The sequence below is a fragment of the Actinomycetospora straminea genome (genome assembly GCF_028737255.1).
Taxonomy (GTDB): Bacteria; Actinomycetota; Actinomycetes; order Mycobacteriales; family Pseudonocardiaceae; genus Actinomycetospora; species Actinomycetospora straminea.
This window is the reverse complement of the sequence record NZ_JAQZAN010000018.1, coordinates 1-115343: the sequence shown is the minus strand read 5'-3', so window position 1 is coordinate 115343 and position 115343 is coordinate 1. Positions and strand designations below refer to the sequence as shown.

Here is a 115343-nt window from a genome sequence, read left to right as displayed (position 1 = left end):
GCCCGGGCGCGGCGGCGGCCAGCTCCGGCGAGGCGGCGACGAGCTCCCGGGTGGCGGGCACGTCGGTCGCGACGACGAGGTGGCGCGCCTGCCGGGCGGGCTCGCCCTCGACGTCGACCGCCCATCCGCGCGCCCCGTCCGGGCGCAGCGACACCGCTCGCGCGCCCGTCGTCACCGTCGCCCCGTGCTTCTCGAGCAGACGGGTGAAGGGGTCCCAGAGCGTCGTGCGGTAGTCGTCGACCGGGGCGTCCATGCCCAGGCCCTCGGGGTTGCCGGTGAAGTAGAAGTGGCACATCGCGAGGAACTCGGCCGCCGAGTACCGCTGCTCGACGTTGAAGAACGAGTGCGCGAAGACCTCGAAGAGCATCGCCCGGCCGCGGTCGGAGAAGCCGAGGGAGTCGAGCAGCTCGGCGGCGCTGCGGTGGTCGTGCTCGGCGTAGGTGCGGACCGGGTCGTAGTGCAGCATCGCCAGCGCCTCGTCGGCGTTGACGTGGCGCAGCTCGCCGAGCTTGAAGCTGGGGCTGCGCAGCACCAGCGCGACGAGGTTGAGCAGCGGTGTGCGCGGCAGGGCGGTGAAGTCCTCGGGCTCCCAGCCGACCGAGGGCCGGCTCGCGATCGGGTAGCCGCCGACGTCGCGCAGGAAGCCGAGCTCCGGGTCGAGGCGGCGCAGGAGGTCGCGCAGCGTGTAGTACTGCCGGAAGAAGCCGTGGTAGCCGTGCTCGACGATCACCTCGCTGCCGTCGGACAGCCGCCGGTCCCAGGTGCCGAGACGCCCCCCGAGCTGCGGCGCGGCCTCCAGCAGCTCCACCCGCACGCCGCGCTCGGCGAGCACCAGGGCGGCGCTGACGCCGGCGACGCCGCCGCCGACCACCACCGCCGTCGCGTCCGGGCCCACGCGGTGCGGGAGGTCGGGGCGGGCGGTGACGTGGTGGTGGGGACGGAACGGGCCGGGCACGCGCAGCACGCAGGGAGCCTAGGCCGGACGGGCGGCATGAGCCTGCGGGGACGGGGGCATCTTCCGGCCACGGAGGACGCGTCACACCACCGCGACGCGTCGAGGCGGGAGGGCACCCATGCAGACCGACCGGGAACGCCGCGTGATCGACGAGGTCACCAAGGGACTGATCATCGGCGGGTCGGTGCGCGACGCCACCGAGGGCAGGACGTTCGGCGTCGAGGACCCCTCCACCGGCGAGATCCTCTGCGACGTCGCCGACGCCTCCCCCGAGGACGGGATGGCCGCCCTCGACGCCGCGCACGCCGCGCAGCCGGAGTGGGCGGCGACGGCCCCGCGCGAGCGCGGCGAGATCCTGCGCCGCGCGTTCGAGCTGATCACCGAGCGGGCCGACGACATCGCCATGCTCATGACGCTCGAGATGGGCAAACCGCTCGCCGAGTCGAAGGCCGAGATCACCTACGCCGCCGAGTTCTTCCGCTGGTTCTCCGAGGAGGCCGTGCGGATCAGCGGCGAGTGGAAGGTCAACGCGACCGGCAGCGGCCGCGTCCTCGTGATGCGCCAGCCGATCGGGCCCTGCCTGCTCATCACGCCGTGGAACTTCCCGCTGGCCATGGGCACCCGCAAGATCGGCCCGGCGATCGCCGCGGGCTGCACGATGGTCATCAAGCCCGCGTCGCTCACCCCGCTGACGATCCTCAAGCTCGCCGACCTCCTCGCCGAGGCCGGGCTGCCCGACGGCGTGCTCAACGTCGTCACCACGAAGTCGACCGGCAAGGTGATGGGCCCGCTGATCACCGACGGGCGCGTCCGCAAGCTGTCGTTCACCGGCTCCACCGAGGTCGGGCAGAAGCTGCTCCAGCAGTCGGCCGAGCAGGTGCTCAAGACGTCGATGGAGCTCGGCGGCAACGCCCCGTTCGTCGTCTGCGCCGACGCCGACGTCGACGAGGCCGTCAAGGGGGCGATGCTCGCCAAGATGCGCAACATCGGCGAGGCCTGCACCGCGGCCAACCGGTTCTACGTCCACGCCGACGTCGCCGAGGAGTTCACGAAGAAGCTCACCGAGCGCATGGGCGACATGAAGATCGGCCGCGGCACCGACGAGGGCGTCGAGGTCGGGCCGCTGGTGGAGGCCGACCAGCGCGACAAGGTCGCCGAGCTCGTCGACGACGCCGTGCAGAAGGGCGCGACGGTGCGCACCGGCGGCGAGGTGCCCTCGGGAGCCGGCTACTTCTACCCGCCGACCGTGCTCGCCGACGTCCCCACCTCCGCGCGTCTGGCCAAGGAGGAGATCTTCGGCCCGGTCGCGCCGATCTTCACGTTCACCGAGGACGACGAGGCGATCCGCGCGGCCAACGACACCGAGTTCGGGCTGGTCAGCTACCTGTACACCCGGGACCTCAGCCGGGCGATCCGCCTCTCCGAGCGCCTCGAGGCCGGCATGGTCGGGCTCAACCAGGGCATGGTGTCCAACGCCGGCGCGCCGTTCGGCGGCTGGAAGCAGTCGGGCCTGGGCCGCGAGGGCGGCAGCGTCGGCATCGACGAGTACCTCGAGATCAAGTACGTGGCGATGAACGTGTAGGACTCACCGGTCCCGCGGGTCGCCGTCCGGGGTGTGCTCCGGAGCAACGGCCTCGGCCGCCGCCTCGCCGGCGGCCGGGGCCGAGGTCCCGATGTGGGCCTCGAGCCGGATGCGCTCGGACATGTGGGGGTAGTGCAGCTCGAACGCCGGGCGCTCGGAGCGGATGCGCGGCAGCTCGAGGAAGTTGTGCCGCGGGGGCGGGCACGAGGTGGCCCACTCCAGCGAGTTCCCGTGACCCCACGGGTCGTCGACCTCCACCGGCCGGCCGTACCGGTAGCTGTGGAACGCGTTCCACACGAACGGCAGCGTCGAGACCCCGAGGATGAACGCCCCGATCGTCGAGATCGTGTTCAGCACGGTGAACCCGTCGGTCGCGACGTAGTCGGCGTAGCGGCGCGGCATGCCCTCGTTGCCCAGCCAGTGCTGCACCAGGAACGTCGTGTGGAACCCGATGAAGGTCAGCCAGAAGTGGAACTTGCCGAGCCGCTCGTCCATCATCCGGCCGGTCATCTTCGGGAACCAGAAGTAGATGCCGGCGTAGGTCGCGAACACGATCGTGCCGAACAGCACGTAGTGGAAGTGCGCCACCACGAAGTACGAGTCCGACACGTGGAAGTCCAGCGGCGGGCTGGCCAGCAGCACGCCGGTGAGGCCACCGAACAGGAACGTCACGAGGAACCCGACCGCGAACAGCATCGGCGTCTCGAACGTCAGCTGGCCCCGCCACATCGTGCCGATCCAGTTGAAGAACTTGATGCCGGTCGGCACCGCGATGAGGAACGTGGTGAACGAGAAGAACGGCAGCAGCACCGCGCCCGTGGCGAACATGTGGTGGGCCCACACCGCCACCGACAGCGCACCGATCGCCACGGTGGCGAACACGAGCGTCTTGTAGCCGAAGAGCGGCTTGCGGCTGAACACCGGGAAGACCTCGGTGACGATGCCGAAGAAGGGCAGCGCGACGATGTAGACCTCGGGGTGGCCGAAGAACCAGAACAGGTGCTGCCAGAGGATCGCCCCGCCGTGCTCGGGCGCGAAGAGCTGGGCCCCCAGGTGCCGGTCGGCCTCCAGACCGAGCAGCGCCGCGGTGAGGATCGGGAACACCATCAGCACGAGGATGGCCGTCACCAGGATGTTCCAGGTGAAGATCGGCATCCGGAACATCGTCATGCCCGGACCACGCAGGCAGACGATGGTGGTCACGAAGTTGACGGCACCGAGGATGGTGCCCAGGCCGGCGACGACCAGACCGAGCAGCCACAGGTCACCGCCCAGCCCCGGCGAGTGCACGACGTCGGACAGCGGGATGTAGGCGAACCAGCCGAACGCGGCGGCGCCGTCCGGGGTGAAGAACCCGGACAGGACGATGGTCCCGCCGAACAGGAACAGCCAGTACGAGAAGGCGTTCAGGCGCGGGAACGCGACGTCGGGCGCGCCGATCTGCAGCGGCACGATGTAGTTGGCGAAGCCGAACAGGATCGGCGTCGCGTAGAGCAGCAGCATGATCGTGCCGTGCATCGTGAACAGCTGGTTGTACTGGTCCACCGACAGGATCTGCAGCCCCGGCTGCGCCAGCTCGGCGCGCATCAGCAGCGCCATGAGCCCGCCGATCAGGAAGAACGCGAACGACGTGACGAGGTAGAGGATCGCGATGTCCTTGGGGTCCGTCGTCCGCAGGTAGTGCGCGAACGCGGACCCGCGCTTCGCCTCGCGCGGGGGGTACGGCGTGGTGACGATCGGCCTGGGCGGTCGGTGCGAGGTGGTCGACATGGTCGACAGAGCTCCTCGGTCCCGGCGACGGATACGAGGTGTGGGAGTGACCCACCTCACACGTTAGGAGCCACCCCGCACGGCGGCAAGAGGCCGGGTGGGCTGCGCGCACGTGAGCAGAAAGAAGTGCTGGAGCACTTCTTTCTGCTCACATGGGCGCAGCCCACAGGTCGCCCACCAGGTGCTCGCCGTCGAGGCGGTGGGGCGCGGGGGTGTCGTGCAGGACGAGCAGGCCCTCGGGCAGGGCGGCGAGACCCTCCGGCCGGTCGCAGCCCCGCCCCACCGCGACCTCGGTGACGAGCGTCAGCTCCTCGGCCCGGATCGCCGGCGGCAGCGGGCCCGCGGCGCCGCCGGGCAGGCGCAGCACGCGGGCGGGGCCGTCGAGCACCATCGTGGGCCCGGCCAGGACCAGCAGGTCGTCGCCGTCGCGGGCGAGGTCGCGCACCCCCAGCCCCTCGAGGTCCACGAAGCACTTCGCCATGTCGTCGAGCACGAGCTCGGTCCCGTCCGCGTGCACCGCGACCTCGAGCAGCACCGCCCACCCGCGCAGCACCGGCCCGCGCAGCCCGAGCACCACGCCCCCGCCGGCCGCGGCGTCGCGCACGGCGACGCCCTCGACGTCGAACCCGTTGTCCTTGCCCGGGATGCCGAGGAACGGGCCCAGGTGCTCGTCGTCGCGCAGCGCACCCCAGAGGCCGCGCTTGCCCGACGGCAGGCGCGCCGCGACCCCGAGCCCGCGCACCTCCTCCCCCGCCGGCACGGTCACCGGCCCGTCCGGTCCCTCGCGCAGCGGCAGCCGGGCCAGCACGCGACGGGACTTCTCGGGCGTCACCCGCGCGAGCCGCTCGCCGACGTCCTCGGTCGGGGTCTCGGGCCGGATCCGCCGCCGCTTGGCGCTGTGCGACCCCGCGACCCACAGGCAGCCGTCGACCACGTCGAGGCCCTCGGCGTCGACCTCGTCCTCGGGCGTGCCGCGCAGCCCGACCGCGTCGTGGAGCGGGACCTCCTGCGGGTCCTCCCAGTCGAGCGAGCCCCCGGGCACCCGGCGCAGCCGCAGCAACGAGGAGCCCTCGTCCGGGGCGAGGAACATCGTGTCGCCCGCGACGGCCACGCCCGAGAGGTCGAGGCCGGCGGTGGGGGCGTGCGCGCCGAGGTGCAGGCGGACGGGGAGGGGCGGGCTCACGGTGTCGGCCACCCCGCCATCATCACCGCCGATCACCGCGCGCGGAACGTGAACACGGCGGTCCGGCCGTCGGACGACTCCAGGCGCACCGTCGACCCGTCCTCGACGAAGGTGCCGCCCTGGGGGATGCGGGTCACGCGGCCGTCGTCCTCGACGTCGACCCAGCCCGGGCCGATGGCGTTGACCCCGAAGTCCACGCCGTCGTTGTCCCGGGGCGGCCGGCGCTTGGTGCTGCGGGCCGAGCGCGTCGACTGGTTCGTGTCCGGCTGGCCGACCTCCACCGGCGCGCCGCTGACCGTCGCCCGGCAGTCGGCGCCCCGGCAGCTCACCGAGGTGCTCGAGCCGCCGCTGCACCCGGCGAGCAGGCCGCCGGCGACGAGGGCGACCGCGAGGGTGCCGAGGACCCGGCGCCGGCCCGGCGGCGCGTCGGCCGCGGTCAGGACGGCAGCTGGTCGGCGGCCGGGAGTCCGGGCGGGCTGGGTGGGCAGGGCGGTGGGCAGGGCGGGCACGGCGCACCTCGTCGTGGCTCGGCGGGATGATCTCGCCGCGTCTGACGTCGCGACGCCGCCGGAATGTTCCGCCGAGGTGCGCCGGTCACCCCAGGGCGGAGGCGAGCACCGCGGCCATGTCGTCCGGCTCCCAGGCGTGGTCCGCCCCGGGGACCTCGGCGCGCCGCGCGTCGGGCAGTGCCGCGGCGAGCGCGTCGGCGGCCGCGGCCATGAACGGCCAGGTCGAGGTGCCGGTGAGCAGCGTCGTCGGCACGGTCACCGTCGCGGCGAGCGAGCCGTCGCGCAACCCGTCCAGGGCCCGGGCGAGCGCCTCCGCGTCGGCGGCGGTCGTGGGCGCCAGACGCCGGTAGCGGTCGCCGTCCGGGCCGGCCAGCATCCCGTCGAGCACCTCGGGCGGCAGGAAGCCCATCGCGGCGCGCAGCGCGGCCTCGGGGTCGCCCGCCCGCTCGACGATCCCGGCGTGGAACGCCCACCCGGCCCCGGGGTCGGCGTCGACGTCCAGCGGGATCTCCCAGAGGACCAGCCGGTCGACGCCGGGGATCGCGGCCGCCGCCGCCAGGGCGATCGCCGCCCCCGAGGAGCTGCCGTAGAGCGCCGCGCGCCCGCCGAGCTCGTCGACGAGCACCCGCAGCGCGGCCACCTCGCCGGCGAGGGTGAAGGGCGGCTCGCCGGCGCTGTCGCCCCGGCCGGGCCGGTCGTGGTGCACGACGTCGAAGCCGCGCTCGGCCAGCGCCGTGGTCAGCGCCCGGGTGCCCGCGTCGACGGCCCGCATCTGGCCCAGCCCGTCGACGAGGATCACGGGCCGCCCGCCGTGGCCGGCGCGGTCGTAGGCGATGCCGTCGGGGGTCGTGGTGGTCTGCACGGTGATCTGTTCGGTGGTCACGTCAGGAGAGACGGGCCGCGACCCCCCGAATCATCGCTGCAGGGCCCGCAGCCGGCGCACGACCTCCTCGGCGCCGAGGGCCCGGGTGACCTCGTAGAGGTCGGGGCTGCGCTGCGCGCCGGTGATCGCGACCCGGGCGACGTTGGCCGCGTCGCGCAGCATGCCCGGATAGGCGTCCGGGTCCTTCTTGTACGTCTTCGGGTTGGGCGCGAAGCCGTGCCGGTTCGCCAGGTCGCGGATCTGCTGGAACCACGTCGGCTGGTCGCCCTCGTGGACGTAGGTGTCGGCCAGGTCCGCGGCGACCGTGCGGACCAGCTCCGGGTCCAGCTCGCCGAAGCGGTCGTCGCCGGGGTCGGTGACGTCGGTGAAGAGCTCCGGGAAGAAGAAGCCGTAGGCGTCGCGGAAGTCCGACCAGGTCGCGAGGTCCTTGCGCGGGTTCTCGACGCCGACCCGTTCGACGTCGATCGCGGCGAGCGCGAGCTCGGGGTTCGCGTCGAGGACCTTGACGATCTCGGGGTCGTACTCGGCGGCCCACGCCCGCACGCCGGCGAGGACCTCGGGCCCGGACAGGGTGGCGACGTGGTCGGCGGCGATGTCGCGCAGCTTCACCGTGTCGACCAGCGGGCCCGCGAGCCCGAACTCGTCGAGGCGCAGCGGGGTCGCCAGCGCCTCGGGCAGCGGCACCTCCGCGAGCCGCGGGTTCGCGAGGCCGCGCAGGTAGTACTGCACGGCGGGCACCGGGAAGCCGGCCTCGAGGTAGAAGTCGACCGACGCCTCGGCGTCCTTGCGCTTGGAGAGCTTGCGCTTGGAGCCGCCCTCCTGCTTCATCAGCGGCGCGAGGTGGGCGTAGTCGACCGGGTCGAACCCGAGTGCGGCGAAGAGCTGGCGGTGCACCGGCACCGACGACAGCCACTCCTCGGTGCGCACCACCAGCGTCGTGCGCATGAGGTGGTCGTCGACGGCGTGCGCGAAGTGGTAGGTCGGCAGCCGCACGGGGCTGTCGGACGACTTGAGGATGACCACGTCGTTGTGGTTGTCCTCCATCTCCACCCGGCCGCGCAGGCGGTCGGAGAACGCGAACCGCTCCCCCACCACGCCGTCGGACCGGAACCGCGCCACCCAGGGCGAGCCGGCGTCCAGCGCGGCGCGCACGTCGTCCTCGCTCGCGTCGCGCCACGGCGCCCAGCGGCCGTAGTAGCCGGTCGGGAGCTTCAGCGTCCGCTGCGCGTCGGAGATCTGGGCGAGCTCCTCCTTGCTGGCGAAGTCCGGGTAGGCCTTGCCCTGGCGCATGAGCTCGCGCACGTAGGTCTGGTAGATCGCCGCGCGCTGCGACTGGTGGTAGGGCCCGTAGTCGCCCCGCGGCTCGTCGAGCGCGACGTCGCCCTCGTCGGGCACCAGGTCGAACGCCTCGAACGCGCGCCGGAACTGCTCGTCGGCGCCCGCGACCTCGCGGCTCTGGTCGGTGTCCTCGATCCGCAGGACGTAGACGCCGCCGGTCGAGTGCGCGAGGTCGCGCGACACCATCGCGGTGTACAGGCCGCCGACGTGGACGAACCCCGTGGGGCTCGGGCCGAAGCGGGTCACCAGCGCACCGTCGGACAGGTCACGCGGCGGGTAGCGCTCCTCGAGCTCGGCGGGCTCGGGCAGGTCGTCCGGGAACAGGCCGTCGACGAGGGCGCGGTCGAGCATGGGACCGGATCCTACGAGGTGGTCCCCGGCTCAGAGGCTGTCGGGCGGGAGACCCCCCTCGCTCGCGTGCCGGCCCGTGCCGTTCGACTCCGGCTCCGCCACGGCGGCGTCGGCCCGCTGCTCGGCGGCCGCGACGACCTTGGCGATCTCGGGGTCGGTGCTGGTGTCGAACCAGTCGGCGACGTCGGGGTCGTCCGCGCCGGGCCGCGACGTCGCCGCCCCGTCCTCGGGCGAGGGCTGGTAGCGGAAGACGCCGTCCTCGCCGGGCGCCCCGAGCATGCGGGTGAAGCCCTCGAGCGCCTTGCCGAAGTCGCTCGGCACCATCCAGACCTTGTTCGCCTCGCCCTGCGCCATCTGCGGCAGCGTCTGCAGGTACTGGTAGGCGAGCAGCTCCGGGGTCGGGCGGCCGGCCTTGATCGCGGCGAAGGTCTTCTCGATGGCCTTCGCCTCGCCCTGGGCCTGGTAGTACTGCGCGGCCCGCTCGCCCTGGGCGCGGAGCATGGTGGACTGCCGGTCGGCCTCGGCCCCGAGGATCGCCGCCTGCTTGGCGCCCTCGGCGGACAGGATCGCGGCCTGCTTGTTGCCCTGCGCCTCGGCGATCGCGGCCTCGCGGTGGCCCTCGGCGGTGAGGATCATCGCCCGCTTCTCGCGGTCGGCCTTCATCTGCCGCTCCATCGAGTCCTGGATCGACGGCGGCGGGTCGATGGCCTTGAGCTCGACGCGCACCACCCGCAGACCCCACGGTCCGGTGGCGTCGTCGAGGGCCCGGCGCAGGCGCGAGTTGATCGTCTCGCGGGAGGTCAGCGCCTCCTCCAGGCTCATGCCGCCGACGACGTCGCGCAGCGTCGTCGTGGTCAGCTGCTGGACGCCGTTGATGTAGTCGGAGATCTCGTAGACCGCGTCGCGCGGCTCGGTGACCTGGTAGTACACGACGGTGTCGATCGACACCGTCAGGTTGTCCTGGGTGATCACCGGCTGGGGCGGGAACGAGACGACCTGCTCCCAGAGCGCGACGCGCTCGCGGATGCGGTCGATGAACGGCAGCAGGAACGTCAGGCCCGGCGCCGCCGTGCGCTGGTAGCGCCCGAGCCGCTCGATCACCGCGGCCTCGGCCTGGCGCACGACGGTGATGCTCTTGACCACCGCCGTGATGATGAGGATCAGCGCCGCGGCGATGACCACGTACAGCACGAGCGTGACGGGCTCCATCAGCTCTCTCCCTGCAGGGGCGGGCGGGACGGGTGGGCCGCGGGGTCGGCGCCGGTCGGGCCGCCGGACGAGGTCGAGCCGGACGGGTCGGTACCGGTCACCACGGCGGTCGCCCCGCGGATGTCGACGACGACCACGGCGGCGCCCGGCCGCAGCGCCGCGTCGTCGTGCAGCGCCGTGGCGGTCCAGAGCGCGCCGTTGATCCGCACGGTGCCGGCGTCACCCGGCGTGATGGCCTCGACGACCTCGGCCTGGGTGCCGAGCAGCGCCTGCGGGCCGGCGTTGACCCGACCGTCGGCGGTGTCGGTGCGCACCCGCCGCTGCAGCGCGGGGCGCGCGAGCAGGATCAGCACCAGGGACGACAGCCCGAACACGGCGACGTCGACCCCGAGCGGGGCGCCGAGCGCGGAGGCCCCGGCGGTGACGAGCGCGGCGAGCCCGAGCATGAGCAGCACGAAGGTGCCGGTCACGAGCTCGACCGCGACGAGCACCACCCCCGCGATCGCCCACAGCAGCGGGATCACCCTGCTGAGTGTGCCAGACCCCACTCGTCCGACGGGCGGATTCAGGCACCCACGGTCACGAAGTCGATCAGTTGCTCCATCGCGGTGATGAGGGGGGTCTCGAGGTCCGTCCACGTCGACACCGACGACAGCACCCGGCGCGCCCCGGCCCGCTCGTCACCCCAGCCCAGCGCCTCGCAGACACCGCGCTTCCACTCGATGCCGCGCGGGATCGTCGGCCACGCCTCGATCCCGACCGTGCGCGGCTTCACGGCCTCCCAGATGTCGATGTACGGGTGCCCGAGCACCAGCACGTGGGCGGCGGCGGGCCCGAGGTCGCGGCGCAGGCCCTCGGCGATCCGCGACTCCTTCGAACCGGTCACCAGGTGGTCGACGAGCACCCCGAGCCGCCGGTCCGGGCCGGGCCCGAACTCGCGCGCGGCCTCCACCAGCACGTCGGCCCCGTGCAGGGGCTCGACGACGACGCCCTCGACGCGCAGGTCGTGACCCCAGACCCGCTCGACGATCTCCGCATCGTGCAGGCCCTCCACCCAGATGCGGTGCGGAAGCGCGGTGCGCGCGCGGGCGTTCTCCACCCGCCGGGACCCCGACGCGGAGCGCTGCTGGCTGGTGGCGTCGTCCGGTCCCGCGGCGCGCTGGGGCGGCACGAGCGTCGCCGGCCGTCCCTCGTGCAGGAACGCCGCGGGCTTGTTGGGGAACAGCCGGCGGCGGCCCGCCGAGTCCTCCAGCACGACCTCGCGGACGTCGGCGCGGATCACCGCCCCGCAGAAGGTCTCGGCGGCGTCCTCGACGACCAGCCCCGGCTCGGCGACCACCGAGACCACCTCGCGCGCCGGCCGGTGCGGCGCGAGCCCCGGCAGACCGCCGGTGCGCCCGGCGCCCGATGACGGCGAGCCTCCCCGCCCCGGCAGGCGCACGGCCCCACCGGTCGTGCGGAATCCGGGGTCCCCGGTCGAGCCGTGCATCCCCCGACCCTGCGTCCTCGCCACGAGCGGCGACGCTAACGGTGCGTGGTAGTCGTCCGGGGTCGACACGCTGGTGGGCGCGCGGACTCGTGGCAGCGAGGGTCACGTCCGCTGCGTGGGAGGCAGCGGGGGCGTCCCTCGCTGCCCGGAGCCGCGGTAGCGTTGATCGGGTGCCTTGTGCCAGTGCCTCCCTGGCCGTGTGGAGCGCGGCGTGGCTCGCCGGCTCGGTCGCGGCCGACGACGTCCTCGACGCGCTGACCCCGTGGTCCGACGCCCACGACGTCGTCGCCGCCGACACGGCCGCCGCCGCGGTCACCGACCTGCCGACCCCGGACCGCGCCGGCACCGGCCTCGCGGCCCTGCTCGTCCTCGCCCGGAAGCGCGTCGGCCCGCTCGGTCCCGACGCGCGCCTCGTCATGCCCGCGCCGGGCGACGTGCGCGGGCTGCCGGGGCCCGACCCGCTGCGGATCGCGGCGATGGACGCCGGCGAGTGCGCGGTGCTGGCCGGGGCGGGACTCGCCGCCGTGCCCTCCCCCGTCGCCGACGGCGTGCTGCGCTGGACCGTGCACCTCGTCGACGACGTTCCGCCCGCCGCGCACCCCAGCCTCGCCGACGCCGAGCACGACCTGCGCGGCTCGGTCCGCGACGCCGCCGACACGCTCGCCGCCATGGACGTCGCCCGCCCCCGCGCCGGGGTGCGCGAGGAGATCGCCGACGCGCTGCGCCGCCGACCCCGCCCGACCTGGCCGGCGGGCACCCCGGGCCGTCCGCTGCGGGTGCTCCAGCACGCCGACGAGGTCGAGGCGATCGTCGTCGCGGCCGCGGGCGACGACCCGGGCGGCGCCGTCTCGTCGTCCGCCGCCCTCGCCCGCACCGACGCCCTGCGCCCGCTGGCCACGGCCGTGCGCGCGGCACGCGTCGCGGCCGTCGCCGAGACGGTGCGGGCGCTGACCGCCGCCTGACCGGGGTCGGGCGACGGCGTCACCGATCGCCGCCCCGGAACGAGCGACGCCCCCGCTGCGTCGCACGCAGCGGGGGCGTCCTTCGGTCACTGCTCAGTGCGAGTGACCGTGCCCGTGCCCGTGACCATGTCCGTGACCGTGCCCGGACGACGACCCGCCCCCGGACTCCTTCGCCGGCGCGGACTCACCGGACGACGACCCCGAGGAGTGCCCCAGGTACGGCTCCCCCGCACGCAGGGGCGCCTGCTCGTAGCGCCCCTCGTGCGCCGCCACGGGGCGGGTGTCCCCGCGGAGCTCGGGGTGCTTGGCCTCGAGGCGCTGGCGCTGCTCCCACTTCCGCTGCATCCCGGTGACGTACTCCCGGTTGCCGTGGTAGGTGCCCCGCCAGGTCTGCGGCATCTGCTCCTGGGACAGGCCGGCGTCGGCGGTCCCGGTGAGCGCGGGACGGGACGGCACCTTGCGCGTCTCGCCCCCGCACTCCGGGCACGCCGGCGCGGGCGCGTCCAGCCCGACCAGGCGGTCGAACCGGGCCCCGCAGCCGCAGCGGTAGTCGTAGATCGGCACGCGGCTACCAGTTCTCGATCGACTTGCGGAAGATGTCCGCGATGTCGTCCTCGGTGGGCATCCGCGGGCAGGTCGCGAGCAGCCGCTGCTGCTTCATCGTCCCGTCGACGAGGTCGGGGATGTCGCCCTCGCCGAAGCCCACCGCGCCGATCCCGTTCGGGATGTCGATGTCGCGCATCAGCTCGGTCACCACGTGGGGCAGCTGCTCGGCCGCGTTCGACTGCGTCTCCGCGTTCGGCCCGAGCAACCGCGCGGCCGCCATGTGGCGGTCGGGCGCGGACTCGAAGCTGAACCGGAACGCCTCGGGCGCCGTCAGCGAGACCGACATGCCGTGCGGCACCATCGGCTCGTCCTGCGGGTAGCCCGCCGGGTGGAAGTCCCGCACCTGCCCGGCGATCGGGTAGGCGTTGGCGTGCGGGATGTGCACCCCGGAGTTGCCGAAGCCCATGCCGGCGAACGTCGCCGCCATCATCATGTCCATGCGGGCGTCGACGTCCTCGTCGCCCCGCTCCACCGCGGTGCGGAACGAGCGGGCCAGCAGCGACATCGACTTCTCGCACCACAGGTCGGACACGGGGTTCGACCCGCAGTAGGTCACCCGCTCCTCGGGCTTCTTGCGGTCGAACGACGTGTACCAGCGCGCGGTGTACGACTCGAGCGCGTGGCAGACGATGTCCATGCCCGACGCCGCGGTGACCTGCGGCGGCAGGGTCATGGTGAGCAGCGGGTCGACGACGGCGAGCGTCGGGCGCAGCCGCCAGTGGCTGATGCCCGTCTTCACGCGCAGCGAGAGCACGTCGAGGATGCACATCGCCGTGGACTCCGAGCCCGTGCCCGCCGTGGTGGGCACCGCGATCAGCGGCTTGAGCTGGCCCGGCGGGACCTGCGCCTTGCCGACCGGCTTGTTGATGTAGTCCATCAGGTCGCCGGGGTAGGTCGTCAGCAGGTTGACGGCCTTGGCGGTGTCGATCGCCGACCCGCCCCCGACCGCGACGAACCCGTCCCACGGGCCCTGCTCGGAGGCGTAGCCGACGGCCTTGTTCATCGAGTCGTCGGTGGGCTCGACGTGCACGCCGTCGAAGATCTCGACGGTCATGTCGTAGCGCCGGATCTGGTCGGCGATCCGGTCGGGCAGGCCCGTCTGCTGCATGCCCGGGTCGGTGATGAGGAGGATGCGCTTCGCGCCGTACTGGGCGAGGTCGAAGCCGATCTCGTCGCAGGCGCCGGCGCCGAACTTCAGGGGCGGGGCGCCCCACGTGAAGACGGACTCTTCGGTGGGGACCGGGGGGACGGTCATCGGGAGGACTCTCCGATCAGGTGTAGTGGCCGCCGCCGTTGCCCACCGTCTTGAGCTGGTGGATCTGCTCGGCGTCGTGCCCGAAGACCACGGTCGCGTTCGTCTTCTCGGCGACGCCGCGGATCTTCTCGACCGACGAGTAGAACTGGCCCATGTCGTTGACGATGGCGGCCGGTGTCGTCGGCGGGCCGTAGCTCTCCCCCATGTACACGGCGTCCGACGTGAAGATCATCGTGCCGCTGTCGGGGAGGTCGACCTGCATCGACATGGTGCCGGGCGTGTGCCCCGGGGTCTGGAGCAGCGTGACGCCGGGGAGGAACTCGGTGTCGCCCGACACCGTCTCCCAGTTCAGGTCCTCGTAGTCGGTCTTGAGGTGGGCGCCGTTGAACAGGCCGTCGAAGCCGAAGGCCCAGTCCTTCTCCTTGTCGCTGCAGATCAGCTTCGCCGACGAGTCCTTGAACATGTCGGCGTTGCCGCAGTGGTCGAAGTGCAGGTGGGAGAGGACGACGTAGTCGATCTGGTCGGTCGAGACGCCGATCTGGCTCAGGCGCGAGTCGAGGTACTCCTCCTCGCTGACCTTCTCGTACGGGAAGAAGTCCTGCAGGCCCGTCGGGCCCCAGCGCTCCTCCCAGTCACGCGGGCAGCTGGTGTCCCAGAGGATCGTGCCGTCGGGGGTCTCGACGAGGACGGTGTGGGTGGGGACGTCGGCCCACTCGGTGGGCTGGTCGCGCATCTGTCGGGGGCGGATCGACCGCCCCGGCTTGAGCAGCAGCCACGTCAGGTCCGCGGTCATCTTCCCGCAGTCCAGGATGGTCACCTTGATCTCGCCACTCGCAGCCATTCCAGCGCGCCTCCGCTCTGCCGCCATGCCGATCGGGGAACGCGGCCGGGCCGCTGCACCGACGATGCATGCATCGCCGACCACGTGATGGCGGACACTAGCGATGCTCACGATCACCGGCAACACGGCCGGCGAGCAGCCCCGAGAGGGGGATCACTGCTCCATATCGGTGACTATCGATGTCACGGTGGGTGACAACAGGGCAGGTTGACGCCGTGGTCGCTCCTGTCGCGGTGCACCGCGAGCAGGCGTTCGGCGTCGCCGCCGACACGGTGACCGCAGGTGACGAGACGATCCGCGTCGTCGCCGACCAGGGATCCGCCGGACGCATCGACTGGACCCTCGACGACGGCCGTGGCACCACCCTCCGCCGGCGCCACCGCGTCCTCGGCCGGGTCGCGCGCGTGACCCTCGTGGACGCCCGCCACGGGCACGCCGCCCTGGCGGCGTCGGGCGGCGGAGGCGACTAGCGCGACGGGTGCTTCACGGGCTCGCAGCAGCCCGGGTGGCACAGGGCGCCGTTGCACCCCACGCCCGCCCGCGGGGCGGTGCCGAGCTCGCGGACCGGGGCGCCGTCGACCTGCTCGGCGATCAGCTCGGTGATCATCTCCACGAACCGCGGGTCCGACCCCGCGCTCGCTGCGCGGACGAACCCCATGCCCAGCTTCTCGGCCTGCTCGGCGGCCTCGTTGTCGAGGTCCCAGACGACCTCGAGGTGGTCGGACACGAACCCGACCGGGCTGACGACCACGGCACCGACGCCGCGGTCGTGCAGGTCGTAGAGGTGGTCGACGATGTCGGGCTCGAGCCACGGCATCTGCGGCGGCCCGGACCGCGACTGCCACACGAGGTCGTGCTCGGGCGCGTCGACGGCCGCGGCGACGAGCCGGGCGGCCTCGGCCATCTGCCGCGAGTAGCGGTGCCCGCCCTCCTCCGGCGGCCCGGCGGTGCGGTCGGCCGACTCCGGGATCGAGTGCGCGGTGAAGACCAGCCGGGCGTCGTGGCCCGCGTCGAGGCGCTCGCGGGCGGCCCGGACGCCGTCGGCGACCGACGCGACGAACAGCGGGTGGTCGTAGAAGTGGCGGAGCTTCACGAGGTCCGGCGCCGCACCGGTGCGGTCGATCGCCGCCTCGCGGGCCCGCGCGATGTCCTCGTGGTACTGCCGGCAGGCGGAGTAGCCGCCGTAGGCGCTCGTCGCGAAGACCAGGGCGCGGCGGACGCCGTCCCGGGCCATCGCGGTCACCGTGTCCTCGGCGAAGGGGTGCCAGTTGCGGTTCCCGAAGTAGACGGGCAGGTCGCGGCCGGCCTCGCGCAGCGCGCGCGACAGGTCGGCGACGAGGCGGCGGTTCAGCTCGTTGATCGGGCTGACGCCGCCGAAGTGCTGGTAGTGCTCCTCGACGGCGTCGAGCCGCTCGGGCGGCACCCCGCGCCCGCGCGTCACGTTCTCGAGGAACGGCCGCACCTCGTCGGGCCCCTCGGGGCCGCCGAAGGACAGGAGCAGGACGGCATCCGGGTCGGCCGTGTGCGGGGCACTCACGTGTCCCAGCATCCCCCGCCGCCGACGGGGCCACACGGTGAGACCTCCGCGGACGTCCCCGGCTACGCGCCCATCGCGTGGTAGCCGCCGTCGGCGTGGACGACCTCGCCGGTGGTGGCGGGCAGCCAGTCCGAGAGCAGGGCGCAGATGGTCCTCGCGACCGGCGTCGGGTCGCCGAGGTCCCAGCCCAGCGGCGAGCGCTGCACCCAGGCCTCCTCGAAGGTGTCGAAGCCCGGGATCGACTTCGCGGCCATGGTGCGCACCGGCCCGGCCGCGACGAGGTTCGCGCGGATGCCCTCGGGGCCGAGGTCGCGCGCGAGGTAGCGGGTGGTGGCCTCGAGCGCGGCCTTGGCGACGCCCATCCAGTCGTAGCCGGGCCAGGCGACGGTGTTGTCGAAGTCCATGCCGACCAGCGACGACCCGCGGCCCAACAGCGGCTTGCAGGCCATGGCGAGCGACTTGAAGGAGTACGCCGAGACCTCCACCGCGGTCGCGACGTCCTTCCACTCGGTGTTCAGGAAGTTGCCGCCGAGAGCGTCCATCGGCGCGAACCCGATGGAGTGCAGGACGCCGTCGAGGCCGTCGACGTGCTCCCGGACGTTGTCGGCGAGGGCGTCCAGGTGTTCCTGGTCCTGCACGTCCAGCTCGATCACCGGCGCCTCCTGCGGCAGGCGCTGCGCGACGCGCTTGACCAGCGACAGGCGCCCGAAGCCGGTGAGCACCACGGTGGCGCCGGCCTCCTGGGCCGCCTTCGCCGCGTGGAACGCGATCGAGGCGTCGGTGATGATCCCGGTGACCAGGATGCGCTTGCCGTCGAGCAGTCCAGACACGGACGCGTTCCTCCCTGATGGATGGGTACTGGTGGCCGGTGCTAGTGACCCATGCCGATGCCGCCGTCGACCGGCAGCACGGCGCCGGTGACGTAGGCGGCGTCGTCGGAGGCGAGCCAGGCGACGGCCTTGGCGATGTCCTCCGGCGCGGCGGTGCGACCGAGCGGGATCGACCCCAGGATCTCCTCGCGTCGCTTGTCGGTGAGCTCGGCGGTCATGTCGGTGTCGACGTAGCCGGGGGCGACGACGTTGGCGGTGATCCCGCGCCCGCCCAGCTCGCGGGCGGTGGAGCGCGCCAGCCCGACGAGGCCCGCCTTCGAGGCGGCGTAGTTGGCCTGGCCGGGCGCGCCGGTGAGCCCGACGACGCTGGAGATGTAGATGAGGCGGCCGAAGCGGGCCTTGACCATGCCGCGGATCGCGCGCTGGGTGACCCGCCAGGCGCCGGTGAGGTTGGCGTCGAGCACGTCGGTGAACGCGTCCTCGGGCATGCGCATGAGCAGGCCGTCGCGGGTGATGCCGGCGTTGGACACGACCACCTCGACCGGCCCGTGCTCGGACTCCACCTGCGAGAACGCGGCGTCGACCGCGGCGGAGTCGGTGACGTCGGCCTGCACGCCGTGCAGCCCCTCCGGCGGCTCGCCCGACCGGTGGGTGACCACCACCGTGTGGCCCCGCTCGGCGAGCTCGCGCGCGGTGGCGAGCCCGATCCCGCGGTTGCCTCCCGTGACCAGCACGACGCGGCTCACGCGACTCCTCTCCGTCGGGGCGTGGGGCGGCGGAAGGCTACCCACTCCCCTCCCCCGCGGCCCAGCCGAACCCGCTGGTAGCACGGCCGAACGGGGCTAGGAACGGTGTGGGCCGCGCCATAGGGTCGATCACGAGTCGATCAACACCGCCGTCGACCCCGGGAGGACCCGTGTCCGCGACCGATGCCCCGTCGACCACCGACCCGACCGCCCGGCCGACCCTGCCGGGCCGGCTCGGTGACCCCGCCCTCGACCTGCGCACCGACCCGCGCGCCAAGCCCGACCTCGTGGCCGCGCTGGCCGCGGTCGGCCTCGACGGCCCGGCCGCCGAGCCCCCGATCACACGGGAGGCCGGGCGCGAGGCCGTGGCCGAGGCCGTCGGCGGGCTGCACGCCGGGTTCAGCGCCCTCTACGCGACCATCCCCCTCGACCTGCCCGGCGACCTGCCCGACGACGCCGTCGAGACCACCGACACCTCGGTGGCCTCGCCCGACGGGCACCTCGTGCCCCTGCGCCTCTACCGCCCGGTCGGGGTCGCGGGCCCGCTGCCGTGCGTCGTCTACCTCCACGGCGGCGGCATGACGATCCTCGACGCGGAGACCCGCGTGCACGACCGTTGGTGCCGCGAGCTCGCCCTCACCGGGGTCGTCACGGCGCGCGTCGGGTTCCGCAACGCGTGGACCGAGCTCGGCCCGCACCCGTTCCCCGCGGGTCTCGACGACTGCGCGGTGGCCGTGCGCTGGCTCGACGATCAGCGCGGCGAGCTGGGCCTGACCCGCCTGGTGCTGCAGGGCGAGTCCGGTGGCGCGAACCTCGTGCTGGCCACGACGCTGCGGGCCAAGCGCTCGGGCGACCTCGACGCGATCGACGGCGTGTACGCCTCGGTGCCCTACGTCAGCGGCGGCTACGCGTGGGACCGGGAGCGCAAGCTCCGCGAGCTCCCGTCGATGATCGAGAACGACGGCTACTTCATCAACTGCGCGCTGATGGACCTGCTGGTCGCCCAGTACGACCCGGAGGGCCGCCACGCCGAGGACCCGCTGGCCTGGCCGTACTTCGCCACCACCGACGACCTCGCGGGCCTCCCCCCGCACGTCATCACCGTCAACGAGCTCGACCCGCTGCGCGACGAGGGGCTCGCCTACTACCGCCAGCTGCTCGCCGCCGGCGTGCCGGCCGAGGGGCGGGTGCACCTCGGCATCACCCACGCCGCCGAGATGATCTTCCGCCAGGCGCTGCCCGGCGAGCACCGCGCGGCGATCGCCGACGTCCGCGCCTTCGTCGACCGGCTGACGGTCGACCACGTCTAGGGCAACCGCTGGCCGGTGACGATCGCGGTGCCCGCGCCGAGCAGGACGAGGATCGTGGCCGCGAGGAACCAGCGCCCCGAGAGGTCGACGGTGCGTTCCTCGTAGCCCACCTGCTCGGCGAGGTTCGCGTACGTCTCGCGCAGGTCGAGCTCGGTCGACGCGCGGCGGAAGTCGCCGCCGGAGAGCTGGGCGATCTCGCGCATCTGGTCGTCGGCGACCGCGACGGACACCGGCCGGCCGTCGATCTCGATCTCGCCGTACTCGGTGCCGAACGAGATCGCCGAGATCGGCACACCCGCGGCGCGTGCCTCGGCGGCGGCCGGGTAGGCGCCGCGGTCGTCGGCGGGGTCGGTGGTCGGCGTCGTCTGCTTGCCGTCCGAGAGCAGGATGATCCGGGCCGGCGGCGGGCCCTCGGGGCCCCGGATCTGGCTGCCGAACGCCCGGATCGCGGCGAGGCTCGCGCGGATCGCGTCGCCGGTGCCCGTCGACTCCGCGAGCTGCAGGCTGCCGATCGCGTTCTTCACGGCCTGGCGGTCGGTGGTGGGCGTGACGAGCGTGCTCGGGGTCGCGGCGAACGACGACAGGCCGAGGTTGATCCCGGCCGGGAGCTGGTCGGCGAACGCCGAGGCCGCGGTCTGCGCGACCTGCAGGCGCGAGGGCTCGACGTCGGTGGCGCGCATCGACAGCGACACGTCGATCGTCAGCATCACCGTCGCGCGGTTGCGCGGCACCTGGGCCGTGCCCTGGGGCCCGGCCAGCGCGATCGTCATGAGCACCAGCGCCACCAGCACCAGCGCCATCGGCACGTGGCGCCAGCGGCCCGGCCCCTTCGGCGCGACGCGCTCGAGCAGCGCGAGGTTGGTGAAGCGCATCGTGTAGCGCTGGCGTCGCCGGTTGATCCACCAGTAGCCGACCGCGAGCGCGGCGACCACGATCAGGAGCAGGAACCACCAGGGGTGCGCGAACATCAGCGGGTCGCCCCCGCCGGGGTGGGCACGATGCCCGTCGACGAGCCGCCCGACCAGCCGCGCTTGCGGGCCACCGCGAACCGGACCACGTCGGCGATCCAGTCGCGGTCGGTGCGCAGCACGAGGTGCCCGGCGCCGCAGCCGCGCAGGGCCGCCGCGACGCGCCCGCGGTGGGCGGCGGCCTCGGCGGCGAAGCGCCGGCGCAGGGTCGGGGTGGTGGTGACCTCGCGGCGGCGGCCGGTCTCGGGGTCGGCGAGCACGACGGTGCCGACGTCGGGGAGCTCCTCGTCGCGGGGGTCGACGACCTCGACGGCGAGCAGGTCGTGGCGCGCGCGCAGGGCCCGCAGCGCGCGCTCCCAGTCCACGTCGCCGAGGAAGTCGCTCACGACCACGACCAGCCCGCGCCGTCGCGGCGGGCGGCGCAGCGCTTCGAGCGCGCCGGGCAGGTCGCCGCGCGTGCCCTCGGGCGCGGGCGGGGTGGCGGCGATGCGGCGCAGCAGCTCGCGGGCCGCGGTCTCGCCGCCGCGGGCGGGCAGGCGCAGCGTGCGGTCCCCGGTGGCGACGACGGCGCCGACCCGGTTGCCGCCGCCGCGGGTGAGGTGAACGACCGCGGCGCACGCGGCCACCGCCAGGTCCCGCTTCTCGCAGGCGGCGGTGCCGAAGTCGAGGCTCGGCGAGAGGTCGACGACGAGCTGGGTCTCGAGCTCGCGGTCGGCGATGGTCTCGCGGATGTGGGGCTCGGTGGTGCGCGCGGTGACCGCCCAGTCCATGCGCCGCACGTCGTCGCCGGGCTGGTAGAGCCGCGGCTCCCCCGGCTCGGTGCCCGGGCCCGGGACGAGCCCGAGGTGGTTGCCCTGCAGCAGCCCGTCGAGGCGGCGCCGGACGGTGAGCTCGAGGGTGCGCAGCGAGGCCGCCAGCCGCGCCTGCGTGGCCTCGCCCGCGACCTCGCCGCCCGCGGGGACGGGCGAGGTCGGCGGCGGCGCCCAGGACGGGCGGGGCTCACCCGCGGGCGTCGTGGGGGGCGGCCCGCTCGGCGGCCGCGGGTCGGGCTCGGGGACCCGGGCCGAAGGTGTGTCGTCGGGCGGCGGGTCCCCGGGGGTCGTCACCGACCCGCCGCCGGCACGGGCGCCGGCCCCATCCCCACGGGACGGGCCGACACCTGCGGCAGCGGCACGGTCTGCAGCACGCGGGTGACGACGTGGTCGACGGGCACCCCGTCGGCCAGCGCGTCGTAGGACAGCACCAGGCGGTGGCGCAGCACGTCGGGCGCGATGTCGACGACGTCCTGGGGCAGCACGTAGTCCCGCCCGCGCACCAGCGCGAGCGCGCGGGCCCCCGCGATGATCCCCAGCGACGCGCGCGGCGAGGCGCCGTAGGCGACCCAGCCGCCGACGTCGGCCATGCCGTGCTCCGCGGGCGAGCGGGTCGCGACGACGAGGCGCACGACGTAGTCCACGAGCGCGTGGTGGACGAAGACCTGCGCGGCGACGTCCTGGAGGCGGCGCAGCTCGCCGGGGTCGAGGACGCGGTGCGGCGACGGCGGGCTCACGCCCATCCGGTAGACGATCTCGCGCTCCTCGTCGGCCGTCGGGTACTCGACGAGGATCTTGAACAGGAAGCGGTCGCGCTGCGCCTCGGGCAGCGGGTAGACACCCTCGTTCTCGATGGGGTTCTGCGTGGCGAGCACGAGGAACGGGTCGGGCATCGGGTGGGTCTGGCCGCCGATGGAGACGTGGCGCTCGGCCATCACCTCGAGCATCGCGGACTGCACCTTCGCCGGCGCGCGGTTGATCTCGTCGGCGAGCACGAAGTTCGACACGACCGGGCCGAGCTCGACGTCGAACTCCTCGCGGCCCTGACGGTAGATGCGCGTGCCGAGGATGTCGGCGGGCACGAGGTCGGGCGTGAACTGGATGCGGGCGAACGACCCGCCGACCACCCGCGCGAACGTCTCCACCGCGAGCGTCTTGGCGACGCCGGGCACGCCCTCCAGCAGCAGGTGGCCCTTGGCCAGGAGGCCGACGAGCATGCGCTCGACGAGGCGGTCCTGACCGACGATGACGCGCTTGACCTCGAGCACCGTGCGCTCGAGCTGCTCGGCGTCGTGCGCGGGCGTCGAAGGTCCCGCCGGCCCCGTCTGGCCCTGCTGCTCGCTACCGGGCTCGGTCACCGGTGTTCCTCCCCGACTGCGGTCTCTCCCGCCCACACCGGACGTGGACGTCCTCCGGCGGCACGCTACCCGTCGCCCTCCCAGGCAACCGGGCGGCCGGTGTGGGGGCGGTGAACAGGTCAGACGAGTCGCGTGACGGTCGGGAGGATCTCCGCGTTCATCCGCACCGGGGTGATGCGGACGGTCTTGCCCGACTCGGGCGCCTCGACCATCTGGTCGTCCCCGAGGTAGAGCGCGACGTGGTGCACCGCGCCCGCGCCGTCGTCGTCGGCCCAGAACAGGAGGTCCCCGGGCTTCCGCTCGGCCAGCGGCACCCGGCGCCCGGCCTCGGCCTGGTAGCCGCTGTAGTGCGGGAGGTCCTTCCCGGCGGCGGCGAAGGCGTAGATCATCAGCCCGGAGCAGTCGAAGCCCGTCTTCCGGTAGTCGCCGTGGGCGTCGGCCTCGCCGCCGTCGCGGATACCCTGCGTCGGCCCGTCGACGTTCCCGCCGCCCCAGGCGTAGACGACACCGAGCTGCGACAGCGCGCGCGCCAGCACCTGCTCGACGGTGTCGGACATCCCGTCGGTGGCGATGCCGGCCGCCGCCAGCGGGTCCTCGGTCTCGGTGCGGGCCGGGCCGACGCGCAGGAGCCCGGCGCGTGCGGTGTCGCGGACCCGGACGTCGCGGGCGGCGTCGCGCTCGGTGGCGGCGGCGTCGAAGGCCGCGGCGCGGTCGCGCTGGGCGGCGAGCTCGGGGTCGGCGTCCTCGAGCGCGCGCAGGCGGCCCTCGGCGGCGTCGCGCTCGGCGGTGAGCTGGGCGAGCTGCGCCTGCTGGGCGTCGGCGTCGGCGCGCACCCGGGCGACCTCGGCCTCGGCGGCGGTGCGGGCGTCGGCGGCGCGCACCGCCTCGGCGTCGGCGACGATCCGGGCCGCGCGGGCCCGCGAGTCGGCGTTGGCGGCCTCGATCCGCGCGTGCTCGGCGCGCTCGAGCGCGGCGCGCTGGTCGGCGGTGACGACGTCGCGCAGGTGGGCGCGCTCGGCGACGTCGTCGGGACCCGCCGAGCCCGACAGCACCGAGAGCGGCCCCAGGACGTCGGCCTGCTGGAACCACGCCGCCACCCACGCGTCGACCTCGGTGCGTGCCCGCTCGGCGTCCGCGGCGGCGACGTCGGCCCCCCGGCGGCTCTCCTCGGCCACCCGCCGGGCGTCGTCGGCGCGCGCCCGGGCGGCGGCCTCGTCGGCGAGGGCCCGGTTGGCGAGCTCCTGGCGCTGGCCGACGTCGGCGGTCAGGGCGTCCAGCGCGGCGCGCGCGGTGGCGATCCGGGCGACGAGCGAGCCGGCGTCGTCGGACGGGTCCTCCGACGCGGCGGGACCGGGCGCCGGGGTCGGTGGTGCGGGGCCGGCCACGGCGACCGGGACGAGCAGCAGGGTCGCGGCCAGCGCGACGGTCAGCACGGCCGCGAGCAGGGCCGGGACGGTCACGAGCGCGCGCACGCCGCCTCCTCCCCCGTCGACCGGCCGGCACGAGCGCCCGGAGCCTCCCGGTCACCGGAGCCGTCGTCGGGCTCCGACACGCGGCGGTGTGGCGTGGATCGCCCGCCCGGGGGCCCCGATCGGTCCCGACGGGGTGCGCGACGGAGGGCTCGTCGGGGTACCCGGTCGTAGGCTGGTGAGGGCGGGGGTGCGGGCACCGCGAGGGTGCGCGAGACTCCCGCCCGACCCCCGGGTCGAGCGTCGGCGGACCACCACTCCGCACGGGCCTCGGCCGGCCCCGCCAGGAGGGGACGGTCCGGGACCACCTCGACGACGCCGCCGGGACGAGGAGCGACCCCGGTCGCGCGTGAACGCCACTCGCCGCGGCCGTGAGGAAACAAGGAGGAACGTGCCCGTGAACTCGCCAGACCAGTCCGACGGCGTATCGACGGCCGCGCCGCAGAGCGTCGACTCGTTCGGCGCCCAGGGCAGCCTGGAGGTCGGGGGCCAGTCCTACGAGATCTTCCGGCTCTCCGCGGTCGAGGGCTCGCAGCGCCTGCCCTTCAGCCTCAAGGTGCTGCTCGAGAACCTCCTGCGGACCGAGGACGGTCTCGTCACCACCGAGGCCTCGATCCGGGCGCTCGCCGAGTGGGACCCCACCGCCGAGCCGGACACCGAGATCCAGTACGTCCCCGGCCGCGTCGTCATGCAGGACTTCACCGGCGTCCCCTGCATCGTCGACCTCGCCACGATGCGGGAGGCCGTCACCGAGCTGGGCGGCGACGCGTCGAGCGTGAACCCGCTCGCGCCCGCCGAGCTCGTCATCGACCACTCCGTCGTCGCCGACCTCTTCGGCACCCCGGACGCCTTCGAGCGCAACGTCGAGCTGGAGTACCAGCGCAACGAGGAGCGCTACAAGTTCCTGCGCTGGGGCCAGACGGCGTTCAACGAGTTCAAGGTCGTCCCGCCGGGCACCGGCATCGTCCACCAGGTCAACATCGAGCACCTGGCGCGCGTGGTCATGAGCCGTGGCGGCCAGGCGTACCCCGACACGCTCGTCGGCACCGACTCGCACACCACGATGGTCAACGGCCTGGGCGTGCTGGGCTGGGGCGTCGGTGGCATCGAGGCCGAGGCGGCCATGCTCGGCCAGCCGGTCTCGATGCTCATCCCGAAGGTCGTCGGCTTCCAGCTCTCCGGGGAGCTCCCCGCCGGCGCCACGGCCACCGACCTCGTCCTCACGATCACCGAGATGCTGCGCGAGCACGGCGTCGTCGGGAAGTTCGTCGAGTTCTACGGCGAGGGCGTCGGCGCGGTGCCGCTGGCCAACCGCGCCACGATCGGCAACATGAGCCCGGAGTTCGGCTCCACCTGCGCGATCTTCCCGATCGACGACGAGACGCTGAACTACCTGCGCTTCACCGGCCGCGACGACGAGCAGGTCGCGCTCGTCGAGGCCTACTGCAAGGAGCAGGGCCTCTGGCACGACCCGCAGGCCGAGGCGGACTACTCCGAGACGCTCTCGCTGGACCTCTCGACGGTCGTCCCGTCGATCGCCGGCCCGAAGCGCCCGCAGGACCGCATCCGCCTGGACACTGCCAAGGAGTCGTTCCGGGCGTCGCTGCCGGACTACGTCTCCGACGACGAGCAGCCCCGCAGCCAGTCCGAGGAGTCCGACAGCGAATCGTTCCCGGCCTCCGACCCGCCCGCGGAGCACCCCAACGGCGACGCCGACAAGCCGCTGGTCCACCGCCAGCCGGCCGACCCGGGCGGTCGTCCGTCGCACCCCACGCCGGTGACCCTCTCGGACGGCACCCAGCTCGAGCTCGACCACGGCGCGGTGACGATCGCGGCGATCACGTCGTGCACCAACACGTCGAACCCCTCGGTGATGGTCGGCGCGGCCCTGCTGGCCCGCAACGCCGTCGAGAAGGGCCTCGAGCGCCGGCCGTGGGTGAAGACCTCGCTGGCCCCGGGCTCCAAGGTCGTCATGGACTACTACGAACGCTCGGGCCTGCTGCCCTACCTCGAGAAGCTCGGCTTCAACCTCGTCGGCTACGGCTGCACGACCTGCATCGGCAACTCGGGACCGCTGCCCGAGGAGATCTCGCAGGCCGTCAACGACGAGGACCTCGCGGTCACCGCGGTGCTCTCGGGCAACCGCAACTTCGAGGGCCGGATCAACCCCGACGTCAAGATGAACTACCTGGCGAGCCCGCCGCTGGTCGTCGCGTACGCGCTGGCCGGGACGATGGACCTCGACCTCGCCACCGAGCCGCTGGGCCACGACAGCGACGGCAACCCGGTGACGCTCGAGGACATCTGGCCCTCGCCGCAGGAGATCCAGGACGTCATCGCCTCGGCGCTCTCGCCCGAGCAGTTCACCGAGGGCTACGCCGACGTCTTCGCCGGCGACGAGCGCTGGACCTCGCTGCCCACCCCCGAGGGCGAGACGTTCACCTGGGACGAGTCCTCGACCTACGTGCGCAAGCCCCCGTACTTCGAGGGCATGTCGCGCGAGCGGGGCGAGGTGTCGGACATCGACGGTGCCCGCGTGCTGCTCAAGCTGGGCGACTCGGTGACCACCGACCACATCTCCCCCGCGGGGTCGATCAAGGAGGAGTCGCCGGCCGGTCAGTACCTCAAGGAGCACGGCGTCGAGCGCAAGGACTTCAACTCCTACGGCTCGCGCCGCGGCAACCACGAGGTGATGATCCGCGGCACCTTCGCCAACATCCGGCTGCGCAACCTGCTGACCACCGGCGACGGCGAGGAGCTGCCCCAGGGCGGCTGGACCGCCGACTACACCCGGGGCGGCGAGCAGGCCTACGTCTACGACGCGGCGATGAACTACGCCGAGGCCGGCACCCCGCTCGTCGTGCTGGCGGGCAAGGAGTACGGCTCGGGCTCGTCGCGTGACTGGGCGGCCAAGGGTACGACGCTGCTCGGCGTCCGCGCGGTCATCGCCGAGTCCTACGAGCGCATCCACCGCTCGAACCTCGTCGGCATGGGCGTGCTGCCGCTGCAGTTCCCCGAGGGGCAGAACGCGGACTCGCTGGGCCTGTCGGGCACCGAGACCTTCGCGATCAGCGGGGTCACGGCGCTCAACGACGGCGAGGTGCCCGACACCGTCCACGTGACGGCGACACCGGCCGACGGCGGCGACGCGATCGAGTTCGACGCCCGCCTGCGCATCGACACCCCGGGCGAGGCGGCGTACTACCGCAACGGCGGCATCCTGCCCTACGTGCTGCGCAAGATGCTGGGCTGAGCGAGCCCCGGCCTGAACGAGCGAACGCGCTGTTCGTTGCTCTAGAAGCAGCGAACAGCGCGTTCGCTGCTTTCCAGGGGCTCAATCCTCGGCGGGCGCGGCGGTGCCGTCCATCGCGGCGCGCACCTCCTGCTCCTCGGTGCGCCCGCGGCGCCAGTAGCCGGTGAAGCACACGTCGCCCTTGGGCACCCCGCGCTCGCGCACGACGTGACGGCGCATCAGCGTGACCTGCGCGGCCTCGCCCGCGAGCCAGACGTACGGGCGCTCGCCGGGCAGGTCGAGCTCGCGCAGGCGATCGGCGAGCTGTTCCGGCGTCGTCCACACCACCTCGACGTCGCCGGCGGTGTCCCAGCGCTGCTGCTCGGTGACGTCCCGGACGGCCGCGAGCACGACTGCGCGCCGGCCGGGCGGCAGGTCCTCGACGATCGCCGCCATCGCCGGCACCGCGGTCTCGTCGCCGGCGAGCAGCACGCCGTCGTGCTCGTCGCGCGGGGCGTAGAGGCCGTAAGGGCCGGTGAACGCGATGTGCTCGCCCGGCACGGCGCGCAGCACCCAGTCGCGCGCCGGGCCCTCGTCGTGGAGGACGAAGTCGACGTCGAACTCCACGGGGTCCTCGCGCCGCCGGCGCAGCGTGAAGGTGCGCATCGGCGGGCGGACGTCGTCGGCCATCGCCAGGTAGCGGCGGAACCAGCCCGAGACGTCGTCGTCCTCCAGCGCCGGGACCTGCGGCTCGACCTCGTCGGGGCGCGGGAAGAAGAGCTTGAGGTAGCCGTCGGGCGCGACGACCGGGAGGTCCGCCAGCTCGGGGCCCGCGAGGGTCACCCGGATCACCCGGGGCGTCGGCCGCGCCACCGCGCGCACCACCGCGCGTCGCAACCGGACCGCCGGACGTGTCGACGCCGCCGTCACGCATGCCCCTTCCGTCACCGCCAGGTGAGGTCACCCTAACTTCCGTCGACGTCGTGGGCGAGCATGCGGCGCGCCGTCGCGGTCAACCCTGCCCGGGACGGAAGGAGCAGCGATGGCCGACGTGACGACACTGCAGGACACCGCGCGCGAGATCCTCGCCGACGGCAAGGGGATCCTCGCCGCCGACGAGAGCACCGGGACGATCACGAAGCGCCTCGAGGCCGTCGGGGTCGAGTCGACCGAGGAGAACCGGCGCCGCTTCCGCGACCTGCTGTTCACGACGAAGGACGTCGAGCAGCGCCTCGGCGGGGTGATCCTCTACGACGAGACCGTGCGGCAGGACGCCCTCGACGGCACCGGCATGGTCGACCTGCTGCGCCGGCGCGGGATCGTGCCGGGCATCAAGGTCGACGCGGGGGCGAAGGACCTCGCGGGCTTCCCCGGCGAGAAGGTCACCGAGGGGCTCGACGGGCTGCGCGAACGGTTCGCCGAGTACGCCGACCTCGGGCTCCGGTTCGCCAAGTGGCGCTCGGTGATCAGCGTGTCGGAGACGCTGCCGAGCGCGACGGCGATCGAGCTCAACGCCGCCGGCCAGGCGCGCTACGCCGCGCTGGCGCAGGAGGCGGGCCTGGTGCCGATCGTCGAGCCCGAGTCGATCATGGACGGCGAGCACGGGCTCGACCGCTCGGCCGCGGTCACCGAGGAGGTCCTCGCCGCGACGATCGAGGCGCTGCGCCGCCAGCGGGTGGCGCTCGAGGGCGTGCTCGTGAAGACCAACATGGTGGTCTCGGGCTACGGGGGCGGCGACCAGGCCGGGCCCGACGAGGTCGCCGACCGCACCCTGGAGGTGCTGCACCGGACGATCCCGGCGGCCGTGCCGGGGATCGTGTTCCTCTCGGGCGGGCAGGACGACGCGCAGGCCAACGCCAACCTCGACGCGATCGCCCGCCGGGGCCCGCAGCCCTGGACGGTGAGCTTCTCCTACGCCCGCGCGCTGCAGGGCCGCCCGATGGCGGTCTGGGCCGGCGCGGAGGAGAACGTCGCGGCCGCGCAGGACGCGTTCGCCGAGCGCGTGCGCCTCACCGGCGCGGCGAACCGCGGCGAGTGGACCAGGGACGCGGAGCGCGGGGCGGCCTGAGCCTCTCTGAGCGAAGGCTGGTCAGGACTCGGGTCACCGCGGGGACGTCGCTTCGCGGGGCTCGAGGCCGGCGACGTCCTTGGTGAGCTCGTCGACGGACTCGTACACCGACGTCGCGCCCGCCTCGCGCAGCTCCTCGTTCGAGAACCCGCCGGTGCGCACCGCCACCGACGGCAGGCCGACGCGGGCGGCCGCGCGGCAGTCCCAGACGGAGTCGCCGACGACGACCGCGGCCCGCGCGCCGATCCGCTCCATCGCGACCTGCAGCAGGTCCGGCGCGGGCTTGGTCCGCTCGACGTCCCCCGAGCTCACCCACGCGTCCGCGAGGTCGCCGGCCTGGATCAGCTCCGCGTAGCGCTCGACGTGGTGCGGCTTGCCCGAGCTGGCCATGACCAGCCCGAACCCCGCTTCCCGCACCGCCTCCAGGAGCTCGTGGGCACCCGGCAGCGCGCTGATCTCGTCGAGCATCGCGTCCGCCTGCTCGGTCCACGCCGCGCGGATGTCGTCACCGTGCGCGCGCTCGACGTCGTCGCCGGCGACGGCCCCGACGAGCTGGTCGCCACCCATGCCGATGTGCCGGTGGATCGTCCACACGGGCACCGTCACGTCGAAGCGGCGGAACGCCCGGTACCACGCGAGCGCGTGGTGGTAGTTGGTGTCGACGAGGGTCCCGTCGACGTCGAGGATCACCGTGCCCTGGGTATCGGCCATGGGATCCGGGATGCCCCCGACGGCCCCGCCGGCATGCGCGGGGTGACAAGACAGCGACCTCGGTGGCGGGAACCGCGGTCACCGCGGGTCCCGCCACCGACGTCGTCAGCGCGGGTTCTTGATGAAGTCGACGCAGCGCTCACCGATCATCATCGTGGTGATGCACGGGTTGACCGTGATCAGGTCCGGCATGATCGACCCGTCGGCGACGCGCAGGCCGTCGACGCCACGGACGCGCAGCTGCGGGTCGACCGGGGCCATCGGGTCGGAGTCCGGGCCCATCTTCACCGTGCACGACGGGTGGTAGACGGTGTTGTGGGTCTTCGCGATGTAGTCGAAGATCTCCTCGTCGGTCTGGGCCGCGTCGCCCGGGGCCTGCTCCTTGCCCACCCAGTCCTGCAGGGCCGGCGCCGCGGCGATCTCCCGCGCCACCCGCACGCCGCGGATCATCACCTCGCGGTCGTGCTCGTGGGTGAAGTACCGCGGGTCGACCGCGGGCTTGTCGCGGAAGTCGCGGGTGCGGAGCCGGACCGTGCCCTTCGACTGGGCGCCGGTCACGTTCGGGGTGAGGCAGAACGTGTTGTCGGTGCTCGGGTAGCCGTAGCGCACCAGGTTGAGGTCGAACGGCACCGAGCCGTAGTGGAACATCAGGTCCGGCGTCGTCCGGCCCTCGGCCCCGGCGAAGATGCCGATCTCCCACCACTGCACCGACTCGGTCGGCATCGGCTGGAGCGCCTCCCACTGGACCAGGCCCTCGGGGTGGTCCTGCAGGTTCTCCCCCACGCCCGGGGCGTCGACGCGCACCTCGATGCCCACCGACCGCAGGTGCTCGGCCGGCCCGATGCCCGAGAGCATGAGCAGCTTCGGGCCGTCGATCGCCCCGGCGGACACGATGGTCTCGCGGCGCGCGGTGACCTCGATCGTCCAGCGCGTGTCCGGCGTGCGCAGGGCGACGCCGGTGGCGCGCGGGCGGGGGCCGGAGTCGTCGAACGTCAGGCGCTCGGCGCGGTAGCCGGTCCAGACCTCGAGGTTCTTGCGCTGCGCCATGACCGGGTGCAGGTAGGCCGCCGACGCCGAGCTGCGCGTCCCGTCGGGGTTGGCGTTGACCTGGAACCAGTTGGCGCCGCGCAGCACCGTGCGCCCGGTGTTGAACGGCGTGACCGGCAGCCCGACCTGCTCGCAGGCCTCGAGCAGCGCCCGCCCGCAGGGGTCCTTCGGCGCGATCGACCGGATGGTCACCGGCCCGTCGGTGCCGCGACCCGGCGGCTCGGCCTGGTCGGCGCCGTCGAGCGCGGTCTCGAGCTTGCGGTAGAAGGCGTAGCTCTCGTCGGCGCCCCAACCCGTGCAGCCCTGGGCCTCCCAGTCGTCGAGGTTCTCGCGCGGCGCCCAGAAGGCGATCGCGGAGTTGTGCGACGAGCAGCCGCCGAGCACCTTGGCCCGCGCGTGGCGCATGAAGGAGTTGCCGAACTCCTGCGGCTCGATGGGGTAGTCCCAGTCGTAGCCGGACTCGAGCAGCTCCATCCAGCGCCAGAGGTTGAGGATGGCCGGGTCGCCGACGTCCGACGGGCCCGCCTCGACCAGGAGGACCGAGACGTCCGGGTCCTCCGAGAGCCGTGCGGCCACCGCCGACCCGGCGGTCCCGCCGCCGACGACGACGTAGTCGAACTCGCGTCCCGAGGTCTGCGGGCTGCTCATCAGGCCTCCGTCCGGGGAGTGGTGGGCGTGCTGTCCGTGCTCTCGACGCGGGCGTGCTCGGCCACGACGCCGGTCTTGTGGCGCTGCACGGTCCAGTAGTAGGCGAACCCGGCCCCGAGGATGACCCCGGGCAGCAGCACCCCGCCCCACTGCAGGTACCAGTGGAACGGCTCGCTGGCGTTGTAGACCTCGTTGCGCGGCCAGGCGAGGTTGACGGCCATGACCCCGCCCCACAGCACGGCGAGGACGTTGACCGGCAGACCCCAGCGCCCGAGGGAGAACGCGCCCTCGCGCGGCTCCCACTTCCCGCGGAAGCGCTGGATCAGCATGGGCACGGTGACCAGCAGGTAGGCCGTGTAGATCATGATGATCGCGATCGACGTGACCACCGTGTAGATCTGCGGGCTGAACGTCACGAGCAGCAGGGCGATCGCGAGCGCGCCGATGACCACCGAGGCGACCACCGGCGTGCCGAACCGCGGGCTGATCGTGCACAGCTTCGGGCCGGCGGGCAGGTTGTTGTCCCGGCTCATCGCGAACGCCAGCCGGATCGCCGCGGCGTGCACCGCGAGGGCACAGACGATCACCGCGACGACGACGGCGACGAGGATCACCGAACCGATCGGTCCCCCGAGCACCGCGAGGATGAGGTTCTGCAGGCCGCCGAGGCTCGAGAAGCTCGGGTCGCTGAGGTCCGGAGCCGACATCAGCGCGAAGAGCAGGATCAGCCCGCCGAGCAGGAACGAGAAGAACAGCGCGCGCAGGATCGCCTTGGGCGCGTTGCGGCGCGGGTCGTGCGACTCCTCGGCCAGCGACGACGCCGTGTCGAACCCGTACATGACGTACAGCGAGGCGAACATGGCCACGAGGAACGCGCCGGCGTAGCCCAGCGGCCGCCCGCTCGCGTCGATGCCGCCGGTGTCGAGGACGACCTGCGGACCCCGCACGATGTTCACCGCGAGCAGGATGATCAGCAGCACGGCCGCGATCAGCTCGATGAACACGCCGGCGGAGTTGATGCGCGCCATCAACTGGGTGCCGAAGGCGTTGATCGCGGTGGTGAAGAGGATGAGGACGGTGGCCAGGATGACACCGTTGAGCGCCTGGGCGGTCGTGTCCTCCCCGGTCGGGTCCGGGATGAACTGGAAGCCCGACCACAGCTCGGGCAGCGTGGCCTGCAGTGCCAGCGCGACCGCGGCGATCGACACGATCGACGCGGTCAGCATCGTCCAGCCCGCGAGCCACGCCGTGCCGGGCTTGGCCAGGCGCTTGGACCAGTTGTAGATCGAGCCGGCGACCGGGTAGCGCGCGGCGAGCTCGCAGAAGCACAGCGCGACCATGAGCTGGCCGACGAACACCAGCGGCCAGGACCACCAGTACGCGGGTCCGCCGGACCCGAGCCCGAAGTAGAAGAGCTGGAACGTGCCGGTGAGGATCGAGATGTAGCTGATCCCCGCGGCGAAGGTGTGGAAGCTGCCGAGCGAGCGGACGAGGCTCGGCTTGTAGCCGAACTCGCTGACGTCCTCGTGATCGGTGCTGCCGGTGTTGCCGGCGCGGTTGCTGCTCGGGTCGGTGCTGGTCACGAACCACTCCCTGGTGTGGAACGGCTGCTGGAGGAGGGGAACCACCCGGTCGGTCCCGGGCGGGTGTTGGTCCAGATGTGCTTGGGCTCCTGGTACTCGGCGAGGCCGGCGCGCCCGAGCTCGCGGCCGACGCCGGAGTGGCCGAAGCCGCCCCACTCGGCGGCCGGGACGTACGGGCCGAAGTCGTTGATCCAGACGGTGCCGTGGCGCAGCCGCGCGGCGACCTCCTCGCAGGTCCCGTGGTCGGACGAGAAGACCGCGCCGGCCAGGCCGTACTCGGTGTCGTTGGCGATGCGCACGGCGTCGTCGAGGTCGGTGAACGTCTCGACGGTGAGCACCGGGCCGAACGACTCGTCGTGCACCACGGACATGTCCTGGGTGCAGCGGTCGAGGATCGTCGGAGGGTAGTAGTGGCCGTGCTGCAGCTTCGGGTCCGAGGGCCGCTCGCCGCCGCAGCGCAGCACGGCGCCCTCGGCCACCCCGGCCGCGACGTAGCGCTCGACCTTCTCGCGGTGCGCGGCGGAGATCAGCGGGCCGGTCTCGGTCTCGGGGTCATCGGGCCCGCCGAGGCGGATCCGCCGCGCCCGCTCGACGAGGTCGTCGACGATCCGGTCGTGCGCGGACTCCTCGACGACGAGCCGCGCGCCGGCGGAGCAGACCTGCCCGGAGTGCAGGAAGATCGCGGTGAGGGCGTTGTCGACGGCGGTCTCGTGGTCGGCGTCGGCGAACAGGACGAAGGGGTTCTTGCCGCCGAGCTCGAGCGCGACCTTCTTCACGGTCGGCGCCGCCGACTCCATGATCTTCCGGCCGGTGACGAGCCCGCCGGTGAAGCTGACCATGTCGACGCGCGGGTCGGACGACAGCGGCGCGCCCGCCGTGGCCCCGGCGCCCAGCACCAGGTTGGCGACGCCCTCGGGCACCCCGGCCTCGGCCAGCAGCTCCATGAGGATGATCGCGGTGTGCGGGGTGAGCTCGCTGGGCTTGAGGACGAACGAGCACCCCGCGCCGAGCGCCGGCGCGACCTTCCACGCGGTCTGCAGCAGGGGGTAGTTCCAGGGCGTGATGAGCCCGCACACGCCGACGGGCTCGTGGACCACCTTGCTGCGGGCCGTGGCGATGCCGGTCTCGACGAGCCGCCCGTCGTCGCTGGCGGCGAGGTGGCCGAACCAGCGGAAGCAGTTCGTGATGTCGTCCATGTCGATCTCGGACTCGGCGAGGCGCTTGCCGGTGTCGTCGGTCTCGGCCTGGGCGAGCCGCGCCTTGTCGCGCTGGAGCAGGTCGGCCACCCGCAGCAGCAGGCCGCCCCGCTCCGCCGCCGGGACCGACGCCCACCGCCCGTCGTCGAACGACCGTCGCGCCGCCGCGATCGCGAGCTCGGTGTCCTTCGCCCCGGCCTCGTCGACCTCCGCGACCAGCGACCCGTCCGCGGGAGACCGGATCTCCCGGCGTCCCCCGTCGACCGCTGAGGTCCACGCTCCGTCGATGAACAGCTGACCCACGCCCGGCGCCTCCTCGTCCGTGTCACCCGGTCGGCCGTGCGGACCGGTCGCCCGAGTATCGACCCCGTACACCGCCAGCACCATCCTTGACACCGACCGCACCCGCGCCCGACGTCTGGGCCCGGGCGGGCGGGGCACCCCGGTCGCGTGGCGGGACGGGCGCTGGTCGTGGGTGCGGGGATCGGCGGGCTCGCGACGGCGATCGCGCTGCGCGGGGCGGGCTGGGAGGTCGAGGTCCGCGAGCGCCGGGCGGCGCCGTGGGACGAGGGCGCGGGCATCTCGCTGTGGCCCAACGCGCTGCGGGCGCTCGACGCGCTCGGGGTCGGCGACGCCGTGCGGGCGGTCGGCCACGCGCACGAGGCCGGCGGCATCCGCGACCGCCGTGGCCGCTGGCTCGCCCGCACCGACAACGCCGTGCTCGCCCGCCGCCACGGCGACGGCATCCTCGTGCTCGACCGCGCGGACCTGCTGCGGGTCCTGGTCGACGCCCTGCCCGACGGCGCGGTCCGCACCGGCGAGACGGTCGACCCGACCGCGCTGGGCGTGCCCGGTGAGACCGCCGACCTCCTCGTCGGCGCCGACGGCATCGGCTCGCCGACCCGCGCGCTCGTCGCCCCCGAGGCGCGGCCCCGGTCGACGGGCACGGTGGCCTGGCGCGTCGCGGCGGCCCCGGCCGGCGACCCGCCCCGCGCCGGCGGCGAGACCTGGGGCGACGGGGCCTACGCCGGCATCGCCCCGCACGGCGACGGCCGCGTCCACCTGTGGGCGGTGGTGCCCGCGGGCGAGCCCGCCGCGTCCGACCTCGACGCCCTGCGGCACCGCCTCGCCGGCTGGCACGACCCGCTCCCGGCGCTGCTGGCCCGCGCGGACCCGGCGTCGGCGCTGGTCACGGAGCTGCGCTGGCTCCCGCCCCTGCGCCGCACGGTGGCCGGACGCACCGTGCTCGTCGGCGACGCCGCGCACGCGATGACGCCGAACCTCGGCCAGGGCGCCTGCCTCGCGCTCGAGGACGCCGCGACGCTGGGGCGCTGCCTCGCGAGCGGTGACGTCGACGAGGGCCTGCGTCGCCACGACCGCCTGCGCCGGCCGCGGACCGCACGGCTGACCCGGATGTCCCGGTTCGCCGGCCGCGTCGCCGGCCTCCGGGGCCGCGTGCCGACGGCGGTGCGGGACGGGGTCGGGCGCCTGGTCCCGACCGCCGTCACCGTCCGGGGTCTCGACGGGGTCCTGGACTGGCGGCCGCCGGCGTGAGCGGGCGGCGGGCCACGAGGCCCTCCTCGCGGTCGCCGGCGTCGTGGTGGAGGACGTCGAGGTGGCCGAACGCCGCGAGCAGCTCGCCCGGCGGGGCGCGGAACGCACCCTCGCCGGTCAGCACCGTCACCACCAGCAGCCCGCCCGGGGCGAGCGCGTCGACGAGGGCGGGGTAGAGCGCGGGGTCGCGGAAGCGCTGGCAGACGACCACGTCGTAGGGGCCGTCGACGGGCAGCCCGTCGTCGAGGTCGGCCTCGACCCAGTGCACCTCGCCCGCCAGCGCCCGCCCGGCCGCCAGCGCCACGGGCGACACGTCGACGGCCTCGACGTCCAGGCCGCGACGCGCGAGCCACACGGCGACGGCCCCGCGCCCGCACGCGACGTCGAGGGCCCGGCCCGTCGTGGGCACGAGGTCCTCGCGGCCGGCGAGGGCCGTCGGCGGGCCGGGCTCGACCGCCTCGAGGTCGGCGAAGCGCGCGTCCCAGCGCTTCCGGTCGGCCGTGCTCACCGGGACCTCAGGGCTTGCGACCCACCACGCCCGCGATGCACCGCTGCGCCGGGACGAGCGGGCGCAGCATCGGGCCGTCCGGCCACCACAGCACGCACAGCTCCAGTCCGGGATCGACGAGCTCGAGCCCCGGCATCATCGCCAGGATCTGCTCGCGCGTGCGGAACCGGCCGGTGCCCAGCGGGCTGTGCAGGAAGACGTCCTCCATGCGCCGGGCGACGACGCTGTCCTCGTCCTGCGGGTCGAGGAAGTGGCTCAGCGCGACGTACGAGCCCGACGGCAGGGCGTCGACGTACTGCTTCATGATCTCCGCGCACGACAGCTCGGACTCGTCGTAGTGGTGCAGCGTGCCCAGCTGCAGCAGCGCGATCGGACGCTCGACGTCGAGGTTGCGCGTGACCACCGGGTCCTCGAGCACCTCCTGCGGGTGCGTGAGGTCGCCCGGCGAGAAGAACGTCCGGTCGTTCTCCTCCAGCAGCGCCCGCCCGTGCGCGACGACCGTGGGGTCGTTGTCGACGTAGACCACCCGGGCCTCGGCGTTGAGGCGCTGGGCCGCCTGGTGGGTGTTCTCCGCGGTCGGCAGGCCCGAGCCGAGGTCGAGGAACTGGTCGATGCCCGCCTGGCCGGCGAGGAAGCGCACGACGCGCACGAGGAACGCGCGGTGGTCGACCGTGAACTGCTCGATCTCCGGCGCGACCACCTTGAGCTTCTCGACGACCTCGCGGTCGGCGGGGTAGTTGTCCTTGCCGCCGAGGGCCGTGTCGTACACCCGCGCGATGCTCGCCTTGGTCGTGTCGATGTAGGCGGGTGCGGACCCCGTGCGGGAGGAGGAGTGCGCAGCGGTCATCGGGGTCCCATCTGGGAAGTACGTCACGGACGGTCGCTCACCCTAGGAGGGTAATGCCGCACGGCCGGTCGCGGGTCGATCAGCGGACAACCGCGCGCGGCGACGTGTAACGTCTCGACCTCGGCGCGGCGGGCCGGGGGGCGAGGAGCGGCCGCTGCGGAGGACGAGCGGGGAGCGCGCGGGTGGCCGAGCGGGAGCAGACCGGGGCTGACGGCGGACCCGAGGGCGCCGGCCCCACCGCCCGCCGCATCATCCTCGGGGCCCAGCTGCGACGCCTGCGTGAGCGCGCCGGCGTGGTCCGGTCCGACGCCGCGTGGTCGATCCGCGGGTCGGACTCCAAGATGAGCCGCCTCGAGGCCGGCAAGGTCGGCTTCAAGGAGCGCGACGTCGCCGACCTGCTGACGATGTACGGGGTCACCGACCCCGGCGAGCGCGAGCTGCTCCTCGACATGACCCGCCGCAGCAACGAGCCGGGCTGGTGGCAGCCCTACGGCGACGTCCTGCCCGACTGGTTCGAGGACTACGTCGGCCTGGAGATGAGCGCGTCGCGCATCCAGACCTACGAGCTGCTCTTCGTCCCCGGCCTGCTGCAGACCGAGGACTACGCGCGCGCGGTCATCACCTCGGGCCACCCGGACCGGGCGAGCTCCGACGACGAGCGCCGGCTCACCGTGCGCATGCGCCGCCAGCAGATGCTCGGGCGCCGCGACGCGCCGACGGTGTGGGCGATCATCGACGAGTCGGTGCTGCACCGGCCGATCGGCGGCCACGACACGCTCGTCGCCCAGGTCGAGCGCCTGCTCGAGCTCTCGGCGCTGCCGAACGTCGTCATCCAGGTCCTGCCGTTCACCCTCAGCGGCTACGCCGCCGAGAGCACGTTCTCGATCCTGCGCTTCGCCGAGCCCGAGCTGCCCGACCTCGTCTACCAGGAGCACCTCACCGCCGCGGTGTACCTGGACAAGCGGCCCGAGGTGGAGGCCTACAGCCGGGTCATGGACCGCGTGGCCGTCGACGCGCTGACGCCCGACGAGACGCGCCAGTACCTCACGAAGCTCGTCGCCGAGCGCTGAGACGCCGACGAGCCGGTGCGGGCGACCCGCCTGCGGCGTGCACGTGCCCTGCAGAGGACGCGCTCGGTTGCTAGTGTCGGGTGCACTGTCGGATGCACGTGCACATGACTGAGGCGGTCGCATGGGCCAGGTGCCGAATGCACGGGACGGCCTGCCCGACGTGACGTGGCGCAAGAGCGCCCGTTCGGGCAAGCAGGGCAACTGCGTCGAGCTCGCGCCGGTGCCCGCGCACCGGGTCGCGGTGCGCAACTCCCGGTTCCCCGAGGGCCCGGCCCTCGTCTTCTCCGCCGCGGAGATGAGCGCGTTCCTCGCCGACATCAAGCGCGGCGCCTACGACGACCTCCTGGGTCCCGACGACATCGCCCTCGTGTCGTGAGGCGCCCGTCCGGGGGCCGATCCATGTGGTTGACCTGCGCTGTCGACGGCGCCGACCACGCCGTCTCGGACGCCGCGTTCCTCGCCGCCCAGGGCGGCGACGGGCGCTTCGAGGCGCTCTGTGAAGCCACGGTCTGGGCGTCCTCGCTCTCCTCTCCCCCGGCCTCGCGCTGCCCGTCGTGCGCCTCGGCCACGGGCGAGGCCGTGGCCGGGACGGGCGACCGCCGCGGCGGGCTCTGGTCGCGCCTCGTGCCCCGCGCGTCGGCATGACCCGCGCGTCGACTCGTTCGGCGTAGATGCGCGACACGGACAGAGCAATCGCTGAGAGACCAGGACCGTTCGGCGTAGAGTAGTCAGTCAGTTCCCGGACGGTCCGCTGCGTCACCCGGACAGTCATCTGTACCCGAACGGCCAATTGCTGAGCGTGATCGCTGTACCTAGGCTCGTGATGTTTTCGAGTTGGCAGCGAGAGGATTCCGTGACCACGGCGGCGACGCGTTCGGGCCCTACAGGGCCTGCTCCCGGGGCCCGGTCGACCCCGGCCGCCGCCGTCCCGCAACCCACCCTGCTCGAGTCCCTGCGTGACCTGCCGGGCCTGGCCCAGGCGCTCGCCCTCGACGCCGGGTCCCCGGAGGGGCGCGTCGTCGCCGAGATCGGCACCGACGAGGGCACCGCGCCCGCGGTCCTCGCCTGGGGCCGCCGCGCCGCCGCCGTCGCGACGGACCGGGACCTCGCCCTCGACGACCTCATCGTCACCACCGACGCGGCGTACCACCTGCTGCGCACCGTCGACGGCACCTGGATCTACCTGCGGGTCCGGCGCGACGAGGGCAACCTCGCCGTCGCCCGCCGTCGCCTCGCGGCCGTCACGACGGCCTCTGCCGTGCCTGCGATGCCCGCCGTGCCGGCGGGTCCGGCCGTGCCGGCCCCTCCCGCGCCGGCGAGCTCCACCCCGGCCCGGCCGGTCGGGCTCCCCCCCGGCCGGTCGTCGACGGCGCCCGTGCCGGCGTCGTCCACGGCCCCCTCCCCCGCGGCCCGACGGGACGCCCGGCCGGACCGCCGACCCGCCGACCCGCCGGCAGCGCGGGACGCCCGGACGTCCGCGTGGCCGACCGGCGTCCCGGCCCGGCCGGCGGCCTCGGTCGCTCCGGCGGCTCCCGCGGCTCCCGCGGCCCTCGCGGCGGCCCCCGCCTCGCTGCGCGTGCTGCCCGCGCCGTCGGGCCCGTCGGCCGCCCCGTCGGCGGCCCCGTCGGCACCGTCCTCCGTGCCGGCCTCGCCCCCGCCGGCGCGGTCCCGGACGCCGACCGATCCCCGGTCGACGCCCTCGGCCACGCCGCCCCGATCGGCACCGACCGCGGCACCGACCGCGGCACCGACCGCGGCACCGACCGCGGCACCGTCACCGTCGCCGACGACGCCGTCCGCACCCGCGGCGCCGTCCGCCCCGGCGGCTCCGGCCTCCGCGGCCCCACCACCGACCACCCCGGCCCCGCCGGCCGCGGTGGCCCTGCCGGCACCCCGCCGGCCGCCGGGGGCATCGTTGCCCGCCGCGGTCCGCACGCCGGCTCCCGACGCCACCGACGGCGACCCGGGCTCGTCCCCGCCGCGGGACTCGGCCGGTGTGCTCGGCCAACGCTGGCGCACCGACCCCGAGACCCTGCGGCGGGTCCTCGCCGGCCTGCTCCGCCTGGGCCGCCCCCAGGCGGCGCTCGCCGGCTCCACCCCCGAACCGACCACGACCCGCTCCCCCGGAGCGACCCCGACACGGAGGAATCCATGAGTGACATCGAGTACGCCCTCAACGCGGCCGCCAACATCAAGGGCGCGTTCGCCGTGGCCATCGTCGACTACGACAGCGGCATGACCCTCGGCTCGCGGGGCGGCAGCGCCGAGTTCGACCTCGACGTCGCCGCGCCCGGCAACAGCGAGGTCGTCCGCGCGAAGTTCGACGTCATGCAGAAGCTGGGCCTGCGCGAGACGATCGAGGACATCCTCATCACCCTCGACACGCAGTACCACCTGATCCGGCCGATCTACGGCAACCCGGACGACAAGATGTTCTTCTACCTGGTGCTCAACCGCCAGCAGGCGAACCTCGCCATGGCGCGCCGCGACCTGAAGATCATCGGTCAGCGCTTCTACCTCGACGACCCGTCGCAGGCGCCGGCCGTGCCCCAGCAGGACCAGGGCTACTACCAGCAGGTCGGCCGGCGCTGACGCCGGTCGGTCGAGGGGAGCGGCGAGGGTGGGCCGACACCGCCACCTGACGTGCGTGCGGTCGGACGGGCTGTCGGCGGTGCTCCGCCCGCTGCTCGACGACCGCCGCATCGTCGCCGCCACCCTCGTCGACGCCGACAGCGGACTCGTCCTCGACGGCTGGGTGGAGGACGCCGGCGAGCACCCCGCGCTCGCCGACCTCGAGCTGCTGGGCGCGGCCCACGCCGACATGGTGCGGGCCGCCCTGGCGGTCACCCCGGCGCTCGCGGAGCTCTCCGTGAACACCGACGACGGTCACCACCACCTGCTCCACGCCGTGCCCGACCCGCACGGTGAGCGGCTGGTGGTGGCCGTCGTCGTCCGCGGCGCCTCCCGCCACGTGGCGAAGGCCCGGCTGCGCCTGCGGACGGTGTCGGTCGAGGCGCTCACCGCCGGGCCGACGCTCGCCCGGCGTCCGGTCGACGGCAGCTGGGTCGTCGACGACCCGACCCCGAGCACGCCCGCCCCGGACGACGACGGGGAGGACGCCGGGGACGACGCAGCCGACGCCGCAGGGGCCCCGGAGCCCACTCCCACGCCGACCGCGGCCCCGCTCTCGGCGATGGCCCCCCGCGGCGCCACCACCCCGTCGCCGGACACGACACCCGCGTCGCGGACGATCGCCTCGGTGGCGTCGCCGCTGGTCACCGGCGTGTCCGAGCAGATCTCCTCGCCGCTGGTCCCGCTCAGCGACGCACGGCGAGGGACAGCGCGAACCGGCCCTGCGGGTCGGTGAACCAGCCGTCGTGGGCGAACCCCGCGGCGGCCAGCTCCGCGCGGATGCCCTCGCGCGTGAACTTCGTCGATATCTCGGTGCGCATCTCCTCGCCCGCGGTGAAGTCGATCTCGAGGTCCAGCTCGGGCACCCGCACGTGCATCGCCCGCCGGGCCCGCAGCCGCATCTCGATCCGGCTCGCCTGCGGCACCCAGATGGCGAGGTGCTCGAAGCCGTCGGGGTCGAAGTCGGCGCCGAGCACGCGGTTGAGTACCGCGAGCACGTTGAGGTCGAACGCCGCGGTCACGCCCTCGGCGTCGTCGTAGGCGGCGACGAGTGTCGCCTCGTCCTTGGCGAGGTCGGTGCCGACGAGGAACGCCTCCCCCGGGTCGAGCGCGTCGGCGAGGGCGGCGAGGAAGGCCTGGCGGTCGCCGGGCTCGAAGTTGCCGAGCGTCCCGCCGAGCAGGGCCACGATCCGCCGCCCGTCGCGGGGGATGCTGCGCAGGTCGCTGGTGAAGTCGGCGACGACGCCGTGCACGTCGAGCCCCGGGTAGGCCGCGACCAGCCCCGGCACCGCCTCCTCGAGCGCCGCCGGCGACACGTCCACCGGCACGTAGCGCCGCAGCGTGCCCGCCCGCTGCAGGGCGTCGAGCAGCAGCGGGGTCTTCGACGACGACCCCGACCCCAGCTCGACGAGGGTGTCCGCGGCCGCGGCGCGGGCGATCGTGTCCGCGTGCGCCGTGAGGGCCTCGCGCTCGGCGGTGAAGGGGTAGTACTCCGGCAGCGCGGTGATCTGCTCGAACAGCTCGCTCCCCCGGGCGTCGTAGAGCCACTGCGGGGTGAGCACCTTCGGGGTCGAGGTCAGACCGCGCCGCGCGTCGGCCCGGAGGGCGGCCTCGGCGTCGGCTTCGGTGAGGTGTACGTCGAGCGCGGGCAGGCTCATCGGTGTCGGGTCACGTCCTGGGGTCGGGGCACGCCCACGGGTCGGGGCCTGCCGTTCACGGCGTCGGGAACGGAGGAGCGCGGCTACAGCGCCGTGACGGTCACGGCGGGCGGGTCGTGCGGTGTGCCCGGCCGGGCTGCGAGCAGGGAGCCGTCGGGGACCGCGACCCACGCGTCGTCGAGGTCGAGGGGTTCGGAGGCGACGGTGACCGCGCCGTCGGGGTGCGTCCGGTACGAGAGCGCGTGGTCGACGGCGGTGGCGACGATCTGCTCGCCGTCGCCGAGCAGCAGGTTCAGCCGGGAGCCCGGCGCGGCCGCGAGGGTGTCGGCGACGACGCCGGCCAGCGCGTCGGCGGGGTCCTTGCCGGCGGCGAGGCGGGCGCGGACCAGGGCCCAGAGCAGGGCCGAGTCGGTCGCGGCGTCGAGGGTCAGCAGGTCGACCGGCGCCAGCGTGGCGGCGAGGTCGGCCATGGTGTGCGGCCAGCCGCGCACGACCCCGTTGTGGCTGAAGAGCCGCCCGTCCGCCCGGAAGGGCGCGCACGCGGCGGTGGACACGGGCATGCCGACCGTCGCCGAGCGCACCGCGGCGACGAGCGCGGTGGTCTCCACCGCGGCGGCGAGGTCGAGGAACGACGCGTCGGTCCACATCGGGTCGTCGCGCCGGTACAGCGCCGTCCGTGCGTGATCTTCTGAGCTATCGCTGAGAAGATCACGCACGTACCAGCCCACCCCGAACCCGTCGGCGTTGACCGTGCCGCCGCCGCGCATGTCGGTGGGGGCGTAGCTCTGGACCAGCAGGGCGTGGGGCGGCTCGGTCAGCAGCGACGCGAGCGTCACCGGCGTCGGGCCCACATGGGCCAGGTGGCGGCACACGGTGGGTCAGGCGTCTCGGGCGCAGCGGAAGCCCGAGAAGATCTGCCGGCGGATCGGCAGGTCCCAGTTGCGGAAGGTCGTGCGCGCGTTCGGGGTGCCGACGCCGAACGACGAGCCGCGCAGCATGCGGAAGTCGCCACCGAAGAACACCTCGGAGTACTCCTTGTACGGGAAGGGCTCGAAGCCCGGGTAACCGGAGAACCCCGAGTCACACCACTCCCACACGTCGCCGACGAGCTGGTGCACGCCCAGCGGCGACGCGCCCGCCGGGTAGGCGCCGACCGGCGCGGGCTGCAGGTGGCGCTGGTCGAGGTTCGCGCGCTCGGGCGTCGGGTCCTCGTCGCCCCACGGGAAGCGGCGGGTGGTGCCGGTGGCGTGGTCGTAACGCGCGGCGAACTCCCACTCGGCCTCGGTGGGCAGGCGCTTGCCCGCCCACGCCGCGTAGGCCGCGGCCTCGTGGAAGCACACGTGCAGCACGGGCTGGTCGGCCGGGATCTCCTCGCGCACCCCGAACGACGTCCGGTACCAGCGCCCGTCCTCGCGCTCCCACGTCATCGGCGCGGTCCAGCCCTCGGCGCGGATGTGCTCCCAGCCGGCCTCGGACCACAGCTCGCGGCGGGAGTAGCCGCCGTCGTCGACGAACCGGGCGTACTCGGCGTTGGTCACCGGCGCCGCGTCGAGCCAGAAGTCCGCCACGGTCACCGGGTGCGCTGGCTTCTCGTTGTCCAGCGCCGCCGGCTCGTCGGAGGTGCCCATGGGGAACGTCGCGCCCGGGTGGAACACCTCCGTGCCCGCGAGGCCCGGCACCACCGCGGGCGGCGGCGGGTCGGCGTGCAGCACCGGCGCGCCGGCGCGCAGCTGGTGGGTGGCGAGCATCGTCTCCACGTGCTGCTGCTCGTGCTGCACGATCATGGAGAACAGGAACCCGCCAACGAGCGTGCGGCGCTCGTCGAACGCGCCGGCCTCGAGGTGCTCCAGCGCGCGCTCGCGCACCCGGTCCCCGTAGACGCGTGCCTCGGCGGGGTCGAGCAGCGGGAGCTGCGTGCGGCCGGCCCGCGGGTTGGTGAAGGCGTCGTAGAGGCCGTCGACGTCCTCGCGCACGCCCTCGGTGATCTCGCTGGTGGGCGACCCCCGCCGCACCAGCCAGAAGTCCTCCATGTTCGCGATGTGCGCGACGTCCCAGTGGAACGGCGACATCAGCGGCGAGTGCTGGCGCGTCATGTCGGGGTCGCCGGGAGCGAAGACGTCGTGGGTCAGCGCCCGGGTGCGGGCGCGGGCCGCGGCCAGCTCGGCGGCGAGGCGGCGGCGCAGGGCTGTGATCTCGGCAGGGTCGGTGCGGTCGGGTGCGGGGTCCGTGGCGGTCACGGTCGCTCACCTCCGGGTCGGGTGCCGTCGGGGGTGTCCAGGGGCTCCAGGGTGGTCCAGGTGTCCAGGACGACCGGGTCGTCGACCTCGTCCGGGATCACCGGCGCGGGGTCGGGCGGGAGGAAGGTCTCGGCCGCGTCGAGCGGCTCGTCGGCGGGGCACCGTCCGCGCAGGACGCGCTCGGCGATGACGCGGTCGACGAGCTCGAGCACGTCGGGCGGCAGGTCGGCGAACGCGGGGCCGGCGAGGGTGCGGTGGGCCTGCTCGAACAGGTCGCCGGCGGCGCGGCGCAGCACCCGGTCGGCGAGGCCGTGCCGGGCGGCGGCGGCCCACCGGCCGACGGCGGGCTCGGCGGCGGCGCGGGCCCGGTCCACCGTCGCCGGGTCGTGCATCAGCGCGGCCACGACGGCCAGCGGCACGACCCACTCGTCGCCGGCCTGCTGGTCGAGGTAGCGCACCTCGAGGTGGCCCTGCGGCCGCACGGGCGGGAACAGCGTCGTCAGGTGGTAGTCGAGGTCCGCGCGGCCGGGCGGGGGCGCGAGCGCGCCGTCCACCCACTGCGCGAACGTCGCGTCCGGCGCCGCCCACGAGTCGCCGTCGGCACCCTCGCGACGCACGCACAGGAGCCGGGTGTCCAGGGCCCGGCGGGCGTAGTCGGCGGCGGGATCGGGACCGAGGACGCGGGGCGGGCCGGTGCGCTCCGGGTCGAGGGCCATCCAGGCCGCCCAGCGCGACGACTTCCAGCCGGTGCGCCGTCCGTGCACCGCCGGGGAGTTCGCGAACGCGGCGAGCAGCACGGGTCCGAGCTCGTGCAGCGCGGCCCAGCGGCGGGCGACGTCCCCGCCCTCGCCGGCGTCGACGCACACCTGCACCGCGGTGGTCGAGCACATCATCGTGCGCCCGTGCGGACCGATGCGGTCGAAGGTGGCCTCCATCGCCGCGTAGCGCGGGACCTGCAGGATGCGGCGCGGCGGGCGCAACGCGTCCCCGGCGCGGGGGGCGGTGACGAGGCCCTCGGTGGCGAGGAGCCCGCGCAGCGTGGCGTGGTCGGCGCGCACGGCGCGGACGAGGGCGCCGAGGCCGGGCAGGGGCGGGCTGGCGATCTCCACCTGGCCACCGGGCTCGACGGTGATCACACCGCCCGCGGGCAGCGGGGCGGGGCCGGAGCCGTTCGACGGCGGGTGGGGCGAGAGCGTGGCCGGGGCGTGGGGGCCGAGGGCCCGGGCCAGCCGGTCGGGGTCGACGGGGCGGGTGGGGTCGTCGTGGTGGCGGACGAGCCATTCGAGCTCGGTGCCGACCAGCCGCGGCGGCCCGTGCTTGAAGCACACCGACGCCACGTACGCCTCGGCCGCCGCCCGGTCGGGGACCGGACCGTTCGGGTCGATGGCCACGCGGCCCCGGACGGCCGCGCCGTCGGCGCTGCTGGAGCGCACGGAAGGTGCCGGCACGGGGCCTCCTCATCGACCGGCACCGGCGGCGAGCGCCGGCGCCGCTGGTGGACGCACACGGACTGCTCGACGACGCTACACGCGGCCCGGGCCCCTCGCAGGGGCCCGCGACCGGGTCGTCCCGGAGGCGAACACCACGCCGAGTGATCGTTCACGCCGCCGCGCGGGGCGGCGCGAACTGGGTGTGGTAGAGGTCCGCGTAGCGGCCGCCGCGCTCGAGCAGCGTGGTGTGCGTGCCCTGCTCGACGACGCGCCCGTGCTCCACGACGGCGATCGTGTCCGCGGCGCGGACCGTCGACAGGCGGTGCGCGATGACCACCGAGGTGCGCCCGACGAGGGCCTCGGTCAGCGCCTCCTGGACGGCCTGTTCCGACTCCGAGTCCAGGTGGGCGGTGGCCTCGTCGAGGATCACCACCCGCGGCGACGCGAGCAGCAGGCGCGCGATCGTGAGGCGCTGGCGCTCGCCGCCGGAGAGCCGGTGGCCCCGCTCCCCCACCACCGTGTCCAGCCCCGCCGGCAGCTCGTCGAGCAGCTCCCCGAGGCGGGCGCGGACCATCGCGGCGCGCAGCTCCTCGTCGGTCGCGTCCGGCGCGGCGTAGCGCAGGTTGGCACGCACCGTGTCGTGGAAGAGGTGTCCGTCCTGGGTGACGACGCCCACGGCGCCGCGCAGGTCGGCGAAGGAGAGGTCGCGCACGTCGACCCCGCCGATCGTGATCTGCCCCTCGTCGACGTCGTAGAGCCGCGGCAGCAGCGACGCGATGGTCGACTTCCCGGCGCCCGACGGCCCGACGAGCGCCAGCATCCGCCCGGGCGCCACCTCCAGGTCGACGCCGTGCAGGACCTCGTGGCCGCGGCGGTCGTCGAGCCGGGTGACCTCCTCCAGGGAGGCCAGCGACACCGACGACGCCGACGGGTAGGTGAACCGCACCCCGCGGGCGGCGACCCCGAGCGGGCCGGCGGGCAGGGGCGTGGGGTGCTCGGGCTCGGTGAGGGCGGGCTGCAGGTCCAGCACCTCGAACACGCGCTCGAAGCTCACCAGCGCGCTCATGACGTCGACGCGGGCGGTCGAGAGCGCCGTCAGCGGGGCGTAGAGCCGCGTGAGCAGCAGCGCGAGGCTGACGACGGTGCCGGCGTCGAGCTGCCCGGTGACCGCGAACCAGCCGCCGAGGCCGTAGACCAGCGCCTGGGCCAGCGCGGCGACGAGGGTGAGGCAGGTGAGGAAGACGCGGCTGACCATGGCCGTGCGGACCCCGACGCCACGGACCCGGTCGGCCCGGTCGCCGAACTCGGCCGCCTCCGCCTCGGGGCGCCCGAAGAGCTTGACGAGGGTCGCGCCGCCGGCGGAGAAGCGCTCGGTCATCTGCCCGGTCATCGCCGCGTTGAGGTCGGCCGACTCGCGCTGCAGTGCGGCGATGCGCCGCCCCATCCGCCGGGCGGGCAGCAGGAAGACCGGCAGCAGGACCAGCGCCAGCAGCGTCACCTGCCACGCCAGCGCCAGCATGACGACGACCGCGAGCACCAGCTGGATGACGTTGGTGACGAGGCCCGAGAGCGTCGAGGTGAAGGCGCGCTGGGCCCCGATGACGTCGTTGTTCAGACGGCTGACCAGCGACCCGGTGCGCGTGCGCGTGAAGAACGCCAGCGGCATGCGCTGGACGTGCCCGAACACCGCGAGGCGCAGGTCGTAGATCAACCCCTCACCGATCCGCGACGACAGCCACCGCTCCCCCAGCGTCAGCCCGGCGTCGACCACGGCGAGGCCGGCGATGACCAGCGCCAGCGTGACGACGACCGACGCGTCCGAGCGGCCCGTGATCGCCGTGACGACCCGCCCCGCGAGCACGGGCGTGGCCACGCCGATCACCGCCGACGCGGTCGCCAGCAGCAGGAAGACCGCCAGCATCCGGTGGTGGCGCGCGGCGAAGCGCCAGATGCGCGGCAGCGTCCCCTTCGGCACCGACCGGGGCACCTGATCCGCCCGGGCGGCGGACATCATCAACGACCAGGCGTCCAACGCCGGCTCCCGTCGCTCGTGAGGACCGAGTACCCCGCGAGCGTGCGACCTCGACCAAGGTCGAGGTCAAGCGGACGGACGCGGCGCGGGGCCGGCGGGTGGTGGTCCGCCGGGTCCTCTCGGCGAGCGGGTACCCCGGGGACGGGGCGGTCGCGCTACTTCTTCTTCGTGCGCGTGGCGCCCCCGCGCCCCCGCAGCGTGACCCCGGACTCCGACAGCACGCGGTGCACGAATCCGTAGGAACGGCCGGTCGACTCGGCCAGGGAACGAATGCTCGCGCCCTTCTCGTACTTCTTCTTCAGGTCCGTGGCGAGCTTGTCACGCTGGGTGCCGGTGATCCGAGCACCCTTCTTCAGATCGGCCATCTCGATCTCACCCCTCGTCCGACCGCAGGTCCGGTCGACCCATGGTGATCGAAAGTGGGGGTGTGCGCCACGGCACAATTCCCGTGATCGGTAAGCGGTTGGGCCGATCGGCCTGATCGACGGCCGTTCGTCGGATCCTTCGTGTCGTGGCCTAACGAGTCGGGCCACGCCCCCGCCGATCCGGGCTACGCCAGCTCCACCAGTTCCAGGTGCTCGGTGGAGAAATGGTCCTCGGTGCCGTCCGGCAGCAGGATCACGCGCTCCGGCTCCAGCGCCTCGACCGCGCCCGGGTCGTGGGTCACGAGCACCACCGCGCCCTCGAAGCGCCGCAGGGCGTCGAGCACCTTCTCGCGGCTGGCCGGGTCGAGGTTGTTCGTGGGCTCGTCGAGCAGCAGCACGTTCGCCGCGCTCGACACGAGGCCCGCGAGCGCGAGGCGGGTGCGCTCACCCCCGGAGAGGGTGCCGGCGGGCTGCTCGAGCTGCTCGCCGGTGAACATGAAGGCGCCGAGCAGGGTGCGCAGCTGCTGCTCCCCGGTGTCCGGGGCGGCGCTGCGGGCGTTCTCCCAGACCGTGCGGTCCATGTCGAGCGTGTCGTGCTCCTGCGCGAAGTAGCCGGTGCGCAGGCCGTGGCCCGCCAGCACCTCCCCGGTATCCGGGGTCTCCGCGCCGGCGAGGATCCGCAGCAGCGTCGTCTTGCCCGCGCCGTTGAGCCCGAGGATGACCACGCGCGACCCGCGGTCGACGGCGAGGTCGACGCCGGTGAACACCTCGAGCGAGCCGTAGGTCTTCGACAGGCCCTCGGCCGTCATCGGCACGCGGCCGCACGGGGCCGGCGACGGGAACCGGATGTGCGCGACCTTGTCGTCCACCCGCTCGGCGTCCAGCCCGTCGAGCATGGCCTGCGCGCGGCGCGCCATCTGCTTGGCCGCGACCGCCTTCGTCGCCTTGGCGCCCATCTTCGCGGCCTGGACCTGCAGCGCGCCCGCCTTCTTCTCGGCGTTGGCGCGCTCGCGACGCCGGCGGGCCTCGTCGTCGGCGCGCGCCTGCTGGTACTTCTTCCAGCCCATGTTGTAGGCGTCGAGCTCGCCGCGCGTGGCGTCGAGGAACCACACCTTGTTCACCACGTCGCCGATGAGCTCGGTGTCGTGGCTGATCACGACCAGCCCGCCCTCGTGCGCGGTGAGGAACGACCGCAGCCAGCCGATCGAGTCCGCGTCGAGGTGGTTGGTGGGCTCGTCGAGCAGCAGCGTGGTGCCCGCGTTGCCGCCCGCGTCGCCGCTGGCCGCGAACAGGATGCGCGCCAGCTCGACGCGCCGGCGCTGGCCGCCCGAGAGCGTGCGCAGCGGCTGGCCCAGCACCCGGTCGGGCAGGCCGAGGTTCGAGCAGATGCGGCCGGCCTCGCTCTCCGCGGCGTAGCCGCCGAGGTCGGCGAAGCGCTCCTCGAGGCGCCCGTACTTCGCGATGGCCCGGTCGCGCGCCGCGTCGTCGGCGAGCTCGGCCATCGCGGTCTGGGTCTTCTCCATCTCGCGCAACAGCTCGTCGAGGCCGCGCGCCGAGAGCACCCGGTCGCGCGCGAGGACGGTGAGGTCGCCCTCGCGCGGATCCTGGGGCAGGTAGCCGACGGGGCCGGTGGAGCGGATCACGCCGCCGTAGGGCTCGCCGACCCCGGCCAGGGACCGCAGCGTCGTCGTCTTGCCCGCCCCGTTGCGCCCGACCAGCCCGATCCGGTCGCCCGGCTGGACGCGCAGCGTCGTCCCCGCGAGCAGGACGCGGGAGCCGGCGCGCAGCTCGAGATCGGTCGCGGTGATCACGGGGGAGGTCCTCGAGGACGGGGATCGGTGCGGGCGCCGATCGGGAACACGGCGCCACGCTGACCCTCCCAGTGTAGGCGGGCCCCACACCCGGATTCGGCTCTAGGGTGCGCGCATGACCGAGGCCACTCCCCCCGCCCAGGATCTCGCCGGCCGCTCCGCGCTGGTCACGGGCGCCAGCCGGGGCATCGGCCTCGGCGTCGCGCGCCACCTGCTCGACCGCGGCGCGAGCGTCACCCTGACCGCCCGCAAGCCGGGCCAGCTCGACGAGGCGGTGGCCGAGCTGGACGAGCCCGACCGGGTCCTCGCCGTCGCCGGCAACTCGGGCGACGCGGCCGCCCGGGCGCGGGCGGTCGACGCCGCGGTGGAGCGCTTCGGGTCCCTGGACGTGCTGGTCAACAACGCCGCCACCAACCCGCAGTACGGCCCGCTCATGGAGGCCGACCTCGGCGCGGTGTCGAAGATCTTCGACGTCAACGTCGTCGCCGCCCTCGGCTTCGTGCAGGAGGCCCACCGGGCGTGGATGGGCGAGCACGGGGGCGCGGTGGTCAACATGGCCTCGGTCGGCGGATTCCGCTCCAGCGGCGTGATCGGCGCGTACGGGGCGTCGAAGGCGGCGCTGATCCGGCTCACCGAGGAGCTGGCGTGGGAGCTCGGGCCGTCGATCCGCGTCAACGCCGTCGCGCCCGCGCTGGTCAAGACGCGGATGGCCGAGGCGCTGTGGTCGGGCCAGGAGGACGAGATCGTCGCCCGCTACCCCATGCGGCGCCTCGGCACGACGGGCGACGTCGCCGCGCTCGTCGGCTTCCTCGTCTCCGACGCCGCGGCGTGGATCACCGGCGAGACCGTGCGCGTCGACGGTGGCCTGCTCGCGACCGGGAGCACGTGACCGGATCACGTAAACGGCCACCTCAACCGCGGACGGGCAGAATGGTGGTGATCGGGAGGGTGGTCACATGGGCCTCTTCAGCAGGTGGCGCCGCGGCGGCGGTGGGAGCGGTGTCGGTGCCGGGGGGCAGCGTCAGGTGCTCGACCGCGAGGCGACGGGCGCGGATCTCGAGCACCTCCGGGCCTTCGCGCGCAGCCGCGAGGGCGTCGCGTTCTACGTCGAGCCCGAGACCACGGCCACCGACACGACGGTCGTCGCCGTGGCCTTCGACGGCGAGTGGACCCGCCGGCGCGTCGGCACCCCGAAGGCGGCGGAGAAGCTGGCGCGCTCGGTGAAGGTCGCGTGCCACGACGTCACGGTCACCGGCTACCCGCCGGAGATGCGGCGCTGGAACGCGCGGGCGAAGGCCGACCGGGCGGCGCTCGAGGAGATGACTCGGGCCGAAGCCGACCAGGCGTCGGAGCGGGACCGCGACCGGTGAGCCCCGGTGCGGCCGTGCCGGTCGCCGACGTGGTCGTGGCCGGAGCCGGTCCCGCCGGCCGGTCGCTGGCGCGCGCCTGCGCGGCGCGCGACCTGCGCACCCTCATCGTCGACCCGAGGCCCCACCGCCCGTGGACGCACACCTACGGCGCCTGGTCCCACGAGCTGCCCGACGACCTGCCCGGCGAGGTCGTCGCCGCCCGCGGGCGGGGGGTGGCGATCGCCCAGCGCACCCACGAGCTCGACGACGAGTACGTCGTGCTCGACACCGCGGCGCTGCAGGCGCACCTCACCGACCCGGCCGTCGCCGTGCGCCGCGCCCGGGGCGTCGGTGCGGTGCCGGCCGGGCCGGGGCGGCACCCCGCGGTGCTGCTCGACGACGGCACGAGCGTCACCGCCCGTGTGGTCGTCGACGCCACCGGCGCCCGCCAGGCCCTGGCCCGCCGCGGCGCCGCGCGCGAGCTCGACGCCGGGCCGCCGCGCGCCGAGCAGACGGCGTTCGGCGTCGTCGTGCCGCGCGAGGTGGCCGCCCGCGTCAGCGGGGACCGGCTGCTGTTCATGGACTGGCGTCCCGCGCACGGCCGCCCGGGCTGGCCGACGTTCCTCTACGCGGTCCCCCTCGACGCCGAGCGCGTGCTGCTCGAGGAGACCTCGCTCGCCCGCCGCCCCGGGCTGCCGATGCCCGAGCTGCGCGCGCGGCTGCGGGCCCGGCTGCGCGCCGCGGGCCTCGCCGAGGCGGAGATCCCCGACGAGCCCGCCGACGTCGAGAAGGTGCGCTTCCCCGTCGACTCGCCGCGGCACCGCTCCCCGTCGGGCGTGGTCGCGATCGGTGCCGCCGACCCGCTCGTGCACCCGGCGTCGGGGTTCAGCCTCGCGACGTCGCTGCGCCTGGCGCCGCGCCTGGCCACCGTGCTCGCCGACGCGCTGCGCGGGGGCACCGAGCCGGTCGGGGTCGCCCGCGCGGCCCGGCGCGTCATCCGCTCCCCCGGCGCGGTCACCGTGCACGCCCTGCGCCGCCGCGGGCTGGAGACGCTGCTGGCGATGCCGCCGGCGGAGGTCCCGGCGTTCTTCGAGCGCTTCTTCACCCTCCCGCCGGCGCACCGCCGGGCGTATCTCGACGCGCGCGAGGACGTCACCGCATCGGTGGCGGCCATGTCGTCGTTGTTCGGTCGGCTGACACCGCGGCTGCGCGCCCACCTGATCAGGGGAACGCTCCTCGGGGCCCGGAGCGTCCGAACGGAGCAGTAGCGGTACGCTCGTGAACCGGCATCGTGACGGGTTCGTGACCCGCCACCGACGAGAAGGGGCCGCCATGGGTGCCTACCAGACCGTGGCCGTCGGGACGGACGGCTCGGAGTCGTCGTACCGCGCGGTCGACCGGGCCGCGACGATCGCGGCCGACGCGAAGGCGCTGCTGCTGATCATCTGCGCCTACAAGCCGGCGAAGTCGACCGGCGAGGCCGAGCAGGCGCTCGGCGAGGACGCGGCGTTCCACGTCGTCGGCTCGACGCCGGCCGAGGAGACGCTGCGCGACGCCCGCGAGCGCGCCGCCGCCAAGGGCTCGGTGGAGATCGACACCGTCGCGGTCGAGGGCGACCCGATCGACCGCGTGGTCGAGGTCGTCGCCGACCGCAAGGCCGATCTGGTGGTCGTCGGCAACCGGGGCCTCAACAGCCTCGCGGGGCGGCTGCTCGGCTCGGTCCCGCAGGGCATCTCCCGCCGCGCCGGCAGCGACGTCCTCATCGTCCACACGACGTGACGCCCGGTCCGGACCCCGCCTCCCCCGACCCCGAGCGGTGGGCGCGGGCGCAGGAGCGGATCGAGGATCTGCTCCTGCGCGGACCCCGGACCATGACGCGCGGCGAGGTGCAGCAGCGCACCGGGTTCACCCCGGAGCACACCGCGCGGCTGTGGAGCGCGCTGGGCTTCCCGGCCACCGCCGACGACGTCCGCGGGTTCGCCGAGGCGGACGTGGACGCGCTCGAGCTGTCCGGGCGCCTCCTCGAGGAGGACACGTTCGACGAGGCCGAGGAGCTCGCCGTCGCGCGCGCCCTCGGCCAGGGCCTGGGCCGCCTCGCGGAGTGGCAGGCGACGCTCGTGCGCCGCACCATCGCCGACACGGGCAAGGCCCACGACCCGGACGCGATCGTCGAGGCCGTCGAGGCGCTCGTCCCGACGCTGGAGAAGCTCCAGTCCTACGTCTGGCGCCGCCACCTCGCCGTCACCGCCGGCCGGATGCTCGCGACGCTCGCGCACCCGCCCGAGGACGGGTCGTCGGAGAACCGCGTGGTCGTGGGCTTCGCCGACATCGTCGGGTTCACGAGCCTCAGCCGGAAGGTCGACGAGGTCGAGCTGCGCGCGCTGCTCGAGCGCTTCGAGACCGTGGGCACCGAGGTCGTCGCGCGGCGGCACGGACGGATCGTCAAGACCCTCGGCGACGAGATCCTCTTCGTGGCCGACCGGGTCGAGGACGCCGTGGACATCGCGTTCCGGCTCCACGACGAGGTGCCCGACGACGACGGCCACCCGGCCCTGCGCGTCGGCCTGGCGCTCGGCGAGGTGCTCCCCCGCTACGGCGACGTGTACGGGCCGGTGGTGAACATCGCCAGCCGGCTGACGTCCGAGGCCCGCCCGGGCACGGTGCTGATCGACGAGGACCTCACCGAGGCCCTGCGCGCCACCGACCTGGACCTCGACATCCGCGCGGTGCCCCAGCTCTCGGTGCGCGGCTACCGCCACCTGCGCCCGCACGTGGTGCGCGAGCGGGGTTAGCAGCGAACGCGCTGTTCGCGGCTTCTAGGCGCCCGAAGTCCCCGTTGATCACCGCCGGTGGTCCGGTGCTAGACGGTGAAGCCGAGCGCGCGGAGCTGCTCGCGGCCGTCCTCGGTGATCTTGTCCGGACCCCACGGCGGCATCCAGACCCAGTTGATCCGCACGTCCTTGGCCAGTCCCCCGCCCGGGCCCTGGGTGAGGGCGGCGCGGGCCTGGTCCTCGATGACGTCGGTCAGCGGGCAGGCCGCCGAGGTCAGCGTCATGTCCAGCGTGACGACGGGACCGGCGTCATCGCCGTGGACGTCGATGCCGTAGAGCAGGCCCAGGTCGACGACGTTGATCCCCAGCTCGGGGTCGACGACGTCGCGCATCGCCTCCTCGAGGTCGTCGACCGAGGGCAGGTCGGTGCTGGTCGCGGGCGCCTCGGGCATCCCGGCCGCGCCGCGCGTGACGGTGTCGTCGCTCATGAGGTACCTCCAGCTTGAGCCTGGGCCACGGCGTCCTTGAACGCCAGCCAGCCGAGCAGCGCACACTTCACGCGCGCCGGGTAGGCCGCCACGCCGGCGAAGGCGACGGCGTCGTCGAGCACGTCCTCGTCGGGCTCCACCTTGCCGCGACCCTGCACCATCGTCTGGTAGGCCTCGAGCGTCTCGAAGGCCTCGCCGACGGTGTGGCCGACGAGCAGGTCGTGGGCCACCGAGGTCGCCGCCTGGCTGATCGAGCAGCCGAGCGCGTCGTACGACAGGTCCTCGACCTTGGCGTCGAGCCCCTCGCCGCCGGTGAGGTGCACGCGCACGGTCACCTCGTCGCCGCAGGTCGGGTTGACGTGGTGGACCTCGGCCTCGAACGGGTCGCGCAGCCCGCGCCCGTGCGGGTTGCGGTAGTGGTCCAGGATGATCTCCTGGTACATCGAGTCGAGCTTCATGCCGAGCCTCCCCGGAGGGGTTCGGAGGGCGGAAGCACCCCGAAGAACTCCTGGGCCCGACGCACGCCGGCCACGAGCGCGTCGACCTCCTCCATCGAGTTGTACACGTGGAAGCTCGCGCGGATCGACGCCTGCACGCCGAACGCCCGGTGCAGCGGCCAGGCGCAGTGGTGGCCGACGCGGACCGCGATGCCCGAGTCGTCGAGCACCTGCGAGGCGTCGTGCGGGTGCAGGCCCTCGATGGTGAACGCGACCGCGCCGCCGCGGGCCTCGGTGGTGCGCGGGCCGACGATCGAGACACCGGGGAGGTCCTGGAGCTTCACCAGCGCGGCCCCGGTCAGCTCGTTCTCGTGGGCCTTGACGGTGTCCATGCCGATCGCGGACAGGTAGTCCACGGCCGCGCCCAGCCCGATGGCCTGCGACGTCATGGGCACGCCGGCCTCGAACCGCGCGGGAGGCGGGGCGTAGGTCGAGCCCTCCATCCGCACGAGCTCGATCATCGAGCCGCCCGTGAGGAACGGCGGGAGCGCCTCGAGCAGCTCGGCGCGCCCGTAGAGCACGCCGATCCCCGACGGCCCGAGCATCTTGTGCCCGGAGAACGCGGCGAAGTCGACGCCGAGGGCGTGGAGGTCGACCGGGGCGTGCGGCACCGACTGGCAGGCGTCGAGCACCGTGTAGGCGCCGACCGCGCGCGCCCGCCGCACCAGCTCCTCCACCGGCGGGACGGTGCCCAGCACGTTGGACTGGTGGGTGAACGCGACGACCCTCGTCCGCTCGTTGATCACCGAGCGCGCCTCGTCCGAGTCGAGGTCGAGACGCCCGTCGGGCGTCACCGAGAACCACCGCAGCGTCGCCCCGGTGCGCCGGCAGAGCTCCTGCCAGGGCACGAGGTTCGCGTGGTGCTCCATCTCGGTGGTGACGACCTCGTCGCCCGGCCCGAGGCGGAAGCGCTCCGCGGCCTGGTCGACGCCGTCCCCGACCGAGGCGTTGCTCATCCCGTAGGCGACGAGGTTGATCGCCTCGGTGGCGTTCTTCGTGAACACCACCTCGTGGATGTCGGCGCCCACGAAGGCCGCGATCCGCTCGCGCGCGGACTCGTAGGCGTCCGTGGCCTCCTCGGCCAGGGCGTGGGCCCCGCGGTGCACGGCGGCGTTGGACGTCTCGAGGAACGTCCGCTCCGCGTCGAGCACCTGGCGGGGACGCTGGGACGTCGCGCCCGAGTCCAGGTAGACCAGCGGCTTCCCGTCCCGAACGGTGCGGCTCAGGATGGGGAAGTCCTCGCGGATCTTCGCGACATCCAGGGTCGCACCCCCGGCGGACGTGCCAGCGGTGGGTGCGATGGCGGTCATGCCGGCTGCTCCTCCTTGGTGCCCGTGAACCGCACGTACCCGTTCTCCTCGAGCTCCTCGGCGAGCTCGGGGCCACCGGACTCGGCGACCCGGCCGTTCACGAACACGTGGACCCTGTCCGGCGCGATGTAGCGCAGGATCCGCGTGTAGTGCGTGATCAGCAGGACGCCGACGTCCGAGGAGGCCTTGTAGTCGTTGACGCCCTTGCTCACGACGCGCAGCGCGTCGACGTCGAGACCCGAGTCGGTCTCGTCGAGGACGGCGAACTTCGGCTTGAGCAGCGCCATCTGCAGCACCTCGTGGCGCTTCTTCTCGCCACCGGAGAAGCCCTCGTTGACGCTGCGCTCGGCGAACGCCGGGTCGATCTCGAGGTCGGACATCGCGCCCTTGACCTCCTTGACCCAGTGCCGCACCTTCGGCGCCTCGCCGCGAGTGGCGGTGGCCGCGGAGCGCAGGAAGTTCGACATCGAGACGCCGGGCACCTCGACGGGGTACTGCATGGCGAGGAAGAGACCGGCGCGGGCGCGCTCGTCGACCTCCATCGCCAGCACGTCCTCGCCGTCCAGGAGGACCTGGCCCTTCGTGACCTGGTACTTCGGGTGGCCCGCGATGGAGTAGGCGAGCGTGGACTTGCCGGAGCCGTTCGGACCCATGATCGCGTGGGTCTCGTTCGAGCTCACCGTCAGGTCGACGCCGCGCAGGATCTCCTTGGGACCGGACTCGGTCTCGACCTCGACGTGCAGGTCGCGGATCTCGAGGGTGGACATCAGGCCTCTTTCACTACTCGTCCGTGTGGTGGGTGCTGCGGGTGCTCAGCTGTTGATGGCTTCGAGCTCGGCCTCGATGGCCGCCTCGAGCCGGTCGCGCAGCGCGGGGACGCGGACCTTGGCGATGACCTCGCCGAAGAAGCCGCGGACCACGAGCCGGCGCGCCTGGGCCTCGGGGATCCCGCGCGCCATCAGGTAGAACAACTGCTCGTCGTCGAATCGTCCCGTCGCGCTGGCGTGGCCCGCGCCGACGATCTCGCCCGTCTCGATCTCGAGGTTCGGCACCGAGTCGGCGCGGGCGTTGTCGGTGAGCAGCAGGTTGCGGTTGAGCTCGTAGGTGTCGGTGCCCTCGGCCGCCTTGCGGATCAGCACGTCGCCGATCCAGACCGTGTGGGCCGCCGTCCCGCCCTCGGCACCCTGCAGCGCGCCCTTGTACATGACCCGCGAGCGGCAGTGCGCCACCGAGTGGTCGACGAGCAGGCGCTGCTCGAAGTGCTGGCCGGCGTCGGCGAAGTACAGGCCGTCGAGCTCGACGTCGCCGCCGGGCGCCCGGTAGTTGATGACCGGGGACAGCCGCACGAGGTCGCCGCCCAGCGTCACCGACGTGTGCCGGATCGTCGCGTCGCGGCCGACCGAGAGGTGCTGGGCGCCGACGTAGACGGCGTCGTCGGCCCAGTCGTGCACCTCGACGACCTCGAGCTTCGCGCCGTCGGCGACGACGAACTCGGTGTTGGCGGCGACCGTGCCCGAGCCGCGGTGGTCGAGCACGACCACGGCCTCGGCGTGGTGCTCCAGGCGCAGCTGCAGGTGCGCGAACGCCACCTTCCCCTCGCCCGGCCCGGTGACCGTGACGGTCAGCGGCTCGTCGTCGGAGCGCGCCTCGTTGACCACCACGACGTGGGCCCGGTCGAACGACGACCACGCCTGCGCCGCGACACGGTCGGCGGGGATGCCGCCGTCGCCGAGGCGGGCGTCGTCGCGCCCGACGGTCTCGAGCCGCGTGCCGGACCCGGCGAGGTCCGACGCGCTGTCGCCGAAGCCGGCCTGGACCGACACGGTGACGACGCCGGCTGGGCTCGAGACGCTCGCCGAGCCGTCGTGCAGGCCGCGCAGGCGCCGCAGCGGCGTGAACCGCCACTGCTCCTCGCGACCGCGCGGGACCTCGAACGCCTCCACGTCGTAGGACGTGTGGCGCTCCTCCCACGGCGCGGTCTTCGGCGACGACGCGGTCTTGATGCCCGGGTCCACGTCGAGGACCGGGGAGCCGGGGGCGGTCGTCGTGCCGCCCCCGGTGCTCGCAACAGGTCCAGCCAGATCCGAATCCTGGGCCGTCATCCGACAGCGCCCTCCATCTGCAGCTCGATCAGGCGGTTGAGCTCGAGCGCGTACTCCATGGGCAGCTCGCGCGCGATGGGCTCGACGAACCCGCGCACGATCATCGCCATGGCCTCGTCCTCCGTGAGGCCGCGGGACATCAGGTAGAAGAGCTGGTCCTCGCTGACCTTCGAGACCGTCGCCTCGTGGCCCATCGTCACGTCGTCCTCGCGGACGTCGACGTACGGGTAGGTGTCGCTGCGGCTGATCGTGTCGACCAGCAGCGCGTCGCACTTCACCGTCGACCGCGAGTGGTGCGCGCCCTTGTTGACGCGCACGAGGCCGCGGTAGCTGGTGCGACCGCCACCGCGGGCCACCGACTTCGAGATGATCGTCGACGACGTGTGCGGCGCGAGGTGCACCATCTTGGCGCCCGCGTCCTGGTGCTGGCCCTCGCCGGAGAACGCCACCGAGAGCACCTCGCCCTTGGCGTGCGGCCCGGTCAGCCAGACGGCCGGGTACTTCATGGTCACCTTGGAGCCGATGTTGCCGTCGACCCACTCCATGGTCGCGCCCTCTTCGGCCTTGGCACGCTTGGTGACCAGGTTGTAGACGTTGTTCGACCAGTTCTGGATGGTCGTGTAGCGGCAGCGGCCGCCCTTCTTCACGACGATCTCGACGACCGCGGAGTGCAGCGAGTCCGACGAGTAGATCGGCGCCGTGCAGCCCTCGACGTAGTGGACGTAGGCGTCCTCGTCGACGATGATCAGCGTCCGCTCGAACTGGCCCATGTTCTCGGTGTTGATCCGGAAGTAGGCCTGCAGCGGGATGTCCACGTGGACGCCCTTGGGCACGTAGATGAACGAGCCGCCGGACCACACCGCCGAGTTCAGCGCGGAGAACTTGTTGTCGCCGGCCGGGATGACCGAGCCGAAGTACTCCTCGAACAGCTCCGGGTGCTCGCGCAGCCCGGTGTCGGTGTCCATGAAGATGACGCCCTGCGCCTCCAGGTCCTCGCGGATCTGGTGGTAGACGACCTCGGACTCGTACTGCGCCGCGACGCCCGCGACCAGGCGCGCCTTCTCGGCCTCCGGGATGCCGAGCTTGTCGTACGTCGCCTTGATGTCGTCGGGCAGGTCCTCCCAGCTGGCGGCCTGCTTCTCCGTCGACCGGACGAAGTACTTGATGTTGTCGAAGTCGATGCCCGAGAGGTCCGAGCCCCACTGCGGCATCGGCTTCTTGTCGAACGTGTTCAGCGCCTTGAGCCGCAGCTGGAGCATCCAGTCCGGCTCGTCCTTCTTCTGCGAGATGTCACGCACGACCGCCTCGTTCAGGCCGCGCTGCGCGCTCGCCCCGGCGACGTCGCTGTCGTGCCACCCGAACTGATAGGTCCCGAGCGCCGCGAGGGTCTCCTCCTGGGTGAGCTCGGGCGTCGGGGCGGTGGTCCGCTCCGCGGAGGTGGTCATACGACCTGCCTTCCCTTGACGTCGGTGGTGGTCGGCTGGGGAACGTGGGTGGTGCACGCGGCGTCGCCCCGCGCGATGGTCGACAGCCGCTGGACGTGGGTGCCCAGGAGCTCGGCGAAGACCTCGGTCTCCGCCTCGCACAGCTGCGGGAACTCGGCGGCCACGCCGGCCACCGGACAGTGGTGCTGGCAGAGCTGCGCGCCCGTGCCGCTGCTGGGCCGCGACGACGCCGCGTAGCCCTCGCGGGACAGCGCGCCGGCCAGGGCCTCGACCCGGGCCGCACGGTCGTCCTGTGCCTCGACACCCTCGCGGTGCTCGGCGAGGAGCCCGAGGATGCGCCGGCGGGCGAACGCGCGGACCGCGTCCTCCCCCGCGACGCCCGCGAGCTCGCGCAGCGCCGCGACGGCGAGCTCGGCGACGTCGGCCTCGCCGCGCCCCGCACGCCGGCGGCCCTGCTCGGTGAGCAGGTGCTGGCGCGCCGGACGTCCGCGGCCGCGACCCGAGGCGCGGGGGGCGTCCCTGGTGGCCACGGTGCCGTCGGCGACCAGGGCGTCGAGGTGGCGACGCACCGCCGCGCCCGAGAGCCCGAACTCCCCGGCGAGGTCCATCGCCGTGGTGGGGCCGTGCTCGAGCAGCCGGCGGACGATGAGGTCCCGCGTCCGGCCGTCGTGCCCGTCGACGCCGCTCATGGTCCCCACCTCCTGCACGATCGTTGAGGGTCGCCTTGCTTTTTGACAACACCAGTCTTGCGTATTTGTCGGCGCCCGGCAAAGCGGCCCCCCGGATCGGGCCGGTGATCGCGCTCACCCAGGGTCACCTCACCTGCGCCCACCGTCCGGGTAGGGCGGGCGGGGGTCGCGGTCGCGCTCGGTATCGTCCCGATCCGTGACCGGCGCTGCGCAGGCCCTGCAGGCGCCTGCCGACGTGCCCGGGGACGCCCCCGCCGTCACGCCCCCGGGGGCCACGCCGCCCCCGCCGACGCCCGACGAGCGGCGGCGCCTGCGGAACGTGCGCCGGTTCGGGACCACCGGCTCGCTGCTCATGGCCATCGGCGCGCTGGGCTGCGGGGCGACGCCCGCGCCGGCGTACAACCCGCTGCTCGGCACGCGGGTCCTCGGCCTGTGGGGCCGCATGCCGACGGTGTCCCTCACGCTCGCCTACCTGGGCATGGGCATGCTCGTGCTCGCCTGGCTGTGGCTCGGGCGGCTCGCGTGGCCGGGGCGCGTGCGCCTGTCGGTGCGCCAGCTGACCCGCATCCTCGTCATGTGGATGGCGCCGCTGGCCGTGGCCCCGCCGCTGTTCTCCACCGACGTCTACGGCTACCTCTCGCAGGCCGAGGTCGTCTCCCGCGGCTTCGACCCCTACATCTACGGCGCCGCGCAGGCGCTCGGGCTCTCGGACCCGCTGGTCGCGAGCATCCCGACGATCTGGCGCACCACGCCGTCGCCGTACGGGCCGGGGTTCCTGACGTTCGGCCGCCTCATCACCGGGATCGCCGGCGACGACATCGTGCTCGGCGTCTACCTGCACCGCGTGCTCGCGCTCGCCTCGCTCGGCCTCGTCATCTGGGCGGTGCCGCACCTGGCGCGCCGCGCGGGCGTCGAGCCGATCGCGGCGCTGTGGCTCGCGATCAGCCCGTTGGTGCTCTTCCACCTGGTCAGCGGCATCCACAACGACGCCATCATGCTGGGCGTCGTCCTCGCCGGCATGGAGATCGGCATGCGGCGCTCCTGGGTGCTCGGCGCGCTGCTCATCGGGCTCGGCGCCTCCGGGAAGATCCCGGCGGTGGTGGCCCTGGGGTTCCTGGCCGCGCACGTGGCGCACGAGCGCGGCGGGGGCTTCCCGCGCCTGCTGCGCTACGGCACGGCGGTCTCGGTGCTGGGGCTGGGCACGGTCGCCGCGGTGTCGGTGGGCAGCGGGCTGGGCTTCGGGTGGATCCAGGCCCTCGCCGTGCCGAACCTCCTGCGCAGCTGGCTCTCGGTCACCACCGACCTCGGCGTGCTCGGCGGCTGGCTCGGCGGGTTGCTCGGCCTCGGCGACCACACCGAGGCCGTCCTCGACCTCACGCGCGCCGCGGGGCTCGGCGTCGCGGCCCTCGTGTGCGTGCTGCTCGTCTTCATGGTGCTCAACGGGCGCCTGCACGCCGTCGCGGGCATGGGCTACGGGTTCGGCGCGGTGTTCCTCGCCGGCCCCGTGCTGCACCCCTGGTACCTGCTCTGGGCGATCGTCCCGCTGGCGGCGTCGGTGCGGAACCCGAGGATCCGCGGGTTCGCGGTCGCGATCTGCGCGATCGTCGCCCTGCTCGTGCCGCCCACCGGCGCCGACTTCTCGTTCCGCACCTACCAACTGCCCATGGCCATCACCGCGGCCGCCCTGCTCGCCCTCGTGCCGCTGGCCGCGGTGCGCGGACGCGTGCCGCGGACCCCGGCCACCTAGGCTGTCGTCCGTGTCGGGAGCCGTGCGCGCGCTGGAGGTGCGCGACCTCGTCGTGCGCTACCAGGGACGCGCGGCGGTCGACGGGCTCGACCTCGACCTCGCGCCCGGCCAGGTCCTCGCGCTGCTCGGGCCCAACGGCGCGGGCAAGACCACGACGGTCGAGGTGTGCGAGGGCCTGCGCGGCCGCGACGGGGGCGAGGTCCGGGTGCTCGGCACCGACCCCGCCGGCGCGCCCGACGCCCTGCGCGCCCGGATGGGCGTCATGCCCCAGGGCGGCGGCGCGTACCCCGGGGTGCGCGTGCGGGAGATGGTCGGGCTCGTCGCGACCTGCTCGGCACACCCGCTCGACCCCGACTGGCTCGTCGAGACCCTCGGGCTCGCCTCCTGCGCCCGCACGCCCTACAAGCGGCTCTCGGTCGGCCAGCAGCAGCGCCTCGCCCTGGCCTGCGCCGTGGTCGGGCGCCCCGAGCTGGTGTTCCTCGACGAGCCCACCGCGAGCCTCGACCCGCAGGGCCGGCGCCTCGTGTGGGACCTCGTGCGCGCGCTGCGCGCCGACGGCGTGGCGGTCCTGCTGACCACGCACCTCATGCAGGAGGCCGAGACCCTCGCCGACCACATCGTGATCATCGACCACGGACGCACCGTCGCCGAGGGCTCGCCCGACGACCTCACCGCGGCCGGCGCGGACCGCGAGCTGCGCTTCCGCGCCGCCGCCGGGATGGACCTGCGCCTGCTCGCGGACGCGCTGCCCGAGGGGTGCACGGTCTCCGAGCCGACCCCGGGCAGCTACCTCGTCGAGGGCTCCATCGACCCGCAGGTGCTCTCGACGGTGACGTCGTGGTGCGCGCGCCAGGGCGTGCTCGCCGACGACCTGAGGGTCGCCCGCCGCAGCCTCGAGGACGTGTTCCTGGAGCTCACGGGGCGGGAGCTGCGGTCGTGAGCTTCGAGGCAGGCACCTTCACCCCCGCCCCGGGTCGGGGCGCGCTGGGCCGGATGCTCGGCACGCAGGTGCTGCTCGAGACGAAGCTGGCGCTGCGCCAGGGCGAGCAGGTGCTGCTCACCCTCGTCATCCCGCTCGCCCTGCTCATCGGGCTGACGCTGCTGCGCGTCGTCCCGCTGCCCGAGCCGCGGCCCACGTCGGCGCTCGGCACGGTCCTCGCGCTGGCGATCATGTCGACGGCGTTCACGAGCCAGGCGATCTCGCTGGGCTTCGACCGCCGGTACGGGGTGCTGCGCCGGCTCGCCGCGACGGCGGTGCCGCGCTGGCTCATCGTGCTCGGGCGCCTGGGCGGGATGGCGGCCGTGGTGTTCGTGCAGGTCGTCGTGCTCGCCGCCGTCGCCGTCGCGCTCGGGTGGCGGCCGGGGGCGGGCTCGCCCGGGTGGGTCGTGCTGCTCGTCGTGCTCGGGACGGCGGCGTTCGGCGCCGTGGGCGTGCTGCTGGGCGGGAGCCTGCGCGCGGAGCTGGTGCTCGCCGTCGCCAACATCGTCTGGTTCGTGCTGCTCTTCGCCGGCGGGGTCCTCGTCCCGGCCGCCGCGCTGCCCGGCCCGCTCGCGACGGTCGTGCAGCTGCTGCCGTCCGGGGCGCTCGCCGAGGGGCTGCGCACGGCGCTGGTGGGCGGCACCCCGTCCACGGCCCACGTCGTCGTCCTGCTCGCCTGGACCGTGGTCGCCGGCGGCATCGCCGTCCGCACCGTGCGCTGGTCCTGAACGCGCCTACGACCGGACGTAGGATCAGCCTCGTGCTGGAGCGCCTCCCCGCCACCCCGCCCCGGCTGATGCGCGGGCTCGCGATGGCCGCGGTCGTCGGCCAGGCGGGCATCGCGGTCACCGGTGCCGTCGTCCGCGTCACCGGGTCCGGGCTCGGCTGCCCGACCTGGCCGCAGTGCTTCCCGGGCAGCCTCGTCCCCGTCCCGCACCCCGAGATCGCCGTGCTGCACCAGTGGGTCGAGTTCGGCAACCGCCTGCTCGGCATCGCCCTCGTGCTCGTCACCGCGGCCTGCCTGCTCGCCGCGGTCAACGTCCGACCGCGCCGGCGCCGGCTGATCCTCCTCGCCGCGACGATGCCCCTCGGCGTGGTCGCGCAGGCCGTCATCGGCGGGATCACGGTGCTCGCGGGCCTGGCCTGGTACACGGTGGCGCCGCACTTCCTCGTGACGATCCCGCTGATCTGGCTCGCGGTGCTCCTCGTGCGCGAGTCCTCCCCCGCCGCGATGGCCGCGCCGCCGGGCACGCCCTGGCGTCCCGTCGTCGTGCCGGCGCTGCGCGGGCTGCTGGTCGTCACATCGGTGGTGCTCGTCGCCCTGCTCGTGGCGGGCACGCTGGTCACCGCGGCCGGGCCACACGGCGGCGACGCCGCCACCCCGCGCCTGGCCGCGATCCCGCTCCCCTCGCTCGCCGCCGCGCACGCCCACCTGCTGTTCGCGTTCCTCGGCCTGCTCGTGGGCGTCGGGTTCATGGTGCACGCGGTCGGTGCGCCCCGGGCGGTGATCGTGCGCCTGCGGGTGCTCGTCGTCCTGACGCTCGCCCAGGGCGCCCTCGGCGGCGTCCAGTACGCCCTCGGCGTCCCCGAGCTGCTCGTGGCGCTGCACGTCCTCGGCGCCGTCGTGATCGTCGCGGCGGCGGCGTGGCTGTGGTCCGCGACCGCCGAGTCGGACGCCGTGACCCTCGGGTCGTCCGACGTCCCCGCGCCCGCGCTGGCCGGGAGGCCCTGACGTGCACGCCGTCCGCGTGACCGAGCTCGGAGGCCCCGAGATGCTCGTGCCCGCCGACCTGCCCGACCCCGAGCCCGGCGACGGCGAGGCACTCGTCGAGCTGGCCGCGATCGGTGTCAACTACATCGACACCTACTTCCGCACCGGCACCTACACGACGGCGCTGCCCTTCGTGCCCGGTCTCGAGGGCGGCGGCACCGTGCGCGCCGTCGGACCCGGCGTCACCACCGTCGTGCCCGGCGACCGCGTGGTCTGGACCAACACCCTCGGCTCCTACGCGACGCTCGCGACCGTCCCCGCCGCCGAGCTCGTGGTCGTGCCCGACGCCGTGGACCTCGAGACCGCCACCGCCGTGGCCCTCCAGGGGATGACCGCGCACTACCTGCTCCACGACACCTACCCCGTGGCCCCGGGCGACGTCGTCCTCGTGCACGCCGGCGCGGGCGGCATGGGCCTGCTCCTGTGCCAGATGGCCCGCGCGCTCGGCGCCCGGGTGCTCGCCACGACCTCGTCGGAGGAGAAGGACGCCCTGGCCCGCGAGGCCGGCGCGCACGAGACCCTGCGCTACGGCTCCACGAGCCAGGACCTCGCCGACCGCGTCCGCGCCCTCACCGACGGCGAGGGCGTCGCGGTGGTCTACGACGGTGTCGGCGCGGCCACCTTCGACGCCTCGCTGGCGAGCCTGCGCATCCGCGGCGTGCTGGCCCTCTACGGCGCCGCGAGCGGCCCGGTCCCGCCCGTCGACCCCCAGCGCCTCAACAGCGGCGGCTCGCTCTACCTCACCCGCCCCTCCCTGCACTGGCACGTCCGCACCCCCGAGGCCCTCGCGGCCCGGGCGTCCGCGGTGTTCTCGTCGGTCGCGGCCGGCGACCTGTCGGTGCGCATCGGCGGCCGCTACGCCCTCGACGACGCCGCCACCGCCCACCGCGACCTGCAGTCCCGGCGCACGACGGGGAAGCTGCTCCTGGTGCCGTGACCTCTCCATCTCGATCTCCCGAGGATGTCGCCGGCGCACCGCAGCCCTGACACTCCCGGGAGATCGAACGGGAGAGGTCGTCGGGGGCGTCGTGCGGTCTGCCGGCGGCTCCGGGGGCCGGCAGGAGGTCCGCGCGCACCTCTCCAGATCGATCTCTCCGGAGTGTCACCACTGTTCAGCAGCCCCGACACTCTCGAGAGATCGAGATGGAGAGCTGCCGGCGGACGGAACCGTCGGTGTGCGAGCTGCGTCGAACCCGGCATGGACCTCGAGCGACCGTTCCGTGGGTCCGAGGCCGTGGGGCGTGGTGTCCTCACGCCGGGGCGGCTCCGCGGACCGGGATTCGTCCCTCTCGGGCACGACGTGTACGTGGCCGCGGGGACGCCCGTCGACCGGGTGACGCTCGCCCGCGCCGCGATGCTGCGCCACCCGGACGGCACCGTCACGGGGACGGCCGCGGCGGTGCTCTGGGGGGCGGGCGCAGCGGTGGCCGACGCCGGGACGACGACCGAGATCCCGGAGCGGACCGAGGTGCTCGTCCCGGGCGCGGGCACCCGATCGCGGGGCGCCCTGGACGTCCGGCGCGCCGAGCTCCCGGAGGACGAGGTCGTCACGTGGCCGGACGGGGGTGACGGCGCCGTCCTGCGCCTCACCTCGCCGGGCCGCACCGTGCTCGAGGTCGCCCGCCGACTGCCCACGGTGGAGGCGGTGGTGGTCGCCGACGCCCTCGCCCGCCGCTACGGACTGCGCACGGCCGACGTCGTGGCGCTCGCCGACCGGCACACCGGCGAGCGGGGGATGGCGCGGGTGCGAGCGGCCGCGGCGCTGATGGACCCCGGGGCCGACACGCCGCGACGCACGCGCGTTCGGCTCGGCGTCCTGTCCGCGCGCCTGCCGGCACCGTTGATCGGCGCGGTGGTGACGGCGGCGACCACCGAGGAGGTCGTCGGCGAGCTCGACCTGGCCTGGCCGGACCGGCGCGGCGGCGTGCTCGTGGACCGGGCCCCGGACGACGCCTGGGCCCGCGCCGGGGCGCTGCTCGACCACGGGTGGGAGGTGGTGTCGCTCGGAGCCGGTGGCGAGCACCCCGTGGCCCACGTGGTCGAGCGCGTCGTCGCGTTCTCGGCGCGCCTCGACCGGCTGCGGTGGCGCGACGTCCCGGACATGCGGGGTCGCTACCCCCGACGCCCGGTGGCGCCGCGGCTCTGGGCCTAGCGACGGCCTGACGAAGTCCTAGAACGGCCAGCCGAAGACCGGCCAGCCGAGGGCCGAGTCCACCGCCACGGCCACGAAGAGGCCGGTGAGGTAGGTGTTCGAGAGGTGGAACAGGCGCATCGACTGCACCACCTCGTCGCGCTTGACCGCGCGGTCGAGACGGTGGGCCGCGACGAGGAACCACACCCCGCCGAGGGTGGCGGCGCCGAGGTAGATCCAGGACGTCGCGGGGACCAGCAGCGCCGACCAGGCCACCATCGCCCAGGAGTAGGCGACGATCTGGCGGCTGACCCGCCGGGGCGAGGCGACGACGGGCAGCATCGGGATGCCGGCGGCGGCGTAGTCGTCGCGGTAGCGCATCGCGAGCGCCCAGAAGTGCGGCGGCGTCCAGAAGAAGATGATCGCGAAGAGCACCAGCGCGGGCCACTCGACGGTGCCCGTCACGGCCGCCCAGCCGATCACCACCGGCATGCAGCCGGCGGCGCCGCCCCAGACGATGTTCTGCGACGTGCGGCGCTTGAGCAGCAGCGTGTACACGAGGATGTAGAACGCGATCGCCGCGACCGAGAGGCCCGCCGCGACCCAGTTCGCCGTCAGCCCCAGCCACACCGCCGACGCCGCGCCGAGCAGCAGCCCGAACACCAGGGCGTGCGAGCGCGGGACGGCCTCGCGGGCCAGGGGACGCTTGCGGGTGCGGGCCATCTTCGCGTCGATGTCCGCGTCGACGACGCAGTTCAGCGCGTGCGCGCTCGCGGCCGCGCCGGCACCGCCGACGAGCACCGCCAGCACGAGCCACAGGGACGGCACCGACCGCTCGGCGAGCATCATCGCCGGCACCGTGACCACGAGCAGCTGCTCGATGATGCGGGCCTTGGTCAGCGCCAGGTAGGCCCGCACGGTGGCGAGCAGACCGCCCCGCCGCGTCGCGGGGACAGGGCCGACCGCCGTGCTCACTGAGTGGCACCTCGCTGTGGTGGACGGAACTGCTCCTGGCACGACCCGCGTCTCCTACACGCTGTCGTCGGGGAAGTCTGCACCCCCACGGCTCCGCGCGCTCGCGGGGGGCGTCCCCGGGGCGGTGCGGTGTCCGACACGTCACGGGTGCGTGACGTCGTCGGGACCGGTTGCCGAACGACGCGGCGATCATAGGTGTGCGGTGTCCGTCCGGGGCGCGGAGGGTATACGCAGTGGCGTGCCATGACGGAGGATCGACGCAGGTCCCGGCCGCCGTGGTGTGGACCCGAATCGATCCCGTGGGAGCATCGCCCGGACCGGGGCGACATGGTCGTGCGACGCCGCCGTCCGACGCCGGAGCCCGGGCAAGGACCGACGCGCCGTGGCCTCGCCCACGGCGCACGACACGCGCAGGAAGGCACGGTTCGTGACCGCGACCGATGTGAGCAGCACGCAGCCCGCGAGCGAGGACCCCGACGAGATCCAGGCGCTCCTGACGCCGCATCGTCCGGACGACTGGTCCGACCTCGACCAGAAGGCCGTGGACACCATCCGCGTGCTCGCCGCCGACGCCGTCCAGAAGGTCGGCAACGGTCACCCGGGGACCGCGATGTCCCTCGCTCCCCTGGCCTACGAGCTCTTCCAGCACACGATGCGCCACGACCCCGCGGCGCCGGGCTGGCAGGGCCGTGACCGCTTCGTCCTGTCCGCCGGGCACTCGAGCCTGACGCTCTACCTGCAGCTCTTCCTCGCCGGCTACGGCCTCGAGATGCGTGACCTGCAGGAGCTGCGCACCTGGGACTCGGCCACCCCCGGTCACCCCGAGTACAGCCACACCCCCGGCGTCGAGATCACCACCGGCCCGCTGGGCCAGGGCCTCGCGTCGTCGGTCGGCATGGCGATGGCCGCCCGCCGCGAGCGCGGCCTGTTCGACCCGGACGCGCCGGAGGGCGAGAGCCCGTTCGACCACGTCATCTACGTCATCGCGTCCGACGGCGACATCGAGGAGGGCGTGACGGCCGAGGCGTCGTCGATCGCCGGTCGCCAGCAGCTGGGCAACCTCGTCGTCATCTACGACGACAACCACATCTCGATCGAGGACGACACCACCGTCGCCCTGTCCGAGGACGTCGTGGGGCGCTACGAGGCCTACGGCTGGCACACCCAGGTGGTGCGCGGCGGCGAGAACGTCGTCGGCATCCGTGAGGCGCTCGCCAACGCGAAGGCCGAGACCGGCCGCCCGAGCTTCATCGCGCTGCGGACGATCATCGGCTATCCCGCGCCGGAGAAGATGAACACCGGTGCGGCGCACGGCGCGGCGCTCGGCGAGGACGAGGTCCGCGCGGTCAAGGAGATCCTCGGCTTCGACCCGGACGCCCACTTCCACATCGACCAGGACGTCCTCGAGCACACCCGCGCGGTCGGCGAGCGTGGCAAGGCCGCCCACGAGCAGTGGGACAAGCAGTTCGCGGACTGGGCCGAGGCCAACCCCGAGCGCCGCGCGCTGCTCGAGCGCATGGCGCGGCGCCAGCTGCCCGACGGCTGGCACGAGAAGCTCCCGACCTGGGAGGCCGGCGGCGACCCCGTCGCGACCCGCAAGGCGCTACAGAAGATCCTCGGCGAGATCGGCCCCGTGCTGCCCGAGCTCTGGGGCGGGTCGGCCGACCTCGCGGAGTCGAACAACACGACGATCAAGGGCGCCGACTCGTTCGGCCCGTCGACGGTCTCCACGAACATGTGGGGCCGGATGAGCCCCTACGGCCGCACCCTGCACTTCGGGGTCCGCGAGCACGCCATGGGCTCGATCCTCAACGGCATCGCGCTCCACGGCGGCACCCGCGTCTACGGCGGCACGTTCCTGATCTTCTCGGACTACATGCGCCCGCCGGTCCGGCTCGCGGCGCTGATGAAGCTGCCGACGACCTACATCTGGACCCACGACTCGATCGGCCTCGGCGAGGACGGGCCCACGCACCAGCCGATCGAGCAGCTCGCCTCACTGCGCGCGGTGCCGGGCCTGTCGGTCGTGCGCCCCGCGGACGCCAACGAGACCGCCGCGTGCGTCCGCCACATCCTCGACAACCCGACCGGCCCCGCCGGTCTCGCCCTGACCCGGCAGAACCTGCCGATCCTCGAGGGCACCGACACCGACGGCGTCGGCCGGGGCGGCTACGTCCTCGCCGACGCGAGCGGCGGGCAGCCGCAGCTGGTGCTCATCGCCACCGGCTCCGAGGTCCAGCTCGCCGTCGAGGCCCGGAAGGTGTTCGAGGCCGAGGGCGTTCCCACCCGTGTGGTGAGCATGCCCTGCGTCGAGTGGTTCGAGGCGCAGGACCGGTCGTACACCCGCCACGTCATCCCGCCGGAGGTCAGGGCGCGCGTCTCGGTCGAGGCCGCCGTCGCCCAGTCCTGGCACAAGTTCGTCGGCGACGACGGCGAGTGCGTCTCCATCGAGCACTTCGGGGCCAGCGCCGACTACAAGACCCTGTTCCAGCAGTTCGGCTTCACCACCGAGCACGTGGTCGAGGCCGGACGCCGTTCGCTCGCCCGCGCCGCCGAGCGCGCCGAGCGCTCCTGATCCCGGTCCGCAGTCCGAGGAGGACCCCATGGCCAGCAACACCCCCCTCGCCGACCTCTCCGCGGCCGGCGTCTCCGTCTGGCTCGACGACCTGTCCCGCCAGCGCATCGAGTCCGGCAACCTCACCTCGCTGATCGAGGAGTACGAGGTCGTCGGCGTCACGAGCAACCCGACGATCTTCGCCAGCGCCTTCGCGGAGGCCGACCACTACGCCGAGGACCTCGACGGGCTCGCCGCCCGCGGCGCCTCGGTGGAGGACGCCATCCGCGAGCTCACCACCGAGGACGTCCGCCGCGCCTGCGACGTCTTCCGCGGCGTGTGGCAGCAGACCGGCGGCGTCGACGGGCGGGTGTCGCTCGAGGTCGACCCGGGCAAGGCCCACGACACCGAGGGCACCGTCGCCGAGGCCGCCGACCTGTGGAAGACGGTCGACCGGCCCAACCTCATGATCAAGATCCCGGCGACCGTCGAGGGCATCCCGGCGATCACGCGCACCCTCGCCGAGGGCATCAGCGTCAACGTCACGCTGATCTTCTCGGTCGAGCGCTACCGCCAGGTCATGGACGCCTTCCTCGCCGGGATGGAGCAGGCCCGCGCCAACGGGCACGACCTGTCGTCGATGGCGTCGGTCGCCTCGTTCTTCGTCTCGCGGGTGGACTCCGAGGTCGACAAGCGCCTCGACGCCATCGGCACCGACGCCGCGCTGAACCTGCGCGGCACCGCGGCGATCGCCAACGCCCGCCTCGCCTACGCGGCCTACCTCGAGGTGTTCGGCACCGAGCGGTGGGCGGCGCTCAAGGGCGCCGGCGCCAAGGCCCAGCGCCCGCTGTGGGCCTCGACCGGCGTGAAGAACAAGGCCTATCCGGACACGCTCTACGTCACGGAGCTGGCCGCGCCGAACACCGTCAACACGATGCCCGAGGCCACGCTCAAGGCGTTCGCCGACCACGGTGAGCTGCACGGCGACGCGGTCAGCGGCACCGAGGAGGCGGCCCGCGAAGTGTTCGCCGGGCTCGCGCACGTCGGCATCGACGTCGACGACGTCTACCTGACGCTGGAGAACGAGGGCGTCCAGAAGTTCGACGACTCCTGGCAGGAGCTCACCGCCACCGTGTCCGACCAACTGACCCGCCGGAGCCCGGAGCAGGCGCAGTGAGCGGCGGTGTCGAGGTCGACATCGTCGACCCCGCGCTCTCCGACGCCGCCGACGCGCTGGTCGAGAAGCTCGTCGGCGACGCCGCGGCGTCCAAGCTCTCGGCCGGGGACGCCACCCTGTGGGGGCCCGACGCCGAGCCCGAGGCGAGCAAGCGCCTCGCCTGGGTGGACCTCCACGAGACGTCGCGCCCGCTGGTCGACCGGCTGACCGCCCTGCGCCGCGCGCTGCACGACGACGGCGTCGACCGCGTCGTGCTCGCGGGCATGGGCGGCTCGTCGCTGGCCCCCGAGGTCATCTGCGCGACGCGCTCGGGCGGCGCGGTCGGCGGCGAGTTCCCGCTGGTCGTGCTGGACACCACCGACCCGATGCAGGTCTCCGACGCGCTCGCGGGCGACCTGTCCCGCACGGTGCTCGTCGTGTCGTCGAAGTCCGGCGGCACGGTCGAGACGGACAGCCAGCGCCGGGTGTTCGCCGAGGTCTTCGAGGCCAACGGCATCGACGCCGCGTCGCGGATGGTCGTCGTCACCGACCCGGGCACGAAGCTCGCCGACCTCGCCCGCGACGAGGGCTACCGGGACCTCGTCGAGGCCGACCCGGGCGTCGGCGGGCGCTACTCGGCGCTCACCGCGTTCGGTCTGGTGCCCTCGGCGCTCGCCGGCGTCGACGTCGGCGCGCTGCTCGACGAGGCGGCCGCGGTCGCCCCGGAGCTCGCGCGCGACAGCGCCGACAACCCCGCGATCCGGCTCGCCGCGGCCATGGCGGCGGCGCACGGCGCCGGCGCGGAGAAGGTCGTGCTCGCCGACACCGGCTCCGGCCTGGTCGGCTTCGGCAACTGGGCCGAGCAGCTCATCGCCGAGTCCACCGGCAAGCAGGGCACGGGCCTGCTGCCGGTGGTCGTCGAGGACGCCGAGGCTCCCGGCTTCGGCGACCACGGCAGCGACGCCACCGCCGTCGCGATCGGGCCGGCGGGGTCGGGCGCGCAGGTGTCGGTGACCGGCACCCTGGGCGGGCAGTTCCTGCTCTGGGAGCACGCGGTCGCGCTCGCCGGGCGCCTCATCGGCATCAACCCGTTCGACCAGCCCGACGTCGAGTCGGCCAAGCAGGCCACCCGCGACCTGCTGGCCGGGGCCGGCGAGGGGTCCGGGGACGCCGCGAGCGACGACGCCCCGATCGTCACCGACGGCCCGATCGAGATCCGGGCCGCGGGCGACGCGAGCTGGCTCGGGACGCCGGAGACCGTGATCGACGCGATCCAGGCGCTGGTGGACGCGGCGCCGGACCATGGCTACATCGCGATCCAGGCCTACCTCGACCGGCTCGACGACGCCTCGTTCGCGACGCTGCGCCCCGAGCTGGCGAAGGCCACGGGGCTGCAGACGACGTTCGGGTGGGGACCGCGGTTCCTGCACTCGACCGGTCAGTACCACAAGGGCGGGCACCAGAACGGCGTGTTCCTGCAGATCACGGGCTCGGTGGCCGACGACCTGGCCATCCCCGGGCAGCCGTTCTCGTTCGGCACGCTCGAGCACGCGCAGGCCCGCGGCGACGCCGGGGTGCTCGCGGCGGCCAAGAACGGCGGCACGCCGCGCCCGGTCCTGCGGCTGCACCTGGCGGACCGCGCCGCCGGGCTGGTGGCGCTCGCGAACGCGGTGAGGGCGGTGGGTCGGTGACCTTCGGGTCGGGGCACACGGGGGTCCGCGGGCACGACGAGTGGACCAACCCGCTGCGGGACGCGCGCGACAAGCGCCTCCCGCGGATCGCGGGGCCCTCGGGCCTCGTGCTGTTCGGCGTGACCGGTGACCTGGCCCGCAAGAAGCTGATGCCGGCCATCTACGACCTCGCGAACCGTGGCCTGCTCCCGCCGGGCTTCGCGCTCGTCGGGTTCGCGCGCCGCGACTGGGCCGACCAGGACTTCGCGGAGGTCGTGCACGACGCGGTGCGCGAGCACTCCCGCACCCCCTTCCGGCAGGAGGTCTGGGACCGCCTGGCGGAGGGGCTGCGGTTCGTGCAGGGCACCTTCGACGACGACGAGTCGTTCGACCGCCTCGCCGCCTGCGTGGCCGAGCTCGACGCCCAGCGCGGCACCAACGGCAACCACGCGTTCTACCTGTCGATCCCGCCGTCGGCGTTCCCGACCGTGTGCAAGCAGCTCTCGCGCTCGGGCCTCGCCGACGACGACGGCGACGTGTGGCGCCGCCTCGTCATCGAGAAGCCGTTCGGGCACGACCTGCGCTCGGCGCAGGAGCTCAACGGCATCGTCAACGACGTCTTCCCCGAGGACGCGGTCTTCCGGATCGACCACTACCTCGGCAAGGAGACCGTCCAGAACCTGCTGGCGCTGCGGTTCGCCAACGAGCTCTTCGAGCCGATCTGGAACGCCCACCACGTCGACCACGTGCAGATCACGATGGCCGAGGACATCGGGGTGGGCGGGCGCGCCGGCTACTACGACGGCATCGGGGCGGCCCGCGACGTCATCCAGAACCACCTGCTGCAGCTCCTCGCGCTGACGGCGATGGAGGAGCCGGTCTCCTTCTCCCCCGACGACCTGCGCGAGGAGAAGATCAAGGTCCTGTCGGCGACGACGCTCGCCGAGCCGATCGACGAGACCACCGCCCGCGGGCAGTACGCCGGCGGGTGGCAGGGCTCGACCGAGGTCAAGGGCCTGCAGCAGGAGGAGGGCTTCCCGCCCGACTCGGTCACCGAGACCTACGCGGCGATCACGTGTGAGGTGAACACCCGCCGCTGGGCCGGCGTGCCGTTCTACCTGCGCACCGGCAAGCGCCTCGGCCGGCGCGTCACCGAGATCGCCGTGGTGTTCAAGCGGGCCCCGCACCTGCCGTTCGACCAGACGATGACCGAGGAGCTCGGCCAGAACGCGCTGGTCGTGCGCGTGCAGCCGGACGAGGGCGTCACCCTGCGGTTCGGGTCGAAGGTGCCCGGCTCGGGCATGGAGGTCCGCGACGTCACGATGGACTTCGGCTACGGCACGGCGTTCACCGAGGCCTCCCCCGAGGCCTACGAGCGCCTGCTGCTCGACGTCCTGCTCGGCGAGCCGTCGCTGTTCCCGACCAACACCGAGGTCGAGCTGTCCTGGCGCATCCTCGACCCGGTGATCGCGAAGTGGCACCGCGAGGGCACGCCCGACAGCTACGCGGCCGGGACCTGGGGTCCGCGGTCCGCCGACGTCCTGCTCGAGCGCACCGGGCGCGTCTGGCGGCGTCCATGAGGGAGAGGGACACATGATCGTCGACCTGCCGTCGACGGACACGTCGGCGGTCAACCGCACGATGGTCGACCTGCGCGAGAGCGCCGGCGCGGTGGCGCTGGGGCGGGTGCTGACCCTGATCATCATCACCGAGGACGGCCCGGAGGCCGAGGCGGCGATCCAGGCCGCGAACGACGCGAGCCGCGAGCACCCCTGCCGCGTGCTGGTCCTCGCCCGCGGGGTGCGCCGGGCCGCGTCCCGCCTGGACGCCCAGATCCGCATCGGCGGCGACGCGGGCGCGAGCGAGGTCATCGTCCTGCGGATGTACGGGCCGCTGGCCGACCAGGGCGGGGCGATCGTGGTGCCGCTGCTCCTGCCCGACGCGCCGATCGTGGCGTGGTGGCCGGGCGAGGCGCCGGCGGTGCCCGCCGAGGACCCGGTCGGGTCGGTGGCCGGGCGCCGGATCACCGACGTCGCGCAGGCCAGGTCGCCGGCGAAGGCGCTGGGCAAGCTGCGCCAGCGCTACCACCCCGGCGACACCGACCTCGCGTGGAGCCGCATCACGAGCTGGCGCGCCCTGCTCACCGCGGCGCTCGACCAGCCGCCGCACGAGCGGATCACCGCCGCGTCGGTGACCGGGGCGGCGGACTCGGCGTCGACCGACCTGCTCGCCGGCTGGCTGGCCTCGCGGCTGGGCTGCCCGGTGAGCCGGAAGACCGAGGACGTCCCCGGCGGTCAGGGCGGGCAGATCGCCGCGGTGCGCCTCGAGCGCCCGAGCGGGCCGGTGGAGCTGCGGCGCCTCGACGCAAAGAGCGCGGTCCTCTCCCAGCCCGGGCAGCCCGACCGTCGCGTGGCCCTGTCGCGGCGCACCACCCGCGAGTGCCTCGCCGAGGAGCTGCGCCGCCTGGACCCCGACGACATCTTCGCCGAGGCGCTCGAGGCCGTGCCGGCCGGACGCACGCGGACGTCGAGGAAGGTGAGCGCGTGACGGGTCAGCCCGAGGTCCAGGTCCAGGTCGACGAGGAGGCGACGGCCCGCGACGCCGCCGACCGCCTGCTGACCGCGCTCGCCGAGGCGCAGGCCGCGCGCGGGTCGGCGTCGGTGGTGCTCACCGGCGGCGGCATCGGGATCGGGATGCTGCGCGAGGTCGCGGCGCTGGTCGACGGTGGGTCCCGGCGCGACGACGTCGACTGGGGCGCGGTCGAGGTGTTCTGGGGCGACGAGCGCTTCGTGCCCGCCGGCGACGCCGAGCGCAACGACGCCCAGGCCCGCGAGGCGCTGCTCGACGCGCTGCCCCTCGACCCCGGCCGCGTCCACCCGATGGCGGCCTCCGACGCCCCGGAGGACGCCGGCGGGGGCGACCCCGACCTCGCCGCCGACGCCTACGCCAAGACGCTGTCGGCGGCGGCGTCCCGGCTCGGCGGCGGCGCGGCGATCCCCGCCTTCGACGTGCTGCTGGCGGGCTGCGGACCGGAGGGCCACGTGCTGTCGGTCTTCCCCGACTCCCCCGCCGTGCACGCGGCCGCGGCCGGCGTCGTCGGGGTCCGCGACTGCCCGAAGCCGCCGCCCACCCGCGTGAGCCTCACGCTCCCCGCCGCCCGCCACGCCCGCGAGATCTGGCTGGTGGCGGCCGGTGACGGCAAGGCCGAGGCGCTCGCGCGGGCGCACGGCGGCGCGTCCGAGGTCGACGTCCCGATCGCGGGGCTGCGCGGCACCGAGCGGACCCTGTGGCTGCTCGACGAGGCGGCGGCCAGCCAGCTCTGAAGGCCCCGGTGATGCAGCGAACGCGCCATTCGTTGCTCTAGAAGCAGCGAACGGCGCGTTCGTTGCTCACCACGGGCGAGCGAGCCGCGCGATCGCTGCGTCTCGGGCGAGCGAGCGCCGCGGGCGCTCCGGTGCGGCCGGGGCCTCCCACGGGCGCAGGGAGCGCTCGAAGAGCTCCCAGCATCGGCGGTGGGCGAACCAGGCGCGGAGGAGGGCCAGGTCCTCGCGCGGCGTGTGCTCGCGGACCGGGCGGGACGGCCAGGCGGGGTCGCGCCCGGTCGGATCCCCGGTACCGCGGGAGTCGGCGCCGTAGCGCGCGACGAGCAGCAGGCCGGCGACCACGAGGACGCCGAGGACGGTGAGGGTGACGGCCATCGGGAGCTCCTGGGGTGGAGTGGCTGGATGTCTTCCACCGTGGCCCCCGGTGGCAGCTCTGCCCAGGGCCACCTCGTCACGGGTGGCAGCCAAGGTGGCAGAAGTGGCAGAATCACCGGCCATGGACGACCACCTCGGAGCCGGGAGCCTCGCGCGCCTCCTCACCGGCTGGCGCGACGGCGGTGGCCCGGGGACCAGCGCGCAGGCCGCCCTGGCCGGGCGCATCACCTCGCTGCTCGCCGACGGCCGCCTGGCGGTGGGCACGCGGGTCCCGAGCGAGCGCGAGCTCGCCGTCGCCCTCGGGGTCGGGCGCGGCACGGTCGCCGCCGCCTACGAGGAGCTGCGCGAGGCGGGCCACCTCGTGCGCCGGCGCGGTTCGGGCACGTGGACGGCGGTCCCCGCGACCCGGCCGTCCGGACCGGGCGCGTCCCCCGCACCTCTCGACGGCGCCCTGCACGTCGGCGCCACCGGGTTCACGCCCTTCGCGCCCATGGGCACGCCGACCGCGCAGGTGCCCGGCCGCGAGGTCGTCGACCTCGCCCACGCCGCACCGTGGGCGCCCATGGAGGCCGTGACCGCAGCGGGCGCCCGGGCGCTCGCCGAGCTGCCCACCCACCTCGCGAGCACGGGCTACGACGTCCTCGGGCTCCCCGTGCTGCGCGAGGCCGTCGCCGCCCGGCTCACGGCGCAGGGCCTGCGGACCTCGGCGGACGAGGTGATGATCACCGCCGGCGCCCAGCACGCCCACTCCCTGGTGACCCGGACGCTCGTGCGCCCCGGCGACCGCGTGCTCATCGAGCAGCCCACCTACCCCGGGGCCATCGACCTCTGCCGCCACGCCTCGGCGCGCGCGGTGCCGGTCGCGATGGTCGAGGACGCGGCGACCGGCCGCCCCGGCTGGGACCTCGACGCCCTCGCCGCCGCGATGCGGGCGTCCTCGCCGACGCTCGGCTACCTGGTCGCCGACCACCAGAACCCGACCGGCGCGGTGATGGCCGCCGAGACGCGGGCGGCCGTCGTGGCCGCGGCCGGCCGGCACGGGGTCACCCTCGTCGTCGACGACTGCCTGCGGGACATGTGGCTCGACACCCCCGTCCCGCCGCCGCTCGGCGCCTGGGCCGGAGCGGGCGGCACCGCGGTGATCACCACCGGTGGTCTCTCGAAGACGGTGTGGGGTGGCCTGCGCATCGGCTGGCTGCGCGCCCCGCGCACCCTGCTGCGCCGCATCGCGGCCGCCCGCTCGTCGGACGACATCTCCACGCCGGTCCTCGAGCAGCTCGTCGCCGTCGACCTCGTCGAGCGCCTCGACGAGCTCGTGGAGCAGAGCCGCCGGGTGCTGGCGCACCGCCGCGACCACCTGCGCGCCGCCCTCGCCGAGGCGCTGCCCGAGTGGCGCGTGCCGAACCCCTCGGGCGGCTTCAGCCTCTGGGTCGACCTCGGCGCTCCCCGCTCGAGCGCCCTGGTCGAGGCGGCCGGCCGCTTCGGTGTCCACCTCGCCGCCGGTCCCCGGTTCGCCACCGGCGGGGCGTTCGAGCAGTACCTGCGGCTGCCCTACACCCTCTCCCCCGACGCCCTCGACGACGCCGTGGCCCGGCTCGCCGAGGCGTGGGACTCCCTCGGCGCCGGGGCCTCCACGCTCACGACCGTCGTGTGAGCCCACGCCGCTCGCCCTCCCACGGGCGCAGGCTGCGCTCGTACGCCGCCCACAGCTGCTGGTGCGCCGCCACCCGCCGGGCCAGCCGGCCCAGCAGCACCGCGTCCCCGCGCACGGTGTGGGGCCGGCTCGTCACCGGCCAGGCCGGGTCGCGACCCGTCGGGTCCTGCTCGCTGCGGCTGTCGACGCCGTAGCGCGCGACCGCCAGGAACCCCAGGACCAGCAGCACTCCCCAGAACGTGACCATCTCGTCCATCCCCTCGTCTCGCCGATGGGGACAATTCTCGAAGGCCGGAGCCCTGGACTCCATGGCGAACTCACGGGGATAGTGGCGACATGACTGCAGTATCGGAAGCCCGGGGCACCCAGCGCCTGGAGAACGACAAGCTGCTCGACGAGACCAACCGGCGCATCCTCGCGGAGCTCGAGGCGGACCCCCGCCAGAGCATGTCGGCGCTGGGCCGGCGCATCGGGATGTCGGCGCCGGCGGTCACCGAGCGGGTCCAGCGCCTCGAGCGGACCGGCGTCATCCGGGGCTACCGCCTCGACATCGACCCGGCCGCGCTCGGCTACCCGATCGCCGCGTGGGTGCGGGTCCGGCCGGCGCTGGGCCAGGGGAAGATCTCCGAGCAGCTCGCGGCCCGGCAGCCCGAGGTCGTCGAGTGCCACAAGATCACCGGCGAGGACTGCCTGCTCATGCGCGTGCAGGTCCGCGACGTCGCCGACCTCGACCGCGTCCTCGAGATCTGGCAGGACCACGCCGCCACCGTCACCGCGGTGGTGAAGTCCAGCCCGGTCGAGCTGCGGAACATGCCGACCGACAGCTGACACCCGTGCCCACCGCCCCCCGCGGCGAGTCCCCGTCACGCCACGTCGGACGGGGCGGCCCGATCCGCGTGCGCGGCGATCTCGGCGCGGACCCACGCCGCCACCTCCGCGACGCCGGGTCCGGTGCGGACCGACGCGAGGACGGTGGGGCGTCCCTCGCGGACCCGCGCGGCATCGGCGGCCATGCGGTCGACGTCGGCCCCCACCAGCGCCGCGAGGTCGACCTTGTTGACCACGAGCAGGTCGGCGCCGGCCACCCCGGGCCCGCCCTTGCGGGGGACGTCGTCGCCGCCCGCGGTGTCGAGGACGAAGATCTGGCGGTCGACGAGGCCGTAGCTGAACGTCGCGGTGAGGTTGTCGCCACCCGACTCGACGAGGACGAGCTCGGGGTCGTGCCGCTCGACGAGGTCCTCGACCGCGTCGAGGTTGGCGGTGATGTCGTCGCGGATGGCGGTGTGCGGGCAGCACCCGGTCCGGACGGCGACGACCCGGTCGTCGGGCAGGACCGCCTGGCCGCGCAGGAAGTCGGCGTCCTCGGTGGTGTAGATGTCGTTGGTCACGACCGCGAGCGAGAGCTCCTCGCCCAGCGCCCGGCAGAGGGCCGCCACCAGGGCCGTCTTCCCGGACCCCACGGGCCCGCCGATGCCGACGCGCAGGGCGCGGCCGTGACGGTGGAGCGGGGTCGCGTCCACGGCTCCGCCGTTCAGGTCCTCGTGGTCGAGTCGGTGCACACCGGGATCATCCGGCACCCGAGGCCCGCTGTCCCGACCCGAAACACGAGTGTCGAGCGGCCGTTGCCGCGTGAACACATGCGGATTTCACGCTCGGACCGTGACCCAGGACGCCACGCGCCAGGAACAGAGCGCCTCGCCGCCGGCCGCGGGTGCGGCCCGCGAGACCCTCGAGGACTACACCCTGCGGTTCGCGCCGCGCAGGTACCGACGGTGGTCGACGGGGGTCGTGGCCACCTCGGCGCTCGGCGGGATCGCCTACCTCGCCGACTTCGCGATCGGCGCCAACATCGGGATCTCCTACGGCACCGTCAACGCCCTCTGGGGCATCGCGGTGTTCGCCGTCGTGATCTTCCTGTCGGGGTTCCCGCTGGCCTATTACGCGGCGCGCTACAACCTGGACCTCGACCTCATCACCCGCGGCAGCGGCTTCGGCTACTACGGGTCGGTCGTCACGAACATCATCTACGCGACGTTCACCTTCATCTTCTTCGCCCTCGAGGGCTCGATCATGGCGCAGGGCCTCGAGCTGGGGCTGGGCATGCCGCTCTGGCTCGGCTACGCCGTCTCGACGATCATCATCTTCCCGCTCGTCGTGTACGGGATGAGCCTGCTCTCGAAGCTCCAGCTGTGGACGACGCCGCTGTGGCTGGTCCTCATGGTGCTGCCGTTCGTGTACCTGCTCGTCAGCCACCCCGAGTCGGTCGACGCGTTCTTCGCCTACCAGGGCGAGGAGGGCCAGGGCACGCCGAGCCTCGGCTCGGTCATGCTCGCCGCGGGCGTCTGCCTCTCCCTCATCGCCCAGATCGCCGAGCAGATCGACTACCTGCGCTTCATGCCGCCGAAGACCCCGGAGAACTCCCGCCGCTGGTGGGCCGCGACGATCCTCGCGGGGCCGGGCTGGGTCATCTTCGGTGCCGCCAAGCAGGCGATCGGGCTCTTCCTCGCGGTGTACCTGCTGGCCAACGTCGCGGGCGCCTCGGCGTTCGCCAACGAGCCGGTGCGCCAGTTCCTGGAGATCTACACCAACATCGTGCCGGCGTGGCTCGCGCTCACGCTGGCCGTGGTCCTCGTGGTGATCAGCCAGATCAAGATCAACGTGACCAACGCCTACTCCGGGTCGCTGGCGTGGACCAACTCCTACACGCGGGTGACCAAGCACTACCCGGGACGGCTGGTCTTCCTCGGCGTCAACCTGCTGATCGCGCTGGTGCTGATGGAGGCGAACATGTTCGACTTCCTCAACACGATCCTCGGCTTCTACGCCAACTGCGGCATGGCGTGGGTGGTCGTCGTCGCCTCCGACATCGCGATCAACAAGTACCTGCTGGGCATCTCGCCGAAGGTCCCGGAGTTCCGGCGCGGCATGCTCTACGCGGTCAACCCGGTCGGCTTCGGCTCGATGCTCGTCGCCGCCGGCGTCTCGATCCTCGCGTTCTTCGGTCTGCTCGGTGAGACGCTCGCGTCGTACTCGCCGCTGGTCGCGATCGGGCTGGCGTTCGTCCTGCCGCCGATCCTCGCGCTCGCGACGCGGGGCCGGTACTACCTGCGGCGGGTCGACGACGGCATCGACGCCCCGATGTTCGACGAGCACGGCAACCCGTCGGGCGAGTCGCTGCCCTGCCAGGTCTGCGGCCAGGAGCTCGAACGGCCCGACATGACGGCCTCGGGCACCGGGACCGGTCACGTCTGCTCGTTGTGCCTGTCCACCGACCGCGAGGGCCGTCACGTGCTGCCGGCCGCCCCGCCCGGGCACTGAGCGGCGAGCAGGCGCGTCACCGCCGTCGTCGCGCCGACGGCGGTGGTGAGGGTCCCGGGGCCGTCCAGGACGGTCCGGGCCCACCGCAGGTCGTCCTCCTCGCCGCCGGCCTCGCCGGCACGGGAGCCGCAGACGAGCACGGTGCCCACCGACCGCGCCCCACCGCTGCCGCCCGGCCCGCTGAGCACGGGGTCCGCGCCGTCGAGGCGGGTGGAGGACACGAGCAAGGGGCGGCCGGCGACGGTGGCCGCGAGGTCGCTGCGGGCACGTCCCCCGCGCTGCCCGGCGCGCCCCAGCACGAGCTGCTCGGTGACCGTCGCCGCCGCCCCGTCCGCGAGGTGGAGGTCGAGGCTCGCCCACCAGTCGGCGCCGTCGGTCACCACGGTGGGTGCGGGGCGCCAGTCCAGCACCGCGCCGGGCCCGAGACGGGCGTGCACGGCGAACCGGGCGGTGCCGCCGTCGCGGCCGGGCTGCACGATCGTCGCGGCCGCCGTGCGCAGGACCAGGGACTCGCCCGGCCCGAGGTCGACGTCGAGCCGGAGACGGTCGCCGCCGAGCGGTCCGCCGCCGACCTGGACGAGGTGCACGCGCCGGGGTCCGGTGCGGCGCAGGACCAGCGGCGGGCTCGACGCCCAGGTCAGCCGCCCGTCGTGGCGCGACAGCCGGGCATGCGCCTCGACCCGGGCCTCGACGCCGCCCGCGGGGAGCGCCGCGGTGTCAGGACGCAAAGAGGGCTCCGTCGGCCTGGGCGTGGCGGGCGGCGAGCACCTCGGACAGCGGGGTGGTCGCGGCGGGCAGGAGCGAGGGATCGTCGGCGCCGGCCGCGGCGACGCCCGCGAAGACCGCCTCGGTGACGGTGGCGGCGCCCTCGGCCAGCGCCCCGGCGTGCACCCCCGCCAGCGTGAGCGGGTCGAGGCCGAGCAGCCGCACGGCGCCCGAGCAGATCTGTCCGACCAGGTGGTGGACGGCGAGCGCCGCCGCGTCGGCGGGGGCGCCGCCCGCGGCCGCGACGACGACCCCCAGCGCGAGCGCCTGGTGCGGGCGGGCGCCGAGCGGGTCGTAGGCCGGCGACGGCCAGGTCGCGCGGGCCGTGCGCAGCAGGGCCCGCCCCTGGGCCCGCGAGACGTCGCGGAGCGCGGCGACCGGGGTGCGCGCCGACACCGCCGCGTCCCAGGGTTCCCACACCGTCGTGCGGGCGCGGCACGCCGCTGCGGCGGCGGCCGCGATGACGAGGCCGGTCGTCGGCACACGCGCGGCGAGCAGTGCCGCGACCCCGTCCGGACCACGGACGAGACCGCGGGACACGCACGCCTCGAGCCCGGCGGAGTGGGCGTGCCCACCCGTGGGCAGGCGTGAGTCGGCCAGCAGGAGCAGCGCGGGGTGCACGCGCTCAGAACAGGAAGTAGCGCTGCGCCATCGGCAGCTCGCGGACCGGGTCGGGCTCGACCACCTCGCCGTCGATGCGGACGGTGAAGGTGTCGGCGTCGACGGTGATGTCCGGGGTGGCGCCGTTCTCGGGCATGTCGGCCTTGCCCACACCCCGGGGTGAGCGGATCGCCGCGAACCGGCGCCGCACGTCGACCCGCCCGGCGAGACCGCCGGCGAGGGCCTGCTCGGTCACGAAGTGCACGGACGTGGCCGCGGCCGCGGCGGGCGCCGCGCCGAACATCGGACGGGAGAGCTCGGGCTGCGGCGTGGGGATGGACGCGTTGGCGTCGCCCATCCGGCCCCAGGCGATCATGCCGCCCTTGAGCACGACGTCCGGGCGCACGCCGAAGAAGGCCGGCTCCCACAGCACGAGGTCGGCGAGCTTGCCGACCTCGACCGACCCGACCTCGCCGTCGAGCCCGTGGGCCACCGCCGGGCAGATCGTGTACTTCGCGACGTAGCGCCGTGCCCGGTCGTTGTCGTCCGCCGTCGTGCCGCCGCGGCCCAGCACGCGGCGGCGCGCGGCGTGGGCGGTCTGCCACGTGCGCAGGACGACCTCGCCGACCCGCCCCATCGCCTGCGAGTCCGACCCGATCATCGAGATGGCGCCGAGGTCGTGGAGGAGATCCTCGGCGGCGATCGTCGAGGCGCGGATGCGGGACTCGGCGAAGGCGAGGTCCTCGGGGATCGACGGCGAGAGGTGGTGGCAGACCATGAGCATGTCGAGGTGCTCGTCGACGGTGTTGACGGTGTGCGGGCGCGTCGGGTTGGTGGACGACGGCAGGACGTGCGGCTGCCCGGCCACGGTGATGATGTCCGGCGCGTGGCCGCCCCCCGCGCCCTCGGTGTGGTACGCGTGGATGCCCCGGCCGGCGATGGCCTCCAGGGTCGACTCGACGTAGCCGGCCTCGTTCAGGGTGTCGGTGTGCAGCGCCACCTGCACGTCCGTCTCCTCGGCGACGCGCAGGGCCGCGTCGATCGCCGCCGGGGTCGCGCCCCAGTCCTCGTGGACCTTGAACCCGCTGGCCCCGGCGCGGACCTGCTCGTGGAGGGCCTCGACGCCGACGGTGTTGCCCTTGCCGAGCAGGGCGAAGTTCATCGGCACCCCGTCGAGGGCCTCGAACATCCGCGCCAGGTACCACGGTCCGGGCGTCACCGTGGTCGCCTTCGTGCCCTCCGCCGGGCCCGTGCCGCCGCCGATCATCGTGGTGACGCCCGACCCGAGGGCCTCGGGCAGCTGCTGGGGGCTGATGAAGTGGACGTGGCAGTCGACCGCGCCCGCGGTGAGGATCCTGCCGTTGCCGGCCAGCACCTCGGTGCCCGGCCCGATGACGAGCTCCGGGTGCACCCCGTCCATGGTGTCGGGGTTGCCGGCCTTGCCCAGCGCGACGATGCGCCCGTCGCGCACTCCGACGTCGGCCTTCACCACGCCCCAGTGGTCGAGCACCAGCGCCCCGGTGATCACCAGGTCGGGAGCGCCCTCGGCGCGCGTGGCCCGCGCCTGGCCCATCGACTCGCGGATGACCTTGCCCCCGCCGAAGACCGCCTCGTCGCCACCCCGGGGGCCGCGACAGTGGTCGGCCTCGACGCGGATGCGCAGATCGGTGTCGGCGAGCCGCACCAGGTCGCCCTCCGTGGGGCCGAACAGCTCGGCGTAGGCGTCGCGGCCCACCGTCCAGCCCGCGCCCGGGCTCCCGCGGCGCGCGCCGGCCGGGTCGGCGACGTCGAGGCGCAGCCCCGGCACGACGCCGTTCCCGCCGAGCGCGACGAGGATGACGTCCTGCTCCACGCCGGGCTCGAAGCGGACGCTCGTCCCGGCCTGGATCGCCAGCCTCATCCCGGTCGCGGCGTCCCGGTCGAACGCGAGCGCGGGGTTGGCGGCGGCGAAGTGGACGTGCGAGCCGACCTGGATCGGCCGGTCGCCGACGTTGAGGACGTGCACGGTCACCGTCGGCGCGCCCTCGCCGGAGCGCAGCTCCCCCTCGGCCGGCGTGACCTCCCCGGGCCGCATCCCCGTCCCGGGCTCGCTCACGTCACCGGGTCGTGCACCGTGACGAGCTTCGTCCCGTCGGGGAAGGTCGCCTCGACCGCCACCGACGGCAGCATCTCCGGTACGCCCTCCATGACGTCGTCACGGGTGAGCACGTGCTGGCCGTCGGCCATGAGCTCGGCCACCGACCGCCCGTCGCGGGCGCCCTCGAGGATCCAGGAGGTCAGCAGCGCGGTCGCCTCGGGGTGGTTGAGGCGCAGGCCGCGTCCCCGGCGCTCCCGGGCGAGGTTGGCGGCCACGTGGACCAGCAACCTCTCCTGCTCGTGCGGTGTCAGCAGCACGCGATCTCCCCTGTGTCGAGGCCGTGCCCGCAGGCTAGTGAGCGGGTCGGCGCGGCGGGGCGTCACGGCGGGCGCCGACCCACGCTCGTAACACGCGGCCGGGCGCGGTCAGGCCACGACCACGTCCAGCACCACCGGCCCCGGCGAGCGCAGCGCCTCGGCGAGGGCGGGCTCGAGCTCGTCGGGACGCTCGACGCGCACGCCCGCGACGCCCTGGCCGGCGGCGAGGGCGACGAAGTCCAGGCCCGGCAGGGCGGTGCCGACGGGCTTGGTGATGCCGAAGTGCTCGGCGAACTGGTCGAGCGCGCGGTAGCGGGCGTTGTGCACGACGACGACGGTCAGCGCCACCCCGAGCTGCGCGGCCGACCACAGCGCCTGGATCCCGTACATCGCCGACCCGTCGCCGACCAGGGCCACCACCCGCTCGGAGCGCGCCAGAGCCATCCCCACCGCCGCGGGCAGCCCGTGGCCCAGGCCGCCGCTCGCGCACGTGTAGAAGCTCGCCGCGCGGTCGAAGGGCAGGTGGGCGTGCATCGGGCCACGGGTCGCGGGCGCCTCCTCGACGACCACCGAGTCGGCGGGCCGCAGGTCGGCGAGGGTCTGCAGCAGCAGCTCCTCGGTGATGGCGTCCCCGTCGGCCGCGACCCGGGCCGCCGACGCGCCGGGCGCGGGCAGGGGGCGCTGCGGCGGCGTCGGACCCGCGAGCAGCGCGCGCACCCCGTGGCGCACCCCCGTGACGATCGACATGCCCACGGGCGTCCACGCCGCGTGCGCCGGGTCCTCGGTGAGCTGGACCAGCGTCGTGGCGTCGGGCACCGCGGTGTCGCCGGGAACCGCGCCCTCGGTGTGGAACGGGAAGACCGGCGAGCCCAGGACGACGACGAGGTCGTGGGCGTCGAGCGCGGCGCGGATCCCGTCGTGCGCGGCGGGCAGGAAGCCGCCGAAGAGCCGGTGACGCTCGGGGAAGCCGCACCGCGGGGACATCGGCGCGACGTACACGCGCGCGGCGTGGCGCTCGGCGAGGGCGACGACGTCGTCGAACGCCCCGTCGCGGTCCACCTCCCCGCCGACGACGAACGCGGGCGCGCGGGCGGCGGCCAGCCCGTCGGCGAGGTCCGCCAGTGCCTGCGGGTCGCCCGCCACCGTCCCGACGACGGCGTGCGGGGGCACGGTCGGGGCGGGCCGGTCCCAGTCGTCGACCGGGACCGACACGAGCACCGGCCCGCACGGCGGCGTCGTGGCGACGTGGATCGCGCGTGCCAGCGTCGCCGGCACGTCCGCCGCCCGGGCCGGCTCCCGGCTGTACTTGACGTAGGGCTCGGGGAACTCCGCCGGGCGCTCGGCGAACAGGAACGGCTCGCCGACCAGGAGCGAGCGCGCCTGCTGCCCCGCGATCAGCACGAGCGGCGTGCGGTTGCGGAAGGCGGTGAACACGTTGCCCAGCGCGTGCCCCACGCCCGCCGCGGAGTGCAGGTTCACCAGCGCCGCGCGCCCCGTGCCCTGCGCGTAGCCGTCGGCCGCGCCCACCGCGACGGACTCCTGCAGCCCCAGCACGTAGCGGAAGTCGTCGGGGAAGTCGCGGAACATCGGCAGCTCGGTCGAGCCCGGGTTGCCGAAGATCGTCGTGATGCCGTGGCCGCGCAGCACGGCCAGGGACGCCTCGCGCACCGTCACCATGCCGGCAGCCCATCACGGGCGGCAGCGGGGCCGCGAGGGCCCTCCCGGTGCCCGGAACCCTCAGGGCTCGTCGACCAGGTCGCCCGCCAGGTACTCCTCGTAGGCCGCGAGGTCGAGCAGGCCGTGGCCGCAGTAGTTGAACAGGATGACCCGCTCCTCGCCCTTCGCCGTCGCGTCGTTCGCCTCCTGGATCACCGACGCGATCCCGTGGCCCGCCTCCGGCGCCGGCACCTTGCCCTCGACGCGCGCGAACAGCACGTTCGCCTCGAAGACGGCCCGCTGGCGGTGGGCCACCGCCTCCATCCGCCCCTCGTGCACGAGCTTCGAGATGATCGGCGAGTCGCCGTGGTAGCGCAGGCCGCCGGCGTGGATGCCGGGCGGCACGAAGTCGTGGCCCAGCGTGTACATGTTCATCAGCGGCGTGAACCCGGCGGTGTCGCCGAAGTCGTACTCGTAGCGGCCCTGCGTCAGCGTCGGGCACGAGGCCGGCTCGGCGGCGAGCAGGCGCACCGACGGGTCGGGCAGGAACGGCAGCGCGACGCCGCCGAGGTTCGACCCGCCGCCGCACGGGGCGATGACGACGTCCGGACGAGTCTCCCCCGCGCTCGCCAGCTGCTGCTGGGCCTCGAGCCCGATGACGGTCTGGTGCAGCAGCACGTGGTTGAGCACCGAGCCCAGCGCGTAGTGGGTGTCGTCGCGGCCCACGGCGTCGCGGACGGCGTCGGAGATCGCCGCGCCCAGCGAGCCCGGGTGCGACGGGTCGTCGATCGGCGACGGCACGACCGTGCCGCCCCACGTCTCCATGATCACCTTGCGGTAGGGCTTCTGCTCGAAGCTCTTGCGCACCATGTAGACCGCGCACTCGAGGTCGTACTGCGCGCACGCGAACGACAGCGCCGTGCCCCACTGGCCGGCGCCGGTCTCGGTGGACAGGCGGGTGATGCCCTCACGCTTGTTGTAGAACGCCTGCGGCACCGCCGAATTCGGCTTGTGCGAGCCCGCGGGCGACACCGACTCGTCCTTGAAGTAGATGCGCGCGGGCGTGCCGAGCGCGGTCTCGAGCCGCCGGGCGCGCACCAGCGGCGTCGGCCGCCACAGCCGCAGGACGTCGAGGACCTCGCCCGGGATGTCGATCCAGGGGTCGGTCGCCATCTCCTGACCGATGAGCTCCTGCGCGAACAGCGGCGCGAGGTCGTCCGGGCCCACGGGCTCCCGCGTCGCCGGGTGCAGCGGCGGGTCCAACGGCGACGACAGGTGCGGCGCGACGTTGAACCACGCCGTGGGCAGCGCGGACTGCGGGAGCGAGAAGCGGGTGTCTGTGGTGTCAGCTGGGGCCGCCATGGCCCGGATCATGTCAGCTCACGGGCGGGCGGGTCAGCTCTCGCCGCGCTTGGCGCGCAGCTTGGCCAGCGCCTCGTCGAGCAGGGCCTCGCCGTCGGCGTCCGAGCGACGCTCCTTCACGTAGGCCAGGTGCGTCTTGTACGGCTCGGTGCGCTTGGCCGGCGGCGGGTTCTTCTCGTCGGTGTTGGCGGGCAGGCCGCAGCGCGGGCAGTCCCAGCTCGTGGGGACCTCGGCGTCCATCGCGAACGACGGACGCGTCTCGTGCCCGTTGGAGCACCAGAACGAGACCACGGTGCGCGCCGCGCTCTCCCCGCGCTCGGACTCCCCCATGGGGCCCGAACCCACCCGGGTGCCTCGGATCGCGTTGCCAGTCGCCATCGCCGGAGTACCTCCGCGTCCAGGGGCGGCCGGGCGCTCGGCACCCGGGCCACCCGTCAACCTTCGATCTTGACGAGCAGCCCCGTGCCGACGATCGAGATCAGCCAGATGGCCCCGACGAACAGGGTGAGGCGGTCGAGGTTCTTCTCGACGACGCTCGACCCGGCGAGGCTCGACTGCACCCCGCCGCCGAACAGCGACGACAGCCCGCCGCCCCGCCCGCGGTGCAGGAGCACCAGCAGCACCAGCAGCACGCTGGACGCGATGAGCAGGATGTCGAGGAACAGTCGCATGTCGGTGTCCGTGACCTCCGGGAGCCGACCCCACCCGGCCGGGCGGGGCTCTGGCCGTCCCGACGTGCGGGATCGGCGCTGGTGGTGCACGATACCCCGCCCCGGTCACGGTCCTGTCAGGACCCGTCGGCCGAACGGGGCACCGTGCACCCGGGCTCAGGGCAGGGGGCCACCCGCAGCGAGGGCGCAGAGCTCGGCGAAGCCCTCGGGGTCGAGGCTCGCGCCCCCGACCAGCGCGCCGTCCACGTCGTCGGACCTCACGAGGTCGGCGACGTTGTTCGACTTCACCGAGCCGCCGTAGAGGATCCGCACGCGGTCGGCGACGCCCGCGCCGTGCACCTCGCGCAGGCGCTCGCGCAGCGCGTGGCAGACCTCCTGGGCGTCGGCGACCCCGGCGGTCTTGCCGGTGCCGATCGCCCAGACCGGCTCGTAGGCCACGACGACCTTGGCGACCTCGTCGGCCGACAACCCCTTGAGCGCGCCGTCGAGCTGCGCCGTGCAGTGCGGCACGTGCCCGCCGGCGTCGCGGACCTCCTCGCCCTCCCCCAGGCACAGAATGGGCGTGAGGCCGTGGCGCAGGGCCGCCGCCACCTTGCGGTTGACCAGCTCGTCGTCCTCGCCGTGGATCGTGCGGCGCTCCGAGTGCCCCACGACGACCCACGTGCAGCCGAGCTTCGCGAGCATCGCGCCCGACACGTCCCCGGTGAACGCCCCGGAGTCCTCGGGCGAGAGGTCCTGGCCGCCGTAGGTGATCGGCATCGAGTCGGCGTCGACCAGCGTCTGCACGCTGCGCAGGTCGGTGAACGGCGGGAGCACCGCGACGTCGACGACGTCGAAGTACTTGCCGGGCAGGGCGAACGCGAGCTTCTGGGTCACCCCGATGGCCTCGAGGTGGTTGAGGTTCATCTTCCAGTTGCCGGCGATCAGCGGCTTGCGCGCCATCAGGACTCCTCCAGCACCGCGATGCCCGGCAGGACGTGCCCCTCGAGGAACTCGAGCGAGGCCCCGCCGCCGGTGGAGATGTGGCCGAAGCGGCCCTCGTCCAGGCCCGCGGCCCGGATCGCCGAGGCCGAGTCGCCGCCGCCGATGACGCTGAACGCGCTGGTCGACGCCACCGCCTCCGCGACGCCCGTGGTGCCCGCCGCGAACGGCTCCATCTCGAACACGCCCATCGGCCCGTTCCAGAAGACCGTCGCCGCGTCGGCCAGCGCCGCCCCGAACGCCGACACCGTCTCCGGGCCGACGTCGAGGCCCAGCCAGCCCTCGGGCATCTCCGACACCGACACCGTGCGGGTCTGCGCGTCCGCCGAGAACTCGGACGCGACGACCACGTCGGTGGGCAGCACCAGGGTGTCGGCGTACGTCGCCAGCAGCTCCTTGCAGGTGTCGACCTGGTCGGACTCGAGCTTCGAGCCGCCCACGTCGTGGCCCTGCGCGGCGAGGAAGGTGAAGCACATCGCCCCGCCGACCAGCAGCTTGTCGACCTTCGGCAGCAGGTTCGAGAGCACCCCGAGCTTGTCGGAGACCTTCGAGCCGCCGAGGATCACGACGTAGGGCCGCTCCGGGTCGCCGACGAGCCGGCGCAGCACCTCGGTCTCGCGGGCGACGAGGTCGCCGGCGTAGGCCGGGAGCTTGCGCGCCACCTCGACGACCGAGGCCTGCTCGCGGTGCACCACGCCGAAGCCGTCGGAGACGAACGCGCCGCCCGGCACGAGCTCGGCGAGCGCCGTCGCCAGCTCCTCGCGCTCCGCGGCGTCGCCCGTCTCGCGAGGGTCGCAGCGCACGTTGGCCAGGACGAGGGCCTCGCCCGCCTCCAGGTCCGCGGCCTTCTGCTGCGCCGCGGGCCCGACGACGTCCTCGGCCAGGTGCACGCGCTGGTCGAGCAGCTGGCCGAGGCGTGCCACCACCGGCGACAGGCTCATCAGGCGATCGCGACCCGGGGGCTCGCCGCCCTTCGGACGGCCCAGGTGCGCCGTCACGACCAGCTTCGCGCCGGCCCCGAGGAGCTTGCGGACCGTCGGCAGCGCGGCCTGGATGCGCCCGTCGTCGGTGATGTTCCAGCCGTCGAGGGGCACGTTGAGGTCCACGCGCAGCAGCACGTAGCGGTCCTGCACCCCCTCGCCGACGAGGTCGTCGACGGTGCGCATCAGAGCTTGGAGCCGACGAGCGTGGTCAGGTCGACGACGCGGTTGGAGTAGCCCCACTCGTTGTCGTACCAGCCCACGATCTTCACGGTCCGGTTGCCGAGCACCTTGGTCATGCCGGCGTCGAAGGTGCACGACGCGGCCTCGCCGACGATGTCGGTGGAGACGATCGGGTCCTCGGTGTAGACCAGCACGTCCTTCAGCTCGCCCTCGGCGGCCTTCTTGAACGCGTCGTTGACCTGCTCGACGGTGACGTCGGTGTTCAGCGTCGCGGTGAGGTCGGTGACCGAGCCGTCGTTGACCGGTACGCGGTAGGCCAGGCCGTTGAGACGGCCCTCGAGCTCCGGCAGCGCCAGCGCCGTCGCCTGGGCGGCGCCCGTGGTGGTCGGGATGATGTTGGACGCGGCAGCGCGGGCGCGGCGCAGGTCCTTGTGCGGGGCGTCGTGGATCCGCTGGTCGCCGGTGTAGGCGTGGATCGTCGACATGAAGCCGGTCTCGAGCCCGAACGCGTCGTGCAGCACCTTGATCATCGGTGCGACGCAGTTCGTCGTGCACGAGGCGTTGGACAGGATGTTCTGGCTGCCGTCGTAGGACGAGTCGTTGATGCCCATGACGACCGTCAGGTCCTCGCCCTTGGCCGGGGCCGAGATGACGACCTTCTTCGCGCCCGCCTTGAGGTGCTTCCCGGCCGAGTCGGCGTCGGTGAAGATCCCCGAGGACTCGATGACGACGTCGACGCCGAGGTCGCCCCACGGCAGCGCCGCCGGGTCCTTCTCGGCCAGCGCCTTGATCGTCTTGCCGTTGACGACGAGGGCGTCGTCGGAGACGTCGATGGTGCCGTCGAAACGGCCGTGCACCGAGTCGTAGCGCAGCAGGTGCGCGAGCGTCTTGTTGTCGGTGATGTCGTTGACCGCGAGCACCTCGATGTCCGCGGTGCCCGCCGCGCGCTGCTTCTCGAGCGCGCGGAACACGTTGCGTCCGATGCGACCGAACCCGTTGATCCCGATGCGGACCGTCACTGCGCCTCGCCCTACCTCTCGTGCGTCGGTCGTCTGACCAGGGATGGCACGCCGCACTGCGCTCGGAGGACGGCGTTCCCCGTGGGGCCGCCACCCTAACGGCTCCGGGGCCGCTGACCGGGTCCCGCGAACGAGGTCACGTCGCACGCGGGGGGCGCTCAGCGGTCGGCCATCTCCGACATCTCCTCGGTCACGACCGAGGACGTGTCGGGGACGCGCATGTCCTTGGCCTTCTTGTCGGCCATCGCGAGCAGGCGCCGGATGCGCCCGGCCACCGCGTCCTTGGTCATCGGCGGCTCGGCGAGCTGGCCCAGCTCCTCCAGCGAGGCCTGCTCGTGCTCGACGCGCAGGCGCCCGGCCTGCACCAGGTGGTCGGGCACCTCGTCGCCGAGCAGCTCCAGCGCCCGGTTGACGCGCGCCGACGCCGTCACGGCCGCCTTCACCGAGCGGCGCAGGTTGGCGTCGTCGAAGTTCGCCAGCCGGTTGGCCGTCGCGCGCACCTCGCGGCGCATGCGGCGCTCCTCCCAGGCGAGCACCGAGGTGTGGGCGCCCAGGCGGGTGAGCAGCGCGCCGATGGCGTCGCCGTCGCGGACCACGACGCGGTCGGCGCCGCGGACCTCGCGGGCCTTGGCCACCACGCCGAGCCGGCGGGCCGCGCCGACCAGCGCCATCGCCGCCTCCATGCCCGGGCACGTGATCTCCAGCGCGGAGCTGCGGCCGGGCTCGGTCAGCGAGCCGTGCGCGAGGAACGCCCCGCGCCACGCCGCCTCGGCGTCGCACACCCCGCCGGACACGACCTGCGGCGGCAGGCCCCGCACGGGGCGCCCGCGCGGGTCGAGCAGGCCGGTCTGGCGGGCCAGCGAGTCGCCGTCGGTCGCGACGCGCACGACGTAGCGGGTGCCCTTGCGCAGACCGCCCTGGGACAGGACGTGGACCTCGGGGTTGTGCCCGTACAGGTCGTGGATCTCGCCGCGCAGGCGGCGGGCGCCGGCGCCGGTGTCGAGCTCGGCCTCGACGACGACCCGCCCTCCGACGATGTGCAGGCCCCCGCCGAAGCGCAGCAGGGCCGCCACCTCGGCGCGCCGGCAGCACGTCTTCGTCACCGCGAGCCTGCTGAGCTCGTCCTTGACCGCTGCGGTCATGGCCACCTTCGGTCCTCCTCCTGGTGCGGGCGGGGGTCGGCCCCCGGGGCGGTGGCGCCGCTGAACGCGCCACCGTGGACGCCGTTCGTCGCTGCCCCGGCCGACTGCTCGACACGGTGGTGGGCGGCGTCGGCGAGGGCCTCGGCGAGGGCCTCGGGGTCGTGCCGGGGGGTGCCGTCGGAGGTCCCGACGGTGGTGAGCAGGGTGTCCGCGCCGAACGCCTCGGCGCCGCGGCGCAGCAGGTCCGGCTCCGGGACGGCGTCCGTGTCCGCGACGACGACGTCGAGCCGAAGGCGCGGGGCGTGCGCGGCGAGCACCTCGAGGTGCTGCTCCGGCGAGAACCCGGCGGTCTCGCCGGGCTGCGGGGCGAGGTTGAGGACGAGGACCTTGCGGGCCTCGCTCTCGACCAGCGCCGTGAACAGCTCGGGGACCAGCAGGTGGGGCAGGACGCTCGAGAACCACGAGCCCGGCCCCAGCGTGATGAGGTCCGCGGCCCGCAGCGCCTCGGCCGCCTCCGGGCACGCCCGGGGCCGGCGCGGGTCGAGGCGCACCTGCTGCACGCGCCCCGGCGTCGTCGCGACGGCCACCTGCCCGCGGATGCGGTGGGCGACGTCGCGGCCCTGATCGCCGCCGGCGGGGCCCGGTCGGCTGGGCTGGATACCCGTCACGTCGGCCTCGATGTCGACGGGCTGCGTGCTCATCGGCAGCACCCGCCCGGTCACCCCGAGCAGGCGGCACGCCTGGTCGAGCGCGGCCACCGGGTCGTCGAGGACCTCCACCAGCCCGGCGAGCAGGAGGTTCCCGACGGCGTGGCCGGCAAGCGCCCCGTGGCCGCCGTAGCGGTGCTCGAAGACCCGCTGCCACAGCGTGTTCTCCGGACCCGCGTTCTCCTGGCCGGCCAGCGCGCCGAGCGCCATGCGCAGGTCGCCCAGGGGCAGGATGTCCAGCTCGCGGCGGATGCGGCCCGACGAGCCGCCGTCGTCGGCGACCACCACGACCGCGGTGATGTCGTCGGTCAGCCGCCGCAGGGCCGTCAGCGTCGCGTGCAGGCCGTGGCCGCCGCCGAGCGCGACCGCCCGCAGCGGCCTCGCCGGCCCGTCGCCGGCGCTCACTCGCGCCCCACGTCGCGGTGCGACACCGTCACGCGCACGCCGTCCTCGCCGGTCATGCGCCGGGCGAGCTCCTCGGCGATCGCGACGCTGCGGTGCTTGCCGCCCGTGCAGCCCACCGCGACCGTCAGGTAGCGCTTGCCCTCGCGGCGGTAGCCCGCCCCGACCAGGCGCAGCAGCTCGAGGTAGCGCTCGAGGAACTCCTCGGCGCCCTCCTGCGAGAGCACGTAGTCCGAGACCACGGCCTCGCGCCCGTCGTGCTCGCGCAGCTCGGGGATCCAGTGCGGGTTGGGCAGGAACCGCATGTCGACCACGAGGTCGGCGTCGGGCGGCAGCCCGTGCTTGTAGCCGAACGAGACGACGGTGACGCTGTGTCCGACGTCCGCCGCGGCGTCGCCGAACGCGCTCTCGATGGCCGTGCGCAGCTGGTGCACCGAGCGGTTCGAGGTGTCGACGACGAGGTCGGCCTGGTCGTGCAGCGGGGCCAGCAGCTCCCGCTCGGCGCGGATGCCGTCGGACAGGCGCCCGTCGCCCTGCAGCGGGTGCGATCGGCGGTTCGACTCGAAGCGCCGGATGAGCACCGCGTCCGACGCGTCGAGGAACAGCACCCGCGGGCGGTGACCGCGCGCGTCGAGCTCCTTGATGACCGCGCCCAGGTCGGCGGTGAACGCGCGGCTGCGCACGTCCATCACCACCGCGATCCGCGTGACCTGCCCCGACGAGCGCGCCCCGAGGTCGACCATCGTCTCGATCAGCTCGGGCGGCAGGTTGTCGACGACGAACCAGCCGAGGTCCTCGAGCACCTTGGCGGCCGTGCTGCGCCCGGCGCCCGAGAGCCCCGAGACGATCGCGACCTCGATCCCGCCCGGGTGCGGGGGTGCCCCCGCCCGGTCCGTCATGCCGTCCCCCCGTCGTCCAGTGCGTCGAGCACCGCCTGCGCGGTGCGCCGGCCGACACCGGGCACCTCGGTGATCTGCTCGACCGTCGCGGCCCGCAACTTCTTCACCGAGCCGAAGTGCTTGAGCAGCGCCGTGCGCCGGGCCTCGCCCAGCCCGGGCACGCCGTCGAGCGCGGACGCCGTCATCCGCGTCGAGCGCTTCTGGCGGTGGTAGGTGATCGCGAAGCGGTGCGCCTCGTCGCGCACGCGCTGGAGCAGGTAGAGCGCCTCGCTCTGGCGCGGCAGGATCGCCGGGTCCTCCTCGCCGGGCAGCCAGACCTCCTCGAGGCGCTTGGCCAGCCCGACGACCGCGACGTCGGAGATCCCGAGCTCGCCGAGCACCTCGGCCGCGGCCGCCACCTGGGGCGCGCCGCCGTCGACCACCAGCAGGTTCGGCGGGTAGGCGAACTTCCGCGGGCGGCCGGTCGTGGGGTCGATGCCCGGCAGCGGGCCGTCGTCGGGCGCGACCTCCCCGGAGGCCGGCGCCCCGTCGCTGGTCTCCCCCGCGCACGCGGTGTCGGTGTGGTCCGGCGCGTCCTCAGCAGTCTCCCTGAGGTAGCGGGCGAACCGCCGGCGCACCACCTCGGCGATCGCCGCGACGTCACCGCCCTCCGCGCCGCCGCGGATCGAGTAGCGCCGGTAGTCCGCCTTCTTCGGCAGCCCGTCCTCGAACACCACGAGGCTCGCCACCACGTCCGAGCCCTGGACGTGGCTGACGTCGGTGCACTCGATGCGCAGCGGGGCGGTGTCGAGGCCCAGCTGCTCCTGGAGCTCCTCGAGCGCCGCGCTGCGCGCGGTGAGGTCGCCGGCGCGCCGCAGCTTGTGCCGGGTCAGCTCCTCCTTGGCGTTGCGCTCCACGGTTTCGGCGAGGGTGCGCTTGTCGCCGCGCTGGGCCACGCGCAGGGAGACCCGCGAGCCCCGCAGCTCCGAGAGCCACTGGCTCAGCGCCGGCGCGTCGTCGGGCATCGCGGGGACGAGCACCTCGCGCGGCACCGGCTGCACGGCGTCGTCCGCGGAGCCGGCGAGCGCGGCCTGCTCGCCGTAGAACTGGGCGAGGAACTGGCCGACGAGGTCGGCGACGTCGCTGTCCGCCTCGGTCTCGACGACCCAGCCGCGCTGGCCGCGGACCCGCCCGCCGCGGACGTGGAAGACCTGGACCGCGGCCTCGAGCTCGTCGGTCGCGAACGCCACGACGTCGGCGTCGGTGCCGTCGCCGAGCACGACCGCCTGCTTCTCGACGACCCGCTTGAGCGCGCCCGCGTCGTCGCGCAGCCGGGCGGCCTTCTCGAAGTCCATGTCGGCCGCGGCGACCTGCATGTCCTTCTCGATGCGGCCGATGAGCTGGTCGGTGTGGCCGGCGAGGAAGTCGCAGAAGTCGAGGACGATCTGCCGGTGCTCCTCGGCGCTGACCCGCCCGACGCACGGCGCCGAGCACTTGTCGATGTAGCCGAGCATGCACGGGCGCCCGATCTGCCCGTGGCGCTTGAACACCCCGCCCGAGCAGACCCGCGCCGGGAACACCCGCGTCAGCAGCTTCACCGTCTCGCGGATGGCCCAGGCGTGCGCGTAGGGGCCGAAGTACCGCACGCCCTTCTTGCGGGGGCCGCGGTAGACCCGCAGCTGCGGGTACTCCTCGTTCAGCGTGACCGCGAGGACCGGGTAGGTCTTGTCGTCGCGGTAGCGGACGTTGAACCGCGGGTCGTACTCCTTGATCCAGTTGTACTCGAGCTGGAGGGCCTCGACCTCGGTGTGGACCACCGTCCACTGCACCGCCGCCGCGGTGGTGACCATCCGCCGCGTGCGCGGGTGCAGCCCGGCCACGTCGGCGAAGTAGGAGTTGAGCCGGCTGCGCAGGCTCTTGGCCTTGCCGACGTAGATGACCCGCCCGTTCTCGTCCGAGAACCGGTACACGCCGGGCGCCTCCGGGATGCTCCCCGGGGCGGGTCGGTACGTCTGCGGGTCGGCCATGGTGACCCCCAGCGTAGGCGCGTCCGTCCGGCCTTCTGGCGTGCACCCGGATGGGTGGAATCGGCGTGTCGGGCGGCGTGTCGCGGCGTGTCACTGGCGTGTCGTCCTCGGGCGACCCGGGTCACCGGACCGGCCGCCCCCGGCTCACGAGCGGACCAGCGCCGCCCCCTCCGCGATCGCGCGCAGCTTCATCTCCGCGACCCGCGGGCCCACGCGCCCGAAGCCGACGAAGGTGCCGAAGCCGCAGTCGGTCCCGGCCATCACCCGGTCGGTGCCGACGACGCGCGTGAAGCGGCCGAGGCGCTGGGCGATCAGGCGGGGGTGCTCGACGATGTTGTTGAGCGTGTCCACGACCCCGGGCAGCAGCACCTTGTCCTCGGGGATCGGGAGCTCGGCGACGTCCTCCCACTCGTGCTCGTGACGCGGGTTGGCGGCCTCGAACGAGATCGTCGTGGGCGCGCCGGCGAGCACGGGCGGGAGCAGCTCGGCCAGCGGGGCGTCGAGGTGGTGCGGGCCCTCGTAGTTGCCCCAGCACAGGTGCAGCCGCACGCGCGACGGGTCGATGCCCTCCAGAGCGCGGTCGATGGCGGCCATGTGCCGCTCGGCGAAGCCGACGAGGCCGCGGCGCCGGACCTCGTCCCGGCACCAGAACTCGGTGTGCCCCGCCATCGGGATGTCCGGGCAGTCGAGCTGCAGGACCAGCCCCGCATCGACGATCGCGCGGTACTCCTCGCGCATCGCGTCGGCGAGGGCGTCGAGGTAGCTGTCGTAGTCGGGGTAGTGCAGGTTCGGGCTGCCCGTCGCGATGCACCCGGGCGAGGCCGCGGGCACGAACGCGTCCCCGTCGGCCGTGTGACCGGTCTTCTCCAGCGCGAGGCGCAGCGTGGCGATGTCCCGGGCGACCGCCTCGGCACCGACGTAGCTCACCGGCCCCTCGCAGTTCGCGGGCATGATGTGGGCGCCGGCCTCGCCGCCGTACTGGGCGATCGCCAGCTCCGGCGCGGCCTCGAGGTCGTCGATGCTCCAGCCCGGTGCCTGGCCGGAGAAGCCGGTCAGTCGCTCGCGGACGTAGTTGACGAAGCCGGGCTTGCCCATCTCGCCGTCGGAGACCACGTCGATCCCGGCCCCGTGCTGCATCGCGACGACGTCGTGCACGGCCTCGGTGACGGCCGCCTCGAGCTCCGCGGCGTCGCCCGCCCCCTCCTGGTGCTGGTACATCAGCCGGGTCAGGGCCTCGGGCCGGGGCAGGCTGCCCACGTGGGTGGTCCGCACGGTCATCGCGTCGGCTCCTGTTCCGGGGTGAGCAGCTCGGGGCTGAAGCCCTCGAGCGCGGCGATCTTGGTCAGTACCGTCAGCCGGTCGGGCCGGGGCACGGTCGGGTCGAGCTGCTGGTAGACGTTGAGCACGTTCTGGGCGAGGCGCCCGTGCTCGGGGAGGTCGGCGAAGCGCCCGAGGTCGATGGACGCGATCGCCGCGTCGACGTCGAGCCCCTCCTCGAAGCGCCGGCGTGCCTGGGCCTGCACGGTGACGAGGTACTCCCGCATCACGGACACCTCGGTCTTGCCGCTGACGGGGCCGTGGCCGGGCACGATCGTCGCGACGTCGAGGTCGAGGATGCGGTCGAGGGCCGCGACCCACCGGTCGATCGGGCCCGCCCAGGCGATCGGCGTGCCGCCGACGAAGAGGATGTCGCCGGCATAGAGCAGCCGGGCGTCCGGGACGAGGACGATGACGTCGCCGGGCGTGTGCGCCGGCCCGACCTGGATCAGCCGCACCTCGCGGCCACCCACGTCGACGCTCTCCTCGCCGGAGAAGGTGCGGTCCGGACCGGTCGCGGTGATCCCGTCCAGCTCGAACGGGCCGAAGATGTGCCGGGCGAACTCGCCGAGCGTGCCCTCGAGGTGCTTGACGCGGGCCACCGCGTCCAGGGCCTCCTGGGTCATCAGCTCGGCGGCCGCGGCCGAGGCGAGGATCTCGACGTCCCGTGAGGCGACCAGCTCGTTGCCGTTGACGTGGTCGGGGTCCGAGTGGGTGTTGACCAGCGTGCGCAGCGGGTGGTGGTCGGTGACCGGCCGGATGCCGTCGAGCATCTCCCGTGTCAGCGGGAGGTCGAACAGCGTGTCGACCAGCAACGACGTGCCCGACCCGGTGACCAGACCGGCGTTGCTCCAGCCCCAGCTCCCGTCGGGCTGCAGCCAGGCATGACAGCCCTGCCCGAGGTCGTGGAGGCCCTTGCGGTAGTCCTGGGCGCTCATGGCGGGGTCCTCTCGCTCGGCCACGGGTCGGTCAGAAGCCGGTGCGCAGGGGCGTGACGGGCGGGGCGGGACGGACGACCTGGCGGGTCTCGCCCAGCGCGTCGGAGGCGAGGGCGACGACGTCGCCGGGCTGCAGCCAGCCCGTCCAGGCCGTCGGGTCGGGGACGTCGACGTGCTCGAGCAGGCACCCGCCCGGCACCGTGCCCGAGCCGATCACGTCGCCGGGCCGCAGGTCGGTGCCCCGCGACAGGAACGCCAGCAGCTCGCCGAAGCTCCAGTCCATGTCGGCGAGCGACCCCTTGGCCAGCCGGCGATCGTTGACCGTCGCCGAGACCTCGAACGTCCAGCCCCGCTCGCCGCGGTGGGCCTCGAGCTCGTCCACCGTGACGAGCGCGGGTCCCAGCGTGATCGCGCTGTCCTTGCCCTTGCCCATCCCGATGCCCTGCGCCATGTCGCGCATCTGGTGGTCCCGCGCGGTCCAGTCGTTGAAGAAGGTGAAGCCGACGACGTGGTCCTCGGCGGTGTCGGGGTGCAGGTCCCGGCCGCCACGGCCGACGACCGCGCCGATCTCGAGCTCGAGGTCGAACAGGCGGGAGCCGGGCGCGATCGGGACGTCGTCGTAGGGGCCGACGACCGCCGCCGGGTTGGCGAAGTAGAACGCGGGCGTCTGCGACCACACGTCGGGCAGCTCCGCGGGTCGCCCGAGCGCGCGGTAGCAGCCCCGCAGGTGCTCGAGGAAGCACAGGCCGTCGCGCACCGAGGGCGGGCGCGGGATCGGGGCGAGCAGCCGCACGTCGTCCAGGGCGCGGACCTCGGCCGGGTCGCGGCGCGCGGTGCCCCCGGCCTCGGCGAGCGCCTCGCCGTCGTCGCCCAGGAGCGCCACGAGGGAGACGCCGGCCGCCAGCCCGCGCACCGAGTCGCCGTCCAGGAGCCCGGTCCGGGCGCCGTCCCCCGCGTCGTAGGTCACCCACCGCACGCCCGACCGCCTCCTCGCGCTGCGCACGAAGCTGGACGCTGATCCAGCTTCCCGGTGCAACGTAAGTCACATCGGCGGGGCAAGCAAGACGCGAGTCCAGCTTCGTGGGGTCACCGTGTGCTCTACTGATCGCGATGGACGCGCGCGCCCGGGGGACGGGCCCGGCCCGGCCGTGGGACCCGGAGACCGACGTGGTGGGCTTCCCGCCGCTGAGCACCCGCGCCCGCAAGCGCGAGGAGCGCCGCGACCGGGTCTACGCGGCCGCGATCGCCCTGTTCGTCGAGCAGGGCTTCGAGGCCACGTCGATGGAGGACATCGCCGCGCGGTCGGGCCTGGCGCGGGCGACGGTGTTCAACCACTTCGCCCGCAAGGCGCTCTTCCTCGAGGAGTGGGCGCTGCGCCGCCGGCAGCGCGCCGCGGCGGCGACCGGGCGCTTCGACCCGTCCGCCCTGCCGCTGCGGGAGGTGCTCGAGCGGTACTTCGCCACGCTCGCCGAGGTCAACCTCGAGACGAGGACGGAGACGAAGGCGATGATGGCCCCGTCGCTGAAGAGCAACGACGTCTTCCGCGACCACGTCCTCGCCAAGGACCTCGCCGCGCTGGTGGCCGCGTCCGGTGCCCGCCTGCGGCCACCGTCGGACCCGGCCCGCGTCGGGCGTCTGCTGGCCCTCGGTTACTACGCGGCCGTCGTCCGGTGGATCGACACCGAGCCCGCCCCGTTCCGGCTGGACGAGGAGCTGTCCTCGGTCCTGGAGATCGTGCTCGGCGGTGCACTGGAGCCCTGACCGTCGGCGGTGCGGTCAGGGAGACGTGGAGACGCCCCGGCGGTCGCCGGGGCGGCTCCCCCGCCCTCAGACCGAGGGGGTGGCGTCCGCCGGCGCGGGCTCGCCGGGGCGGCGGCCCAGGACGTCGGTGAGGAAGGCCTCCAGGTCCGTCGGCTGCCCGGCCGCGTCGAGGCGCGGGTGCTCACGGCGACCGTCGGCGGCCTCCGCCACGGCGCTCTCGACCAGGGCCCGCTCCTCGGAGCCGACGACGAGGTAGCCCCGGAGGGACCCCTGCCACGGACGGCGCCACTGCAGGTAGGTGAGGTCGGTGTCCTCGATCTCCTGCAGCTGCACCCGATTGCCGAGCCACGACACGTCGCTCATGGGGACCTCCTTCACGCGGGGAGCTGATCTCCGGCCCTCGGGGGCGGCGTCGGCCCCGCGTTCCACGTCCAGGCTGACCTCCCGGCCACGGTCGGTAAACCCTCGGCGACGTCGCGTCGCTCACGCGGTGGCCTCGGCCACCGGCCCTCAGCGGGTGTCGAGGACGAGGTACCCCTCGGCGGTGCGGTCCGGGCCGAACTCGGCCGCCTTGGCCTGCGAGCGGCCCCAGGCCCACATGCGACCGCGCAGGTCGTCCATGTGCGCGGTCTGGCTCTTGTGGGCGCGCAGCGCCTCGACCTTGCGCTCGAAGGCGTCGGTGGTGTCGACGTAGTGGTCGGCCCCCTCGCCCATGTGGGAGATCCAGACCTCGGCGACCGTGTGGGCGGCGAGGCCCTCGTCGGCGAGCAGCTCGGGGTGGGCGAACTGGTTGCGGGCGTCGGGGTAGACCGCGCACATGGTGGCCTCGCCGGCCGCGGTGTGGTCGGGGTGGCTGCCGTACATCGAGCGCAGGTTGCGCGTCGGGGACTGCGTGACGACCCGGTCGGGCCGGACCTGCCGGATGACGCGGGTGATGTCGCGGCGCAGCTCGTGGGTGACGTAGAGCCGGCCGTCGGGCCACCCCAGGAAGTGCAGCTCGTCCACCCCGAGGATCGCCGCCGCGGCCGTCTGCTCCTCGCGGCGCAGGCTCGCCATGTCGGTGCGGGTGACCTCCTCGTCGAAGCCGCCCGCGTCCCCGTCGGTGAGCAGGCAGTACACGACGCGGTGGCCCTGGGTGGTCCACGTGGCGACGGAGCCGCCGCTGCCGAAGTCGATGTCGTCGGGGTGGGCGACCACCAGCAGGACGGTGATCGGGTTCTCGGGCTGATCAGGCTCCACGGAGCTGAACCTACGCCGGTGGTTCCGCCATCCGCCGGTAGAGCGGGCGCAGCACCTCGCGGACGTCCTCGCCCCCGACCTCCAGCGGCGGCAGCTCGTCGAGCAGGCCGTCCGACGCGGGGGCGCGCGCGTACCCGGGCGGGTCGGGGATCGGCACGGCGGGGCGGTGGAAGCGGTCGAGGAGGTCCGCGAGCCCGGTGGGACTGCCCGCACCGGCGTCGCGGCGGTCGCGCAGGGCCGCGAGCAGGGTCGCCCGGTCGCGGCCCCGCCAGCGCAGCAGCGCGAACGGGTCGACGTCGAACTCCTCCGCGGCGAGGTAGGCGACGGCGGCGAGGTGCTTGCACGGCACCGACCAGTCCGGGCACGAGCAGTCCATCGGCAGCTCGCCCGACCCCTGCGGGAACAGCGAGAGCCCGACGCGCGCGAGGACGTCCTCGAGGTCGTCGGGCACCTCGCCGGCGAGCAGGGCCGCGGCGTACCAGGAGTCGGCCGCGAGGGCGTCGAGCACGGCGTCCCAGGCCTCGTCGGCGAACACGCGCAGGCCGATCCGCGCGCGGTAGGGCTCGTCGCGGCTGCCCTGCACGGTCGCGGTGACGGCGCCGGGCTCGATGGCGAGGTCGATCACCTGCCCGGCGCGGGCGTAGGTCTTGCCGCGGTCGAGCCGGCCGCCGACGCCGAGGCGGGTGAGGACCGCGAGGAAGCGCCCCGACCACCACGACTCCCCGATCGCGCCCCGGCGGCTGCGCGCGACGATGCCGTCCTCGACGGGCTTGCGCTTGCCGAACTCCTCGAACCGTTCCGAGAACCGGGGACCCGAGCGCGTCTCACGCACCATCGTCGTCGTCCACCTCCTCCGGCTCGGCGTCCAGGGTGAGGACCTGCGCGAGCTCCGCGGTCGACAGGTCGGTGAGCCAGTCCTCGCCGTCGCGGACCGCGAGGTCGGCGAGCTCGCGCTTGCCGGCGATGAGGTCGTCGATCCGCTCCTCCAGCGTGCCCGCGCAGACGAGCTTGCGGACCCCGACCGTGCGCTTCTGGCCGATGCGGAAGGCGCGGTCGGTGGCCTGGTCCTCGACGGCCGGGTTCCACCAGCGGTCGAGGTGCACGACGTGCTGGGCCGCGGTCAGCGTGATCCCGGTGCCGCCGGCGCGCAGCGAGAGCAGGAAGAGCGAGGGGCCGTCCCCGCGCTGGAACCGCTCGACCATCGTGTCCCGCGCGCGTCGCGACATCCCGCCGTGCAGCCACGCGACCTCGGTGTCGAAGCGGGCCGCGAGGTGCGGGGCCAGCATGTCGCCGAACGCTGCGAACTGGGTGAACAGCAGCGCGCGGTCCCCGGCGGCGAGCACCTCGCCGAGGATCTCCTCGAGCCGCGCGATCTTGCCCGAGCGCCGGCCGATCGGGGACCCGTCGTGCAGCAGCAGCGCCGGGTGGTCGCAGACCTGCTTGAGCTTCGTCATCGCCGCCAGGACCCGGCCGCGCCGCTCGATGCCGGGCTCCACGTCGTCCAGCTTGTCCAGCATCTCGTCGACGACGACGCGGTAGAGCGACGCCTGCTCGGCGGTCAGCCCGCACCGCTCGACGGTCTCGATCTTCTCGGGGAGGTCGTCGACGACCGTCGGGTCGGTCTTGAGCCGGCGCAGCAGGAACGGGCGGGTGCGCCGGCGCAGGTCCTCGGCGACGTCGACGCGGCCGTGGCGCTCGACGGGGACGGCGTAGCGCTCGCGGAAGGCGCTCACGCTGCCGAGCATGCCGGGGTTGACCGCGTCCATGATCGACCACAGCTCGGCGAGGCGGTTCTCCACCGGCGTCCCGGTGAGCGCGAGGCGGTGCTCGGCGTCGAGGCGCCGGACGGCCTTCGCGCCGCGCGACCGGTTGTTCTTCACCATCTGCGCCTCGTCGAGCACCACCCGGCGCCAGGCGAGGTCGGCGAAGGCGTCGGTGTCGCGCACGAGCGTGCCGTAGGAGGTGACGACGAGGTCGGCGCCGTCGGCCGCCTCGTGGGGGTGGGCGCGCCCGGCGCCGTGGTGGACCGCGACGCGCAGCTCCGGGACGAACCGCTCGGCCTCGCGACGCCAGGTCGAGACCACCGAGGTGGGGCAGACGAACAGGGTCGGGCCGCGGTCGTCGGCACGGTCGGTGCCGTCCCGCTCGTGGGACTCCAGCGCGAGGACCTGCAGCGTCTTGCCGAGCCCCATGTCGTCGGCGAGCACCCCGCCGAGCCGCAGCCGCGCGAGGAACGCGAGCCACGACAGCCCGCGTCGCTGGTAGGGCCGCAGCGTCGCGCGGACGCCGGGCGGGGTGTCGAGGGGCTCGAGCGTGGTGCCGCCGGCGAGGAGGTCGCCGAGCTCGCCGTCGAGGCGCAGGGACTCCACGGGCAGGGGCGCCGGGACGTCGTCGGGGTGCGTGACCGCGAGGTGGAGCACGTCGCCGACGGTCGGGCGGTCGCGCCGTTCGGCGAGGAAGGCGAGGCCGTCGCGCAGGCGGTCGGGGTCGAGGGCCACCCAGCGCCCCCGCAGGCGCACGAGCGGGGCCTTGGCGCGCACGAGCGCGTCCATCTCCGCGTTCGAGAGCTCCTCGCCGTCCACGGCGAGCCGCCAGGAGAAGTCGACGAGGTCGTCCTTGCCGATCTTGGCGCCGGTGTCGACGACGCCGTCGGGACGCTCGGTGTGCCCGCCGGCCGCGGCGAGCCCGAGGCGGGCGGGGCCGGCGCGCCAGCCCGCGGGCAGCAGGACGCCGAAGCCGGCGCGGTCGAGGTCGGCGGCGACGTGGGCGAGGAAGTGGTGCGCGCCGGCCAGGTCGAGGTCCATGCCGCCCGGGCGCGGGACGCGCAGCGCGTCGCCGAGCTCGGGGTAGACGCGGGCGGCGCGGCCGAGCTCGCCGAGCAGCACCTCGGCCGGGTCGTCGAGCCAGCGCCGCAGGGCCGTCGGGTCGCGCCAGACGGTGTCGGCGTCGACGGTCAGGCTCGGGTCCTGGGCGGACTGCAGGGCGAAGGTCAGCCGGAACAGGGGCTCGGGGTCGTCGAGGGCGTGGTGGAACTCGTCGGCGACCACCTCGTCGAGCCGGAATGAGGCCCGCGCGGGCCCGGCGTGGGGGGCGCCGACGACGGCCCATCGCCGCAGGCCGGCGACGAGCCCGTCGGGCGGGGCGGGGTCGCCGAGCACCGGCTCGTCGCCGAGGGCGTGCGCCCAGTCCGGGGCGGTCGCGAGCTCGTCGGTGCCGGTGACCCGGGCGCGGGCGCGGGCGTCGACGGCCGCCCCCAGCGCCGCCTCGACCACCGCCGCGGCGCTCGCCGGCTCCTCCCCCGGCACCTGCTCGCAGCGGCACACCGGCGGCAGGGCGGCGGCGAGGGTGTCGGCGGCGACGAGGTCGGGGCCCTGGAGGACCGGACGCCAGACCAGGCGGGGGCCTGCTGCGCCGTCCTCCTCGTCGGGCGCCGGGAGCAGGCGGCCCCGGGTGACCAGGTCCGCGGCGAGCGCGTCGACGGCCCGCAGCGCGGCGACCGAGGGACTGGCCCGCGTCCCTTCCGGTGGTACCGGTGGCCCGGCCCCGGGCGGGAGCTCGAGGACCGGGACGCTCCAGTCCGCGAGCACCGGGGGGCCGGGGTCGGGGCCGGTCTCCTCGCGGTCGAGGTCGTCGGAGTCCCGCGGGGCGTCGGCGTCCGACGGCAGCGCGAGCACCGCGACACCGAGCGTCGCGGTGGTCGTGTCCCACACCGCCGCGAGCCGGTCGGCCGGCACCGCGAACGGGTGCGGGCGCGCGCCGCGGCGGGCGCGGCTGGTGCTGCGGGCCGGGAGGTCGGTGTCCTCGGCCCACAGGCAGACGCCGCGCCCGGGCGACCAGAGGGCGTGGAGCGCGAGCAGGCTCAGATCACCTGCACCGTGCCGTCGACGACGCGGACCGGGACCTGCGGCAGCCCGGTGTCGGCCGGGCCCTTGCGCACCGCGCCGGTGGCTGCGTCGAACTGGCTGAAGTGGTTCGGGCAGGTGATGACGCCGTTCTGGGGCGGGTCGACCGTCGTGCCCTGGTGCGGGCAGGAGGCGTCGAACGCCGTGACCTGCCCGGGGCTCGGCTGCACCAGCAGGATCGACTGCTCCCCGCGCGTGACGATCCGCCCGCCGCCGACGGGGATGTCCGCGAGCGGGGTGCCGGTGGCGCCGCCGCCCGGGGCGGGCGTGGTGGTGGCGCCCGGCTGGAACTCGCCCGGCGACGACGAGCACGCGGCGAGCGCGCCGGGTGCCGCGAGGACGGCCGCGATCCCGCAGAGGACCGTGCGGCGGTCGGGTCCGGTGGTGGTGGGCACCGAGGCCTCCGTCTGGGTGGGGGGAGCTGGTGGGGGGAGCTGGTGGTGGAGCGGGGGGGGATCCGGTCCTGCGGTGACCAGTCTGCCCGCGTCCCCCGTCACCGCCCGGTGAGGGTCGTGCGTGATCTTCTGAGCCATCGCTCAGGAGATCACGCACGTCGGGGTCAGGGCGTCGGCTCCTCGGGCAGGGCGAGCAGGCCCTCGACCACGTCGTCGAGCGCCGGGGCGGTGACGTGGGGGCGCGCGACGGCGTCGGGGATCCGGCCCTCGAGGCGCTCGCAGTACCCGCCGACCAGGCCGGCCGACACCGCGCCGTGCACGTCCCACGAGTGCACGGCCACGAGCGCGGTGCGCGCGGGCGGGGTGGCGATCCGGTCGCACGCCCAGTGGTAGACCGCGGGCGGCGGCTTGAACATCTTCAGCTCGGCGCACGACATGACGTCGCTCAACATGGAGCGCACGCCGCCGGCCTCCAGCGCCGCGCCCGCGACCTCCGCCGAGCCGTGCGTGAACCCGTAGGCGGGCACCCCGGCCTCGGCGAGGCGTTGCAGGGCCGGCGCGACGTCGGGGTGCACGGGCAGCTCGCGGAAGCCGTCGAGCACCGAGGTGACCTGGTCGTCGGTGAGGTCGCGCCCGCAGGTGCGGCGCAGCATGTCGGCGGCGACGGTCGCGAACGGCGGCGCCTCGCCCGCGAGGGTCATCGCCATGCCCTGGTGCAGCAGCCGCGCGAAGAAGAGCTCCAGCTCGTGGCCGGGCCGCCCCAGCGCCTCGATCCGGGGCCGCAGGCCCTCGAGCTGCAGGCACGTCTCGAACAGGTCGAACAGGACGACCTGGGGCCTCCGGGCGGGTGCAGTCATGGGAGCGGAATTCCCGGCCAGGGCCGGGAGAATCACTCACGTGGCGGCGAGCTCCCGGAGCACCCGGCGGGGCCAGGCGGGGCCGCCGTAGACGAAGCCGGTGTAGGCCTGCACGAGCGTCGCGCCGGCGTCGAGGCGGGCGCGGGCCTCCTCGCCCGAGTCGATCCCGCCGACCGAGACCAGCGTCAACCGCTCCCCCACGCGCGCCCGCAGCCGCGCCAGCACCGCCCGCGCGGGCCCCACGAGCGGCGCGCCGGAGAGCCCGCCCGCACCGGCGGCCTCGACGTCGGCGGGCCGCGAGCGCAGGTCCGCGCGCGCGATCGTCGTGTTGGTGGCGACGATCCCGTCGAGCCCCTGCGCGAGGGCCAGGTCGGCGACGGCGTCGACGCCCGCGCCGTCCAGGTCGGCGGTGATCTTCACGAGCAGCGGGGTCGCGCCCACCTCGTCGCGCACCGCCGCGAGCAGCGGCTCGAGCGCGTCGACGCCCTGCAGGTCGCGCAGCCCCGGCGTGTTCGGCGAGCTGACGTTGACCACCACGTAGTCGGCGTGCGGGCCCAGCGCCCGCGCCGAGTACCGGTAGTCGGCGACGGCGTCGGACGCGGTCTTGGAACGCCCGATGTTGACGCCGACCACGGTGCCCGCGCCCCGCTGCCGCAGCGCCGCGAGCCGGGCCGCGACGACGTCGGCGCCGGCGTTGTTGAACCCCATGCGGTTGACCAGCGCCCGGTCGGCGGGCAGGCGGAACAACCGCGGGCGCGGGTTGCCCGGCTGCGGGCGCGCGGTGACGGTGCCGACCTCGACCGCCCCGAAGCCCAGCCGCGCCAGGCCGCGCACGCCCTCGGCGTCCTTGTCGTAGCCGGCCGCGACGCCCAGCGGGTTGGCGAAGCGCAGGCCCATGGCCTGGACAGCCTCGACGGGCTCGGCGCCCCCGGCCGGCGCGGGAAGCACCGGGGTCGCGGCGCGCAGGGCGGTGACGCCGACGCGGTGGGTCAGCTCCGCGGGCACCCGCGTCGCGACGTGCCGGAAGAGCAGCTCGTAGGCGTCCATCAGCTCCGGTGGTACTGCGCGTGCAGCCGGCGCAGCGCCGACACCCCGCGGGCGGCGTGGCCGCGGTCGACGGCCTGCAGCGCCGAGATCGGCAGGTACTCGTCGTCGGGCAGGTCGAGGCGGGCGAACTGGGCGCCGTCGGGGAAGCTCACCGCGACGATCTCCGACCACGGCACGCGCCGGGTCAGGATCGTGGCGCGCACCTCCACCCCGCCGGGGCCGGCCCGCAGCCGCGGCCGGGTGAACAGCAGCGCGCAGCCGGCGAGGATCGTGCCCAGCACGACCATCGCCACCTGGTCGGCGGGCCGGAACACGAACCCCGAGGACTCGACGAACACCAGGAGCGCGCCGGCGCCGAAGAACGCGAAGAGGAAGACCGCGAGCACCCAGGCCACCCAGCGGATGCGCTTCGGGCGGACCTCGAGCTCGACCTCGCCGATGTCGAGGGCCTCGGGCGGCACGACGGGCCCGGTCACGAGGTCGACCCCCGCAGCCCCCGCAACGTCAGCGCGGCGTCCAGCGCGGCCACCGTGGCCTCGAAGCCCTTGTCCTCGCTCGACGTCGGCGTCCCGGCGCGCGCCCAGGCCTGGGCCTCCTCGTTGACCGTCAGCACGCCGTTGCCCACCGGCGTGCGGGCGTCGAGGCCCACGCGCAGCAGGCCGGCGGTGACGGCGTCGCAGACGTAGTCGAAGTGCGGGGTCTCGCCGCGGATGACCACGCCGAGCCCGACGACCGCGTCGTGACCCTCGGCGAGGCCCTGGCAGACGACCGGCAGCTCCATGGCGCCGGCGACCCGCACCACCGTCGGCTCGGCGGCCCCGGCCTTCGCCGCCGCGTCGCGGGCCCGCTCGAGCAGGACGTCGGTGATGCCCGCGTTCCAGCGCGTGACGGCGATGCCGAGCGTCAGCCCGGCGGCGTCGGGGACCTCGGCCTGCGGACGGCCCTCGCCGCTCATCCCCGGGTCCCGCCCACGGCCGCGTCGGAGCCGTCGGTCGTCTGCGCGACGACGGTGTCCTGCTCCGAGTCGAGGCCCTCGAGGTCGTGGCCCATGCGGTCGCGCTTGGTGCGCAGGTAGCGCAGGTTCTCCGGCGTCGCGCGGGCCGGGAGCGCCACGCGGCCGAGGATCTCCAGGCCGTAGCCCTCGAGGCCGGCGCGCTTCTCGGGGTTGTTGGTCAGCAGGCGCATGGACTTGATGCCGAGGTCGGCGAGGATCTGCGCGCCGGTGCCGTAGTCGCGGGCGTCGGCGGGCATGCCGAGCGCGAGGTTGGCGTCGACGGTGTCCGCCCCGGCGTCCTGCAGCTGGTAGGCCTGCAGCTTGTGGATCAGGCCGATCCCCCGGCCCTCGTGGCCGCGCACGTAGAGCACGACGCCCCGCCCCTCGGCGACGACGGCGGCCATCGCGGCGTCGAGCTGGGGCCCGCAGTCGCAGCGCCGCGAGCGGAGCACGTCGCCGGTGAGGCACTCGGAGTGCACGCGGACCAGGACGTCCTCGCCGTCGCCGATCTCGCCGTGCACGAGCGCGACGTGCTCGATCCCGTCGAGCAGCGAGTCGTACCCGTAGGCGACGAACGTGCCGTGGTCGGTGGGGATGTTGGCGTGCGCGACCTGGACGACCTGCTTCTCCGAGCGGCGCCGGTACGCGATCAGGTCCTTGATCGTGATGATCGGCAGCTCGTGCTCGTCGGCGAAGACCTGCAGCTCGTCGAAGCGGGCCATGTCGCCGTCGTCCTTCTGCGACACGATCTCGCAGATGGCGCCGGCCGGGGCCAGGCCCGCCAGCCGCGCCAGGTCCACGGCCGCCTCGGTGTGCCCGGGACGGCGCAGCACGCCGCCCTCGCGGGCCCGCAGCGGCACGACGTGCCCGGGGCGCGAGAGGTCGGTGGGGCCCGAGCCCGGGTCGGCCAGGACGCGGATGGTGTGCGCGCGGTCGGTGCCCGAGATGCCGGTGCCGATGCCCTCGCGCGCGTCGACCGACACCGTGTACGCGGTGCCGTGGCGGTCCTGGTTGATCGAGTGCGCGGGCGGCAGGTCGAGCCGGTCGCACGCCTCGCCGGTCAGCGGCACGCAGATGTAGCCCGAGGTGTAGCGCACCATGAACGACACGAGCTCGGGCGTGGCCTTCTCCGCCGCGAACACGAGGTCGCCCTCGTTCTCGCGGTCCTCGTCGTCGACGACGACGACGGCCCTGCCCTCGGCGATCGCGGCGATCGCCGACTCGATGTGCTCGAAGCCGTCCACGTACTCCTACTTCCCCTGCCCTGGACCGGTGTCCTGCGTGCCGAGCTGTGCCCCGACGAGCCGCTCGACGTACTTGGCGACCACGTCGACCTCGAGGTTGACCGTGGACCCCACGGCCCGCTCCCCCAGCGTCGTCTCGCGCAGCGTGGTCGGGATGAGCCCGACCGCGAAGGTCTCGTCGTCGACCTCGGTGACGGTGAGGCTCACGCCGTCGACGGCGATCGAGCCCTTCTCCACGACGTAGCGGGTCAGGCCGTCGGTGACCCGGAACCGCACCGTCGTCCACTGCTCGTGCTCGGTGCGCTCCACGACGGTGCCGACGCCGTCGACGTGGCCCTGGACGATGTGCCCGCCCAGGCGGTCACCGGCGGCCACGGCGCGTTCGAGGTTGACCCGGCTGCCCGCGGTGGCGCCGGCGAGGCTCGAGCGGCGCAGCGTCTCGCCCATGACGTCGACGCCGAACTCGCCCGCGGAGGGCTCGACGACGGTGAGGCAGACGCCGTTGACGGAGATCGAGTCGCCGGGGCGGGCGTCGGACGTGACGACGGGACCGCGCACGCGCAGCCGCGCGGAGTCCTCCCCCGCCACGACGTCGACGATCTCGCCGACCTCCTCGACGATCCCCGTGAACACTGCGGTCTCCTCGTCCTCACCGATGTCCTCGCCGGTCGGGCTCCCTCGCCCGCCCGCCATCATCCTCACGACGCGCTGCCCCGGCATCACCGTGGTGGTGATGCCGCTCTCATCCCCCCGCCAGGTGCGCGGACGCCCGGGCGGCCTGCCCGCGCAGCGCCTCCAGCGCCTGCTCGGGGTCGTCGGCGCCGTACACCGCGGAGCCGGCGACGAAGCAGTCGACGCCCGCCTCCGCGGCCTGCTCGACGGTGTCGCGGCTGATCCCGCCGTCGATCTCGACGAGCACGTTGAGGTGCCCGGTGTCGACGAGCCGCCGCGCGGTGCGCACCTTGTCGAGCACCTCGGGCATGAACTTCTGCCCGCCGAACCCGGGCTCGACGCTCATGACGAGCAGGGTGTCGTAGTCGCGCAGCACCTCGATCCAGTCCTCGAGCGGGGTGCCCGGCTTGATCGACAGCCCGGCGAGCGCCCCGGCCGCCCGGATGTCGCGCGAGACCTTGCGCGGGTCGTGGGCGGCCTCGGCGTGCACCGTGACGTTGCGCGAGCCGGCCTCGGCGTAGCCGGGCGCCCAGCGGTCCGGGTCGTTGATCATGAGGTGGCAGTCGAGCGGGATCGCGGTCGCCCGCTCCAGGGCCTCGACGACGGGCAGGCCGAGCGTCAGGTTCGGCACGAAGTGCCCGTCCATGACGTCGACGTGCAGCCAGTCCGCGCCCGGGACCGCGGCCGCCTCCTCCGCCAGGCGCGCGAAGTCCGCGGACAGGATGCTCGGAGCGATCATCGGGGCACGCGCCACGTGACGCATGGTAGTGGCCTCGTCGCTGTCGTTGGTCCGGGCGGGGTCAGCGCTTCCGGAGCACGGCGGCGTACATCGCGTCGGTGCCGTGGCGGTGGGGCCAGAGCTGGACGCCGGGGCCGTCGACGGCGACGGTGTCGGGCACCTCCGGCAGCAGCGCCGGGGTGTCGAGCAGCTCGGCGCCGGTCTCCTCGGCGACGGCGGTGACGACGGCCGTGGTCTCCTCGGGGTGCGGGGAGCAGGTCGCGTACGTGACGACGCCGCCGGGCCGCGTGTGCCCGAGGGCGGCGCGCAACAGGCTGCGCTGGAGCTCGGTCAGCTCGGCGACGTCCTCGGGCTGCCGCCGCCAGCGCGCCTCGGGGCGGCGGCGCAGCGCCCCGAGCCCGGTGCAGGGCGCGTCGACGAGCACGCGGTCGTAGGCCTCCTCGGGCAGCGCGACCTCGCGGGCGTCGCCGGTGTGCACCCGCACGCCGAGGCCCTCGGTGGCCTGCTCGACGAGCCGGGCACGGTGCGGCGCGCGGTCCACGGCGTCGAGCGTGGCGCCCTCGATCACGGCCAGCGCCCCGAGCATCACGGCCTTGCCGCCCGGCCCGGCGCACAGGTCCAGCCAGCGGGTGTCGCTGCCCTCGACCGGCGCGCGGGCGGCGACGAGCGCGACGAGCTGGCTCCCCTCGTCCTGGACCACCGCGAGGCCCTCGCGGACCGGCGCGAGGTCGCCCGGGTCGCCGCCCTCGGTGAGCAGCACGCCGTACGGGGAGTACGGCGACTCCTCGCCGCCGGTGATCGCCGCGAGCTCCTCGGCGCTGATCTCGCCGGGGCGGGCCGCGAGGTGCACGGCGGGGCGGGCGTCGTCGGCGGCGAGGGCGGCCGCCAGCTCCTCGGTGCCCCCGAGGGCCCGGGCGAAGACCTCGGCGATCCACCGCGGGTGGGCGTGGGCCAGCGCGAGCCGGCCCAGGTCGTCGGGCGGGGCGAGGCGGTCGACCCACGCGGCCTCGTCGCGCTCGGCGACCCGGCGCAGCACCGCGTTGACGAACCCGGTCGGCCGCGAGCCCGCCCGCGCGCGGACCAGCTCGACCACCGCGCTCACCGCCGCGTGCGGGGGGATGCGCGTGCGCAGCAGCTGCTGGGCGCCGAGGCGCAGGGCGTCGAGGACGACCCCGTCGAGGTCGGCGAGCGGCCGGTCGCAGCAGGCCGTGAGCACCGTGTCGAGCAGGCCCTGCGCGCGGCAGGCGCCGTACGCGAGGTCGGTGGCGAGCGCGGCGTCGCGGCCGGTGATGCGCCGCTCGCGCAGCAGCTTCGGGAGGGTCAGGTTGGCGTAGGCGGCGTCCTCGCGGACCGCGCGCAGCGTGTCGAGGGCGGCCTCGCGGGCCGGGTCGCCCGACGGCGGGCGCGCCGGGCCCTGGCGTCCGCGCGGCGGCCCGCTGCGGCGCTTCCTGCTGTCCTGGCGCCGGGGGCCGCGGCCCGAGCGGTGCCCGCCGGGCGGGACGGAGCTGTCGGTCATGGCCACCCCGTCGCTGCGCTCGCCCCGGTCCAGTCCCCCGTCGCTGCGCTCGCCCCGGTC

At 74.4% G+C, this 115343-nt stretch carries 108 protein-coding genes and 1 pseudogene (1 of these 109 running past the window's edge); 34 read left to right on the top strand and 75 right to left on the bottom strand.

All coding sequences use genetic code 11. The features are described from left to right. A protein-coding gene (locus PH190_RS22570; RefSeq protein WP_274233763.1) for an FAD-dependent oxidoreductase crosses the window boundary here: on the bottom strand, positions 1-964 show its 5' portion. Its footprint begins 566 nt before the window's first position; 964 of the gene's 1530 nt are visible here — the first part of the coding sequence; it begins with the start codon at positions 962-964; the stop codon falls past the left edge of the window. Between the two features lie 109 nt (positions 965-1073). Here PH190_RS22570 and PH190_RS22565 point away from each other — a divergent pair, with 109 nt between their 5' ends. Further along, positions 1074-2537 carry an NAD-dependent succinate-semialdehyde dehydrogenase gene (locus tag PH190_RS22565; RefSeq protein WP_274233762.1) on the top strand — a complete coding sequence of 488 codons (1464 nt, stop codon included), beginning with the start codon at positions 1074-1076 and terminating at the stop codon, positions 2535-2537. A gap of 3 nt (positions 2538-2540) precedes the next feature. Here PH190_RS22565 and ctaD read toward each other — a convergent pair whose 3' ends face one another. From ctaD to PH190_RS22525, 8 genes are all read right to left on the bottom strand, one after another. After that, positions 2541-4307 carry an aa3-type cytochrome oxidase subunit I gene (gene ctaD, locus PH190_RS22560; protein ID WP_274233761.1) on the bottom strand — a complete coding sequence of 589 codons (1767 nt, stop codon included), beginning with the start codon at positions 4305-4307 and terminating at the stop codon, positions 2541-2543. Positions 4308-4455: 148 nt separating this feature from the next. Beyond that, the gene (locus PH190_RS22555; RefSeq protein ID WP_274233760.1) at positions 4456-5502 is read right to left on the bottom strand and encodes a DUF3616 domain-containing protein; all 1047 of its coding nucleotides are present in this window, start codon (positions 5500-5502) and stop codon (positions 4456-4458) included. Between the two features lie 20 nt (positions 5503-5522). Beyond that, positions 5523-5999 (bottom strand): hypothetical protein, encoded by a 477-nt coding sequence (locus tag PH190_RS22550; RefSeq protein WP_274233759.1) that lies wholly within the window; start codon positions 5997-5999, stop codon positions 5523-5525. 85 nt (positions 6000-6084) lie between these two features. Then, the gene (locus PH190_RS22545) at positions 6085-6882 is read right to left on the bottom strand and encodes an alpha/beta fold hydrolase (protein WP_274233758.1); all 798 of its coding nucleotides are present in this window, start codon (positions 6880-6882) and stop codon (positions 6085-6087) included. Positions 6883-6912: 30 nt separating this feature from the next. Beyond that, entirely contained in the window at positions 6913-8571 is a 1659-nt protein-coding gene (locus PH190_RS22540; protein WP_274233757.1) for a glutamate--tRNA ligase, read from the bottom strand. A 30-nt stretch (positions 8572-8601) separates the two neighbouring features. Next, positions 8602-9780: an SPFH domain-containing protein gene (locus PH190_RS22535; RefSeq protein WP_274233756.1), complete on the bottom strand. Its 1179-nt coding sequence runs from the start codon at positions 9778-9780 to the stop codon at positions 8602-8604. Continuing rightward, entirely contained in the window at positions 9780-10304 is a 525-nt protein-coding gene (locus PH190_RS22530; protein WP_274233755.1) for an NfeD family protein, read from the bottom strand. Before PH190_RS22530 ends, PH190_RS22535 begins: the two co-directional genes overlap by 1 nt. Positions 10305-10345: 41 nt before the next feature. Next, on the bottom strand, positions 10346-11293 hold the full coding sequence (locus PH190_RS22525) for a DUF3097 family protein (protein WP_274233754.1): 948 nt from the start codon (positions 11291-11293) through the stop codon (positions 10346-10348). Positions 11294-11439: 146 nt separating this feature from the next. On the opposite strand from PH190_RS22525, the gene PH190_RS22520 reads away from it, so the two are divergent. Next, positions 11440-12231: a hypothetical protein gene (locus PH190_RS22520; protein WP_274233753.1), complete on the top strand. Its 792-nt coding sequence runs from the start codon at positions 11440-11442 to the stop codon at positions 12229-12231. A 93-nt stretch (positions 12232-12324) separates the two neighbouring features. Here PH190_RS22520 and PH190_RS22515 read toward each other — a convergent pair whose 3' ends face one another. From PH190_RS22515 to PH190_RS22505, 3 genes are read right to left on the bottom strand one after another with little or no spacing between them, the layout of a single operon-like run. Next, a complete protein-coding gene (locus PH190_RS22515; protein WP_274233752.1) occupies positions 12325-12795 on the bottom strand; it encodes an FmdB family zinc ribbon protein in 471 nt (156 codons plus the stop codon). A gap of 4 nt (positions 12796-12799) precedes the next feature. Further along, positions 12800-14092 carry a hydroxyacid-oxoacid transhydrogenase gene (locus PH190_RS22510; protein WP_274233751.1) on the bottom strand — a complete coding sequence of 431 codons (1293 nt, stop codon included), beginning with the start codon at positions 14090-14092 and terminating at the stop codon, positions 12800-12802. A 16-nt stretch (positions 14093-14108) separates the two neighbouring features. Next, the gene (locus PH190_RS22505) at positions 14109-14933 is read right to left on the bottom strand and encodes an N-acyl homoserine lactonase family protein (RefSeq protein WP_274233750.1); all 825 of its coding nucleotides are present in this window, start codon (positions 14931-14933) and stop codon (positions 14109-14111) included. Between the two features lie 215 nt (positions 14934-15148). Between PH190_RS22505 and PH190_RS22500 the strand changes: the two genes are divergently transcribed. Continuing rightward, positions 15149-15403 (top strand): hypothetical protein, encoded by a 255-nt coding sequence (locus PH190_RS22500; RefSeq protein WP_274233749.1) that lies wholly within the window; start codon positions 15149-15151, stop codon positions 15401-15403. Here the strand turns inward: PH190_RS22500 and PH190_RS22495 are convergent. The 3 genes from PH190_RS22495 to PH190_RS22485 form a co-directional block, all read right to left on the bottom strand. Beyond that, complete coding sequence (locus PH190_RS22495; protein WP_274233748.1) at positions 15400-16470, bottom strand: ferrochelatase; 1071 nt, start codon at positions 16468-16470, stop codon at positions 15400-15402. The two genes, PH190_RS22500 and PH190_RS22495, sit on opposite strands and share 4 nt — an antisense overlap. Positions 16471-16532: 62 nt before the next feature. Continuing rightward, positions 16533-17300: an enoyl-ACP reductase FabI gene (gene fabI, locus PH190_RS22490; protein ID WP_274233747.1), complete on the bottom strand. Its 768-nt coding sequence runs from the start codon at positions 17298-17300 to the stop codon at positions 16533-16535. A gap of 41 nt (positions 17301-17341) precedes the next feature. Next, a complete protein-coding gene (locus PH190_RS22485) occupies positions 17342-18046 on the bottom strand; it encodes a beta-ketoacyl-ACP reductase (protein WP_274233746.1) in 705 nt (234 codons plus the stop codon). A gap of 170 nt (positions 18047-18216) precedes the next feature. On the opposite strand from PH190_RS22485, the gene PH190_RS22480 reads away from it, so the two are divergent. Further along, a complete protein-coding gene (locus PH190_RS22480) occupies positions 18217-19356 on the top strand; it encodes an alpha/beta hydrolase fold domain-containing protein (protein ID WP_274233745.1) in 1140 nt (379 codons plus the stop codon). Here PH190_RS22480 and PH190_RS22475 read toward each other — a convergent pair. The 4 genes from PH190_RS22475 to PH190_RS22460 form a co-directional block, all read right to left on the bottom strand. Then, entirely contained in the window at positions 19353-20324 is a 972-nt protein-coding gene (locus tag PH190_RS22475) for a VWA domain-containing protein (RefSeq protein ID WP_274233744.1), read from the bottom strand. The genes PH190_RS22480 and PH190_RS22475 overlap by 4 nt on opposite strands. Further along, entirely contained in the window at positions 20324-21430 is a 1107-nt protein-coding gene (locus PH190_RS22470; protein ID WP_420791693.1) for a DUF58 domain-containing protein, read from the bottom strand. Before PH190_RS22470 ends, PH190_RS22475 begins: the two co-directional genes overlap by 1 nt. Next, entirely contained in the window at positions 21427-22494 is a 1068-nt protein-coding gene (locus PH190_RS22465) for an AAA family ATPase (RefSeq protein ID WP_274233743.1), read from the bottom strand. The genes PH190_RS22470 and PH190_RS22465 overlap by 4 nt, the downstream gene beginning before the upstream one ends. Before the next feature lie 119 nt (positions 22495-22613). Next, complete coding sequence (locus PH190_RS22460) at positions 22614-23966, bottom strand: NlpC/P60 family protein (protein ID WP_274233742.1); 1353 nt, start codon at positions 23964-23966, stop codon at positions 22614-22616. Positions 23967-24360: 394 nt separating this feature from the next. Between PH190_RS22460 and PH190_RS22455 the strand changes: the two genes are divergently transcribed. Beyond that, complete coding sequence (locus PH190_RS22455; protein ID WP_274233741.1) at positions 24361-27216, top strand: aconitate hydratase; 2856 nt, start codon at positions 24361-24363, stop codon at positions 27214-27216. Between the two features lie 81 nt (positions 27217-27297). Here the strand turns inward: PH190_RS22455 and PH190_RS22450 are convergent, their stop codons facing one another. Continuing rightward, positions 27298-28068 carry a siderophore-interacting protein gene (locus PH190_RS22450; protein WP_274233740.1) on the bottom strand — a complete coding sequence of 257 codons (771 nt, stop codon included), beginning with the start codon at positions 28066-28068 and terminating at the stop codon, positions 27298-27300. Between the two features lie 169 nt (positions 28069-28237). Between PH190_RS22450 and PH190_RS22445 the strand changes: the two genes are divergently transcribed. Next, positions 28238-29263: a class I fructose-bisphosphate aldolase gene (locus tag PH190_RS22445; RefSeq protein ID WP_274233739.1), complete on the top strand. Its 1026-nt coding sequence runs from the start codon at positions 28238-28240 to the stop codon at positions 29261-29263. A gap of 33 nt (positions 29264-29296) precedes the next feature. Here the strand turns inward: PH190_RS22445 and PH190_RS22440 are convergent, their stop codons facing one another. The 4 genes from PH190_RS22440 to PH190_RS22425 form a co-directional block, all read right to left on the bottom strand. Further along, entirely contained in the window at positions 29297-29974 is a 678-nt protein-coding gene (locus PH190_RS22440) for an HAD family hydrolase (protein WP_274233738.1), read from the bottom strand. A 105-nt stretch (positions 29975-30079) separates the two neighbouring features. Then, on the bottom strand, positions 30080-31669 hold the full coding sequence (locus PH190_RS22435; RefSeq protein ID WP_274233737.1) for a GMC family oxidoreductase: 1590 nt from the start codon (positions 31667-31669) through the stop codon (positions 30080-30082). Beyond that, the gene (locus tag PH190_RS22430; RefSeq protein WP_274233736.1) at positions 31669-33252 is read right to left on the bottom strand and encodes an APC family permease; all 1584 of its coding nucleotides are present in this window, start codon (positions 33250-33252) and stop codon (positions 31669-31671) included. Before PH190_RS22430 ends, PH190_RS22435 begins: the two co-directional genes overlap by 1 nt. Next, positions 33249-34751: an aldehyde dehydrogenase family protein gene (locus tag PH190_RS22425; RefSeq protein ID WP_274233735.1), complete on the bottom strand. Its 1503-nt coding sequence runs from the start codon at positions 34749-34751 to the stop codon at positions 33249-33251. The genes PH190_RS22430 and PH190_RS22425 overlap by 4 nt, the downstream gene beginning before the upstream one ends. Before the next feature lie 147 nt (positions 34752-34898). Between PH190_RS22425 and PH190_RS22420 the strand changes: the two genes are divergently transcribed. Beyond that, a complete protein-coding gene (locus PH190_RS22420) occupies positions 34899-36002 on the top strand; it encodes an FAD-dependent monooxygenase (RefSeq protein WP_274233734.1) in 1104 nt (367 codons plus the stop codon). On the opposite strand, the gene PH190_RS22415 is transcribed toward PH190_RS22420, so the two are convergent. Next, entirely contained in the window at positions 35953-36510 is a 558-nt protein-coding gene (locus PH190_RS22415; protein ID WP_274233733.1) for a class I SAM-dependent methyltransferase, read from the bottom strand. The two genes, PH190_RS22420 and PH190_RS22415, sit on opposite strands and share 50 nt — an antisense overlap. Before the next feature lie 7 nt (positions 36511-36517). Then, complete coding sequence (locus PH190_RS22410; RefSeq protein ID WP_274233732.1) at positions 36518-37357, bottom strand: SAM-dependent methyltransferase; 840 nt, start codon at positions 37355-37357, stop codon at positions 36518-36520. A 182-nt stretch (positions 37358-37539) separates the two neighbouring features. Here PH190_RS22410 and PH190_RS22405 point away from each other — a divergent pair, with 182 nt between their 5' ends. The 6 genes from PH190_RS22405 to PH190_RS22380 all read left to right on the top strand — a co-directional run bounded on the left by PH190_RS22405 (position 37540) and on the right by PH190_RS22380 (position 41794). After that, positions 37540-38427, top strand: coding sequence for a helix-turn-helix domain-containing protein (locus PH190_RS22405; protein WP_274233731.1), 888 nt, complete (start codon positions 37540-37542; stop codon positions 38425-38427). Between the two features lie 121 nt (positions 38428-38548). Further along, positions 38549-38803 (top strand): DUF397 domain-containing protein, encoded by a 255-nt coding sequence (locus tag PH190_RS22400; protein ID WP_274233730.1) that lies wholly within the window; start codon positions 38549-38551, stop codon positions 38801-38803. A 29-nt stretch (positions 38804-38832) separates the two neighbouring features. Continuing rightward, positions 38833-39072, top strand: coding sequence for a hypothetical protein (locus PH190_RS22395; RefSeq protein WP_274233729.1), 240 nt, complete (start codon positions 38833-38835; stop codon positions 39070-39072). 208 nt (positions 39073-39280) lie between these two features. After that, on the top strand, positions 39281-40582 hold the full coding sequence (locus tag PH190_RS22390) for a hypothetical protein (RefSeq protein ID WP_274233728.1): 1302 nt from the start codon (positions 39281-39283) through the stop codon (positions 40580-40582). After that, positions 40579-41019 (top strand): hypothetical protein, encoded by a 441-nt coding sequence (locus PH190_RS22385; protein WP_274233727.1) that lies wholly within the window; start codon positions 40579-40581, stop codon positions 41017-41019. Before PH190_RS22390 ends, PH190_RS22385 begins: the two co-directional genes overlap by 4 nt. Before the next feature lie 28 nt (positions 41020-41047). After that, a complete protein-coding gene (locus PH190_RS22380) occupies positions 41048-41794 on the top strand; it encodes a hypothetical protein (RefSeq protein WP_274233726.1) in 747 nt (248 codons plus the stop codon). Here PH190_RS22380 and egtD read toward each other — a convergent pair. The 7 genes from egtD to PH190_RS22345 all read right to left on the bottom strand — a co-directional run bounded on the left by egtD (position 41745) and on the right by PH190_RS22345 (position 50591). Then, positions 41745-42716, bottom strand: a complete 972-nt coding sequence (gene egtD, locus PH190_RS22375) for an L-histidine N(alpha)-methyltransferase (RefSeq protein WP_274233725.1) — start codon at positions 42714-42716, stop codon at positions 41745-41747. The two genes, PH190_RS22380 and egtD, sit on opposite strands and share 50 nt — an antisense overlap. Positions 42717-42799: 83 nt before the next feature. Then, entirely contained in the window at positions 42800-43588 is a 789-nt protein-coding gene (egtC, locus tag PH190_RS22370; protein WP_274233724.1) for an ergothioneine biosynthesis protein EgtC, read from the bottom strand. A 6-nt stretch (positions 43589-43594) separates the two neighbouring features. Further along, the gene (egtB, locus tag PH190_RS22365) at positions 43595-44953 is read right to left on the bottom strand and encodes an ergothioneine biosynthesis protein EgtB (RefSeq protein WP_420791692.1); all 1359 of its coding nucleotides are present in this window, start codon (positions 44951-44953) and stop codon (positions 43595-43597) included. Beyond that, complete coding sequence (gene egtA, locus PH190_RS22360) at positions 44950-46401, bottom strand: ergothioneine biosynthesis glutamate--cysteine ligase EgtA (protein ID WP_274233723.1); 1452 nt, start codon at positions 46399-46401, stop codon at positions 44950-44952. The genes egtB and egtA overlap by 4 nt, the downstream gene beginning before the upstream one ends. Before the next feature lie 151 nt (positions 46402-46552). Next, the gene (locus tag PH190_RS22355) at positions 46553-48397 is read right to left on the bottom strand and encodes an ABC transporter ATP-binding protein (protein ID WP_420791695.1); all 1845 of its coding nucleotides are present in this window, start codon (positions 48395-48397) and stop codon (positions 46553-46555) included. 173 nt (positions 48398-48570) lie between these two features. Continuing rightward, positions 48571-48780 carry a helix-turn-helix domain-containing protein gene (locus PH190_RS22350; RefSeq protein WP_116707459.1) on the bottom strand — a complete coding sequence of 70 codons (210 nt, stop codon included), beginning with the start codon at positions 48778-48780 and terminating at the stop codon, positions 48571-48573. 185 nt (positions 48781-48965) lie between these two features. Next, on the bottom strand, positions 48966-50591 hold the full coding sequence (locus PH190_RS22345) for an ABC-F family ATP-binding cassette domain-containing protein (protein ID WP_274233721.1): 1626 nt from the start codon (positions 50589-50591) through the stop codon (positions 48966-48968). Positions 50592-50706: 115 nt separating this feature from the next. On the opposite strand from PH190_RS22345, the gene PH190_RS22340 reads away from it, so the two are divergent. From PH190_RS22340 to PH190_RS22320, 5 genes are all read left to right on the top strand, one after another. Beyond that, positions 50707-51480 carry an SDR family oxidoreductase gene (locus PH190_RS22340; RefSeq protein ID WP_274233720.1) on the top strand — a complete coding sequence of 258 codons (774 nt, stop codon included), beginning with the start codon at positions 50707-50709 and terminating at the stop codon, positions 51478-51480. Positions 51481-51616: 136 nt separating this feature from the next. Then, positions 51617-51961 (top strand): hypothetical protein, encoded by a 345-nt coding sequence (locus PH190_RS22335; RefSeq protein ID WP_274233719.1) that lies wholly within the window; start codon positions 51617-51619, stop codon positions 51959-51961. Beyond that, a complete protein-coding gene (locus PH190_RS22330) occupies positions 51958-53208 on the top strand; it encodes a lycopene cyclase family protein (protein ID WP_274233718.1) in 1251 nt (416 codons plus the stop codon). Before PH190_RS22335 ends, PH190_RS22330 begins: the two co-directional genes overlap by 4 nt. 64 nt (positions 53209-53272) lie before the next feature. Next, positions 53273-53719, top strand: coding sequence for a universal stress protein (locus tag PH190_RS22325; protein WP_274233717.1), 447 nt, complete (start codon positions 53273-53275; stop codon positions 53717-53719). Next, positions 53716-54732, top strand: coding sequence for an adenylate/guanylate cyclase domain-containing protein (locus PH190_RS22320; protein ID WP_274233716.1), 1017 nt, complete (start codon positions 53716-53718; stop codon positions 54730-54732). The genes PH190_RS22325 and PH190_RS22320 overlap by 4 nt, the downstream gene beginning before the upstream one ends. Before the next feature lie 68 nt (positions 54733-54800). On the opposite strand, the gene PH190_RS22315 is transcribed toward PH190_RS22320, so the two are convergent. The 7 genes and pseudogenes from PH190_RS22315 to PH190_RS22285 form a co-directional block, all read right to left on the bottom strand. After that, positions 54801-55199 (bottom strand): metal-sulfur cluster assembly factor, encoded by a 399-nt coding sequence (locus PH190_RS22315; RefSeq protein WP_274233715.1) that lies wholly within the window; start codon positions 55197-55199, stop codon positions 54801-54803. Beyond that, positions 55196-55657, bottom strand: a complete 462-nt coding sequence (sufU, locus tag PH190_RS22310) for a Fe-S cluster assembly sulfur transfer protein SufU (protein ID WP_274199228.1) — start codon at positions 55655-55657, stop codon at positions 55196-55198. The genes PH190_RS22315 and sufU overlap by 4 nt, the downstream gene beginning before the upstream one ends. Further along, positions 55654-57006 carry a cysteine desulfurase gene (locus PH190_RS22305; protein WP_274233714.1) on the bottom strand — a complete coding sequence of 451 codons (1353 nt, stop codon included), beginning with the start codon at positions 57004-57006 and terminating at the stop codon, positions 55654-55656. Before PH190_RS22305 ends, sufU begins: the two co-directional genes overlap by 4 nt. Continuing rightward, on the bottom strand, positions 57003-57773 hold the full coding sequence (gene sufC / locus PH190_RS22300) for a Fe-S cluster assembly ATPase SufC (protein WP_274233713.1): 771 nt from the start codon (positions 57771-57773) through the stop codon (positions 57003-57005). The genes PH190_RS22305 and sufC overlap by 4 nt, the downstream gene beginning before the upstream one ends. Positions 57774-57818: 45 nt before the next feature. Next, positions 57819-59108, bottom strand: coding sequence for a Fe-S cluster assembly protein SufD (gene sufD, locus PH190_RS22295; RefSeq protein ID WP_420791691.1), 1290 nt, complete (start codon positions 59106-59108; stop codon positions 57819-57821). After that, positions 59105-60553 (bottom strand): Fe-S cluster assembly protein SufB, encoded by a 1449-nt coding sequence (sufB, locus tag PH190_RS22290; protein ID WP_274233711.1) that lies wholly within the window; start codon positions 60551-60553, stop codon positions 59105-59107. The genes sufD and sufB overlap by 4 nt, the downstream gene beginning before the upstream one ends. Then, positions 60550-61284 (bottom strand): annotated as a pseudogene (locus PH190_RS22285) (helix-turn-helix transcriptional regulator); the annotation flags it as partial. The pseudogene PH190_RS22285 and the gene sufB, both read right to left, overlap by 4 nt. 154 nt (positions 61285-61438) lie before the next feature. On the opposite strand from PH190_RS22285, the gene mptB reads away from it, so the two are divergent. The 6 genes from mptB to PH190_RS22255 all read left to right on the top strand — a co-directional run bounded on the left by mptB (position 61439) and on the right by PH190_RS22255 (position 67891). Beyond that, the gene (gene mptB / locus PH190_RS22280) at positions 61439-62989 is read left to right on the top strand and encodes a polyprenol phosphomannose-dependent alpha 1,6 mannosyltransferase MptB (protein ID WP_274233710.1); all 1551 of its coding nucleotides are present in this window, start codon (positions 61439-61441) and stop codon (positions 62987-62989) included. A 10-nt stretch (positions 62990-62999) separates the two neighbouring features. Then, positions 63000-63929 carry an ABC transporter ATP-binding protein gene (locus tag PH190_RS22275; RefSeq protein ID WP_274233709.1) on the top strand — a complete coding sequence of 310 codons (930 nt, stop codon included), beginning with the start codon at positions 63000-63002 and terminating at the stop codon, positions 63927-63929. 53 nt (positions 63930-63982) lie between these two features. Further along, positions 63983-64696 carry an ABC transporter permease gene (locus PH190_RS22270; RefSeq protein ID WP_274233804.1) on the top strand — a complete coding sequence of 238 codons (714 nt, stop codon included), beginning with the start codon at positions 63983-63985 and terminating at the stop codon, positions 64694-64696. 68 nt (positions 64697-64764) lie between these two features. Then, complete coding sequence (locus PH190_RS22265) at positions 64765-65700, top strand: COX15/CtaA family protein (RefSeq protein ID WP_420791694.1); 936 nt, start codon at positions 64765-64767, stop codon at positions 65698-65700. Positions 65701-65740: 40 nt separating this feature from the next. Next, a complete protein-coding gene (locus PH190_RS22260; RefSeq protein WP_274233803.1) occupies positions 65741-66676 on the top strand; it encodes a quinone oxidoreductase family protein in 936 nt (311 codons plus the stop codon). Between the two features lie 369 nt (positions 66677-67045). Beyond that, on the top strand, positions 67046-67891 hold the full coding sequence (locus PH190_RS22255; RefSeq protein WP_274233707.1) for a hypothetical protein: 846 nt from the start codon (positions 67046-67048) through the stop codon (positions 67889-67891). Positions 67892-67909: 18 nt separating this feature from the next. On the opposite strand, the gene PH190_RS22250 is transcribed toward PH190_RS22255, so the two are convergent. Further along, positions 67910-68845 carry a heme o synthase gene (locus tag PH190_RS22250; RefSeq protein WP_274233706.1) on the bottom strand — a complete coding sequence of 312 codons (936 nt, stop codon included), beginning with the start codon at positions 68843-68845 and terminating at the stop codon, positions 67910-67912. A 427-nt stretch (positions 68846-69272) separates the two neighbouring features. Between PH190_RS22250 and tkt the strand changes: the two genes are divergently transcribed. Genes tkt through pgl form a run of 6 tightly spaced genes read left to right on the top strand, consistent with a single transcriptional unit; the run spans position 69273 to position 77548 of the window. Continuing rightward, positions 69273-71420, top strand: a complete 2148-nt coding sequence (gene tkt, locus PH190_RS22245; protein WP_420791690.1) for a transketolase — start codon at positions 69273-69275, stop codon at positions 71418-71420. Between the two features lie 28 nt (positions 71421-71448). Continuing rightward, positions 71449-72576 carry a transaldolase gene (gene tal, locus PH190_RS22240; RefSeq protein ID WP_274233705.1) on the top strand — a complete coding sequence of 376 codons (1128 nt, stop codon included), beginning with the start codon at positions 71449-71451 and terminating at the stop codon, positions 72574-72576. Beyond that, a complete protein-coding gene (locus PH190_RS22235; RefSeq protein ID WP_274233704.1) occupies positions 72573-74246 on the top strand; it encodes a glucose-6-phosphate isomerase in 1674 nt (557 codons plus the stop codon). The genes tal and PH190_RS22235 overlap by 4 nt, the downstream gene beginning before the upstream one ends. Then, complete coding sequence (gene zwf, locus PH190_RS22230; RefSeq protein ID WP_274233703.1) at positions 74243-75805, top strand: glucose-6-phosphate dehydrogenase; 1563 nt, start codon at positions 74243-74245, stop codon at positions 75803-75805. Before PH190_RS22235 ends, zwf begins: the two co-directional genes overlap by 4 nt. Before the next feature lie 13 nt (positions 75806-75818). After that, on the top strand, positions 75819-76772 hold the full coding sequence (locus PH190_RS22225; RefSeq protein ID WP_274233702.1) for a glucose-6-phosphate dehydrogenase assembly protein OpcA: 954 nt from the start codon (positions 75819-75821) through the stop codon (positions 76770-76772). Beyond that, complete coding sequence (gene pgl, locus PH190_RS22220) at positions 76769-77548, top strand: 6-phosphogluconolactonase (protein WP_274233701.1); 780 nt, start codon at positions 76769-76771, stop codon at positions 77546-77548. The genes PH190_RS22225 and pgl overlap by 4 nt, the downstream gene beginning before the upstream one ends. A gap of 66 nt (positions 77549-77614) precedes the next feature. Here the strand turns inward: pgl and PH190_RS22215 are convergent, their stop codons facing one another. Next, the gene (locus PH190_RS22215; RefSeq protein ID WP_274233700.1) at positions 77615-77923 is read right to left on the bottom strand and encodes a hypothetical protein; all 309 of its coding nucleotides are present in this window, start codon (positions 77921-77923) and stop codon (positions 77615-77617) included. Between the two features lie 121 nt (positions 77924-78044). On the opposite strand from PH190_RS22215, the gene yczR reads away from it, so the two are divergent. Further along, complete coding sequence (gene yczR / locus PH190_RS22210) at positions 78045-79577, top strand: MocR-like transcription factor YczR (protein ID WP_274233699.1); 1533 nt, start codon at positions 78045-78047, stop codon at positions 79575-79577. On the opposite strand, the gene PH190_RS22205 is transcribed toward yczR, so the two are convergent. After that, on the bottom strand, positions 79561-79833 hold the full coding sequence (locus tag PH190_RS22205; RefSeq protein WP_274233698.1) for a hypothetical protein: 273 nt from the start codon (positions 79831-79833) through the stop codon (positions 79561-79563). The two genes, yczR and PH190_RS22205, sit on opposite strands and share 17 nt — an antisense overlap. 80 nt (positions 79834-79913) lie before the next feature. Between PH190_RS22205 and PH190_RS22200 the strand changes: the two genes are divergently transcribed. Then, entirely contained in the window at positions 79914-80405 is a 492-nt protein-coding gene (locus tag PH190_RS22200) for an Lrp/AsnC family transcriptional regulator (RefSeq protein ID WP_274233697.1), read from the top strand. Positions 80406-80440: 35 nt separating this feature from the next. On the opposite strand, the gene ureG is transcribed toward PH190_RS22200, so the two are convergent. Next, positions 80441-81097 carry an urease accessory protein UreG gene (gene ureG / locus PH190_RS22195; protein ID WP_337993845.1) on the bottom strand — a complete coding sequence of 219 codons (657 nt, stop codon included), beginning with the start codon at positions 81095-81097 and terminating at the stop codon, positions 80441-80443. A gap of 139 nt (positions 81098-81236) precedes the next feature. Here ureG and PH190_RS22190 point away from each other — a divergent pair, with 139 nt between their 5' ends. Further along, entirely contained in the window at positions 81237-82895 is a 1659-nt protein-coding gene (locus PH190_RS22190) for a purine-cytosine permease family protein (RefSeq protein WP_274233696.1), read from the top strand. Here the strand turns inward: PH190_RS22190 and PH190_RS22185 are convergent. The 18 genes from PH190_RS22185 to PH190_RS22100 all read right to left on the bottom strand — a co-directional run bounded on the left by PH190_RS22185 (position 82862) and on the right by PH190_RS22100 (position 101893). Continuing rightward, entirely contained in the window at positions 82862-83623 is a 762-nt protein-coding gene (locus PH190_RS22185; protein WP_274233695.1) for an urease accessory protein UreD, read from the bottom strand. The genes PH190_RS22190 and PH190_RS22185 overlap by 34 nt on opposite strands. Further along, positions 83613-84281 carry an urease accessory protein UreF gene (locus tag PH190_RS22180; RefSeq protein ID WP_274233694.1) on the bottom strand — a complete coding sequence of 223 codons (669 nt, stop codon included), beginning with the start codon at positions 84279-84281 and terminating at the stop codon, positions 83613-83615. The genes PH190_RS22185 and PH190_RS22180 overlap by 11 nt, the downstream gene beginning before the upstream one ends. Positions 84282-84285: 4 nt before the next feature. Continuing rightward, on the bottom strand, positions 84286-86355 hold the full coding sequence (locus PH190_RS22175) for an urease subunit alpha (protein WP_345379130.1): 2070 nt from the start codon (positions 86353-86355) through the stop codon (positions 84286-84288). Then, positions 86352-86654 (bottom strand): urease subunit gamma, encoded by a 303-nt coding sequence (locus tag PH190_RS22170; RefSeq protein ID WP_274233693.1) that lies wholly within the window; start codon positions 86652-86654, stop codon positions 86352-86354. Before PH190_RS22170 ends, PH190_RS22175 begins: the two co-directional genes overlap by 4 nt. 108 nt (positions 86655-86762) lie before the next feature. Further along, a complete protein-coding gene (gene mdlC, locus PH190_RS22165) occupies positions 86763-88331 on the bottom strand; it encodes a benzoylformate decarboxylase (protein WP_274233692.1) in 1569 nt (522 codons plus the stop codon). Between the two features lie 60 nt (positions 88332-88391). Further along, complete coding sequence (locus PH190_RS22160; RefSeq protein ID WP_274233691.1) at positions 88392-89672, bottom strand: TrpB-like pyridoxal phosphate-dependent enzyme; 1281 nt, start codon at positions 89670-89672, stop codon at positions 88392-88394. A 33-nt stretch (positions 89673-89705) separates the two neighbouring features. Beyond that, positions 89706-90050 carry an RNA polymerase-binding protein RbpA gene (locus PH190_RS22155; RefSeq protein WP_274233690.1) on the bottom strand — a complete coding sequence of 115 codons (345 nt, stop codon included), beginning with the start codon at positions 90048-90050 and terminating at the stop codon, positions 89706-89708. Between the two features lie 56 nt (positions 90051-90106). Continuing rightward, positions 90107-90343, bottom strand: coding sequence for a preprotein translocase subunit SecG (gene secG, locus PH190_RS22150; RefSeq protein WP_116707491.1), 237 nt, complete (start codon positions 90341-90343; stop codon positions 90107-90109). A 156-nt stretch (positions 90344-90499) separates the two neighbouring features. Next, positions 90500-91285: a triose-phosphate isomerase gene (gene tpiA, locus PH190_RS22145; protein WP_274233689.1), complete on the bottom strand. Its 786-nt coding sequence runs from the start codon at positions 91283-91285 to the stop codon at positions 90500-90502. Then, positions 91285-92490 (bottom strand): phosphoglycerate kinase, encoded by a 1206-nt coding sequence (locus PH190_RS22140; RefSeq protein ID WP_274233688.1) that lies wholly within the window; start codon positions 92488-92490, stop codon positions 91285-91287. Before PH190_RS22140 ends, tpiA begins: the two co-directional genes overlap by 1 nt. Next, a complete protein-coding gene (gene gap, locus PH190_RS22135; RefSeq protein ID WP_274199254.1) occupies positions 92490-93506 on the bottom strand; it encodes a type I glyceraldehyde-3-phosphate dehydrogenase in 1017 nt (338 codons plus the stop codon). The genes PH190_RS22140 and gap overlap by 1 nt, the downstream gene beginning before the upstream one ends. A gap of 158 nt (positions 93507-93664) precedes the next feature. Then, positions 93665-94654 carry a DNA-binding protein WhiA gene (whiA, locus tag PH190_RS22130; RefSeq protein WP_274233687.1) on the bottom strand — a complete coding sequence of 330 codons (990 nt, stop codon included), beginning with the start codon at positions 94652-94654 and terminating at the stop codon, positions 93665-93667. Further along, positions 94645-95730: a gluconeogenesis factor YvcK family protein gene (locus PH190_RS22125; protein ID WP_274233799.1), complete on the bottom strand. Its 1086-nt coding sequence runs from the start codon at positions 95728-95730 to the stop codon at positions 94645-94647. Before PH190_RS22125 ends, whiA begins: the two co-directional genes overlap by 10 nt. 26 nt (positions 95731-95756) lie before the next feature. Continuing rightward, on the bottom strand, positions 95757-96656 hold the full coding sequence (gene rapZ, locus PH190_RS22120; protein ID WP_274199257.1) for an RNase adapter RapZ: 900 nt from the start codon (positions 96654-96656) through the stop codon (positions 95757-95759). Beyond that, positions 96653-98662 carry an excinuclease ABC subunit UvrC gene (gene uvrC / locus PH190_RS22115; RefSeq protein ID WP_274233686.1) on the bottom strand — a complete coding sequence of 670 codons (2010 nt, stop codon included), beginning with the start codon at positions 98660-98662 and terminating at the stop codon, positions 96653-96655. The genes rapZ and uvrC overlap by 4 nt, the downstream gene beginning before the upstream one ends. A 144-nt stretch (positions 98663-98806) precedes the next feature. Next, on the bottom strand, positions 98807-99940 hold the full coding sequence (locus tag PH190_RS22110; protein WP_274233685.1) for a cobalamin-independent methionine synthase II family protein: 1134 nt from the start codon (positions 99938-99940) through the stop codon (positions 98807-98809). Then, on the bottom strand, positions 99937-100917 hold the full coding sequence (locus tag PH190_RS22105; RefSeq protein ID WP_274233684.1) for an MBL fold metallo-hydrolase: 981 nt from the start codon (positions 100915-100917) through the stop codon (positions 99937-99939). Before PH190_RS22105 ends, PH190_RS22110 begins: the two co-directional genes overlap by 4 nt. A 31-nt stretch (positions 100918-100948) precedes the next feature. After that, positions 100949-101893, bottom strand: a complete 945-nt coding sequence (locus PH190_RS22100; protein ID WP_274233683.1) for a fumarylacetoacetate hydrolase family protein — start codon at positions 101891-101893, stop codon at positions 100949-100951. A 134-nt stretch (positions 101894-102027) separates the two neighbouring features. On the opposite strand from PH190_RS22100, the gene PH190_RS22095 reads away from it, so the two are divergent. After that, positions 102028-102678: a TetR/AcrR family transcriptional regulator gene (locus tag PH190_RS22095; RefSeq protein ID WP_274233682.1), complete on the top strand. Its 651-nt coding sequence runs from the start codon at positions 102028-102030 to the stop codon at positions 102676-102678. 66 nt (positions 102679-102744) lie between these two features. On the opposite strand, the gene PH190_RS22090 is transcribed toward PH190_RS22095, so the two are convergent. The 13 genes from PH190_RS22090 to PH190_RS22030 all read right to left on the bottom strand — a co-directional run bounded on the left by PH190_RS22090 (position 102745) and on the right by PH190_RS22030 (position 115283). Continuing rightward, a complete protein-coding gene (locus PH190_RS22090) occupies positions 102745-103041 on the bottom strand; it encodes a hypothetical protein (RefSeq protein WP_274233681.1) in 297 nt (98 codons plus the stop codon). A gap of 147 nt (positions 103042-103188) precedes the next feature. Continuing rightward, entirely contained in the window at positions 103189-103917 is a 729-nt protein-coding gene (locus PH190_RS22085) for a PIG-L deacetylase family protein (protein WP_274233680.1), read from the bottom strand. Positions 103918-103927: 10 nt separating this feature from the next. Next, a complete protein-coding gene (locus PH190_RS22080) occupies positions 103928-104752 on the bottom strand; it encodes an SWIM zinc finger family protein (protein ID WP_274233679.1) in 825 nt (274 codons plus the stop codon). Then, on the bottom strand, positions 104742-107651 hold the full coding sequence (locus PH190_RS22075) for a DEAD/DEAH box helicase (protein WP_337993844.1): 2910 nt from the start codon (positions 107649-107651) through the stop codon (positions 104742-104744). The genes PH190_RS22080 and PH190_RS22075 overlap by 11 nt, the downstream gene beginning before the upstream one ends. Before the next feature lie 125 nt (positions 107652-107776). Next, positions 107777-108214: a Rieske (2Fe-2S) protein gene (locus PH190_RS22070; RefSeq protein ID WP_274233678.1), complete on the bottom strand. Its 438-nt coding sequence runs from the start codon at positions 108212-108214 to the stop codon at positions 107777-107779. A 164-nt stretch (positions 108215-108378) separates the two neighbouring features. Further along, positions 108379-109071, bottom strand: a complete 693-nt coding sequence (locus PH190_RS22065; protein ID WP_274233677.1) for an HAD-IA family hydrolase — start codon at positions 109069-109071, stop codon at positions 108379-108381. A gap of 36 nt (positions 109072-109107) precedes the next feature. Next, positions 109108-110118 (bottom strand): quinone-dependent dihydroorotate dehydrogenase, encoded by a 1011-nt coding sequence (locus PH190_RS22060; RefSeq protein WP_274233676.1) that lies wholly within the window; start codon positions 110116-110118, stop codon positions 109108-109110. Beyond that, the gene (locus PH190_RS22055) at positions 110118-110594 is read right to left on the bottom strand and encodes a PH domain-containing protein (RefSeq protein ID WP_274233675.1); all 477 of its coding nucleotides are present in this window, start codon (positions 110592-110594) and stop codon (positions 110118-110120) included. Before PH190_RS22055 ends, PH190_RS22060 begins: the two co-directional genes overlap by 1 nt. Continuing rightward, a complete protein-coding gene (gene ribH, locus PH190_RS22050) occupies positions 110591-111073 on the bottom strand; it encodes a 6,7-dimethyl-8-ribityllumazine synthase (RefSeq protein WP_274233674.1) in 483 nt (160 codons plus the stop codon). The genes PH190_RS22055 and ribH overlap by 4 nt, the downstream gene beginning before the upstream one ends. After that, the gene (locus PH190_RS22045; RefSeq protein WP_274233673.1) at positions 111070-112356 is read right to left on the bottom strand and encodes a bifunctional 3,4-dihydroxy-2-butanone-4-phosphate synthase/GTP cyclohydrolase II; all 1287 of its coding nucleotides are present in this window, start codon (positions 112354-112356) and stop codon (positions 111070-111072) included. Before PH190_RS22045 ends, ribH begins: the two co-directional genes overlap by 4 nt. 6 nt (positions 112357-112362) lie before the next feature. After that, a complete protein-coding gene (locus tag PH190_RS22040) occupies positions 112363-112989 on the bottom strand; it encodes a riboflavin synthase (protein ID WP_274233797.1) in 627 nt (208 codons plus the stop codon). A 109-nt stretch (positions 112990-113098) separates the two neighbouring features. Continuing rightward, the gene (gene rpe, locus PH190_RS22035; RefSeq protein ID WP_274233796.1) at positions 113099-113767 is read right to left on the bottom strand and encodes a ribulose-phosphate 3-epimerase; all 669 of its coding nucleotides are present in this window, start codon (positions 113765-113767) and stop codon (positions 113099-113101) included. A 61-nt stretch (positions 113768-113828) separates the two neighbouring features. Beyond that, complete coding sequence (locus PH190_RS22030) at positions 113829-115283, bottom strand: RsmB/NOP family class I SAM-dependent RNA methyltransferase (RefSeq protein WP_274233795.1); 1455 nt, start codon at positions 115281-115283, stop codon at positions 113829-113831. Positions 115284-115343 lie beyond the last annotated feature (60 nt).

Excerpts from the sequence above, each read along its gene's own strand:
- mdlC (WP_274233692.1), bottom strand. The coding sequence starts at position 88,331 with ATGGTGACGGTGCGCGAGGCGTCCCTGGCCGTGCTGCGCGGCCACGGC.
- PH190_RS22265 (WP_420791694.1), top strand. The coding sequence starts at position 64,765 with ATGCGCGGGCTCGCGATGGCCGCGGTCGTCGGCCAGGCGGGCATCGCG.
- PH190_RS22565 (WP_274233762.1), top strand. The coding sequence starts at position 1,074 with ATGCAGACCGACCGGGAACGCCGCGTGATCGACGAGGTCACCAAGGGA.
- PH190_RS22090 (WP_274233681.1), bottom strand. The coding sequence starts at position 103,041 with ATGAGCGACGTGTCGTGGCTCGGCAATCGGGTGCAGCTGCAGGAGATC.
- sufB (WP_274233711.1), bottom strand. The coding sequence starts at position 60,553 with ATGACCACCTCCGCGGAGCGGACCACCGCCCCGACGCCCGAGCTCACC.
- PH190_RS22350 (WP_116707459.1), bottom strand. The coding sequence starts at position 48,780 with ATGGCCGATCTGAAGAAGGGTGCTCGGATCACCGGCACCCAGCGTGAC.
- ribH (WP_274233674.1), bottom strand. The coding sequence starts at position 111,073 with ATGAGCGGCGAGGGCCGTCCGCAGGCCGAGGTCCCCGACGCCGCCGGG.
- PH190_RS22140 (WP_274233688.1), bottom strand. The coding sequence starts at position 92,490 with ATGCGCACCGTCGACGACCTCGTCGGCGAGGGGGTGCAGGACCGCTAC.
- PH190_RS22095 (WP_274233682.1), top strand. The coding sequence starts at position 102,028 with ATGGACGCGCGCGCCCGGGGGACGGGCCCGGCCCGGCCGTGGGACCCG.
- ctaD (WP_274233761.1), bottom strand. The coding sequence starts at position 4,307 with ATGTCGACCACCTCGCACCGACCGCCCAGGCCGATCGTCACCACGCCG.
- PH190_RS22080 (WP_274233679.1), bottom strand. The coding sequence starts at position 104,752 with ATGGTGCGTGAGACGCGCTCGGGTCCCCGGTTCTCGGAACGGTTCGAG.
- PH190_RS22410 (WP_274233732.1), bottom strand. The coding sequence starts at position 37,357 with ATGACCGCTGCGCACTCCTCCTCCCGCACGGGGTCCGCACCCGCCTAC.
- PH190_RS22305 (WP_274233714.1), bottom strand. The coding sequence starts at position 57,006 with ATGACCGCCATCGCACCCACCGCTGGCACGTCCGCCGGGGGTGCGACC.
- PH190_RS22505 (WP_274233750.1), bottom strand. The coding sequence starts at position 14,933 with ATGGCTGCGAGTGGCGAGATCAAGGTGACCATCCTGGACTGCGGGAAG.
- PH190_RS22065 (WP_274233677.1), bottom strand. The coding sequence starts at position 109,071 with ATGACTGCACCCGCCCGGAGGCCCCAGGTCGTCCTGTTCGACCTGTTC.
- PH190_RS22400 (WP_274233730.1), top strand. The coding sequence starts at position 38,549 with ATGGGCCAGGTGCCGAATGCACGGGACGGCCTGCCCGACGTGACGTGG.
- PH190_RS22475 (WP_274233744.1), bottom strand. The coding sequence starts at position 20,324 with ATGTTCGCGCACCCCTGGTGGTTCCTGCTCCTGATCGTGGTCGCCGCG.
- tal (WP_274233705.1), top strand. The coding sequence starts at position 71,449 with ATGGCCAGCAACACCCCCCTCGCCGACCTCTCCGCGGCCGGCGTCTCC.
- PH190_RS22385 (WP_274233727.1), top strand. The coding sequence starts at position 40,579 with ATGAGTGACATCGAGTACGCCCTCAACGCGGCCGCCAACATCAAGGGC.
- yczR (WP_274233699.1), top strand. The coding sequence starts at position 78,045 with ATGGACGACCACCTCGGAGCCGGGAGCCTCGCGCGCCTCCTCACCGGC.
- PH190_RS22315 (WP_274233715.1), bottom strand. The coding sequence starts at position 55,199 with ATGAGCGACGACACCGTCACGCGCGGCGCGGCCGGGATGCCCGAGGCG.
- PH190_RS22510 (WP_274233751.1), bottom strand. The coding sequence starts at position 14,092 with ATGACCGTCCCCCCGGTCCCCACCGAAGAGTCCGTCTTCACGTGGGGC.
- PH190_RS22355 (WP_420791695.1), bottom strand. The coding sequence starts at position 48,397 with ATGATGTCCGCCGCCCGGGCGGATCAGGTGCCCCGGTCGGTGCCGAAG.
- PH190_RS22225 (WP_274233702.1), top strand. The coding sequence starts at position 75,819 with ATGATCGTCGACCTGCCGTCGACGGACACGTCGGCGGTCAACCGCACG.
- PH190_RS22440 (WP_274233738.1), bottom strand. The coding sequence starts at position 29,974 with ATGGCCGATACCCAGGGCACGGTGATCCTCGACGTCGACGGGACCCTC.
- sufC (WP_274233713.1), bottom strand. The coding sequence starts at position 57,773 with ATGTCCACCCTCGAGATCCGCGACCTGCACGTCGAGGTCGAGACCGAG.
- sufU (WP_274199228.1), bottom strand. The coding sequence starts at position 55,657 with ATGAAGCTCGACTCGATGTACCAGGAGATCATCCTGGACCACTACCGC.
- egtD (WP_274233725.1), bottom strand. The coding sequence starts at position 42,716 with ATGAGCCTGCCCGCGCTCGACGTACACCTCACCGAAGCCGACGCCGAG.
- PH190_RS22535 (WP_274233756.1), bottom strand. The coding sequence starts at position 9,780 with ATGGAGCCCGTCACGCTCGTGCTGTACGTGGTCATCGCCGCGGCGCTG.
- sufD (WP_420791691.1), bottom strand. The coding sequence starts at position 59,108 with ATGACGGCCCAGGATTCGGATCTGGCTGGACCTGTTGCGAGCACCGGG.
- PH190_RS22200 (WP_274233697.1), top strand. The coding sequence starts at position 79,914 with ATGACTGCAGTATCGGAAGCCCGGGGCACCCAGCGCCTGGAGAACGAC.
- PH190_RS22325 (WP_274233717.1), top strand. The coding sequence starts at position 53,273 with ATGGGTGCCTACCAGACCGTGGCCGTCGGGACGGACGGCTCGGAGTCG.
- rpe (WP_274233796.1), bottom strand. The coding sequence starts at position 113,767 with ATGATCGCTCCGAGCATCCTGTCCGCGGACTTCGCGCGCCTGGCGGAG.
- rapZ (WP_274199257.1), bottom strand. The coding sequence starts at position 96,656 with ATGACGGACCGGGCGGGGGCACCCCCGCACCCGGGCGGGATCGAGGTC.
- secG (WP_116707491.1), bottom strand. The coding sequence starts at position 90,343 with ATGCGACTGTTCCTCGACATCCTGCTCATCGCGTCCAGCGTGCTGCTG.
- PH190_RS22435 (WP_274233737.1), bottom strand. The coding sequence starts at position 31,669 with ATGAGCAGCCCGCAGACCTCGGGACGCGAGTTCGACTACGTCGTCGTC.
- PH190_RS22105 (WP_274233684.1), bottom strand. The coding sequence starts at position 100,917 with ATGAGCGCCCAGGACTACCGCAAGGGCCTCCACGACCTCGGGCAGGGC.
- tpiA (WP_274233689.1), bottom strand. The coding sequence starts at position 91,285 with ATGGCGCGCAAGCCGCTGATCGCCGGCAACTGGAAGATGAACCTCAAC.
- PH190_RS22205 (WP_274233698.1), bottom strand. The coding sequence starts at position 79,833 with ATGGACGAGATGGTCACGTTCTGGGGAGTGCTGCTGGTCCTGGGGTTC.
- PH190_RS22110 (WP_274233685.1), bottom strand. The coding sequence starts at position 99,940 with ATGACCGTGCGGACCACCCACGTGGGCAGCCTGCCCCGGCCCGAGGCC.
- PH190_RS22540 (WP_274233757.1), bottom strand. The coding sequence starts at position 8,571 with ATGCTCGACCGCGCCCTCGTCGACGGCCTGTTCCCGGACGACCTGCCC.
- PH190_RS22270 (WP_274233804.1), top strand. The coding sequence starts at position 63,983 with ATGCTCGGCACGCAGGTGCTGCTCGAGACGAAGCTGGCGCTGCGCCAG.
- PH190_RS22160 (WP_274233691.1), bottom strand. The coding sequence starts at position 89,672 with ATGGCGGCCCCAGCTGACACCACAGACACCCGCTTCTCGCTCCCGCAG.
- PH190_RS22060 (WP_274233676.1), bottom strand. The coding sequence starts at position 110,118 with ATGGACGCCTACGAGCTGCTCTTCCGGCACGTCGCGACGCGGGTGCCC.
- PH190_RS22260 (WP_274233803.1), top strand. The coding sequence starts at position 65,741 with ATGCTCGTGCCCGCCGACCTGCCCGACCCCGAGCCCGGCGACGGCGAG.
- uvrC (WP_274233686.1), bottom strand. The coding sequence starts at position 98,662 with ATGGCCGACCCGCAGACGTACCGACCCGCCCCGGGGAGCATCCCGGAG.
- PH190_RS22155 (WP_274233690.1), bottom strand. The coding sequence starts at position 90,050 with ATGGCGACTGGCAACGCGATCCGAGGCACCCGGGTGGGTTCGGGCCCC.
- PH190_RS22445 (WP_274233739.1), top strand. The coding sequence starts at position 28,238 with ATGGCCGACGTGACGACACTGCAGGACACCGCGCGCGAGATCCTCGCC.
- PH190_RS22215 (WP_274233700.1), bottom strand. The coding sequence starts at position 77,923 with ATGGCCGTCACCCTCACCGTCCTCGGCGTCCTCGTGGTCGCCGGCCTG.
- PH190_RS22030 (WP_274233795.1), bottom strand. The coding sequence starts at position 115,283 with ATGACCGACAGCTCCGTCCCGCCCGGCGGGCACCGCTCGGGCCGCGGC.
- PH190_RS22340 (WP_274233720.1), top strand. The coding sequence starts at position 50,707 with ATGACCGAGGCCACTCCCCCCGCCCAGGATCTCGCCGGCCGCTCCGCG.